This is a genomic window from Draconibacterium mangrovi (genome assembly GCF_010586825.1).
Lineage (GTDB): Bacteria > Bacteroidota > Bacteroidia > Bacteroidales > Prolixibacteraceae > Draconibacterium > Draconibacterium mangrovi.
The window spans coordinates 346,029-461,371 of the sequence record NZ_JAAAGB010000001.1; the positions used below are offsets into that span (position 1 = coordinate 346,029).

The window sequence follows — 115,343 nt, forward strand, 5'->3', positions numbered from 1 at the left end:
CAGGGACGGCCGACTCCGGTTTATTACTGCCAGAATTTGTCGACAAAATACGGTGGCCGCATTTACCTGAAACGCGAGGACCTAAACCACTCGGGAGCGCACAAACTTAACCATTGTATGGGCGAGGCTTTACTGGCCAAACACCTGGGTAAAAAGAGACTGATTGCCGAAACCGGCGCCGGACAACACGGTGTGGCACTGGCAACTGCGGCAGCTTATTTTGGTTTGGAGTGCGAAATCCACATGGGAGAAGTTGACATGGCCAAAGAGCACCCGAATGTGGTTCGTATGAAAATCCTGGGAGCCGAAGTGGTTCCTGTTTCTCACGGTTTAAAAACGCTGAAAGAAGCTGTTGATTCGGCTTTCGAATCGTATTTAAAAGATCCAATAAACACCATCTACTGTATTGGTTCTGTTGTTGGACCACACCCTTTCCCGATGATGGTTCGCGATTTCCAGCGTGTTGTTGGAATTGAAGCACAGGAACAATTCTTTGAAATGACCGGCGAAAATCCCGATCACGTAGTAGCTTGTGTTGGTGGCGGAAGTAATGCCATGGGAATGTTCTCGGGCTTCCTCGATATTGAAGATACCCAATTGCACGGTGTGGAGCCGGGCGGAATCGGAACAAAACTGGGTGACCATGCCAGCACTATAACTTTCGGAAAGCCGGGCATTATTCACGGTTTTAAATGCTATACTTTGCAGGACGAAAAAGGCGAACCTGCACCGGTGTATTCGGTGGCCAGTGGATTGGATTATCCCGGTGTTGGCCCGGAGCACAGTATGCTGAAAGATATGGGCAAAGTAAATTACGGTGTTGCCGACGACGCTGAAACCATCGACGCCTTTTACGAATTAAGTCGTTTGGAAGGAATTATTCCGGCGCTGGAAAGTGCACACGCTGTAGCTTATGGCTTAAAACTGGCCAAAGAAAACCAGCAACAATCCATTCTTATTAACCTGAGTGGCCGTGGCGATAAAGACATCGACTTTGTAGTTGAAAAATATGGCTTACCAGAATAAAAAGACTTTTGATAAATATTTTGAAAAGTCCGGTTTTGCCGGACTTTTTTTATGCCAAAAATTTAAATTCCCATTCATCACGTTAATTTAAGACTAACTCCGCCATTACTTGTTGTTACCTTAACACACAGTATCAAATATTTGTCTAGGTTTGCACACCCTTGGAAAAAGGGAAAAAATTGAAAACAGAATTATACAATGATTACAGTATCGAATTTAAGAATACAGTTTGGGAAACGCATACTATTTCAGGACGTTAACATGAAGTTTACGGCCGGAAACTGTTATGGTGTTATCGGCGCAAACGGAGCAGGAAAATCAACATTTTTAAAAGCAATCTCGGGACAGATCGATCCTACTTCAGGACACATCTCGCTTGAACCGGGCGAGCGCCTTTCGGTGTTAAGCCAGGACCACTTTGCTTTTGATGAGTTCACTGTTCTGGATACTGTAATGAAAGGTCATGCCGAGCTTTGGGATCTGATGAAAGAAAAAGATGCCCTGTATATGAAACCTGATTTTTCGGAAGCCGACGGAATTTTAGCCGGCGAGCTGGAAGAAAAGTTTGGCGACATGGGCGGCTGGAATGCAGAAAGCGATGCAGCAACTTTATTAAGTAACCTCGGTATTAAAGAGGAATACCATTACACGCTGATGAGAGACATGAGCGGTAACCAAAAGGTGCGTGTTCTGCTGGCACAGGCATTATTCGGAAATCCCGATAACCTGCTGCTCGATGAGCCTACCAACGACCTCGACCTGGAAACCGTTGTTTGGCTTGAGAATTACCTGGCCAACTACGAGAATACCGTATTGGTGGTATCGCACGACCGTCACTTCCTGGATGCTATTTCTACCCACACAATAGATATTGATTACGGCGATATAAAAATGTTTGCCGGAAACTACAGTTTCTGGTACCAGAGTAGCCAGCTGGCTCTTCGTCAGCAGCAGGCTCAAAACAAAAAAGCCGAGGAAAAGAAGAAAGAACTGCAGGAGTTTATTTCGCGTTTTAGCGCTAACGTGGCTAAATCGAAACAAACTACCAGCCGTAAGAAAATGTTGGAGAAACTGAATGTGGATGATATTCAGCCATCGACACGTAAATACCCGGGAATTATTTTTAATCCCGAGCGTGAGGCCGGCGACCGTATTCTGGAAGTGGAAAACCTGAGCGCCAGCATTGAAGGAACCACACTTTTTAAAGACGTGGAATTTACGGCTCAAAAAGGTGAGAAGATTGTGTTCCTGTCGCGCGACCACCGTGCAATGACAGCCTTTTTCGAGATCATTAACGGAAACCGTGAAGCCGACTCGGGAACTTACCAGTGGGGACAAACCATAACATCAGCATACCTTCCTTTAGACAACTCGGAGTTTTTCGATAGCGACTTAACCTTGTTCGACTGGTTGTGCCAGTATACTACCGACACTACCGAAATTTATATTCGCGGTTATTTGGGACGGATGTTGTTTGCCGGCGAGGAGATCTACAAAAAGGTAAACGTACTTTCGGGAGGTGAGAAAATGCGTTGTATGATTGCCAAAATGCAGTTGCTTAACGCTAACGTGCTGATATTGGATACTCCAACCAACCACCTCGATCTGGAATCGATTCAGGCCTTTAACAACAACCTGATTAAATATCCGGGTAACGTTTTTATGTCGTCGCACGACCACGAGTTTATCTCATCGGTGTGTAACCGCATTATCGAATTAACGCCTAACGGTATTATCGACAAACTAATGCCGTACGACGAATATATTGAAGACGATAAAATTCATGCACTGCGCGAAAAACTTTATGCGAAATAAAGTTGTTTTAGAAGAAACTGCCGATAAAACATACCTGGCTGGTGCAAAGCATTAATTTTAAAAATCAGCACATGAATAACCAGAAACGTAACAATATTAAAATCGGCTTAAACGTAGCCGTAGTAAAAAAAGAACACCAGCAATCTGGTGAGTTAACCTGTGGTATCGTTAAAAGAATTTTGACGAAATCACCTGTCCACCCGCACGGAATAAAAGTAATGCTCGATAACGGAGAAGTAGGCCGCGTACAGAAGATTTTGCAGGAGGGTTAAGAGTTGAAGGACTGAAAAACTGAAGGATTGAAGGATTGAATGCTGCAATGCTTTAATGCGTAAATGCTTTAATTCTACTTTGTGGTTAGGTCTTTTTGATGCTGGATCCTTGATCCTTGATTCTTGATATTGGATGCTGGAAGGTTTTGCGGTTTTAGGAAAGGTAAATTGACAAACTGCTGAATTGTTAAATTGTTAACTGATTACTGAGACTGGCTACTGAGACTGAAAACTGCGACAAAAAACAGCACCGGGCTGCTGCATTTTGCTCCTTTGGGGCTTTTTGCATACTGCTATTTGCCTATTGCCAACTCATTTACTCAAAGAAGAAGATTGCGAAATTGACAAAGTGTTATCTGGAAACTGTGACTGAGAACTGAGACTGAAAACTTGTAACAGATCTCTCCTAGTCCCTCGTTTAGATGACAGCGGTTCTCAACTTTTTACTTTTGCCTTGCTTTCATTCTACCTCTCTACTGCCATAAAAACGGTCGAGAATAGAGCCGTCATTCGCTTCTTTTGACAGTGATTCGATTGTATTTTTCGGCACATTGTATACGTCGAGCACAATCAGGCCATCGAGACAGTTATTAAATTTCGGATCTACGTTAAATCCAATTATCTCAGCATTCAGTTTAATGTACTTTTTCAGCAACACCGGAAGTCCCGAGTTCAGTTCATCCAAATCGCCAATGGTTTTGTCGAGCCGGTTAATATCATGCTCCACATTTTCCATCAGTGAATTCAGATCCGCATTATCGCTTTTAAATTTGTAGCTGTTGCGCGGCTTAATATGCTGAGCCATTTTCCAGTTTAAATGGTTCTTCATAATAAACTTAATAATCAGGTCTTTCGACACTTTCGAATAATTATTACTGATGCTCACCGGCCCAATCAGGTAACGATATTCCGGGTTTTTCAGCAGGAAATACAAAATACCTTTCCACAACAAAAACAACGGCATGGGTTTGCGCTGGTATTCTTTAATTACAAACGAGCGCCCCAACTCAATACTTTCTTTCAGGATGGGTTTAAAATTTTCGGAGATGCGGAACAGCGAATGCAGGTAAAAGCCCCGCCGGCCCAGCTGCTCCATAATGTCTTTGCCCTTCCCCAGTCGGTATGCACCAACAATCCGATGCTCGTCCTCGTCCCAGATAAACATCTGGTTGTAGTACAAATCATATTCGTCGATATCGATACTGCGGTTGGTGCCCTCGCCTACTTCGCGGAAAGTGATCTCGCGCAAACGACCGATTTCATTCAATATATTCGGGATCAGCGCTGACGGTGCACAATACGCCGTATAATTTTTTAGCGTAAACAGTGTGTGCTTCGATTTTATCAGCTGAATTTCTTTCTGAATTTTTGCCAACGGAACCGGATCGATAATGGTTTCGGGTTTTACATTGGCTTTCAACGCATAATTAAAAAAGCGCCGCACCTCAATGTCCGATTCCATACTGTATGTTTTGGCACGCAGAAACCGGCCCAGCTGATACACATCTTTGTAAGTATCCTGCTCGTCAACTTTAACGGGGCTGCCAATTCGCAGCTTTATTTTCTTATGCTTTTTCCGCAATATCTCCGACGGTAAACGCGCACTTTTCAACGCCGGATTGATTTTGGCCACCAAATGCAACAAACGGCTGTTGGTCCCCTGAAAAAGTACCGGCACAACAGGAACACGCGCCATTTTTATAAAATTCACCACCGGAAACTGCCAAACTTTGTCGGTTACGCTACCAAACGGGTCTTTTGTGTGTACATCAATTGCCGGAAAAAGACAGAGCACTCCACCGTCATTCAAATGCGTAACGGCTTCTTTTAATCCGTAATAAGTTCCTTGTTCCGAATCATCAAACGGATTGTCTTCCATAAAATACTCCGAAACAGCATCTATCTTTTTCAACAAATAATTGGCCAGCACCTTAACATCCTTCCGCACCAGCGACAGGTATTTTATCAGCAACAAACCGTCGAAACCTCCAAGCGGATGGTTGGCAACAATAATGAGCGGTCCTTCTTTTGGTATTTTTTTTAGCTGCTCTTCGTCAAATTCAATGTCGAACTCCAGCATTTTAATCAGCTCGTCGATAAAATCCACACCTCGCTTATCTACAATCTTTTCGTAAATTTTATCCAGCTTTTTAAAACGAAGAATAAACATCAGGAACTTGGCGAAATAATCGCCGTTGGCAGGTGCAGGGAGTTGGTCTTTGAACAAATCTTTTGGCTCTGGTAATTCCATTTATTGCTTTTAAGTTCAAATACACTGTCTATCTGAGTTGTTTAAATGATGAACTCAGCTCATTACAAAAATAAAACGATTTTTGAATTAACACCGTTACATTATTATTACTACACAATTATTTTAAGGTTGCCCTTTGGGGGCTAAAACCGGCAATTTGACCACTGAGAATAATTTTTTGATCATATTTGAACTTTCTTTGTTATAAGGGTATAATTTTATTTAATGACAGAAAACAAACTACATATTACAGACTGGCTCCCCACATCGAAGAAGGAAGTAAAACAATTGGGCTGGGAGGAGCTGGATGTAATTTTATTTACCGGCGACGCATATATTGACCATCCATCGTTTGGTGCAGCCGTTATTGGCCGGGTTTTGGAAGCCGAAGGATTGCGTGTAGGAATTGTTCCGCAACCCAACTGGACCGATGATTTACGCGACTTTAAAAAACTGGGGAAACCAAACCTGTTTTTTGCTGTTACGGCAGGAAACATGGACTCGATGGTAAACCACTACACCGCCGGGAAGCGCAAACGCTCGAACGACGCGTACACGCCAGGCGGGCAAATTGGAAAACGTCCGGATTACGCCACCATTACTTACTCGAAAATATTAAAAGAACTGTACCCCGATGTGCCGCTGGTAATCGGAGGAATTGAGGCTTCGTTGCGCCGTTTAACGCATTACGACTACTGGTCGGACCGATTAATGCCCTCGATTTTGGCGGATACACAGGCCGACTTGCTGTTCTACGGAATGGGCGAAAAATCGATTGTTGATTTTGCCCGCCTTGTGAAACGTGGAATTCCTGTAGATTCGCTGACCACCATTCCGCAAACTGTTTTTATGGTTGATGCTGATGAAGCTTATGCCACCAAAAAGAACTGGGATGAGCTGGAACTGGCCTCGCACGATACCTGTTTGCAGGAAAAGAAAGAGTATGCCCGCAATTTTATGCACATCGAGGAGGAATCGAACAAGATGGAGGCCAAAAAACTGGTGCAGCGAATTGGCGATAAAAAAGTAGTGGTTAATCCGCCGTGGCCAACTTTTAAGGAAAAAGAAATCGACCGCATTTATGATTTGCCTTACACTCGTTTGCCGCATCCGCGTTACAACAATAAAGGCGTTATACCTGCTTATGAAATGATCCGGCACTCCATTAACATTCACCGCGGATGTTTTGGCGGTTGTACCTTTTGTACCATTTCGGCCCACCAGGGGAAATTTATTGCCAGCCGTTCAGAGAAATCTGTTCTTCGGGAAGTAGAGAAAGTAACCGAAATGCCCGATTTTAAAGGTTACATTTCCGATTTGGGTGGCCCGTCGGCCAACATGTACAAAATGAAAGGTATTCACGAGGAGATTTGCAGAAAATGTAAACGCCCATCGTGTATTTTCCCTTCGGTTTGTAAAAACCTTGATGTTAGCCATAAAGGGATGCTCGATCTCTATAGAAAAGTCCGAAGCAATCCGAAAATAAAGAAGGCATTCATCGGGAGTGGCATTCGATACGATATGATATTGGAGAAAACCAATGATGAAGAGGTTAACAAAACCAATCGGGAATATTTGCGTGAGGTAATCAAACACCACGTTTCGGGAAGGTTGAAAGTGGCTCCGGAACACTCGTCGGACGAGGTCCTGAAGTTTATGCGAAAACCTTCGTTTAAATTGTTTGAGGAACTGAATCAGGAGTTTATAAAAATAAACAAGGAAGAAAAGCTGAATCAGCAGCTAATTCCGTATTTTATTTCGAGTCATCCGGGCAGTAAATCGGAAGACATGGCCAATCTGGCTATCCAGACTAAAGACATGAATTTCAAGCTCGAGCAGGTGCAGGATTTTACGCCCACACCGATGACCCTGGCAACCGTGGTTTATTATTCGGGGTATCACCCGTACACGATGGAACAAATTTACACCGCCCGAAACAAAAACGCCAAAGAACAACAACGCCAGTTCTTTTTCTGGTATAAAAAGGAATTTCGGAATAAAATTATTCGCGACCTAAAAGCAAAAGGCCGCGAAGATTTGGTGAAACAGCTTTTCAGTAAAAAACAAAATAACGACACTAAATGAAGATACTCAGAATGTTAACACTGGCAGTAGCAATTATGCTATCGGGCTGCGCCGAAGTAATGCAAATTGCCCAGCAAACCCTGGAAGGAGAAACGCCTTTAACTCAATCGGAAATTGTTGCAGGATTAAAAGAAGCGCTTGTTACCGGTACCAACAACTCTGTGAGTATTTTAGGTGCGCAAGACGGTTATTACAAAGACGACCTGGTAAAAATTTTACTTCCACCCGAAGCCAATATGATTGTTGATAATGTTGGCAAAGTACCCGGTGGGCAAAAATTACTTGATGATGTGTTGCTGCATATTAACCGTGCTGCTGAAGACGCTGCAAAGGATGCCGCTCCAATTTTTGTGAACAGCATAAAAAGTATGACTTTCAACGATGCCCTTGGAATTTTAAAAGGCAACGACAATGCCGCTACGGCCTATTTGCATAAAACCACTTACGATCAGCTTTTTCAGCTTTACCGACCAAAAATTAAGGAATCGGTGGAGAAAGAATTAGTTGGCGGTGTATCCACCAAAGAAAGTTGGGACACCCTGGTAGGTAAATGGAACCAGGTTGCCGGTTCTTTTCTGGGGCAAACAGCAGGATTGGAGAAGGTTGACACCCAGCTGGAAGACTACCTCACCGCCAAAGCGCTTGACGGTGTATTCCTGAAAATTGCCGGAGAAGAAAAACTGATCCGGGAAGATCCGGCAGCACGTGTAACCAGCTTGCTAAAAAAAGTATTTGGTTCGGTTGACAGCTAAACGACCGGCTTAACTATTGCTTACCGACAGATCATTCTAAAATCAGAATATTGCTGCCCCGGAATTAATTTTTCGGGGCATTTTTATTTAAACCTTCTCAACCAACACTTTAGACGCATTCTAAATTTTATTCAATCCCTTAAATCATTTTGTTAACTTATTCAAAATATTATTTTTGTTAGCAAAGAACCTAAAATGCAGACTTTCAGAAATAACTAATTTAACTTAACAAACCCTGTACTTATGCGAAACAGATTGACTTTATTCTGTTTTATTGTTACCCTACTTTTTCAGCATACACTTTTTGCACAACGCCTTGATGCAGTTCTGTTAAACCAGAAGACATCAGTAGCATTAAAAAAGAACAACTTATCCAGAATCAGTTCTTTTGAAATTCTTATCAATAATCGCCACGGAGAAGAATACACTGAAGTTACAATCCCTTTTTCAAGTTTATTGAAAGTCACAAACATAAAGGCTTACATAAAAGATAAAAACGGGGAGATTGTAAAAAAACTAAAGAAAAGCGACATCTCTGAAAGAAGTTCTTTTTCGAGCGGCACCTTTTACGAGGATGAATTTGTAAAAGAATTCAAGTTAAAGCATAACGTTTATCCCTACACCCTTTTTTATGAATATGAAGAATCAGAAGATCAGTTTCTTTATGTAGCGCATTGGGTTCCAATTCTCGATCTGGATATTCCCACGCTAAACGCGGAGTTGGAGGTTCTGGCGGAAAAAGATATCGAGCTTACTTACAAAAACAGTTTTGTTTCGTCATTTAGCCGGGATTCTATTGATGATGATTATCTCTATCGATGGAAAACAAAATACGACGGAAGTATAGAAAATGAAGCGTTTGCACCTCCGCTTTTAAACCATGTTCCTTCAGTACAGGTGGTCCCTCAAAAATTCAAATTTGAAATCAAGGGTTCTTTTGATTCATGGGAAACCTATGGTAGCTGGCAAGATGAACTTATTGCCAGTTTGTTCGATATTCCTGATAATGAAGTAAAAACAATTGAAAATCTTATTAATGGAATTGAAGATGAAAAAGCAATAATTAAAACCTTATACCAATATGTGCAAAACGAAACCCGGTACATAAATATAAGCCTCGAAACCGGAGGACTAAAACCATACCCGGCAAGTTATGTATCTCAGAATCATTATGGAGATTGCAAAGCGCTAAGCATTTATTTTATGGCGTTGCTAAAAAGTGTAGGGATTGAATGCTTTTACGCAAAACTTGCAGCCGGAGACCCGATCGAAGAGGTCGATCATTCGCTCCCTTCGATGCAATCAAATCACATCGTTGTTTGTGTGCCGGTAAAAAATGATACACTTTGGCTGGATTGCACAAGCGATAATCCCTTCGAATATATTGGCACCTTTATTCAAAACCGGGAAGCATTTGTTATTAATGGCGAAAATAGTCACTTCTCAAGAATTCCGGCTTTAACAAAAGAACAAGTGCTTTGCGAACGCCATGTTAATCTTGAACATGTAACAAGAAATGAGTGTAAAACCGAATTTTTCAACACCTACAGAGGAGAAGATTTCGAGTTATTACACAATCTTATCAGTTCAACAAATGAAAACGACAACCTGGAAATCGTAAGAGAGCATCTCATTGCTGACGGATTTGAGCCTATTGAAATTATAAACCATCGAGCCAAACAGGATTCGGTTAAAGCTGAGCTGTCCTACTCAGCAAAATCAAACGGTTTATATGAAAAATACGGAAGCGATATGATTATCAGGCTTCTGCCTTTTGAAATCAGTAGTTTTGATTCACCCTCAAAAAGAGTTCTTCCCGTCCAAATTGATTACCCTATGTACAACAAAGACGAATTAAACTACAAAATACCTGCTGGCTACATCGCCAATAACATTCCTGAGCACAAATCAATAGAGAGCAAATACGGATCATTTTCAATCCAAACAGAGCAAGTGGATGATCACTTTAAAATACGTAAAACCTTCCTGCTAAATAGTGGAAAATATCCAATTTCTGAGTACCAGGCGTTTTACTCGTTTATCAACGAAATAGTAGAATTTGAGAACAAGTTTTATATTACCCTTTCTAAAAAATCCTTATAATGAAAAACCTTTTAATTGCATTATTTACTATTCTTTGTTTTAGTGTTGCCAATGCCCAGAATTTCTCCTTTGATTACGGAAAAGTAAGTAAAGCAGATATTGACCTGAAAGAATACGATAAAGATAAGACCGCAGAGGCTGTGGTTATTTATGATAAAGGTTCATCGTATTTTCGACAGAATATTAATAGTGGCTTCGATTTGATTTTTGAAAGATCAAAACGAATCAAAATTCTAAAAGAAGCTGGAATTGAATATGCTGAAATTGAAATTCCATTTTATCGCGAAGGAAACATTTACGAAAAAATATATGATTTAAAGGCCTGCACTTACAATTTTGAGGACGGACGATTAAACCGAACCGAATTACAAGCAGATTCCTGGAATGATGGAATTTACAATGATTACTGGATGGTCAGAAAAATTGCGATGCCCAACGTAAAAGCAGGTTCTATTATTGAGTTTACGTATAAAATCTCCTCACAATACGTCTTTAATCTGCGAGACTGGGAATTCCAGAGCAAAATACCAACCATCTACAGCGAGTATACAGCAGCCATGATTCCTTTTTATGAATACATTTACCTGGCCCAACGAACAGGAACTTCTCTTAAGAAAGAGTCATATACAGACAAAAGCTCTCACGAATTTGCCCGCATAGAGTACAAAGATGTTATTAACAAATTTTCGATGAGCGACATACCCGCATTTAACAGCGAAGACTATATCACTTCAATTAATGACTACATCATAAAACTTGATTTCCAACTCGCTAAAATAAATTACCCGAATGGTGGCGATAAAGAAATAATGACAACCTGGCCAAAAATGATTAAAGAATACAGCGTTCATCCTGATTTTGGCAAGTACGTAAAAAAATGCGAAAGTTCCGCTTCTAAAATTATTGATCTCAATGCGTTAAAAGATAAAACTGCAACAGAAAAATTCGATTACATAGTTAGCTATGTAAAAAACAATTATAGCTGGAATGAGTACAATGGGAAATATGCATCCAAATCAGCAAATGATATTGTAAAGGACAAATATGGTAATGCGGCAGACCTGAATTTATTAACCATTGGGTTACTGCGAGCAGCTGGAATAGATGCCACTCCGGTTTTAATAAGCACCCGCGAAAACGGAAAAGTAAGTGACAATTATCCCTTTACTCACTATTTTAATTATGTAATTCTGATGGCTAATATTGATGGGAAAAATGTGTTGAGCGATGCCACTGATTCAAATGTCGCGAATAACAGAATTCCATCGCGATGTATAAACGACCGGGGCTTACTTATTGATCCCGATCAGGATGTAAAATGGATTGGCTTACAATGCAAATTCCCGTCCATTTCAGCCCTCGATTTCACCATCGATCCGGCAAAGGAAACCTCAAACGTAATGGTGAGATCATTCGCTTCTGAATACAAAGCTTTCAGGTTAAAAAGTATTATCGGTGATGACAAAAATAAACTTGATGACTACCTTGAAGAAAGAGATTATAAAATAGACAGAGCTGATTTTTCTGAGATTTCAGATAAAAGCAAAGAGTTTCGTTATGAATATGATCTGACAATGACACCGGAGTCGATTAACGAAAAATTATATATCAAACCTTTCTTAAATAAATCCCTTCAGGATAATCCTTTAAATCAACCGTCAAGGTCATATCCGATTGACATGACATACCCAACAAAATCGATTTTAACTTCAAATATTATTATACCTGAAGGATATGAACTTGATTACCAACCTGAAAATTATAAAATAAAGAACAACCTGTTTGAACTTAATTATTCAGTTGAGCAGATTGAAGATCGTATTCGGGTGATTTTATTAACCGATTTTAAAGAATCTGTGTACGATGCGAGCGACTACTCCAAAATTCAATTCTATTTTAATGAGATCGTTAAACGAGGTAATGAGAAAATAGTCCTCAAAAAAATATAGCCGGTTAAACAAACCGTTTCCCCTGCCACGTATCACGCTCTTTTAAGCGTTTTTCCACTTTGGCAACAAACTCAAAATTCTTTAATCCCCATTTTGGGGCGATCAGCATTTCGGGTGGCGCCTGGCTGATAAAACGTTCAACAATGATTTCGGGATTTAAAAGCTCCAGATAATCGATGACCAGATCAATGTATTCATCGGCAGTATAGAGATCGAAATCCTCTGGATGCTCCTGGAACTGTTTTTCCAGCAGTGTTTTTTTGTGAATTTGCAACTGGTGCAACTTTAGGTTTTTCACCGGCAGTTTCGATATCGTTTTTGCCTGGTCGAGCAACTCATCGCGTGTTTCGCCCGGCAACCCCAGAATCATATGCGCACAATTGTTTATGCCACGTTTAGCAGTTTCCTCAATTGCCCAGGCCGCTTCGGCAAAGCCGTGTCCCCGGTTAATGCTGTCAAGGGTTCTGTCGAGGTGCGACTCAACCCCCAACTCAACCATTACATACACTTTTTGGCTGAGTTCGGCCAGATAATCCAGCAAATCAGGATAGATACAATCAGGGCGCGTTGATATAACCAAGCCAACAACTTTTGGGTGCTCCAGCGCTTCTTCGTACAAACGCTTTAAATCATCAATCGCAGCATAAGTATTTGTGTAGGCCTGAAAGTAGGCCAAAAACCGCATCGACTTGTATTTCCTGGCAAAAAAAGCAATGCCTTTTTCCACCTGGCTGGTCACACTATTCTCCAGGTTGCAATAGGTGGGTTTAAACGTTTTGTTGTTGCAGTAAGCGCATCCGCCGGTACCTTTTGTCCCGTCGCGGTTAGGGCAGGTAAAGCCGGCATCAATCGATACTTTTTGCACCCGCTCCGAAAAAAGCGCTCTGAAATAAGTCGGAAAATCATTGTATCTCCTGTCGTGTCCCCAGCTGTATGTTCCGTTTTGCATCCCCGTTTATTTGAAATTGCAAAAGTACGTAAATTTGTGAATCCGGATTTTCTTCATAAAACTTATCAACAGCTCTTGAAAACTTTCCGCGAATATCAACGGTTTTGCTTTTTAAATACAGCTTCAAATCTTTACTTTTAAAGAAAAATCAGGCAGATATGTTCTCAGATAAAGATAAGCAGCAAATTCAACAGCGCGGCAGCAAACTGGAAACCGTGCAAAATCAGATCGAGAATTTTAAAAAAGGCTTCCCCTACCTCGCAATTGAAGACGCCGCTTCGGTAGGCAAAGGCATTATTCGTTTAAGCCCCGAAGATTTGAAAAAACGCGGCGAACGTTATGATGCCAAAATTGCAGAAGGAACAAAAGCTTTAAAATTTGTACCGGCTTCGGGTGCTGCAAGCCGCATGTTTAAAGCACTTTTCCAGGCTTTGGAAGACTTCGAAAATCAGCCACACGAAGATGTACTTGCCGCCAACAGAGATGCTGCTCAATACATTACCGAACTCAACAAATTTGCTTTTGCTGAAGAACTAAAAAAAGCTGTTGCTGATGCCGGAGAGCAACTTTCGGCCACAACTAAACTCGACTATCTGTTAAACGAAAAAGGATTGAATTACGGAGCCAAACCAAAAGGGTTGCTTAAATTTCATTCGTATGAGGATGGAGCAAGGACTCCTTTTGAGGAGCACCTGGTGGAAGGCGCAAAATACGCCGCCGACAAAGACGGTAAAGCCAGTTTGCACTTTACTGTTTCACCCGAGCATCAACCGGGATTTGAAACTTTGCTGGCCGAAATAAAAGGAAAATACGAAGAACAGTTGGGTGTTGAATTTGAAGTTACTTTCAGCCAGCAAAAACCATCAACCGACACGATTGCTGTTGACTTGGCGAATGAACCTTTCCGAAACTCTGACGGTAGTTTGTTATTTCGTCCGGGTGGTCACGGTGCGTTAATCGAGAATCTGAACGACCTGGATGCCGATATCATTTTCATCAAAAACATCGACAATGTAGTTCCTGATCGTTTAAAACAGCCAACCATCGATTTCAAAAAAGGCCTGGCCGGCGTGTTGTTAAAACACCAGGAAAAGCTGTTTTATTATCAGAATGAATTAAACGAGAAACATTATACCGCACTCAGTAGTAATTTTTTAGCCGAGGCCGCCAACTTTTTGGAGTTTACGCTGAATACCAAACCGGCTAAAAATCATTATTACACCGAGCGCGAAGAACTTTATCAATACCTGAAAGAAAAATACAACCGCCCACTGCGTGTTTGCGGAATGGTAAAAAATGAAGGCGAGCCTGGTGGCGGGCCGTTTTGGGCAATGAATGCCGACGGAACCATTTCGTTGCAGGTGGTTGAAAGTTCACAGATCGATCCGGACAGTGTGCAACAACAGGATATTGTTCACCACGCTACTCACTTTAATCCGGTTGACCTGGTTTGTGCAGTAAAAAATTACAGAGGAGAAAAATACGATCTCACCCAATTTACCGATCCGGCAACCGGTTTTATTTCGCAAAAATCGAAAGACGGAAAAGAGCTGAAAGCACAGGAATTGCCGGGCTTGTGGAACGGAGCGATGAGCAACTGGAACACCCTTTTTGTAGAGGTGCCGATTGAAACATTCAATCCGGTAAAAACGGTGAACGACCTGTTGCGCGATCAACACTTGTAAGATTGTTTTTGAGATTCGGGCCGAATTATTAATTTCGCGAACTGAATATACGATGAACGAGGAAAGAGATAATTGGAGGGAAGAGGATATTAGTGAAGCACTTAAGCGTTTTAAGAGCTCTTTGGTCTCAGGACGCGCAAAGTATTTCGATGTGTCGGAATTTGAAGGAATTGTTGAGCAACTAATGGAAGAAGGCGATTTGCAGTCATCTGAAATTGCGGCTAAACAAGGCATACAAATCCACCCGAATGCTGTTCCTCTTCATTTAAAATATGCGCAAATTCTGCTGAGCAAAGGCAAATACGACCAGGCTCAGAAATACCTCGATTTTGCTGAAAGAGTTGAAAACACCAATCCCGATGTTCACCTGTTAAGAGGTTCGGCATCGTTGATTATGGGCAACGAAGACCTGGCAAAAGCATCATTCAAAAAAGCAATCAAAGTCGGGAACGGAGAAACCGACGATATTTTATACCACGTTGGTTCGGCGTTTGTGCAAATTGGCGAAATAAGTGAGGCCATCTCCTATTTCAAAAAAGCGCTAAAACTGAATCCAAAACACGAACTGGCGCTTTACGATCTTGCATTTTTTACCGACCAGATTGGCGATTACAAAAACAGCATTAAGTATTACAATCGTTTTATTGATTACGATGTATACAATTACTCTGCATGGTTTAACCTGGGTATTGTTTACAACAAAGCCGACATGCACGATGAGGCAATTGAGGCTTATGAGTACACGCTGGCCATTAACGAAAATTTCCATATGGCCCTGTTCAATATCGGAAATGCGCTGGCCAATTCAGGACGTTTTAAAGAGGCCATTGATAAATACAGGGAATTTCTGGAATTTGAACCGGATAACGACGATGCCTATTGTTACATTGGCGAATGTTATCTGAACCTGGACGACCAGCTAAAATCGGAGCACAATTACCAGAAAGCAATTTCCATGAATCCGGAGAATGATACAGCTCATTTTGGGGTGGGGCTGATTATGTGGATCGCTAAAAAGTACGACAGAAGTATCGACTACATCAACAAGGCCATAAAAATCGACAAGCAAAATTCGGAATACTGGCTGACTTTGGGAAAAGTTAGCAGCGATGCCGAATACCTGGATGATGCAATAAAAGCATATAAACAAGGCGCACGTGTTGATTCTGAAAATACCGAGATTTGGCTTACATGGGCCGAGACCTTGATGAAGCACGGTGATACAAACGGTGCTATCCGAATTCTGAAAAAGGCGATCGACAATAACGACGACTCGATGCTAAAATACCGCCTGGTGGCCATATTGCTCGGGAACCGGAAACGCAAGGAAGCTTATGAATGGCTGCGTTCGGCAATGCTGCAGGATTTTGAAAACATCAATTACCTGTTCGATATTTACCCGAGAGCGTTAAAAAGCAAACAGCTAAAAAAAGTGGTTGACGATTTCCGCCGGGGAGATAAATAACAAATTGCAGTTCAATCTTTATTCAAATTATTAAATCCCCGATCAAAATCAGCAGCTGGGAGTCAACCTTCTTCTTCGAATCCCTGTTTTACACCGACCATTAAAAACTTTAAGCTATCGGTTCGCAAACTCCCAATAGTTTAGTTTTTATATATCGGCATTTACCCAATTTGAAAAGAATTATAGAAAAGCCTAATTCTTTTCAGAATTGGTATAACAATTTGTTTTTGTATTTTGGCATCCCGAAATTAAAATTATACTAATTGTAATGTAAAATGCCGCAAAGCAAATTTTACATTTTACAATGGTTAATGCCGATAGACTGAAAAAGGAACATTTTGACTGAAAGAAAAAATGCGACATTTTGAAGCTAATCGGTATTTACACCGTTACAAATTCAGACCATAAATGAACAGATCAGCAAAAGATTATTTTTCACTGGCAATAAAAGGAATGGCAATGGGTGCTGCCGATGTGGTACCGGGCGTTTCCGGCGGAACAATTGCCTTTATCACCGGTATTTACGAAGAATTGATTAACTCAATAAAGTCAATCAACTTAACCGCTATTAAACTTCTGGTCAGTTTTAAACTGGCTGAGTTTTGGAAAGCCATCAACGGTACTTTCCTTATTAGTGTTTTTATCGGTATTGGAATCAGTGTTTTCTCACTGGCCAAAGGGCTGGAATATTTGCTGCACCACTATCCAATTTTAGTGTGGTCGTTCTTTTTCGGACTGATCGTTGCATCGGCTATTTATGTGGCACGCTCCATAAAACGGTGGAAAGCCGATACTATTATTGGCGGTTTGGCCGGAATTGTAATTGCATACCTTATTACAGTAATCTCTCCTGCCGAAGCTAACACCAGCTACTGGTTTATTTTTCTGTCGGGTGCCATTGCCATTTGCGCCATGATCCTGCCAGGTATTTCAGGTAGTTTTATTTTGGTATTGCTAGGCATGTACAAATTCATCCTTTCGGCAGTTGGCGATGTGAATATTGCTGTTATCCTTACTTTCCTTGTTGGAGCTGCCGTGGGAATCATTGCTTTCTCAAATGTGCTGTCGTGGTTATTGAAAAAATACCACAATACGACAATTGCGGTGTTGGCCGGTTTTATGGTAGGATCGCTAAACAAAGTATGGCCCTGGAAAGAAGTTACACAAACAATAATCGATCGTCACGGTGAACTAAAACCTATCGCCGAACGTAATATTTTACCCGGAACATACGAGCAAATTACAGGACACGAAGCCTGGTTGCTTGGTGCAATTCTACTGGCAATTGCCGGATTTGCACTCATTTTTGTTGTTGAAGGAATTGGAAAGAAATTGAAGAAGTAAACTGGTTTCCGGATACTTGATACTTGATTCTTGATACTTGATACTTGATACTCACGACTCAATACTTATAAAATGAAAAGATACGGATTATTAGGCTACCCACTCACCCACTCATTCTCGAAACGATATTTTACAGAACGTTTTGAAACGGAAAAGATAGATTCAACTTATGACAATTTTGAAATCGATTCGATATCTAAATTTCCGGATGTGGTAAAAGACAACCCGGAAGTGATTGGATTTAACGTTACCATTCCGTACAAAGAACAGGTAATTCCTTATCTGGATGAGCTGAATGATTCGGCGAAAGAAATTGGAGCTGTTAATACCATTCGTGTTACACGAACTGAAAGCGGTGTGCATTTAAAAGGATTTAATACCGATACTTTTGGTTTTGAATCGTCGCTGAAACCACTTTTAAAAGATCATCATAAAAAAGCGCTGATTCTTGGAACAGGCGGTGCTTCGAAAGCATTAAAATATGTACTCAATAAACTGGGCATCGAATACATTTCAGCGTCGATTGAAGAGTTGAAAGAAAACGAGATTCGTTATGAAGACATTGATGAGCAAGTAATCACAGAGCGTCTGCTGATCATTAATGCCACACCGCTGGGAACTTATCCAAAAGTTGAGACTTTCCCGAATATTCCTTACGAATTTATAACTGACCAGCATTTGCTTTTTGATCTGGTTTACAATCCTGAGGTAACGCAGTTTATGGCCAAAGGACAAGCCAAAGGAGCCACAGTTAAAAACGGCTACGAAATGTTGCTGAACCAGGCTAAAAAGGCTTATGAGATTTGGAACGCGGAAGAGTAAGTATTCAGTAACCAGTCACAGTATACAGTTTTCAGATTCCAAGCGCTAATAAAACTTGAAACTAGTAACTCGTAGCTCGAAACTAAAAATCATGGATAAAACAAAAGTACTTTTCGTATGTCTGGGAAATATTTGCCGCTCGCCAAGTGCAGAGGCAGTGTTTAACGGCGTTGTAAAAAAAGCAGGTTTAAGCAAACAGTTTGAGGTGGATTCTGCAGGAACCTCGGGCTGGCATGCTGGCGAACCTGCCGACAAAAGAATGCAATCACACGCCATACGCCGCGATTATAATTTAACATCGCTTTCCAGGAAGTTTGATCCGCATTCCGATTTCGATTATTTCGATTACATTATCGGGATGGACGACAGCAATATGCACAACTTAAAAAGCATGGCCCGCAACAGTAACGACTTGCAGAAGCTGCACAAAATGACAGATTTTTGCAGCGATGGTCAATACGACGAGGTTCCCGATCCGTATTACGGTGGAGCCGAAGGTTTCGAACTTGTACTAGATCTGCTGGAAGATGCTTGCGAGGGGCTGTTGGAAAAAATAAGTTAAAGTTTCGTTTTCCTCGAACGTAACTTTCATCCCCCTATCCCCCTTCGAAGGGGTAAGCGACGAAGGAGCGGGGGATGAAAAAACTTTATAAGTAGTTCTATTTTATTCGAAGTGGTAAAGGAAATTTACCAAACAATCGTAAGCAGGTTTGCGTTCACCTTCAATGTCAACCACAATTTTCACCTGAATTTTAGCAATGCCACGCAGGTTCTTAATGTCGTTTAATGATACTGTTGCCCTGATTTTGTCGTTCACTTTTACCGGCTGCTGGAAACGTAAACTCTCGATACCGTAATTTACTATCATCTTTACATTTCTTACATCAACAACATTGTACCACAGATAAGTCAGCATCGACAACGATAAATAGCCGTGTGCGATGGTTGTTTTAAACGGCGATTCTTTGGCTGCACGCTCCGGATCGGTGTGTATCCACTGGTAATCGAGCGTGGCATCTGCAAATTTATCTATCTGCTCCTGAGTTATTTGAACATAATCTGAAACTCCAATAACCTGCCCCAAAAGGGCCTCAAACTCTTCGTAGTTGTTGATAATTCGTTTTTCCATTGAAAAAATAATTCTGGTAAATGATGTGCCAAGTTAATCCTTTTTCCGCAAGTATAGCAGTTTTCAGTGTTGCGATTCTTTAGTTTTTATAAAGCTTTCACAAAGAAAAACTGAATTTTTATACTTTATGTTCCATTTTTAAAACGACTTTGAAGTTATATTGAAAAATTCAGACCTACACATCCGGTTTTTATCAGAAAATGGTCACCTTTGCATTTCAATTTATCACATGAGAAATCTTTTCCGAACAACAACATTCCTGGCAATTGTTGCCTGCCTTTTGTGGTCGACCGCCTTTGCGGGAGTAAAAATCGGACTGGAATATCATAGTCCGTTCCAGTTTGCAGGTATCCGTTTTACTATTTCCGGCCTTCTTATGTTTTTGTATTTCGGAAAACCAAAACGCTATTTTTCAGAATTAAAACACAACCTGAAATTTATCCTGTTGCTCTCAGTGGTGCAGATATTTGCACAATATGCGCTGTTTTACAGTGGTATAAATTTACTTCCCGGTTCCTTATCGGCAATGATCGTGGGATCGCAACCGCTTTTTATAGCACTGGTGGCACACTACTCGTTTAACAACGATAAAATGACCCCACTAAAAACATTTAGCATATTAATTGGCGTGGCAGGCATTGCCATCATCACACTAGGCCGCTCGAAGGTTGAGATGACCGGCTACCTGGAATATATTGGCATTGCAATACTACTGGTTAATAATATTGTATCAGGCTATTCCAATGTAATTGTAGCGAAACATTCAGGCACAATCTCACCGGTTGTTTTAAGCTCCACTTCGCTCATTATTGGTGGCTTGATGTTATCCATTGTTTCCATTCCTGTTGAAGGCATTCATCTGGGGCCATTTCCACCAAAATACTGGTATGCACTGGCCTGGCTAAGCTTTTTATCAGCAGCTGCCATTACTATTTGGTATTCATTACTGAAACGGCCAGGCGTAAAAGTTTCGTTGCTGAATGTGTGGAAATTTCTTATTCCCGTTTCAGGTGCAGCACTTAGCTGGATTTTATTGAGCAATGAAAAACCTGATCTCGCTTCAATTATTGGAATGATGATAATTGCCGTGTCGCTGCTTAGCCTGAATTATGCCAACCGCAGAGAACAAAAAATGACCTTAAAAAAAGAGCAGAAGTAATTATTCTTCTAAAATCAACAATTCTATTTTCCTGAAATCGGTACCATGACTTTCAGCCTGAATGGATATCGTTCCGCCGCTGATTATTTCATTGCCATCGGCCGGCAATAATTTTTCGAAATACTGATCACGTGGATCCAGTTGTGGCTTTTCGTAGGTAAGTACTTCTTCTCCGTTTACAAAATGACGAATCACTTCTCCGCCGTGCACTTCCACTTCAACACTTACCCACTCGTCATCATATTGTGTTTTCGATTTTGAATCGGTGCAATGCTGCTCCCATAACTCGCCGTTCATTATCACATTGGTCCCGGGAGTACAAAGGTTCATTGTTGAACGTTCACCTTGTCCGGTTACGCCGCCCAACAACTGCACTTCAATAGATGTCGGGAAATCCTGATCCAACTCCATTGACTCGGCACTTTGCCCGTGAATCATCAAACCGTTATTTCTGAATGCCCAGCCGGGTCCGTTTTTTGCCTGTTCCCCAATAAACCGGTACTCAACCCGCAAACGATAGTGCGAAAATTCATCTTTGTAAAATAAGTGGCCAAATTTACCATTCCACTCTTCCCAGTTCTCATACGACACCCGAAGCAAACCATCCTCTACCCGGAAAGTGTTATTATAATTTTCGCCCAGCACCTCTCCTTTGAATTTTACCTGCCAGTCGTTTAAATCTTTTCCGTTGAACAGTTGAATCCACTCCTCAGCCGATTTTTCAGCCGTTTGTTGTGTTTTTGGTTTTGAGTTGCATGCCGAAAGAATTACCGAACACGCCACTAATGCCACAAGGATAAACTTATACATAGTTGTCATCATCAATATTTTTAATTGGTTTAGTAATGCCCAGTAAAGATAAAATATTATCGAATAAACAAAAATTAACCATTTAGTTAAACTATTTGGTTATTTTCTTGGATATTTAAATTTAAGCGCCTACTTTTGACCAATTGGTTAAACTGTTTAGTTAATTGCATTTCATGACAAACATAAAAAAAGACAATACCGAGGAAAAAATCCTGAGCGCCGCACAAACTGTTTTTATTCGGAAAGGAATGGATGGAGCACGCATGCAGGAAATTGCCGATGAAGCCGGGATAAACAAAGCATTGCTTCACTATTATTTTCGTTCGAAACAACAGTTGTTTAACGCTACGTTCGAAAGTCTTTTTTCCAAAATAATACCCAATGTAATGCGCATGGTTCAGTCGGACCAACCGATTGAAGTAAAGCTGGAATTCTTTATTGAAAATTATATTGATGTGTTAATGAAAAACCCTTTCCTGCCAACTTTTATCCTTAAAGAGATACATCAGGATCCGGAGTTTTTGGAAGGATTGATTAGAAGCAGTGGTCTGGAACCCCAAAAAGTTGTTGAGATGTTCAAAAACGAAATAGAGAAGGGGACTATTCGAACCATGGATCCACGCGATTTATTAATTAGCATACTTAGTTTAATCATATTTCCGATTGCCTCAAAACCTCTATTGTCTTTGTTGTTTTTTGATGATGACCCAAAAAGCTACAACGAATTTATCGAGAAAAGAAAAGCAACCGTAAAGGAGTTTGTCCTTTACTCAATCCTGATAAAATGAGAAAGATTCTGATTCTATTGTTATTTCCGGTTCAGTTGGCAGTTGCCCAAAACAACGTTCAATTAGACAGTTGTTATGTGTGGGCACGGCAAAACTATCCCAACCTGAAACAGACGGAATTGTGGAAAGAAATTAATTCGCTTTCAATAGAAAACCACGAAACCAATTATCTGCCGCAGGTAACGCTGAATGGGCAGATCAGTTATCAATCGGCAGTAACCGAGGTTCCTGTTTCAATGCCCGGAATTACCATACCCACAGTAGCGAAAGATCGTTACAACGCTTACGCCGAGTTGCAACAAACTATTTGGGACGGTGGAGTTACCAAAAAAAACAAAACCCTGGAAACAGTGATTTTAAACAGCAACCTCAGTCAACTTGAGGTGGAACTCTATAAACTGAACGAGCAGGTTGCACAAGTCTTTTTTACAGCCCTGGTTGTCGATCAGCAAAAAGAAGTGATACTTGCTCAATTAAAAGCCATTGATGAACAATTGAACCGCGTTGAATCTGGGATTCGGAATGGTGTTACCGAACCTTCGGCAGCAATGGTATTTCAAGCCGAGCGAATCAACCTCGAACAAAATATAGTTGAGCTGGATGCCGCTAAAAATGCATCGCGCCAAATGCTTGAATTGCTGACAGGCAAGCAGTTTGATAAAAACGGAACATTCATCTATCAAACCAACATTTCATTCAATTCTGAATTGCTGCGTCCGGAATTACAATTACTGGGCAATCAACGCGAGCAGTTGGTGGTTCAAAGCGATCTGCTTTCCAAAACCAGAAACCCGAAACTTTTCGGATTTGGCCAGTTAGGTTATGGCAAACCGGGATTGAACATGTTACTCGACGAATTTAAAGGTTATTACCTTTTGGGCGTGGGCGTTTCGTGGAATGCCTTCGACTGGAAACAAACTTCGCGACAGCAACAGGTTCTGAAATTACGGCAAGAAATGCTTCAAAGCCAGGAAGCCACATTTATACAAAACCTTAACCTTTTACTTATTCAACAAAAAGAACAAATCGGGAAACTGGAACAATTAATTACCAACGATGAAAATCTGGTAGAACTGCGTTCCGGAATTACCAAAGCAGCCGCCTCAAAATTGGAGAACGAAACAATTACTACGTCCGACTATGTGCAGGAATTACAAGCCGAAACCATAGCAAAACTAAAACGCGAGCTGCACAAAATCCAACTCAATGAAGCCCGAGAGAAATATGTCCTCATCAAAGGAAAAACCTTGCCAGGCACAACAACACAGAACTAAAAAAATACCAGCAAAAACATTGATACTATGAAAAAGATATTTTACATTATTTCTCTGCCATTTCTTTTCCTCGCCTGCCAGTCGAATAACGACACGGCCGACGCTTATGGCAATTTCGAGGCGGAAACTGTTATTGTTTCGGCAGAAACTCCGGGAAAGATCCTTGAACTAAATGTTGACAAAGGCGATAAAATTGAAGCCGGTTATTCTGCTGCTCTCATCGATACTGTTCAACTACTCTTACAGCTGTTACAACTTGATGCACAACAAACTGCAGTTGTGGCTAAGCGCCAGTCGATTCAGTCGCAAATTGCTGTATTTGAAGAGCAAAAAACAAACCTTAAAATCAATGAAGAACGCATTCAGAAAATGCTGAAAGACGGAGCTGCAACGCAAAAACAACTCGACGATATTCAGGGGCAGATCAGTGTGATCGACAAACAGATTGCCAATACAAAAACGCAATTTACACTCATTAGCAAAGAGCAGGAAGTTTTGGAAGCACAAAAAGCTTCAGTAGCCGACCAGTTAAACCGTTGCAATATAAAGTCTCCGGTTTCAGGAACCATATTGGAAACTTACGCAGAACAAGGAGAATTAACCGCTGCCGGAAAAGCGCTTTTTAAAATTGCCGATATCAGCGAACTGGAACTTAAAGTTTATGTCAGCGGAGCCCAGCTTCCTCACGTAAAACTCGGTCAGCAGATTGATGTTTTAGTTGATCAGAATTCTACCGAAAACCAACATTTCACCGGAACGATTACCTGGATTTCATCGGAAGCAGAATTTACACCAAAGATCATTCAAACCAAAGAGGAACGTGTAAAACTGGTTTATGCCGTTAAAGTAACAGTGAAAAATGACGGAACTTTGAAAATTGGGATGCCCGGGGAAGTTCGCTGGCAGTGACCAGTCGCAGTAATCAGTCACAGTTAGCAGTTTCAGTTAACAGTAAAAACAAAAATACATATTATGGATTTTAAACATTTAATCGCGTACCAAAAGGCATTTAAACTGTCCATGGATATTTTTGATGTTTCCAAAACATTTCCAAAAGAAGAAAAGTACTCACTGACCGATCAAATTAGAAGATCTTCCCGCTCAACATGCACCAACATTGCAGAAGCGTATCGTAAAAGACGATATCCAAAACACTTTTTAAGTAAACTTACCGACTCCGATGGCGAAAACTGCGAAACTGCAACCAGGCTTGATTTTGCTTATTCCTGCGACTATCTGAGCAATGACATTCATGAAAAATTATACAACGAATGTGTGGAAATAGGAAAACTCTTAAATTACATGATGAGTAACCCTGAAAAATTTGGTAGCACCAAAGTTCTTGACTGAAAACTGAGACTGAGACTGTAAACTAATAAGATGATTGAAATAAACAACATAACTAAGTCATACAAAGAAACCAAGGCACTTTCAGGTATCAACCTGCACGTGGATGAAGGAGAACTTTTTGGATTGATAGGTCCTGACGGTGCAGGGAAATCAACTTTAATCCGCATTCTTATGACACTTCTTTTGCCTGATTCCGGTGAAGCAAAACTTGATGGCCTCGATGTCTTAAAAAATTACAAACAGATCCGTAAAATGGTTGGTTACATGCCGGGGCGATTTTCATTGTATCAGGACCTAAGCGTGGAAGAAAACCTGAACTTTTTTGCAACTGTGTTTGGTACAACTGTTGAGGAAAATTACGATTTGATTCGTGACATCTATTACCAGATTGAGCCGTTTAAAACTCGCCGGGCAGGAAAACTGTCGGGCGGAATGAAACAAAAGCTGGCGCTTTCGTGTGCATTAATCCATAAACCCAAAATTCTGGTGCTCGACGAACCAACAACCGGTGTGGATGCAGTTTCGCGTAAAGAGTTTTGGGAAATGCTGAAAAACCTTCAGCAAAAAGGCATCACCATTTTGGTATCAACACCATATATGGACGAAGCAGACCTTTGCGACCGGGTGGCACTAATCCAAAACGGACAGATTCTCGATGTAGATTCTCCCAAACGCATAACGGATAAATTTCCACGAAAAATTATTCAGGTGGGAGCCCAAAATATGTACAAACTCATCAACGATTTACGTGCTTACAAAAAAGCAGAAGCTGTTTATGCTTTTGGTCAGTATGCCCATTTTACAGGTTTCAATGATGAAGTAGAAACCATAGAACTCGAAGGTTATTTGCAAAACCTTGGTCATGAGAAAATAATTGCAGAAGAGATTCCGGCCGGCATTGAAGATGTTTTTATGAGTTTAATGGAACAATGAGAAGTCGCAGTTGACAGTCGCAGTAAACAGTAAAACAAAAATAAATAGCATGGATTTTAAAGAATTAATCGTATATCAAAAAGCTTTTAAATTGGCGATGGACATTTTTGAGATTTCGAAATCTTTTCCCAAAGAAGAGCAGTCTTCACTTACCGATCAAATACGACGATCTTCCCGTTCAACATGCACTAACATTGCCGAAGCTTATCGAAAAAGACGATATCCAAAACACTTCTTAAGCAAGCTTACCGACTCCGATGGAGAAAACAGCGAAACTGCAACCTGGCTTGATTTTGCATTCGCCTGTGAATACCTGAACAATGACATTCATAAGAAACTATATAACGAATGTGTGGAAATTGGTAAACTGTTAAATTATATGATGAACCATCCTGAGAAATTCGGAAGCGCCCCGGTTCTTTAACTGTAAACTGAACCTGATTACTGGGACTGCATTCTGAGACTGAATACTGAGACTGAATACTGAGACTGCAAACTATCTATCATGGAAAAAGAAACAATCATTTCAGCAATAAACCTGACGAAGAATTTCGGTCATTTTACGGCAAACGACAACCTGACGTTTGAAGTAAAAAAGGGTGAGATCTTCGGTTTTCTGGGAGCTAACGGAGCGGGAAAAACTACGGCAATTCGAATACTTTGTGGCCTTTCGTCACCAACATCGGGCGAAGTAGAAGTTGCAGGTTTTGATATTTACCATGAAACTGAAAAGATCAAAAAGAATATAGGCTACATGAGCCAGAAGTTTTCGTTGTATGAAGACCTGACAATTTCAGAGAACATCAAATTATATGCAGGAATTTACGGAATTAGCCGTAAACAGCGTAAAGTAAAAGAAGCTGAGCTGTTACAAAAGCTTGAACTGGAGAAGGTAAAAAACAAACTTATCGGTGATCTGCCGTTGGGATGGAAACAAAAACTGGCTTTTTCGGTGGCTATTTTTCACGACCCAAAAATTGTGTTTCTCGATGAACCAACCGGAGGTGTTGACCCGGTTACAAGGCGTAAATTCTGGGATTTGATTTACGAAGCAGCACATAACGGCATTACCGTTTTTGTAACTACGCACTATATGGATGAAGCCGAATATTGCGATCGCGTTTCGATTATGAATGCAGGAAAAATTGAAGCACTCGACACGCCGGCAAAACTGAAAGAAAAATACAAGGCAACAAACATGGACGAAGTGTTTTTGAAGATAGCACGATGAAAAGATACAAGTCACAAGCTACAAGTTACAAGTTCTGTCGGCTTGAAACTTGTGTCTTGAAACTTGAAACTAATTGAGAAAATGAAACAACTAAAGTCATTCATAAAAAAAGAGTTCTTCCACATTTTTCGCGATCCGCGGACGATGCTGATACTTTTTGGTATTCCGGTAGCGCAACTGCTGGTTTTCGGGACAGTGATTAAAAGCGAAATCAAGGATGTGCACATTGCCATTTACGACCAGTCGAAAGATGCAACAACACTTGAGATCACCAATAAACTGCTGTCGTCGGGCTATTTTATATTAGATGAAAACCTGGATAACCTCGACGATATCGACGCCATTTTCAGAAAAGGGAAAGTGCGCGAGGTGATTGTTTTTGAGAACAATTTCGGACAAACACTCGGGAAAGAAGGCATTGCCAAAATGCAGTTGATTGCCGATGCATCCGATCCGAACATCGCCAAACTGGCCATTTCGTACACAACTGCTATCGTAAACGACTACATACGCAAACTGTATCCCGAAATGCAGCTGCCCATGCAAATTACCCCCGAAGTACGCATGTACTTTAACGAAGAGATGAAAAGTGCTTACATGTTTGTTCCGGGAGTAATGGCACTGATTTTAATGCTTATTTCGGCTATGATGACATCCATTTCTATAACCCGCGAAAAGGAATTGGGGACGATGGAAATTCTGCTTGTTTCGCCACTTCGCCCCGTGCAAATTATTGTTGGCAAGGTACTCCCCTATCTTTTACTTTCAATCGCCAATGCCTTTATTATAGTGCTAATCGGGCATTTTGTATTTGGTGTCCCCGTAAATGGCAGTTTCATTTTGCTGATGCTGGAAACCATTCTTTTTATTCTGATGGCACTGTGCCTGGGGATTCTCATCTCCACAGCAGCAAAAAACCAAATGGCAGCTATGTTTATTTCAATGATTGGGTTAATGCTACCCACCATTCTTTTATCAGGTTTTATTTTCCCAATAGAAAATATGCCCGTTCCCCTGCAATATTTCAGTCATATAATGCCCGCCCGTTATTTTATAACGATTGTAAGAACCATTATGCTGAAAGGAACCGGCATCCTTTTTATTTGGAAAGAGACAGCTGTTTTAATTGGTATGACATTGTTTTTTATAGCGGTTAGTGTGAAGAAGTTTAAAATAAGACTGGAGTAGCTTCTAGCTATTAGCTTTTAGCCACTAGCATACTATGATGGGAATTCCAGCGCTTAAATACGAACCTTAAAAACAAAAAAAGATGAAGAACTTTAAAAAGTTAAAAGTATGGCAGAAAGGAATAGAATTGGTTGTTGACATCTACAAAAGTACCAACACATTTCCTAAAGAAGAAATGTATGGTTTGACGAGCCAGATCAAACGTTCTGCGATTTCTATTCCTTCCAATATTGCAGAAGGATCAGGAAGAGGCTCGGATAAAGATTTTAATCGATTTTTAGACATCGCATTGGGTTCATCATTTGAGCTAGAAACACAGCTAACCATTGCAAAAAGATTGAATTTTATTTCAAATAAAGATTTTTCAGAAATTATAAATAGTCTGGATGAAGAACAACGAATGATCACCGGACTTCAAAAGAATTTAAAACAAAGCTAATGGCTCGCAGCTAGAGGCTAGTAGCTCATCATATGAAAACAATACTCTACATACTACAAAAAGAATTCCGGCAAATATTTCGGAACAAGACCATCCTGCCGATGATCTTTGTTGTGCCGATTATGCAAATGCTGATTTTGGTTTTTGCAGCAACCTACGACATGAAACGAATCGATCTGGTTGTGGTAGATCACGACATGTCGGAAAACTCAAGGCACCTGATCGCCAAATTTGATGGAATTCCTTTTTTTCATGTGCATCATTTAGAGCAATCTGAAAAGCTGGCCGAAGACAAGTTATTAAATGACGAAGCAGATGCAATTCTTGTTTTCCCGGTCGATTTTGAACGTAACCTCATCCGCGATGATGAGGCAAAAGTGCAACTTTTGATAAATGCTATCGAAAGTAATTCGGCGCAGCTGATTTATTCCTATTCGGCCAACATCATCAGTGATTTCAACAAAAACATTATTGCCGAATGGAAAGGAATCCCGGAATTTACACCACCCACAAAAGTTGAAATTACGGAGAACTACTGGTACAACCCGGAGCTGGATTACAAATGGTTTATGGCGCCTGGCATTTTGGCCATTCTGGTTACCATCATCGGCATGTTTATGTCGGGAATGAATCTGGTGCGCGAAAAGGAAATAGGCACCATTGAGCAACTCAACGTAACACCGCTAAAAAAATACCAGTTTATTATTGGCAAACTTGTTCCGTTCTGGATAATCGGTTTATTCGATCTGGCTTTTGGATTAACCATTGCCTGGATTGTTTTCGACCTCCCCATTGTTGGCAGTTTGTTCACCTTGTTTTTTATGGCCGGCATTTACCTTATCGGGGTGCTTGGCCTCGGCCTGTTTATCTCAACAGTAGCCGACACCCAGCAGCAGGTTATGTTCGTCAGTTTCTTTTTTATGATGATCTTTATTCTTATGGGAGGAATTTTTACTCCGGTTGAAAGTATGCCCGACTGGGCACAAACCATCGACCGGCTTAACCCCATTTACTATTTTATGCGGGTCATGCGTATGGTTGTTTTAAAAGGCTCAAACATTTCCGACCTTTTGCAGGAACTCGTTTCCCTGTCGATTTTAGGAATTACATTCTTAAGCCTGGCTATTTGGCGTTACCGAAAAACGGCATAGCATTAGCAGTTAACCTTTTTATTTAGATATCGTTTATCTGTAAGCAGCATAATGGCATGAAACGCCGATTCTAAAAGCAGTACGATGAACGAAGATTTTAGTCTTGAAATAAAAGAACGAGAATATTTTGAAGAGGGCATTTTTCGTGTGCTCGACAAGCTACATTCCGATTCTGCAAAGTTTATTACCCACACTAACCGCCAGCACTATTACATTCATGAGGTTCGCACCAATATTAAGAAAATACGGGGTTTGTTGCGTTTGCTGCGACACGAAATCGGCGAAGACAACTACAACGAAATGAATAACTACTACCGCGATCTGGCGCAAGAAGTAGCCCTGTTACGCGACGATACTTCACAAATTGAACTGCTCCAGGAAATAAAAGTTAAGTTGCGTAATCCTGCAGTTACAAAAGCGCTCGACAAAATTATATCCGAACATCGTAGAAAAAGAAAAAACGCATTTGAACATTTTAAACAATCCGGACACTCACAAGACATAAAGCAGATGATACTGAGCCTGCAGCAAATGATGCATAGCCTGAATTTTGCAGGCGATCCGGAATCGTTCATTCTGAAAAGCCTGCAACATATTTATAAACAAGCACGAGGTGCGTTTGAAACCACCGAATTTTTGAATGATGATGAGATTTACCATTACTGGCGAAAACAGGTTAAATACCTGACCTACCATTTAATGCTGCTCAATCAGGCCTGGCCAAATTCAATACGCGTATACATTAGCGATTTGAGTTTATTGGGAAGTACGCTCGGAAAACTGCACGACCTGAATTTATTTCATGAGGCAATAAAAAACAAAAGCATTTTAATTCCCCATAAAGATTCACGCGAAAAATTATTACATTATTTGTATAATCGACGATCGGCTTTAAGAAAACGTGTTCAGGCTCGCGGCGAACAATGTTTTACAGAAAGTAGCGATGCTTTTGCCCTGCGCATTTTTAATAACTGGGAAAATTCGGTGATGCATAAAAAACATCTAAAGCTTTTTAGTGGCCGCAAATCAAAGAATGATATTCAGTGTGATTGCGACGGCAATTAAGCATCAGCTTCATTTGCCATTTCCAACAACTTCAAAGTGGTTTTCCAATTGCGGGTAGTTGAGCTCACTTTCAATTGGCTTTCAAAAAAGTTATTGTTGAGTTTGGTTTTTCCATACCCGTGCGGACAATACACATAAATGGCGCCAGCAGAAATCGAAAATTCTTCTCCGGCTTTTACATGGGCAGTGATTTTTTCTTCATTCACATTTGCCAGATATCTTTTCAAAAAAGTAACATGCAGGAATTGAGCTTCCCGATTTTCATCATCTGCAAACGGATTGTTTTTAACGATATTCGCCAATTCCTTTTCTTCTAAAACCAACACCGGCACATCAAATCCAAAGTCTTTTCGAATTTGTTTATTGATCAATTCTTCCAAATTATCGGAACTTGTCTCCTGATAACCAAAAACAACATTCCCGCTTTGAATGTAGGTCTGCACTTGTTTAAAACCAAGGCTGCTGAATAAGGATTTCAAAGCATCCATCTTTATTTTGTTTTTCCCGCTAACATTTATTCCGCGCAAAATGGCTACATACGTTTTCATACCTCCATAACATCAAGTCCAAAAGTAAGTTCTTATACTTTGTCTTTTTTCCCAAAACTAATTTTCGGCAATAGAAAGAACAAAGATTGAATTGTAAGCGTTAAATTTGAAGCGCAAGCATTATTCATATGACAGCACCGACAGATCACAAATTAATCTACTACATAAAAAAGTGGGTCGACAATATTTCTGAAGACGATAAAAAATTGATTTTATCTGCCTTTGAACCGCTTTCTGTTAAAAAGAAGAAAGACCTGCTGGAACCCGACGAAACCTGTAAATACATTTATTTTGTGATTAAAGGTTGTTTGCGCTCGTATTACGTTGATGCAAAAGGGATCGAGCATATCTACCAAATAAGGTTAGACAACAGCTGGATAAGCGATCTGGAAAGTTTTTTTTCGCAACGCCCTTCAAAATATTACATCGAAACATTGGAAGACTCCGAGTTACTGCGAATTTCGTTTGATCGCCTGGAGCAACTTTACAACGAAGTTCCAAAATTAGAACGCTACTTTAGAATTCTTTTCCAAAAGGCCTACATTAATGCGCTGGAGCGTTTAAACGCTACGATGTGGGAATCGGCGGTTGACCGCTATAACAACATGCTAAAAGAACATGCCGACATTTTTCAGCGCGTGCCTTTGGTATACATTGCTTCTTATCTTGGAATTACACCCGAAAGCCTGAGCCGCATCCGCAAAAAGTCAGCAAAATAATTCCAGCTAATCCATCAGGTACTTTTCCCAATGATTTAAAAAATCGCGATACACCCTGAAATGCTCAGTATCTTCATATTTCACCTCCGAAACCGGCATCTCATCAAAATTGTAAATGGTGGCATTTTTACACGCCAGCAAAATTGGCGAATGTGTGGCAACAATAAACTGGGCATGGCCCCCTTTTGAGTTTTCGCTGATCAACCGGAGTAATTCCAACTGACTGGAAGGCGAAAGTGCCGTCTCCGGTTCATCTAGCAGGTACAATCCTTTTAGCTTGTAACGGCTTTTAAAAAACGACATAAGTGATTGACCGTGTGATTGTGAAATCAAGGATTTACCACCAAAAAACTCCAACTGGCCGGGATCTGTTGTTGCCCATTCTTCCAGCATCGAAGCAAAATCTTTGAATATCTGCGCTCCGAAAAAAGAACCGGGAACCGATCCGTTCACCCACGAAACCTTCAAATACCGATGCAATGTGGCTTCGTAACGGTTAACCATGTATCGCGAAGTCATATTATTCCTCCAGATATAAATGCCTGCTGCTACTGCAATGGCCTCAAGCAATGTTGACTTTCCCGACCCGTTTTGCCCTACAAACAAAGTAACCGGATTGGTAAAATCAAGTTTTTTTGTTTCCGAAAACAAAGGAAGATTAAACGGATAGTGCTCCCTTGTTGGGTATTGTTCCGCTTCAAGTTTTATACTGTTCAAATGGTACATGTTGAAGTTATTGGTTTCAAAAATTGGATAAAAGCCGTTATCACCCTTAAAAAAAAATGCTTCCCTTTCTAACAGCCTAAATTCGCAGTCATTTTTCAATCAATTCCGAAGATAAGCATAATCAGAATGTTATCCGCTTAACATAGATCAATTTCATTTCTTATCATAGGTCAAGTGTGCAAGGCATGCTGGTGCCCTACTTTTGTGTTGTACAATTAAAACAAAAAACGATGCGAAAAATAGATCCAAAAAAATTATCCGTTCAGGAGCGAGTTGAAAAGCTTAACGACATGATTGTTGGAGGACACATTTTAGAAGCATTCGAAAAATTTTATGCCGATGATGTAATCCGGCAGAAAAACGATTGTGAAAAGATCGTTGGAAAAAACGCGTGTCGTTTGCAAGAAGAAAATCTGGTTACCGGTATAACAGTGTTCAGAAAAGCCATTGTGAAAAAAGTAATTATTGGCGATAAAATTTCGGTGGTGGAATGGGAATTTGATTACACCCACGAAGATATCGGTGAACAAAAGTACAGCCACATTACGTTACAAAAATGGAATTGCGATGGACAAATAATTAGTGAAACAATTTATAACAACAATTAAAATTTAGAACAATGAAAAAATTAGTATTAGCACTGGCGCTGGTATTAGCAGCGAGTGTTGCAACATTTGCACAGAAAAAAGAAGTAAAACAAGAAACATCGCTTGTAAAATGGACAGGTAAAAAAATTGGTGGATCTCACCACGGCGAAATCAATGTAAAAAGCGGTTATTTCGAATTCAAAAACGACAACATTGTTGGAGGCGAAGTGGTAATTGATATGAATAGCATTACCAATAAAGACCTTGATAACGAAGAGTACAATCAGAAATTAGTGGGGCACTTAAAATCAGATGATTTTTTTGGCGTTGAGAAATACCCGACATCAAAATTTGTGGTTACCAAAGCAACAAAATTCGAAAACGGGAAAGCCAGTATAACAGGAAAACTCACCATTAAAGAAAACACCGAAGAAATAACGTTCGATGTTGTTAAAGAAGGAAATGCCTACAATGCCGAAGTTGAGATTGACCGATCGAAATTTGATGTACGTTACGGCTCAAACTCATTCTTCGATAACCTGGGCGACAAAGCCATAAACGACATTTTCACCCTCGATATTTCTCTTGCACTTTAAAAAGTGCCGGAGAACAATATGAGGCATTAATCGGTTTTGAGATTACAGCCGACAGGCATGAAAACAGTTGCGGGGAAGTGAAAAAATGAAACGAAAACAATTTTTAAAAACAGTAATGGCGGCAGTACCGCTAACAGTTGCAGGGATGAAACTTAACGCATTAAATAGAATAGCCGAATCGTTGGAAAATACGCCCAAAATGCCGGTGTTGTTTCTGGGGCACGGAAGCCCGATGAATGCCATTACAGAGAATGAATTTGTTCAGGGTTTCAGAAAGGTGTCTTCTGAAATTGAAAAGCCAAAAGCAATTGTTGTTGTGTCAGCACATTGGCAAACACAGGGAACACGCGTTACCGCGATGGGACAACCGGCAACCATTCACGATTTTGGTGGTTTCCCACAGGAACTTTATGATGTGCAATACCCGGCACCGGGAATGCCAGAACTGGCGCAGGATGTAAAAGATCTCGTGCAGAACACTACCGTTCACCTCGATGATAAGTGGGGCCTCGATCACGGAGCCTGGTCGGTTATCCGGCACATGTATCCCAAAGCCGATGTTCCGGTAATTCAACTGAGTTTGGATTACAGAAAATCACCACAGGAACATTATGAACTTGCTCAGGAGCTCAACAAATTACGCGAGAAGGGGATTTTAATAGTGGGCAGCGGTAACAACGTGCACAATTTACGAATGGTGCACTGGGGAAAACTGAACGAGAATTTTGGTTTTGACTGGGCCAACGAAGCCAACAATAAAATGAAAGATTTGATATTGAGCGGCAATCACCAGGATTTGATCAACTATACGAAAATGGGCAGGGCTTTTCAATTATCGATCCCAACACCCGAGCACTATTTACCACTGCTTTACGCGCTGGCACTGCAGGATAAAAAAGATGAAATAAGCATTTTTAATGACCAGCCGATTGGTGGCTCATTAGCAATGACCTCGGTAAAAATCGGATAAAAATGGTTCACGCAGATAACACAGATTTTCGCAGAATTTGAATTTCTTAAATCTGCACTTTCAGCGAAATCTGCGAGAAACTAAAACAATTATTTTAAGTATAAACAATTAAAATTTGATAAAATGAAAATAGGAGTAACAGGAGCAACAGGACAATTGGGACAATTGGTGGTAGAACAATTAAAACAAAAAACAGCAGCAGAAAACATTGTAGCATTAGTACGCACGCCCGAGAAAGCTGCAGATCCAGGTATAGAGGCACGTGCCTTTGATTACGAAAAACCAGAAGACCTGGCCAGCGCATTGGAAGGTATTGATAGCTTATTGTTGATTTCCGGCAATGAAATCGGGAAACGTGCACAACAACACACCAACGTTATTAAAGCGGCAAAAGAAGCCGGCGTTAGCTGGATTGTATATACCAGTTTATTACATGCCGACACTTCATCGCTAAGTTTGGCCGGCGAACACATGGCAACCGAAGAAGCATTGAAAAACTCAGGCATTGATCATACTGTTTTGCGTAACGGTTGGTACACCGAAAACTATACCGGATCGATAGCAGGGGCATTGGGTGCTGGCGCATTTGTTGGCAGTGCAGGCGATGGAAAAATATCGTCGGCAACACGTGCCGACTTTGCCGAAGCTGCAGCCGTGGTGTTAACAACCGAAGAACATAAAGGCAAACTTTTCGAGTTGGCAGGCGACGAAAGTTATACCCTAACCGACCTGGCTGCCGAGATCTCGAAACAAACAGGAAAAGACATTCCTTACAACAACCTTCCTGAAGGTGAGTACGCTAAAATTTTAAAAAGCATTGGTTTGCCCGAACTATTTGCTGATGCCATTGCCAGTTGGGATACGGGAGCATCGAAAGGAGACTTGTTCGATGACTCAAAACAACTGTCAAAATTAATTGGCAGACCAACAACACCAATGGCCGATGCTGTAAAAGCCGTTTTATAAATCAATTAAAAATAGCATTTGTTAAAAGCTGTCTGTATTTTTCTGCAAGGAAGTATGCAGGCAGCTTTTATTTTCTGAAGATCCAATAAAAATTAGTAGTAAAATCTGCTTTAAATTTATTGACTCTCCCTGATTGTGCCTTCGACACAATCGTCCCTCTCTTCATGAAGAGAGGGAATGAGGGAGAGTTCGCTGAAAGTTTGAATTATTTTCCTCACTGTTGGTGATTCATGGGAATCATGATTGTTTTATTAGAACTCAATATTCAAAAACACGGCAGGCGTAAACGAGATGGCATCGGAATAAACACCAACAAGACTCACTTCGTCGATGGTGCTAATCCTTATATTCGAGTATTTAATGTTTTCGGTATTAAAAATATTCAGAATTGAAATTCCGGCTTCCGCTTTCACTTTTCCCGGTTTGAATTTATAAACCAAAGCCGCATCCATCCGGCTGTAAGCTTTATCGAAGTTTAAGTCGTTATCAACCTCAAAATCATAACGTTCGAAACCGGAACCGTAAACGTAATTTGCCGAGAGATAAAACGATTTATAATTGTAAACCCCCGCAAATTTTAGCTCATGTTTTTGCTGGTGTGGTGCCGGCCGCCAAACATTAACCCTAAAATAGGGGAACTGCTCCTCCGTGTTACTCAGGGTGTACGAAATCCAGGCCATGTTTCGCTTGTACTCTTTTTTAAGAAAAATATCAAGGCCTTTACTTCTTGCCTTCCCCTCATAAAATCCCTCACTAATGCGTAAATTGCCGGTCCTATATCGACTTAATCCCTCAGTAGTTTTATAAAAAGTCTCGGCACTGACTGTAAATCCGTTTTTTTGATACGATACTCCGGCCACAAAATGTTCGGCATTTAAAACCGGAATTTGTTCCTCATCGGAATTTGTCCAAAACTCGGTATAATTATTTGTACTGTCGAGCACCGTTGTTTTCGATAAAAACTGGTTATACAGTCCCCATGAAGCATTTATTTTCATGTCGTCAAAAACCGAAAACGATGCCGAAACTCGTGGTTCAAAATACCATTTACCGGGTTTGGTGTTATAAATAACTCGCACACCCGTTTTTAACTCCAGCAACTCCCCTAACGGATATTCATCCTGCAGATAAGAATAAATACGTGGCGATTGGTTATTGATATCAATCTGTTGTTCGCCCTCGGAAAAACGCGATAATTCAACATTGTTGTTAATCACTCCCGCACCTACCAACAAACGATGTCCCTGACGAAAATTTAGGGTATGTTCGGCATTAAAACTTAGTTCGTCCACGGTGTTTCCCGAGTCTAAATGACTCTTTAATTCTATGAACCCGTCTTGAGACCTTTCTGTTTGGGCTTTTTGGTACAACTTACGCTCGAATGCGGAATAAGCAAAAGTCAGGTTGGTAGCATCCCCATTTCTCCAGGGATAATTCAACTGTGCCGATCCGCCCAACTGGTTATTCTGTTCCTGCTCCTCCCGCGTCCATAAAACACCTCCTATACGGGCATCCATATCGTAATTAAAATCATCGCCACCACCGTATAAACTAAGCGAAAACCGGCTTCCGTCATCCCCTTTAAATGTATACTTCAGGTTGGCGTCGCGAAAAACAAAATCGGGTTTTACATCCGAAATACGACTGGCTGCAGGACCTTTCCCCAGGAAATTTCCTGATCCGGCACCGGAACCCGGTGTTGAACTTTCTTCTCTTGTAACAACACTTATTCGTGTTGGGCCGTACAGCTGATGGTAGGTTTGGCGGTAAGCTGCCAGCAACGACGACTTTTTTGAAAGCGGCAGCTGAACCATCGAATTTACAGTAGTTGAATTGATACTGAATGTAAGACCTGGTTTTAATAAGGTTCCGTCTTTGCCCTGAATATCAACAATTCCTCCAACGCGATCGCCGTAACGGGCTTCGTAACCGCCTTTCATTACTTCAATATTTTTCACCACCAAAGGATTAACAACGGCAATGTTATCGTTAAAATTTTTCAACCCAAAAACAGTAAATCCGTCAAATTGGATTTTACTCTGGCTCTCGTAAGCGCCCCAAATAAGCAGATCGTTCGATTGTTCGCCTGAGGCCATTACTCCGGGCATTAAGCGCAAAAGATTAAACACCGAATTATCGCCATACCCGGGCAGTATGGGTGCTATTTGGTGGTTAATTTTCATTCGTCCGGCATTGTAACCAATAAGCGTTGATTTTTCGATAGGATTGCTGTAAATCTGCACCTCTTGAATGCGTTCGATTTGCGGATAAAGCAAAAAATTACGACTGAGACTTTGGGTAACAACCGTATCGTAAACAAAATAACCCAGGTGCGATATCTGTAGATTGTATGATGTATCGGCCGAAGCGATAAAATTAAAATGTCCCTGCAAATCGGATTGTACCGGCCGGCGGTTAATAAGAATGTATGAATACGGCAAAGGCTCGAAAGTGTTAGCTTCCAGCACTCGTCCGGAAATTTGTGTGAGCTCCGGCTTGCGTTCCCGTTTTGGTATGATCAGTATTACATCGCCCGATCGTTCGATTTCGAGCGGAAAATCTTTAATGAGAAAGCGCAACGCCTCTTCATCGCTGTTGAAAGTTTTGTTGGTGGCACTAACTAAAAATCCGGAAAGTAAATCACTGTCGTAGGCAAACTGAAAGCCATACTGTTCCTTTAAATCGATTAAAACCTGATTTAGCGGGGTTTTGCGTGTGTTGATTTCTATTTTTTCGTGGTTTTGTGCCGCCACTTGCGATACGGCCAGCAGCATTACCAAAACCACAACGGTTAACCTGTTCATTAACTTTCGTCTGTCACGATGTAAACATTATTCGCTTGTTTTTCAAACTTCAGCCCCATTGGTTTACAAACAAAATCCAACACTTCTTCAACGCTGTACTGTTTTGAAAAATTACTTCCAAAATTACGATTATTTAATTGCGGATCGAGTTTTATGGTTACGGCATACTGACGCTCTATTTCATCGATAACCTCTTTTAACGGGCGCCCGGTGAAATAAAAATAATTTTGTTTCCAGCTTATTGCCTTTTCGGGCTCAAACATTCTGGTAACAACCAGTTTCCCTTCTTCAAGTTCAACGTGGTTTTGAGGCAGTAGAATCACTTTCTCGTTGTTTGGCGATGTTACCTGAACTTTTCCTGTGAGGCAGGTTACACGGTAATTTTCTGCGCGGGCATAAATATTAAACGAAGTTCCGAGCACTTGCGTTGTTCCGTTTTTGGACTCAACGGTGAAAGTTGATCCCTCTTCAACAGTAAAAAAACCTTCCCCTTCAAATTTCAGTTTACGATCCCATTTCCATTTTATCGGATTATAAACCAGTTTTGATGCTGCATTCAAATTAACCTTTGAGCCATCGGGTAATACAGCTGTTAGATGTTCACCCGGCAAACATTCTATGGTTTTCTGCCAGGACGAAACGACTGCCCCTATTCCAAAAATTAACAGGACTACTGCCGCCGCTGACCACTGAATCCATTTATTCCGGATAGCGACCACTTTTGCCGGTTTTTTAGCCATTTTGCCTTGCAGCTCAGTCCAAACATCAGCCTCCGATTTCTCCCAGCTAATCTTTCCCTTTCCGAAAAGATCTTTTTCGAAATCATTTAACGGGTTGCTATGTCTATTTTTATCATTCATTTGTTTTTAAACTAGTTCGTAAAAAGTGCAGAGCGAGCTTCATTCTTTTTTCCACTGCCTTTACACTTACACCAATCATTTCGGCAATTTCGCTGTAGGTTAGCTGATCAACCCTGCTCATCAGGAAAACGGTTCGTTGTTTTTCAGGCATTCTTTGCAGTGCGTTATTGTACGTTTCCTTCAATTGCCCGAAAACCAGATCTTCCTCCGGTGTGCGCGATTTTCCATCCGGTTCATAATGTTTAAAAAACTCAAAAGAACGTTTTTCTTTTCGGTAGTACGACACAAACAGGTTGTTGGCTATTTTAAAAAGCAGGCCTTTCACCCTGGCATCGTCAATTTTATTGTTCTTCTCCCAAATTTTCAGAAATGTTTCCTGCGCAATATCAGTAGCCAGTTCGGTATCTCCCGAACGATAGAACATGTAGTTACGAACCTGGCTAAAATGTTCATCAAAAAGCTTTTTGAATTCTTCTTTTGTCAAAACGCGGCAACAATGATTAGACTTTTAAAGTTACGGGAATTTACGGGAATGAGAAATACCGGGAGACCATGAAAACACATCCCGGTATTATCTCCCCATTACTAACTATCCGTTGCCGTTATGGTTATTATTTTGATTCTGACTACCATTTTGATTTCCGTTCTCTCCGGTGTACTGATGCTGATTCCTATACTGATATTGTTTTGCCATTCCGTTATAATGTTTTTCCGAGAGGTCGATTACTTCGTCTCCGGCATTGGTTGACAACAGTGCATAATGATCGCATTCTTCGCCGCTTTCGTTATACCCATAATCAAGTACCGAAACCAGGTTACCATCTATTCGCACTTCAACCACTCCTTCAACCATATATCGGCACATTGCCAATCGTTTTAACGGAGTGGTAATTATTTTGCTGTAGGTTTCTTCGGTTCCATCGGGCCACACAATGGTTCCGGTAACTTCGCCGGTAATAATCACAACATCATCACTTTGAATTTCGGGAGTATCAAGACCTGCCAGCCATTGCCATACCCGTTCGGCACTTCGCGTAACAGTTGTACCATCGGGATACACAAAGGTTAATTCCGACTCAAACTTACGGAATGTACTGTCCACTTTGTCGACTATTACTTCCGTGGTACCGTTAATCAGCATCGAATCAACCATAAAATCATTGAAACTTACCAATCGCGAATAATCCTGACTGTTTCGTGGTGCCGAAATTACCAATACAATTTCTCCGCTTAATACTTTACCGTTGTTTAACACGGTGCTATCGCCATAGTCAAGCGTGATTGTAAGCGGATATGCAGTACTGTCGCTGTGATCAATAGTTACGTCCGGACATTGATTTTCGAAATAGCGTAATTTGTTGTGCCATCCAAAAAATTTGCCCATTTGCCACCAACGTGTAAGAATTCGTTCGGCATTGGCAAAAAATTCCACTTCGTAATTACATTCGGCAACTGCAGCTTCAGCCTGCACTTCGGCCACTGTAATTTCGGCCGATTTTAAGGTCTGTTCGTCACTCATCCCCGGAATATCAATACCTTCATCGGTATTTGTATTACACGAGAACATGAATATTGCTAATGCAATAACTGAAAATCCAATAATTCTTTTCATGACATTATATTTTAATGATTATTTCTACCTGTTATCCGCACAAGACTCCCAGCACCCTACTCTTTTGGGCATTTTTTTTAGAATTATTTTTGACCATTAGCTCAATCTTCTGACAAACAACATCTTGAGCTAATTATTTTTTCGTTGGCTTTACAAAAATCCTTTGTTGAAAGCGCTCAAATTGTTTACTTTTGGCTGCTCAAATCAGTTTAGAATATGAAAGCAGTTGTAGTTTTAGGTTTTATTCTTTTATTTCTTGGTGTGCAAACTCAGGCACAAAACAATGAACCGCTTAACAGCGAAAAACCCAAAGTGGTAATTGGTATTATTGTTGAAAACATGCGCCCCGATTACATTCAGCGCTATTGGGATAAATTTCAACCCAACGGATTTAAGAAAATCTATACGCAGGGTGCCGTTTGCAAGAATGTGAAACTTACGCTGCACGAGCAAAACTACGCCAGCGGAACAGCAACGCTATTTACCGGGGTTCATCCTTCCATTCACGGAATTGTTTCAACTTCGTGGTACGACCGCCTGAAGAAAAAGGAAATTGACAGCACCGAGGACGACTATTATTTTACGGTTGGTGCCGATACCAAATCCGGTGCGGCCTCGCCACAGAACCTGCTTTCAACAACACTTACTGATAATTTGAAAATATTAAGCGGAGGAAAAGCAAAAATCTTTAGCGCTGCTTTAAACCGCGAATCAGCCATTTTTGCAGCCGGTCATGCTGCCGACGGAGCTTACTGGTTCGACATAGAATCGGGAAGAATGATATCAAGCTCGTTTTACATTAGCACTTTCCCCGATTGGGTGCGTTTGTTCAACAGCGAAAATTACGCCGATATTTACAGTCACCGCACCTGGACAACGCTGCTTCCGGAAATCGAATACACCGAAAGCCTGCGCGACGACTACCTGCTGGAGCGTGGTTATTTCGGAGAGTTTAATACTTTCCCGCATTCTATGAACAAATACATTAGCCGTACCAACAATTTCCGGCCGTTTAAAACAACGCCATCGGCCAATATGATGATCAAGGATTTTACCCTGCGTTTGTTGGAAAACGAGGAAATTGGAACGGACAACATAACCGATTTTGTTACCGCAGTATTTTCGAGCATGGATTACGAAAATGGTTCATTCGGGCCGGCGTCGCTTGAAATGGAAGATACTTACCTGTATCTCGATCAATACATCGGAGAATTGATTGATGCCGCCGAACAGAAATTCGGAAAAGACAATGTATTGTTTTTCCTAACGGCCAACACATCTGCTTCGTACCCGGTTGAATATTTGAAAGAAGAATTTCACCTGACCGTTGATTATTTTAATGTTGAAAGTGCCATTGCGCTCCTTACTTCATACCTGAATATTACCTACGGCGAAGAGAAATGGATCGAACATTATTCTGATCTTCAGCTTTACCTCGATCACGATATCATTAATAAAAACGATAATGTAACGCTAAATGAATTGCGCGAGGTTTCATCAAATTTCATTAACCAGTTTACCGGCGTTCAGGTATCGATGCCCGCTTTCCAGCTGGAACAGGGCAGTTCGGCAAACGGCTTGTTCGAACCGCTGTACAATACGTACCACAAAAACCGTTCGGGCGATTTTATCTATACCTTAAAGGAAGGCTGGCAACCCGGTTATAAATTCAAGCGTGCCAATTACACCGATCAGTCGCGAATTCCGGTAGTGATCTGGGGAAAAGGAATTAAAGCACAAACGATTAGCACAACGCACAATGCTGTTGACCTGGTGCCAACACTGGCCGAATTAATATCTGTGCCGAGACCCGACAAATGCCAGGGAAAAATTATTAAAGAAATTGTGGAAACGAAATAGAAAAGCTGTTAGCCAGCTAAGGTGCTAGAACAGTTTAAATCCCTTACGTTCGTTCTTCTTTTCCAGTTCCAGCTCAGCATGTACCTGATCGTTCTTTTTCTGTCGGTTTTTACTGCTCAATAGTGGCTGAAGGCTAACTACCAATGTAGTATCTGAAACGGCTTCAACGTGGTGTAGAACAGGTTTAAAACCTCCGTTTGAAATGGACAAATCAATATCGCCCTTATCAAGAATTAGTTTATAAAATCCATTCTGATTGGTAATTGTTCCGATTCCTGAATTCTTTTCAAAAATACTTACGTTTTCCATAGCTTTTCCGTTGGATCCATTATTAACATAACCTGTTATGGTTACGATTTGAGCCCAATTCATGCCCGGAATAATTAATAACAGAACAGCGAAATGGGTGATTAATACTGTTTTCATTTTAATGAACTTGTTAAATTGTTTTATGGCTCTATAAAATTAGACAAAAAACAGCACAAAAAGGTTGCTTCATCCTTTAATTTTCTTTAAACAAATTGTTAATGAATCTCAAATTTCTATCTTAAAAAATAATCCTTATTTAGACTACATAGCATTCTATCTCTTTTTAACCTTTTTTAGAACACATTTATACCTGACAAATATTAGCCTCACCTATCTATTTAAAATCAGATTTAATTATAATTTCTGTTTTCTGCTGAAAAACATAATGTTATGAAACAAATACACTGTTTTTTTAGATGATTACTCCTTACATTTGTTTATAATAAATAAAGAATTATTTCTCTATTGAATACAGCAACTTGTAACTGATCCTGCCTTAGCCGGCGATGTATTTAACAATAACAACTAAAAACCAATTTAAAAAACTAAAACTTGCCTCATGGATCCAATCCAAACCTTAGTTAAAAACCTGGCAGAGAAACATGGTCGAAGCCGGGAGAGTGTTTTACCCATTTTACAAGGAGTGGTTGAACAGGAAAAATTCCTTTCAGAACGTTCGATGATAGAGATTGCCCGGGAAATTGATATTCCGGCTGCCGATGTTTACGGAACTGCCACTTTTTATTCATTCCTTGAAACCAAACCTGCCGGAAAGTTCATTATTCGTGTGTGCAAAACCATTACCTGTGCCATGAAGGGTAAAAACCAGATTTTGTTTGCCATACAAGACATGCTAAAGATCAGTTTAGGGGAAACCACCCCCGACAAACAATTCACCCTTCTGGAAACCAACTGCCTGGGCTGGTGCCACAAGGCACCTGCGATGCTGATAAACGATGAGATTTATACCGAACTCACTCCTGAAAAAGTAAGGGAGATATTATCGGCTTACATGAAAGTTAATGCGAATCACTAAACCGGCAAATATGGCAACTTCAAATCAATTAAAACGAGTAGATTTCATTTTCAGAAATGAAAACGACTGGGAAAAAATTCTCTCTTCAACACTAAAAAGGAAACCACAGGAGCTTATCAATGAACTCATCAGTTCGGAGTTAAAAGGACGTGGCGGAGCCGGTTTTCCAACCGGATTAAAATGGAAACTTACTGCGGAATCAAAAGAGAAAGAAAAATACGTGATCTGTAATGCCGATGAAGGCGAACCCGGCACTTTTAAAGACCGTGAAATATTATCGCGCGTTCCCTATAAAGTTCTAACAGCAATGGCTATTTGTGGATACATTACCGGAGCTAAAAGAGGCTTTATCTATTTACGGGGCGAATATAAATTTCTGTTGCCCGAGTTAAACAAGGTCATCGACGAGTTCGACTACTACTGCCAGGAGACAAATCTTGATTTCAAGATCTCGATTTTTATGGGTAGTGGCGCTTACATTTGCGGTGAAGAAACCGCTTTAATGGAATCTATGGAAGGAAAACGTGGTGAGCCGCGAAACAAACCACCATTTCCAACGCAAGCCGGTTTTATGGGAAAACCTACCGTAATCAACAATGTAGAAACTTTGGTGCATACTTTCACTATTTTTAAATACGGTGCAAAAAAATTCTACGATCTGGGTGTTCAGTACTCCCGCGGAACCAAGCTGTTCTCGGTATCGGGTGATACACCCAAACCGGGTATTTACGAGTTGGAACTGGGAATGAGCCTGCAGGATTTTGTTTACGAATTTGGCGACGGCGATACCAAAGCCGTACAGGTTGGCGGAGCTTCGGGCTTTCTTGTTCCGCGCAAAAAATTTAAAGATGCCGCTATTGGTTTTAAAGGCAAACTAACTGGTATTTCGCTGCCTACAGGCGGATCGATGATGCTTTTTAATAGTTCGCGTTCGATGTTTAATGTACTCGATAATTACCTCGAATTTTTCCGCGAAGAATCGTGTGGGCAGTGCACACCTTGCCGCGTAGGATGCCAGCAATTATTACTGGGCATTAAAGCGGTAAAACGTGGTGAAAAACCGGCCTCCTATCTCGACAAGTTATTGCGCCTCACCGAAACGATGCAATACACGGCCAAATGTGGCCTTGGGCAATCGGTGGCGAATTCGTTCTCGTCGATTGTCGAGAACTTCAGAGAAGAGATGATCTATTAATAAACCGGAAAAAGAAAGATTATGAGCAAAAAAGTTAGTATCAGTATAAACGGTTTTCCGGTGGAGATTTCAGCTGGGAAAACCATTCTTGAAGCTGCAGAAGAACAAGGGATTACCATCCCAACACTTTGTCATCATAAAGATTTGTGTGTTGCCGGAAACTGCCGTGTTTGTGTGGTTGAGGTAGCCGGACAAAACCGTTTGTCTGCAGCCTGTGCAACACCTTGCGAAGAAGGTATGGAAATTCTTACGAACAGTTTAAAAGTACGTAATTCCAGAAAACAAATCATTGAGCTACTATTGGCTGAGCACAACGCAGATTGTACCAAATGCTACCGAAACGGAAACTGCGAACTGCAAACACTCGCCTCTGAGTATAAAATAATGACCCAGGATTTTATCGAACTCGTTCCGTTAAAGCACGTCTCAATAGATTCCTATTCTCCGTCGATTATCAAAGACGACAGCAAATGTATCCGCTGCCAGCGTTGTGTGCGAACCTGTGCCGGATTACAGGGAGTTAATGCGCTTACCGTGGCTCACAAAGGCGACAAAATGAAGATCACCACCTTCTTCGAAAAAGCCATGCGCGACGTGGTTTGCACTAACTGTGGCCAGTGTGTTAACCACTGCCCAACCGGAGCGCTGGTTGAGAAAAATTACATTGAAGAAGTTTGGGAAGCTATTGCCAATCCGAACAAACATGTAGTGGTGCAAACAGCGCCTGCCGTACGTGTGGGATTGGGCGAAGAGCTGGGATTAAAACCGGGAAAAAGCGTTACCGGAAAAATGGTTGCCGCTTTAAAACGTTTGGGTTTCGACTCGGTTCTCGACACTGATTTTACCGCCGACCTTACCATTATCGAAGAAGGAACTGAATTACTTACCCGCCTGAAAAAAGTTCTGGTCGACAAAGATGAGTCGGTAAGTTTGCCAATGGCAACATCATGCTCGCCGGGATGGATCAAATACATCGAACACATGTTCCCTGAGCATTTGAAAAATCTCTCAACTTGTAAATCGCCGCAACAGATGTTCGGAGCGCTGGTAAAAACGTACTACGCCAATGCCCGAAATATAAAACCGGAAGACATCGTTTCAGTTTCGATAATGCCATGTACCGCTAAGAAATACGAAGCTTTCCGTCCTGAAATGCACGACAGTGGTTACCGCGATGTTGACTATGTATTAACCACACGTGAGCTGGCAATCCTGATTAAACAAGCCGGTTTGGATTTCAATAAACTGGAGCCGGCAAAATACGACCGCTTAATGGGAGAATCATCAGGGGCAGCAGTTATTTTCGGTGCAACCGGTGGCGTTATGGAAGCCGCTTTACGTACCGCTTATGAAATTGTTACCGGACGCGAAGTACCGTTCGAAAACCTTAATATTACTCCGGTGCGAGGAAGTGATGGAATTCGTGAAGCAACCATAAAAATTGAAAATCCGGTGGAAGAATGGGCATTCCTTGATGGCGTTGAACTAAAATGCGCCATTGCACACGGACTGATAAATGCCAAATCTGTTATGGAATCAGTAAGGGCCGGCACTGCCGATTACCATTTTATTGAATTTATGGCCTGCCCTGGTGGTTGCCTTGGCGGCGGTGGACAGCCTATTCCTACCAATCCTGAAATCAGACAGAAACGTGCAGAGGCAATTTACGCTGAAGATGAAGGTTTGCCGATCCGGAAATCGCACGAGAATCATGAAATTAAGAAGTTATACAAAGACTTCTTAAAAGAGCCACTTGGTGAAGTTTCGCATCATTTATTGCATACAAAATATACGCAACGCGAAAGGTATTAATCGCACCCTAACTTTAATTAAAATCCGGTATCTTTGGTACCGGATTTTTTTATGATACTATTTACCAGATATATGAATTCTCCGGTAGGCTGGCTCAAGCTTCAGTCAACTGAAACGGCATTAGCAGCTGTCAGTTTTGATTCTGAAAAAGCTGAAAATTCTGCAGATCAACCAAACATTTTGGAAAATGCAGAAAGTCAACTGCGAGAATATTTTGCCGGCGAACGAAAAAACTTCAACCTGCAACTAGCTCCGGAAGGGACAGACTTTCAGCAAAAAATCTGGGAACTGGTGCAAAACGTTGATTTTGGAGCAACTGCCAGCTATCTCGATATTGCCAAACTATCCGGCTCAGAAAAAAATACACGTGCTGTAGGGCTGGCAAACGGAAAAAATCCAATTCCAATTATTATTCCTTGTCATCGTATTGTTGGAAGTTCGGGAAAACTTACCGGTTACGCCGGCGGTTTGGAACGCAAACGTTGGCTCCTCAATCACGAGTTGTTACACACTCCATCCACCACCCGATTATTCTAATTTCGGGAATATTGTCCCAGAATGAAGAGTCCATAAAGGAAAGCAAAACTGCTATACTGCTGGATACTTGCACATTAAACATTATGGCATACCGTTTGCAAATTTCTTTACGAAATCAGGAAGATAAAAAATAAGGAAACTGATATAGTTAACCTTAAGAAGTGGAACTCAATTTTGGGTTCCATTTTCTTTTGCAGGAAGTCTGATATATCCTTATATTCACACAAAAAATTTTATGCCTAAAAAATTAAACCTGGTTATTCTGTTATACTTTCTGGTTGGTGTTTGCCTGGCCCAGGAAAGATATACAGCCAACGTTTTCGATGAGATCCGAGTAGAAACAGCTACTTATGCAACCAAGGATGGCGAAAATCTGGATATGGATATTTACCTTCCGCAAAACGATTACGAGCAGGAACGTGCAACTATAATTTATGTACACGGCGGCGGTTTTAGTGGTGGACAAAGAGACGGAGAGAACATTAAAACATTTTGTACACAACTCGCCAATTACGGTTATGTAGTGGCTTCCATATCGTATCGTTTAACACGCAAAGGAAAGCCCGAAGGTTTTGGTTGCGATTGCCCCGCTACCGAAAAACTAAATACCATTCATGCCGCCAGCGAAGACTTATTGGATGCAACCTATTTTTTGATAGAAAACCGTCATCAATACGCTATTAATCCGCAACAGATTATTTTGTCGGGAAGCAGTGCCGGAGCAGAAACCGTTTTGTTCACCGCTTACCAGCCACCTTATTGTTATGGTCTGGATTCGGGGCCGGTTTCGTTTGCAGGAGTAATTGGCATGGCCGGGGCCATTCCCGACACAACGGCATTATACGATGAATCGGCAATCCCGTCGCTTTTATTCCACGGCACCGACGACAACCTGGTTCCATACGGAACGGCACCTCACCATTATTGCGATGAAGGTACCAAAGGCTACTGGATATTGCATGGATCGTACACGATTGCTGAAAAAATGAGGCAACTTGAAGCTCCTTACTGGTTACACACATCATGTGGTGCGGGTCACGAAATGAGCAACAAACCCACTACGGATTATTTCGATGAGATTATTGAATTTTGCAAGGATTTCGCCATCGACAAGAAAGATGAGCAACGGGAAACCATTATAGAAGGAAAACAAAACACGGATAAATACACCACTTATAATTTCTGTTCAGAATGAAACGACTAATTTTAGGACTACTTTTATTATTCCCAACAATATTATTTGCGCAGCAAATGAATGTAATGACGTTTAATATCCGAATGAATACGGCAAGCGACGGCGTAAATGCCTGGCCAAACCGTATTGAAATGGTAAACGGATTGCTGCATTTTTACGATCCTGACGTTTTTGGTTTGCAGGAGGCTTTGTATGGTCAACTTTTAGACATTGAAAAAGGTTTGCCCGAATACAAATGGTTTGGCGTTGGCCGCGACGATGGTGATAAAGCCGGCGAGTTTATGCCGATATTCTACAATCCGAAAAAATTGATCTTGGAAGAAAAAGGACATTTCTGGTTATCGGAAAACTGCAACGAGCCCGGACTGGGTTGGGACGCCGCCTGCAACAGAATTGTTACCTGGGGAAAATTTAAATCGAAAGTAAGCGGAAAAAAATTCTTTGTTTTTAATACGCATTTTGACCATGTTGGTGTGGAAGCCCGAAAAAATTCAGCAAAACTGATCCATGAAAAAATGGAAGAGTTTACAGCAGGGTCAGGCTTGCCGGTAATTCTGACAGGCGATTTTAACCTGACTCCGGAAACACAACCAGTAGCGCAGATAAAAGGTTACATGAGCGATAGCCGCGAAGTTACACAAGAACCACCCTACGGACCAGTTGGAACTTACAACGGTTTTAAACCGGGCAGTGAAGGCGATAACCGCATCGATTACATTTTTGTGAACGACAAAATTAAGGTGCTGGAATATGCAGCCATCAGCGATACAAAAGAAGGCCGGTCGCCATCTGACCATTTGCCCGTTTTTGTGCAAATACAATTAAAATAAGAATCGTTCTCGCAGATTACGCAGATTTTTGCAGTATAGTCTCCCGAGAGACTCTGCGTAATCCGCGAAATCTGCGAGAAATAAATTTGATGTGCTAATTCTTATTTTCAAAATCCAGTGCATATCAAATCATTTTATCACAAAACCTGAGTTTTATCTTTCATTCTGCGGTTTGATAATTGATAAGTTTTACATTTCTTAGCGGAATGTTTGAAAATATTGGTGAACTCATTATAAAAATCTCCGATGGTATTTGGGGAGCTCCTGTTTTAATTTTGCTGCTTGGAGGTGGCTTTTACTTTTTGGTGTATTCGCGTTTGGCGCCGCTACGCTACATTGGTCATGCACTTTCCATTTTAACCGGAAAGTACGACGATCCAAACGAAGCCGGACAATTGCGGCACTACCAGGCACTTTCCACAGCCCTTGCCGGAACAATAGGAATGGGAAACGTTAGTGGTGTTGCCGTAGCAATTACTATGGGAGGCCCGGGAGCGATCTTTTGGATGTGGGTATCGGCATTGTTAGGAGTTAGCACCAAATTTTTTACCTGCTCGCTGGCTGTGATGTTCCGTGGAAAAGACGATGCCGGCGAAATTCAGGGTGGCCCGATGTACTACATCACTGAAGGATTGGGCAAACAATGGAAGCCCATTGCCGTATTTTTTGCCATCATGGCCATGATAGGCGTTTCTCCACTTTTTCAGGCCAACCAGCTTACCCAAATGGTTCGCGATGTCATTCTGATTCCTAATGGAATTGAGGGTTCTTTTACTTCCAATATCTTAACCGGTGTGGTAATTTCTATTCTTGTGGGACTGGTTGTAATCGGCGGAATTAAACGTATTGGAAAAGTTACCGGCCGCCTGGTTCCAACCATGGTGGTGGTTTATACAGTAACCGTTTTATACATTATTTTTTCCAACTCATCGGAAATTGTTCCGGCATTTAAAACCATTTTCGAAGATGCATTTACCGGAAATGCCGTTCTTGGCGGATCGCTGGGTGCAATTATCATCACCGGTGTTCGTCGTGCAGCTTTCTCGAACGAAGCCGGACTGGGTACAGCACCTATGGCTCACGGAGCCGCCAAAACCAACGAACCCATCCGCGAAGGATTGGTTGCTATGCTGGGCCCAATTATCGATACGATTCTTGTTTGTACCATGACCGCCCTGGCGATCATTATTACCAACACATGGAAAGTGAGCAGCGCCGATGGAATTACACTTACCGCGCAGGCTTTTGATACCAGCATTCCGGTTTACGGGAAATACATTCTGGCTATCTGCGTCATTTTCTTTTCCATGTCAACCATGTTTGCCTTTCCGTATTACGGGGTAAAATGCCTCGGTTTTGTTGCCGGAACCAAATACCAGCACATTTACAACTATCTATTTGTTGCCGTAATCTTAGTGGGTGCCGTTGCCAATCTGCGTGTAATTATTGGGCTTATCGACATTGCTTTTGCACTGATGGCCTTCCCTACTGTAATTACAACCATACTGCTATCGCCACATGTTAAACGCGCCGCCAAGGATTATTTTGCACGGTTGAAAGTGGAAAAACAAAACTATTAAACACTTGAAATCCAATTTTCGGAGGGAGAATAACTTTTATTTTCCTAAAATTGACTAATTGTTGTTTTTTTATCATAGCTTCAATATTTTCAATCAAAATATTGAAATGAACACCAACTCGCAATTTGAACAACTCGAAAAAGCCTTTTTTCACGATGGATACCAACTGGCCATGAAAGCTGTTGAGGCAAACATGGAGCAGAAAGCGGTGCATCAATCAATAAAAGAAATGTATGCCGCTATCGACGGATTGATTGATTCGTTGTTTATTTACGCCCGGCAACAAAATAAAAGTATCGATTGTAAACGGGGCTGCAGCTGGTGTTGCCACCAACCGGTTTTTGCGCTGGATTATGAGTTGGATTATTTACAGGCGTTTATTGAGAAATCTTTTGATGCTGAAACGATTTCCGTAATCACCGAAAAAGCCAATCAAAAACAAGCCAAACTTAGTCAATTAAAAGGCGATGAACTGATGAATGCCAAACACCCCTGCCCGCTTTTAAAAGATAATGCATGTTCCGCGTATGAAGCCCGCCCGGTGGCCTGCCGTATTTATCTTTCGTCGGATGTAAAAAGTTGTGTTCACTTTTATAAGCACCCCGATGATAAAAACACCTACCCTGCCCTTTTGGATATGCCAATGCGTTTGGGACGAATGATGAACGAAGGATTTAAATCGGCCTTAAAAACCCATGGTATTGAAGCAAAAGAATTTCGTATTGAAGAGAAACTAATTAAATAACGGTTATGGGGTTTGGCGGATCGGTTCTTGCAATGATACAATCGTTACGCGCCAATGCGCGCCCCAAACACCATGCCTACCAGAACTGGGATAAGGGTGAGAAACGAATCTTCAAAAACAAATATAAGCTGGTCTCAAAACAAGTTTCACCGGAAAAACTTGCCCAACTAAAAGCCAAATACCGAAAGAAAATTGAGCGGGATCAGAAACGCACGAAAGCTCTTACCGTACTTTCGTTAGTAATTATTATCCCTCTACTAACTTTCGGAATCTTTCAATTTTTCTTTAGCAACAGCCAAAAAAATTATCATCCTTATGTTTCTGAAGAGGAGAAGCAAAAAACAGAAATTACAATCGAGCAAATTAACTACTTGCTTGACTCTGGTTATGAATGGCTAAACAAAAGTCATTACAAAAATGCGAGATATCAGTTCAACCGTGTTTTGAAGAGTAATCCCGGCAATAAAGATGCTCTATTTGGAATGGTAGCAAGCTATGTTTATGAATTTCAAAAAGAGAATATAAACTGCGAAAAAGCCAGCGAAATATTAACGGATTATATTTCAGAATTTGGCAGCGATACGAAAACCGAACATTTAAGCACCATCCTTAACAGCAGCAACTAAACTTCCTCAATAGCTATTCCAGCCTCCTCAAATTTACTTTCCAAAATTTCGGGAGACAATGGACGACCATTTTTCGTAAGTACCGAAGTTATACGACCTTTTACCATCAGTTTTTCATCGGCTTTACGAATTACCTCCTGCAAAAATACAATGCGTAAACGACCTTGTTTTCCGATTTTCAAACGAACGAAAAAATCATCGCCGGGGCGCAACGGAAATTTGTATTCCAACTCGGCTTTAATAACAACAGCATCAATTCCATCTTCGTGCAATTGTGCAAAATCGAGCCCAACGTGGTTCAAAAATTTATGGCGCGTGTGTTCCAAATAGTTCTGGTAAACAGAATTATTTACTATTCCCTGGATGTCGCATTCGTAATCGCGAACCTGCATCTCTAATTCAAAATGGTAATCCTGCATTTTATAGGTTTAAAGGCTAAAGCCTGATTCAACAATCTATAAAAACACCGGCTTAGAAGCCGGTGAAAATGTATTTATTATGGTTTACTTAACCTCGAAATCAAATAATTTCTTGTCTTCCAGATACCCTTCCAAACGATCGCCGATGGCAACCGGGCCAACATTTGCCGGTGTCCCGGTGTAAATGAGGTCACCAATTTTTAGGGTAACATAATTAGAGATATGGGCAATCAATTCATCAAAATCAAAAATCATCATTCCCGAATGCGATTCCTGAACAGTAGCGCCGTTTATGTCCAGGCGAAAACTGATTGCCTCCTGATCGGGGAAAATTGATTTTGGCAAGAAGGTACTGCTTAACACCGCCGACTTATCAAAAGCTTTTGCTTTTTCCCAGGGCAGACCTTTTGCCTTGAGTTGCGCCTGTACATCGCGTGCCGTGAAATCAATTCCCAAGCCCACATCGTCGTAATAACGGTGTGCAAAGCGTTTTTCAATGTTTTTACCAATACGGTTTATCTTGATCACCAACTCAATTTCGTGATGCACCTCGTTGGTCCAGTCCGGGATATAAAACGGATCGTTATTTCGCAACAAGGCGGTATCGGGTTTCATAAAAAAGATAGGCTCTTCGGGTAAGTCATTCCCCAACTCTTTGGCATGAGCCACGTAATTTCTTCCTATGCAAATTATTTTCATACGATATGATTATTTACGTTAATAGCATCGTATGGAATTCGCATTTGGCATACAACCGTTTAAATGCGAATCCTTTTTCATGCTCATTTCATAATAAATAAGTTACGAGCCTCGAGCTTCTAAGCACGAGACTATTTACTCATCATTCTTAGTTTCAACTGTGTTAAAACTTTCTTCGTATACAGCGGAAATTCACTGTTCAAAATCCAGCCAAAGTAACCGGGTTGCTCCTGTAAAACCTGCTCAACCGGTACTCCTTTGTTCTTTCCAAAATTAAAGACTTCAACACCATTTTCATCGTAGACAATACGGCCCACGAAATCAACATTGCGGTCGTACGACGAGAATTCGCTCAACTTCTCCACATCATTTTCAATTGGCGTTGACTTTTTCCCTTTTGCATCTTCATACTCCACATCTTTGTATTTATCGAGCTGCGATTTCAGCACTTCGTAAGTTGCTTTTGTATCGGCCATGGCACTGTGCGCATCAGTTAATTCCTGGTTACAATAAAATTTGTATGCTGCTGCCAGTGTACGTTTTTCCATTTTGTGAAAAATGGCCTGCACATCAATAAACTTGCGCTTTTTAAAATCAACATCCACCTCGGCACGTAAAAACTCTTCGGCCAGTAAGGGAATATCAAAACGGTTAGAATTAAAACCAGCCAGGTCGCATCCTTCCATAAATTTAGCCAGCGTTTTTGCTACTTCCTTAAAAGTTGGCGCGTCTTTTACATCCTCATCGTAAATTCCATGAATCAAAGAAGCCTCAATCGGAATGGGTTGTTCAGGATTTATGCGTAACAGCTTTTCTTCCTCGGTACCGTCAACATTTACTTTTATTAAAGCAATCTCCACAATTCGATCCGTAACAATGTTTATTCCGGTGGTTTCCAGATCTAAAAAAACCAAAGCGTTTTTTAAATGTAATTTCATGGTGGGTATGAATTAAAAAAGGTACCCTAAAACCTGCGTTCCCGGATACCTTTTCGGTTTATCGTTGTATCTTTTTAAACGTTAATCATCATTGGCATCAGCAGCATCAACATATCTTCGTCTTCGTCGTTTTCAGCCGGAAGCAACAAGCCTGCACGTGTTGGATCACTCATTTCAACCTTTACATCGCCGGTTGAAATATTGGTAAGAATTTCCTGAAGGAAGGTTGATTTGAAACCAATTTCAATTTCTTCGCCCTCGTATTCGCAATTGATGCGCTCAACTGCCGAAATAGAGAAGTCGATATCTTGTGCCGAAACCACCAACTGGTTGTCGGTAATATTCAGTTTTACCAAGTTGCTCGCCTGGTTCGAGAATACGGAAACACGTTTTACGGTGTTAAAGAAATTCAGGCGGTCGATGATCATCTTGTTCGGGTTGTTGGTTGGAATTACCGAATTATAACTTGGGTAATTTCCTTCAACCAAACGACAGATAAGTTTATAGTTGCTTAAGGTAAAAAAGGCGTTTTTATCGTCGAATTCCAGTTTAACATCAAACTCTTCTTTTGGCAACAGGTTTTTCAACAAGCTAGCCGGTTTTTTAGGCAAAATAAACGAAGACTCGAATTCAGCTTTTGCATCCAAACGACGGTAACGTACCAGCTTGTGCGCATCAGATGCTACAAAACTCACAAAATCAGGAGTAAGCTCAACGTAAATACCATTCATTACCGGACGTAATTCATCGTCGGCTGTTGCAAATAAAGTTTTTTCAATTCCTTTCTGAAGTACAACATGGCTAACATCAATTGAAGATGCACCTTCTTCATCCAACGCCGGCTGCTCCGGAAAATCCTCGGCATTTTGCCCCATGATGCTGAATTTACCATTGTCGGAAAAAATTTCAACATGATAAGAATCGCCATCGATCTGAAATGTCAGTGGTTGCTCCGGAAATTCTTTCAGCGTATCGGTGATCAACTTCGCCGGAACTGCAATGGCTCCTTCGCCTTCAATATTATCCAACTCGAGGCTGGTAATTAAAGTCGACTCCAGATCGGAAGCTGTTATGGTTAACTCTGTTTCGCTTAACTGAAACAGGAAGTTATCGAGAATTGGCATTGTACTTTTACTGCTGATTACCTTACTAATTGCAGAAAGGTGGCTCAGTAATTCGGTGCTTGAAACTACAAACTTCATTTATTTCGATTTATTTTTTTGAATTCTTGTCTTATTTACAACTAATCTAAGTATACGAATATACAAACTTTCAGGAATTATCCCTATCGTGCTTCGCTTGATTTTACCCGTTTTTATGAACGATTGTATTTGTATTTACGAACAAGGTTGTAAACCAGTGCAAAAACAATGATTAAAAGCAGTGGCAGCAATACATTCAGCCATTTCCAGAAAGCGGCTTCTTCGCGCAATTTTACTTTGTCGAGCAAACGTAATTTTAGCGACCGCCCACGTAATTGCATAATCCCCTGTCTGTCATCGAGGTACGAAATGGCATTGATCAGAAACTCCTTATTCCCGAAAACCTGTCCCGATATTTCGTCGAAACCAAGTTCCTGAATTTTAGGTGGATTGGTAGAATAATTTACTTTGTTGGTCATCATACCTCCGTCGGCAATCACGATCATTTGTGTGGGTTTACTTTCCGTAATCAGTTCTGCCGATGAATAGCCGTAGTTTTCCACCATACGGTTTTTATAGTTCGAAGTAAAAACGCCTTCCAGCAAAACACCAACCGGAATATCCGACTCTGTAAACAACTCGCGTGCCGGCGGATTGTTAATGTTTGCCAAACTCACCGACGACGGTGCTTTTATCCGGCGGGCATAAGGCGATGTACTCAGAATCACCTCTTTTCGGAGATTTGAACTGGCAGAAACCGTATCGAGCGATGAAACAAATTCTGTTTTTACCCAGTTTAGGTTTCGGCTAATCGGGTGATTATCGTTGGGCGTAAGCAATGGCGAATAATACCACGGATGCAAGGTGTAACGTGGCTCATTACCCGGCGCGGCTGTATTTACCCGAATTTGAATACAGTTTACATCCTGCAGCAACTCGTAATTTAAACGAACGCCATAACGAAACAGCTGGTCGCCAATATTCAGGTCGTTTGGAAATGAGTAGGTTTGAAATCCTTTGCTCAAACTGTCTAAACTTACCTGAACCGGATCAACCAGCCACATCAGTTTTCCACCTTTCATCAGGTACTGGTCGATGGCAATTTTTGAGGTCTCCGGGAATTCTTTTTTGGGATTGGCAATTACCAAAATATCAACATCCGAATCTTTCAGATCGGCAGCTTCCAGCATATCAATCTCAAAATCGGCAGACAATGCCCGTGCAATATCAGCCACTTCGTACTGATTCGCCTCATCGTGCCCTTGTAAAAATGCCAGTACCGATTTTTTCTTTCGCATCAGTTTATGAAATGCATTTACTAACTCGAACTCGATGGTTTCCACCGAATGGTTAAAGTTATTTTCATAACTCGTGTACGGATTATTTTTCAGAAAATTAACCGCCAGCTCTTTATTTTGATAACGAATAATCGCACCTGGAAAAATAAAACGCGAACTCACGCCTTGTTCGGTTTTATGGCCAAAATTAATTCGCGGCACACCTTTGTTTACCAGTCCGGTAATAAATTCTTCCTGCTTTTCGATATTCGCAATACTGTACGGATTAAAAACGCGAACCCGAATCGGCGCCGAACTGTAAGCATTCAGCACAGCAATCTTTTCCAGCACTTCGTTTTGTATTTTTCGCAATCCCGCCTCCAGCTCGCCACTTAAATACAATTCCACTTCTACCGGACCTTCCAGTCCACTTACCATTTGTTTACTTACATCCGATAACGAATAACGTTTTTCGGCCGTCAAGTCGATACGGTATAAAAAGTTCGATGAAATGGCGAGTATCAACAAAACAACTACAGGAACAACCACCGCCCGAACTTTTGCTTTTGTTTTTCGGAGTTTTCCTTTTCGTAAAATCAGAGTGGTGCCATACAAAAACAAAAAGGCCATACCAATAAAATACAGGATATCGCGCATATCAACCACGCCCCGCGAAATGGACAGGTAGTGATCGTTAATACTCAGCCACGAAAAAATTTGCTCCAGCAAATACGGAACTTCAGCCGATGCCACAAACTCGAAACCGAGGTAAAAAATAAACGACAGCGACATGCCGAAGATGAAGGAAACGATCTGGTTATCGGTAAGCGACGAGGCAAAAATACCAATGGCCACATAAATCGTTGCCAGGAAAAAAAGCCCAAAAAACGACCCCCAGGTTGCACCGGTGTCGATACTTCCTACCGGATTCCCCAGCCAATAAACCGACAAAAAATATAACAAAGTGGGCAACAACGAGAAAACCACCAGCACCAATCCGGCCAGAAATTTGGCCATCACCAACTGAAAATCAGCCAACGGACGGGTTAGCAGAATTTCGATGGTTCCGCTGCGTTTTTCGTCGGCAAACATACGCATGGTAATGGCGGGCACCAAAAACAGGTACAACCACGGCGCCAGCGTAAAAAGCCCCTGCAGCGTTGCATAGTTATTTTCCGGGATATTGTAATTCCCCGGGAAAATCCACAAAAACAAACCGGTAACCAATAAAAAAACCAGCACGGCCAGGTACCCGATCAGCGATCCGAGGAAAGTTTTTATTTCTTTTTTGAATAAGCTATACACTTCTGTCGCTTTTAATTAGAAAATAAGATAACGTACCATCGCAAAATTCATTACAAGTGTAATTATTCCATAGAAATACAAAATTATTACACCTTTCTTTTTCTCAATGGCTTTGATCAATTCTTTTTCATCGCGTTCAACAACCCATTTTTTTGAAAGCGGGTTATTTTTCTTTCTCCAGTTATTTCGCCCAATATACCCGAAACAATCTAAATCACTAGCTTTCATAAATTCATAAAAAGCTTTATAGTTCTCAATTATCGAATCGGCAACCTGATAGCGTTTCCCGTCATCAAATTCTAAAATTACGGAATGGGCCATAATGTAACGATATCCGCCATAAGCGGCTGCCGCATACTGTTTCAGTTGATTAAACTTATAGTGTTTCGACTTGAAAAAGAAAAAATGAAGCGTAAAAGTGTCTTTCTCAAATACAACTTCCTTTACTAATGTGGAGCCTGTATTTACAAAAGCAACAATCATCAGGCCAAGCAATAAAAGAAACCCAGTGGACCATAAATAAGGAAAAGACAAATTTTTTGAAATTGCAGTTAAACCACTCATCAACAAAATGCAAACCACAAGGTTTATTATTAAAAATCCGGCGGCATAACTCCATCTTCTATTTAAATAGAATAATTCTTTCATTGCAGTAACGAAACCATTTTTTCAGCCGCCCGTTTTGAGCATCCCGGTTCGCCCATTAGTTTTTGCATATCGCGGTAATCCGACAAAATTCTGTTACGATACTTTTCGTCTCTAAGCAATCGATCCAGTTCTGCTGTTACTTTTTTAATGGTCATATCTTTTTGAAGCAGCTCTTTTACCGCCATTTTTCCTAAAATAATATTAGGCAGCGACACCCAGTCAATTTTTAAAACAGCAGCCATAATGTAATGAACCAACACGCCGCCTTCAACTTTGTAAAGCACGGTTTGCGGCACATGAAACAAAGCCGTTTCCAATGCGGCCGTTCCGGAGGCGACCAAGGCCGTATGTGCATTATTCAGCAGATCGTAAGTAGATTCGTAAATCACTTTTATGTTGCTACCCTCTAAAATTCCGGCATACAACTCTTTGTCGACCGACGAGACACCGGCCAGCACCACCTGGTAATCATTGCGGCCTTCAACAGCCTTTTTCATTACCGGCAAGGTTCCTTTAATTTCCTGCACACGGCTTCCGGCCAGTAAGGCAATTATCGGGCGTTCATCTAAATTATTTTTGGTTTTAAAATCAGCTGCCGACTGTGCTGTTTTTTCAAATTCCTTTATCGAATCGAACAGCGGATTTCCCACATAGTTTACGTCGATGCCGTGCTTTTTGTAAAATTCGGTTTCAAAGGGAAAAATGGTAAACATTTCATCGACAAAAGCCCGCACCTTTTTAACGCGGTATTCTTTCCAGGCCCACAATTTTGGCGAAATATAATAGTAAACTTTTATGTTGTTTTGTTTGGCAAACTCCGCAATCCGCAGGTTAAAGCCGGGATAATCAATCAGTATAAGTACATCGGGTTTATAGCTAAGCAGGTCTGTTTTACAATACTCCATGTTGCGTTTTATGGTCCGGATATTCAGAATCACATTCACAAAACCCATAAACGCCATTTCGCGATAGTGTTTTACCAATTCGCCGCCAACTGCCTGCATTTTATCGCCACCAAAAAAACGAAAATCAGCCTCTTTGTCGGCAACTTTCAGTTCCTTCATCAGGTTTGAACCATGCAAATCGCCCGATGCTTCGCCAGCTATAATGTAGTACTGCATATTAACCTGCTCTTAAAATTAATACCAGTAAGGCATAAAGAATTGTGGCTCCCAACACTCCTCGGGCCGCCTTTTCGTATTTTAGGTGCAGGAAGATCCAAAAGGCGCCAACATTGGTAAAAACGCACAGGCTGCCAATTTTAACAAGAGCCTGCATGCGCCTCATTCCGGCAATGTAATCGAGAAACGACATATCGTTTTCGCCGGTCAGATATACGATAAAAAAAATAATCAGCGGCAAAACCAGTCCGGTTAAAACACCAACTCCTACTTTGTCGTATTTATTCTGTTTATTTTTTGGCATAGAAGACGGATTAAAACTTCCACGACTTAATTTGATCCATGGTTTCGTAGCAAGTCATATCAACCCGAACGGGAACCACGGTGGCAAAATTATTTTCCAATGCAAAAATATCGGTGTCTTCGGTGTCTTCATCCAAATTCTGAAAATATCCCGAAAGCCAGTGGTATTCTCTTCCGTGTGGATCGGTTCTTTTTTCAAACTCTTCCATCCACTTTCCATGCGCCTGACGACATACTTTTATCCCCTCAGGTTTGCCTTTCGGAATATTCACATTCAAACAGGTAAACGCAGGAATACCATTTTCAATAACACTCTGAAAAACACGGGCTACAACCAGTTTGGCTTTCGAAAAATCTGCCTCTGAACCATAGTCATCCAGCGAAAAACCGATGGACGGCACACCGTGCAAACCTCCTTCAATGGCAGCTCCCATTGTTCCACTGTAAATTACGCTGATGGATGCATTGGATCCGTGGTTAATTCCCGACACCACATAATCGGGTGTTCGCTCGAACAAACTGTTAAAACTCAATTTCACACTGTCAACCGGCGTACCGTTACATTTATAGGTTGGTACACCATGGATCTTCTCCACAGGCACTGCCCGCAGCGGCTGATCAACTGTAATACCACAAGCTTTTCCCGACATGGAAACTTCGGAAGAAATGACCACTACATCACCAAAAAATTGCATTACCTCCACCAGTTCACGCAAACCTTTTGCATGAATTCCATCGTCGTTTGTAACCAAAATTAATGGTTTTTCAGAATCGTTTTTTTGCATGAGAGCAAAGATAATTAGAAATTACTATCTTGTGGCATCAAACCAATTTTATACCAACTATTCTTATATGTCCTTACCCATATGGGATTTATGAACATTTTGTACTTAGTATTATTTATATTTTCCGGAGATCGTTGATCGCCAGTTTTTATAAGTCTAAAATAAGTTCGGTCAGAAATATATTCTTAAAATTTGAATGATGAAATACTTGAAAAAACTCACTGCATTTTGTATTGTTTCCCTCATTTGGTATGGAGCTACGGCCCAGGTAGATATCGAATACCAGAAACCACCTAAAGAAATTCTGGAATTGATCGATGCTCCGGCGGTTCCTTCAGCATCTTTCGATGCTAAAAACGAAAATATTGTTTTGTTACATCGGAACCAGTTTAAAAGCATTGCCGAATTATCGGAACCCGAATTACGTTTGGCCGGATTACGAATTAATCCGGTTACCAACATTGGTAGCAGAACGCGTTACTATACGAACATCTCGTTGATGAAAGTTGGCGAACCAGAGGAAATTAAAGTTAATAATGTACCGGCAAGCGGGCGCCTTGCAAATTTTGCGTGGTCGCCCGACCAAAGCAAAATGGCTTTTACCAACACTGTTGACGAAGGTGTTGAGTTGTGGATTTTGGATATTAACGAAGCTACATGTAAAAAACTTACCGGTGCAAATCTAAACGCCAATATTGGTTCTGCATTTGAATGGTTTGAAGACAACACGAAGTTGCTTGTAAAAATGCTTCCGGCCGACAAAAAACCGTTGATTGACAAATCGACTGCGATACCAACCGGCCCAAAAGTTTCGGTTAGCGATGGACAAAAAGCGCAAAACCGAACTTATCAGGATTTACTAAAAGACAAAGCCGACGAGTTCAACTTTAAACAATTAGCTCAGTCGACACTTTACACGGTTGACCTTGAAGGAAACATGTCGGAATGGAAGGAAACCGCCATGTACACCGGCATGAGTTTTTCTCCTAATGGTGAATATATTCTGATCACGACACTTGGCGAACCATTTTCATACATCGTAACATACAGTCGTTTCCCATCTAAAACAACTATTTACGACAAATCGGGCAAGCTGGTAAAAGTTATTCGCGATGTGCCGCTTGAGGAAGTACGCCCGAAAGGCTTTATGTCTACCACAAAAGAAATACGTAGCCTACGCTGGCGTGCCGACAAACCGGCAACTATTTGTTACGTTAAAGCACTTGATGAAGGAGATCCGGCCGTTGAAGTTGATTTCAGAGACGAAGTGTTTACGCTTGATGCCCCGTTTGAAGGGGAACCAAAATCCATTTTAAAAACCCAACAGCGTTTTGGCAGAATTATCTGGGGAAATGATGCTGTTGCAATTGCCACCGACGAGTGGTGGAATACACGTAACGAAAAAACATATCTTTTTAACCCGGGCGATGCATCGGTTGAACCGGTTGTTCTTTTCGACCGCAATACAAATGACCGTTATAACGATCCAGGATCATTTGTTACCACCAAGAACGAGTTAGGAACTTATACGCTCGAAATGGACAAAAACACATTGTATTTAACCGGCCGTGGTTATTCTCCGGAAGGAATGCGTCCCTTTTTCGATGCCTTTGACCTGAAAACAAAAAAAACAGAACGGCTATGGCGTGCTGATGGAGAAACTACACTCGAAAATATTATTCGTGCTATTGATGCCGACAAAGGTGTTCTTTTAACCCGTGTTGAAACCAGCACTCAGTATCCGAATTACTACATCCGGAACATAAAAAAACGTATCGCACCACAGCCGCTTACTTTCTTTAAAAATCCTTACCAAAGTATTGCCGACATTCACAAAGAGATAATTAACTACAAACGTGAAGATGGTTTGGACTTATCGGGAACGTTGTATCTGCCTGCCGGTTACGACATGGATAAAAAAGAAAAGCTTCCGATGATAATGTGGGCTTATCCGCGCGAGTACAAGGATAAATTAACTGCAGGTCAGGTTACTTCGTCGCCACATACATTTACCTACCCGTCGTACGGATCGATTATTTTTTGGGTAACCCGTGGGTATGCAATTCTCGACGATGCTGCGTTTCCAATTGTTGGAGAAGGAGATAAAGAGCCCAACGACAGTTTCCGCGAACAATTGGTGGCAAACGCAAAAGCAGCCATTGATGCAGTTGACGAGTTGGGATACATCGACCGTGACCGTGTTGCTGTTGGTGGCCACTCATATGGTGCTTTTATGACTGCCAACTTGTTGTCTCATTCCGATCTTTTTGCTGCCGGAATTGCCCGAAGTGGTGCCTACAACCGCACGCTTACACCATTTGGGTTTCAAAGCGAAGAAAGAACTTATTGGGAGGCACCGGAAGTTTATTACACCATGAGTCCGTTTATGCATGCCGATAAAATGAAAACACCACTATTGCTTATTCACGGAATGGCGGATAACAACTCGGGAACTTACCCCATGCAAAGTGAGCGCTATTTTAATGCTTTAAAAGGACTGGGTGCACCTGTTCGACTGGTTATGTTACCTAAAGAAAGCCACGGTTATTCAGCTCGCGAATCAATTATACACATGCTTTGGGAGCAGGATCAATGGCTGGAAAAGTATGTAAAAAATAAGAAATAAAATCACCATAGTGAAAAGAAGGCCCGGAATAGTAAAAAGCAATTCCGGGCTTTTTTATTTCAAATATCGCTTAACATTTTCTTCAAGCACTTTCAATTTCGAAGATGATATAAAAGCCTACCTTTGTCGATCGTAGATAAAAAATGATGCATTGTTATGCCAAAAATTCTGAATAAAAAAGAGGGAATGCAATACCGACGTTTTGGGAAAACCGAAAAGTACCTGAGTACGATAACACTGGGCGGTATGCGTTTTAAGCATGGCTGGGACGATCCGCGACGAGACATTCCTGAAGATACATTGGAAGAATGTTTGAATACGGTTCAACTGGCATTGGATGCGGGCATTAACCACATTGAAACGGCCTGGGGCTACAAAAAAAGCGAAACCGTTTATGGTAAAGTTTTAAATGAAGAACTGGCCATTCCGCGTACTTCGTACCATTTAATGACCAAAGGAAACCCGATGACAGCTGATGCCACCTACGAAATGGTTGAAAACCAGTTACGTGATTTACAAACCGATTACTTCGATTTTTACGGCTGGCACGGAATAAACACCCCTGAATTGCTGGAACAAAGTTGCAAAAGAGGCGGAGCGGTTGAAGCGCTGCTGAAATTAAAAGAAGAAGGCATAATACAACACGTTGGTTTTAGTACACACGCACCAGTGGAGGTGATTGTGCGTGCCATTGAAACAGGCTTGTTCGATTTTGTGAACCTGCACTACTACTATTTTAACCAGCGAAACCTGGCAGCGGTACAAATGGCCCAAGTACACGATATGGGCGTTTTTATTATCTCGCCAAACGATAAAGGAGGCCAGCTGTTTAATGCACCGGACAAGGTAAAAAATGCCACTTCTCCGTTATCACCCATTCAGTGGAATGCACGTTTTTGTTTAAATAATCCGGCCATCCACACGCTTTCGTTCGGCATAACCGAAAAAGAACATTTTGAGGAAATGAAAGGCATTTTCCCCACCACATCGCCATGGAGCAAGGCTGATTACGAAACCAAACTAAAACTGGATAGCTTTTTATTCGACGATCCGTATGCCGGTTTCGAGGGGTTCGAGATGCAAAACGATCCATCGGGAATAAATATACCGGAAGTTTTGCGCTTGCGCCGACTTTGGAAATCGTATGATATGATCGATTTCGCCAAATACCGCTACAAAACCTTTAATGAAAAAAGCCACTGGTTTCCGGGAGAATTACCCACCCAAGCAAATTTGAACAAAATTGATACGACAAAAATCCCCGGTCATATTCCGCTAAAAGAATTACTTGCCGAAACTCACCGGGCTTTGTATAAACCTGAATACAAATTAGCTAAAAATTAATATCTTAGTGCGATAAACCAAAAACCGTTAAAAATGAAATCTAAACCAATTCTTTCAATCGCATTTTTTATAATTGCACTGTTTTCTTTTTCACAACTTCTTGCCGGTAACTATTATCAAATAAAAGTTTATAGTTTAGACAATCCCGGTCAGGAAGAACGTATTGATAACTACCTTAAAAGCACTTTCATTCAGGCTGCCCACAAGGCAGGAATTGAAAATATTGGAGTTTTTAAACCCATTGTAACCGATCCTGATTACGGCAAAAAAATATTTGTTCTCATTCCTTTAAACGACCTGAGTGAAATTGAAAAAATAGAAGATCAACTCAATCGCTTTGAGTTAAATTCAGAAAGTGTCGCCTACATAAATGCAGCACACGACAATCCGCCATTTACACGCGTTGAGACTATTCTTTTAAGAGCATTTTCGGAAATGCCAGTCTATCACAAGCCGGTTTTTGATACGCCAAAACAGGAACAGATCTTTCAGATAAGAAGTTATGAAGGGGCCACCGAAAAACTTTACCAAAAGAAAGTTGAAATGTTTAACGAAGGTGGAGAAGTTGGAATATTTAACGACCTTGGTTTTAACGCTGTGTTTTTTGGCGAAGTTTTGGCCGGAGCCAATATGCCTAACCTTATTTACATGACTTCGTTTAAAAACATCGAAACGAATAAGGAATTGTGGGATGCATTTCGTGTACATCCTAAATGGGAGGTATTAAAAAACGATAAAGCTTATGCCAATACAGTTTCGCATATCGACAACTGGTTGTGCCATCCAACCGCTTATTCCGATTTTTAATTTAATGCTAAGCGACTCTTAATAATCCTTAAAAATAAGAACCTGTTGTAGCCAACCAAAAACCTGGCTTGCTGTTATATTGAAATAATTTTACTTTTGCAGCATGCTTTACAACAAAGTGTTTCCACATAAAAGTTCGAAAACCTGGGTGGTGTTTGTACACGGCGCCGGGGGAAGTAATGTTGTGTGGTTTAGGCAACTGCGCGAATTCAAAAAGCATTTTAATGTGCTGTTGGTAGACCTGCGCGGGCATGGAAAATCGAAAAAAGAATACACCCAGGCTGAAATTTATGCTTTTGATGAAATTGCATTGGATGTGATCAAAACAATGGATCATCTGAAGATTGAAAAAGCACATTTGGTAGGCATTTCGTTGGGCTGTATTGTCATTCGCGCCATGGATAAACTGGCTCCGGGCCGTGCCGAGTCGATTATTTTAGGCGGAGCTGTGGTTCAGTTTAATACACGTATAAACGCACTGGTTTCGGTGGCCAAATTGCTGCAAACGATTTTCCCATATATGTGGTTGTATAGAATCAATGCATGGATTCTTATTCCCTATAAAAAAGATATTGCATCGCGTAAATTGTTTATCCGGGAAGCTATTCGTTTAGGTGAAAAAGAATTTAAGAAATGGCTGCGCATGTCGACCGAAATTAAGGATAATCTGCAAGAGTTTTTGATAAAAGAAGCATCGGCTCCTGTTTTGTATCTGATGGGCGACCGCGATCATATGTTTTTACCAACCGTATCGAACCTGGTGAAAAAACACTTTAACTCAAAACTGGAGATTATTAAAAACAGCGGCCACGTTTGCAATATCGATCAGCCCGATATTTTTAACGAACGTAGTATTCAGTTTATAAAAAGTATTTCTTCTTAATTTCAAACTTCTTATAAAAAATTCCCCCCGTAAAATACGGAGGGAAAATTTCAATAGAACAATATTTTATCCAACCGTCTAGTGGTTCTTATATTCGGCGATAATCTTTTTTACATCAGTTGGTGCTACCCTGCCGTACACTTTTTCGCCAACGGTTACCACCGGAGCCAAACCACAGGCTCCCACGCAGCGCAGGCAGTTAATGGAGAATTTACCATCTTCGGTCGACTCACCCACTTCTACTTTCAGCTGACGTTTGAATTCGTTTAATACCTGCTCGGCGCCACGAACATAACAGGCCGTTCCCATACAAATTGAGATTGGATTTTCGCCTTGTGGGATCATTGTGAAGAAGCTGTAAAAAGTTACAACACCGTACACTTTAGCCACCGAAGTTTTAAGCTCTTTTGCAATTACTTCCTGAACTTCAGCGGGCAAATAACCCAATTTACTTTGCACCTGGTGCAGCACATTTATCAGCTCGCTTTCTTTATTTTCAAACTCCTTGCAAATATCTTTTATGAGTTGTACTGTATTCTCTGCTAATTTAATTTTTGGCATTTTCTTACGTTTTAAAATTTAAACATTCAAAAATTCACGCATACATTTCTATGTCCTGTCGAAATATTCGGTGTGTAACAGATGATGTGCTTTTTCACTCATCGGTTCACCCAGGAACTTTTCATACAACTCAATAATATGTGGATTCTCGTGCGACTTGCGCAGCGTTTTGTTCTTGTCTTCTGTATACAGGGCAGCTTGTCGTTTTTTCAGAATACCCGCATCACCATGATGGTATGGCTGTCCGCCACCACCGATACATCCACCCGGACAGCTCATAATTTCAATGGCGTGGAATTCACTTTTACCGGCCTGAATATCTTCCAGCAGTTTACGTGCGTTACCCAAACCGTGGGCGATACCAATTTTTATTGGCAATCCGTCAAAATCGATAGTTGCTTCGCGGATGCCTTCCATGCCACGCAGTTCCTCAAAATCTAATTTTGGCAATTCTTTTTTGGTATGAACTTCATACGCCGTACGAACTGCCGCCTCGATTACACCGCCGGTTGTTCCGAAGATCACACCCGCACCGGTTGATTCTCCCAACGGATTATCAAAGTCTTCGTTTGGTAGCGCCGTAAAATCGATATTCGAAAGTTTGATCAATGCTGCCAACTCACGTGTAGTAAGTGCATGATCAACATCCGGATTATCGTTGGTTTTAAACTCATCGCGACCACACTCGTATTTTTTAGCCACACATGGCATAATCGAAACCACAACCATATCTTCGCGCTTAATTCCCAACTGATCGGCAAAATAAGTTTTGGCAATGGCACCAAACATTTGCTGTGGCGATCGTGCAGTTGAAGGAATGTCTTTCATTTCCGGGAATTGGTGCTCGAAGAATTTCACCCATGCCGGACAGCACGAAGTTAGAATAGGAAGTTTCACATCTTTATCGCCTGCCAAATGTTTTCCCAAACGGTTCAGCAACTCGGTGCCTTCTTCCATAATGGTAAGGTCGGCGGCAAAGTCGGTATCAAAAACATGATCGAAACCCAAACGGCGTAAAGCAGCTACCAGTTTTCCTGTTACCAACGATCCGGCTTCCATTCCAAACTCCTCGCCCAACGCAGCACGCACGGCAGGAGCTGTTTGTACAATTACAGTTTTTGTAGGATCGGAAAGCGCACGAATCACTTTTCCGGTTTCGTCAACTTCGGTTAATGCTCCAGTTGGACAAACGGCCACACACTGGCCGCAATATGTACACACTGAGTGATCGAGGTTCATTTCGAAAGCGGGTGAAACAACCGATTCGAAACCACGATTAATGGCCGATAAAACACCAACGGTTTGCACTTCGTTACACATGGTTTCGCAACGGCGACACATAATACATTTGTCTACCTCGCGAATAATGGCCGGCGAAGTATCTTCGCGGTAAGTCGACTGCTCACCTTTATAATGAATTTCGCGAATTCCAAGATTGTGCGCCATATCCTGCAAATCGCAGTTGCCTGATTTGGCACAGATCAAACAGTCGAAAGGATGATCGGAAAGAATCAACTCCATTACTGTTCTGCGCGCATTAATCACCCGCATCGAGTGCGTGTTGATTTTCATTCCTTCACTCACATCGGTGCAACAAGCCGGTGCCAGGTTTCTTCTTCCTTCCACCTCAACCACACAAATGCGGCAGCCACCCGGTTTGTTTTCAATATTGAGGTCTTCAAGTTTCATGTGACACAGCGTAGGAATATGCATCCCAACACCCGATGCTGCTTCAAGAATTGTGGTTCCTGATTTTACCACAACCGGTTTATTATCTATTGTAAGATTTACTATATCCATAATTTTCAGGTTTCTGATTAGGTTAGGGTTATTGCATTGAATTTACATTTTTCGAAACACACGCCACATTTGATACACAATGTCTGATCGATAAAATGCGGTGCACGGCGCTCGCCGGAAATAGCCCCTACCGGGCAATTGCGGAAACAAAGTGTACAACCGGTACACAGATCTTCAACAATGTCGTAACGCAAAAGCGATTTACACTGACCCGCCGGACATTTACCGTCGTGTACATGTGCTTTATATTCGTGTTCGAAATTAGATATGGTTGAAAGCACCGGGTTAGGCGAAGTCTGCCCCAAACCACAAAGTGCCGTATCTTTAATAACCACACTTAAATCTTTCAACTTCTCAATATCCTGTTCTTCTCCTTTTCCCTGGGTAATTTTATCCAGCAGCTCGTAAAGACGTTTGTTTCCAACACGGCATGGTGTACATTTTCCGCACGACTCTTCCAACGTAAAATCCAGATAGAATTTCGCAATAGAAACCATACAATCGCTTTCGTCCATTACGATCATTCCGCCTGATCCCATCATCGATCCCGATGCCAGCAGGTTGTCGTAATCAATTGGGATATCCAGCGAATCTTTCGTTAAACATCCTCCCGACGGACCACCGGTTTGAACGGCTTTAAACTCTTTTCCGTCTTTAATTCCACCGCCAATATCGTAAATCACTTCGCGCAGTGTTGTTCCCATTGGCACTTCAATCAAACCTACATTGTTGATCTTTCCGGCCAGGGCAAACACTTTCGTTCCTTTCGATTTTTCGGTACCTATTTTACTGAACCATTCGGCGCCTTTATTCAGAATTACCGGAATGTTTGCAAAAGTCTCCACATTGTTTACGTTGGTAGGTTTTCCCATGTACCCGGAAACGGATGGGAACGGCGGTTTAAAAGTTGGCTCGCCACGCAAACCTTCCATCGAGTGAATCAGCGCAGTTTCTTCGCCGCAAACAAAAGCTCCGGCACCATAACGTAATTCGATATGAAAATTGAAGCCTGTTCCTAAAATATCATCGCCAATCAAACCATACTCTTCGGCTTGTTTAATGGCAATTTTCAAACGCTGAATAGCCAGCGGATATTCGGCACGGATATAAACCAGCCCTTTGTCGGCACCAATACAATAACCGCAAATGGCCATTGCCTCCAGTACCGAGTGCGGATCGCCTTCCAGAATCGAGCGGTCCATAAATGCACCTGGGTCGCCCTCATCGGCATTACAAACCACGTATTTCTGGTCGTTTTCAACATTTTTAGTGATCTCCCACTTTAATCCTGTAGGGAAACCGCCACCACCACGGCCCCGTAAGCCAGAGTCCTTCACCTCTTTTATTACCTCTTCAGGCGTCAGCTCTGTCAAACATTTTCCCAAAGCCTGGTAACCATCGCGGGCAATGTATTCGTCAATATTTTCAGGGTTGATAAAACCACAGTTCTTTAAGGCAATACGGATTTGCTTTTTATAGAAATCCATACCTTTTGAATCGCTGATCTGCTCAGCGCTGTTTGGATCGGTATATAACAAACGTTTTACCGGCCGGCCTTTAACAATGTGTTCCTCCATAATTTCAACCACATCATTTGGCGTAACCTGTACATAAAAAGTGTTGTCGGGTAATACTTTTATAATGGGTCCTTTTTCGCAGAAACCAAAACAACCGGTCAGCACCACCTGAACTTCATCTGCGAGTCCAAAATCACTAATCAATTGGTTTAGCCTGTTTTTAATTTCGTCGCTTTCCGATGCTTTACACCCGGTACCGCCACAAATTAAAAGATGCATTTTATAATCAGTCATAGTTAAAGGTTTAGTATTTAGTCGTCAATGGTTTTAAAACTGACAGGAATTATACCGTCAACCAGCTCGCCGCGTTTTATGTACTTATCAATTATTTCGTGAACCTTTTCTTTGTTAACATGTCCGAAAACCAGCGGTTCTTTTCCCGGCAATTTTACTTCAACGGTAGGTTCAGCATAACAGTAGCCCATGCAACCGGTTTGAGTAACAACCGCGTCAATGGCTTCCTGTTCCAGCTCTTCCACAAAATACTTCATGATTTCTTTCGCACCTGATGCAATACCACATGTGGCCATACCCACTTTTACTTGCACCACCTGATCAGGATTAGTACTATTTTCCCTGAGTTTGATTCTCGACTGCGCTTCTTCTTTTATCTTCCGAAGGTCAGCCAATGATTTAATTTTAGTCATATCGTTTATTTGTTATTTCGTTACCTCAATCTCTTCTAAATTCGATCTTATCAATTCCAAAATCCCTTCGCGTATTTCCTTTTGCTGATACGAAACATCGCCCAGCACTTCTTTCAACTCATCGGAACTTAGCTGAAACCCGCCCTTTTCTGTTTTGTGGTGGTACACCAAATTTCCAACGGTGTAGCTTAAAAACATCAGGTACAAGGTTTCCCAAATGTCGCCCAACGGTGGTCGATCGATATTCGACAGCTGAAAACGGGCAGTTAAAACGGTACCCACATTTATTTCCGATTCGAGCGAAAAACTGCCCCCGGCAGCTTCAGCATTATGCTTTAAAAGCGGAATGCCTAAACCCACTTTTCGGGTGGTTCGCGATGTAAAGAACGGATTAATGGCTTTGGCCAGCGTTTCTTTGCTCATTCCGCAGCCGTTGTCTCTGATTATTAATGAATAAAGATCTGTTATTTTATCCTCCTCAACTATGATTTCAATCAATGTCGCTTTTGCGCTTACGGAGTTCTGCACAATATCAAGAATATGTTCGGACAGTGTTTTCATTTGACTTCAACAAATCGCTCATCCTGCTGATTCAGAGCTTTTTTCACCTCACTAAAAGTTAATTCATGAATATTAAATTCGGAATACCGGGTACCAATCTGTTCTAAAAAATGAGCATCAGAATTATAAATCAGGGAAATTTTATCACTTAAATCATAATGTTCTCGAACATGTTTCTCACTGGTTTTTCCGGTAATTCCCATGGCATCGAATTCAAGGTCGGTTGGCACAAATCCGAGGTGGCTAAACAATCCGTTTAGCGGGCGGTTAACATGTGCCGGAATAAAAATACCGCCCAACTCGTACACATACTTTTGAACCGACGATATACCTTTTTTTAATGCTGATGTGAGGTAATACGGAACCAGCTCCAATACCTCTTCGTTTTCGTCAACAACCGGCTGATAACCAAAGTGGCCATCGGGGTTTGGGATACGGGTAATGTTCTGCTCCAAATACAGCTGAAACTGATCAAGGGTTTCATCGTTTTCGAAAAATGCCAGGCAGTGTACTTCTTCTTTGGTAGTAACTTCGGCACCGGTAAGCGCCAGAATTCCTTTTTCGCGGGCCAAATCGCGAATTACTTTAGCATTTAAGGTTGAATTGTGATCGGTGATTCCAATAATATGCAATCCTGCCTCCCGGGCTTGTTCCACAATTTTACGCGGAGCCATTTCCAGGTCGGCACAGGGCGAAAGTACGGTATGAATATGTAGGTCGGCCCTGAATTTTTGCATCGTATTACGTTAAAGTAATGTATAAATTACCTGCCATTTCAAATGTAGCTTTGTCGGTTCCCAGTACAGGAATCCCCTCTTCGTTACTGCGTTCGGTGGTATCTTCTTCGGGCTCGAAACCCTTTACCAGGATCACTGCTGCCAGCTCCTTCAACGAGGCAATGGCCATAACATTCTGGTGCGTTTGCAGCGTTATCCACACCTGCCCTTCCTGCGAATTTCCCATTACATCGCTCAGCAGATCGGAAACGTACCCGCCGGAAATTTCATTCTCTAATCCGGATTCGCCGGAAAAAACTTTTAATCCAAATTTTTCAACCAGTTCAGAAACCTTCATTTCTACCTCCTCTTCTGTTACAGTCAGCGTCAAAACGATTTTTCCCCCAGGCTTTTTCCAGGTTCTTTGTCGCTTTTTCGATGTTTATTTTTTTCTCGTTTAAATATCTGTTTTGCAAGAAAATGCAATCGGTCATTTTTGCTTGTCCCTGCACCATATCTTCGGCCAGTGCATGGCAGTTCGGCGCACCGCAACTTCCGCAATCAATTCCCGGCAGCTGGCATAAAATACGATCTACTTTCTGCATTTTCTCCAGTGCTTTCAACCGGTCGGGATCGAGTGCAAAAACATAACTGGGTTCAATCGGATCCGCTTTCATTTTATTTTTTATTCCCAAACAACTTACTGCCGAAACATCGATGGACGAAGCATGCGGATAACGTTTTGAACGTTTTTGTAATCGTTCAACAGTTAAGAAACGGTTGCCCGTAAGCAAAATTCCACCGGCGCATCCCTGGTGACACGATTTCAGTTCCAGAAAATCAAGCACCGGAACCTCGTCGTTTTCCATGCGTTCCAGAATTTTAACCACATTGTGTATGCCGTCAACCGCCATCGAGTTGCGTCTAAAGTGCCTTGCTTCGCCACGCGGAAGACTCCACAAAATACCATCGAGTGTAAGGTTTTTGCGCAAGGGAGCCGTATCCGTTTTTTCTTCCTTTTCGATTACCCGCATGATGTGATTGTATAAATCACTCATCTTAATCAGGCCATCAACTGCCGACACTTCTTCGCCCAAAGGACGTTTAACAGCCGCCATTTTTGCCGAACAGGGCGACACATAAAAAGTGCCTATCTCTTCGCGTTTAACGCCTTGTTTGGCCAAGAGCTCAATGGCATGGCAAGCCGCCAGATCATGAGGTGCTTTTACCGGTACAATGTTATCAACCAGCGACGGATAGCGCGATTGTATCAGACGCACAATAGCAGGGCAAAACGATGAAATCATTGGCTTACGGGGCGATTTTTGAACTTCCTGCTTTATCGCATCAATCAGCAATCCGATGGGTTGTTCCACCTCAAAAATATGCGTAAAACCCAGTTTCTGCAATGCTTCGTAAATTTTGCCTTCAGTATAAATCTCGGGAAACTGCCCGATCATAACCGACGGGAAAAGCACCACCCGGTATTTGTATTTATTCAGTTGTTCCAAACTATCCTGCTCCACATAAAAAGCATCAACCGGACATGCACGCAGGCAGTTTCCGCAATCCACACAACGGTCAGCATTTATTTTCGCCACTCCGCCGCGTATCCGGATTGCCTCGGTTGGACAGGATTTCATGCAGTGCGTGCAGCCCGTACATTTATCTTTGTCAACTGTTATGGCATGATATTTTTCTACAACCTTCATCATTAAAAATTATTTCTGAAAGTTAAAACTGTTCCCACTCCTAACTCGCTTTCAATCGTAAATTCATCGGTGTTTCGGTTAATATTCGGCAATCCCATTCCTGCTCCAAAACCCATATTTCGCACGGCTTTGGAAGCAGTTGAATAGCCTTCCTGCATTGCTTTTTCAATATCTTCAATACCGGGGCCGTTATCCTGCACGATTACTCTAATTCCTGTTCCGTCGATTTCAGCCAGCATTTTTCCTCCAACAGAGTGAGCAACAACATTTACCTCGGCTTCGTAAATAGCCACCACAATTCGTTTGATCACTTTCGGATCAACCTGCAATTGTTTCAGCATTTTTTTAATTCGGCTCGAAGCTCTTCCTGCCTTGCTAAAATCGCCACTCGCTATGTCAAATTCCAATTTCATTAATAAACCGGGTCTAAACCGTTTTGAAACAGCAAGCCGCTCGCACGATAAATAGAAAAGGGTGTTTCCAGCAGAACAAGACCTGTTTCGTTTGCCAACTCGATCATTTCGGGGGTGGCAGTTTTGTTACGTGCCAGTAACACCACTTCAATGTCGGCCATTTCGGCTGTGCGAACAATTTGCAAATTTGTCAGTCCTGTAATTAAAAGTATGTGCTCCGTATCCAGCGTTAACACATCGCTCATCAGATCGGAGCTAAAAGCTCTCAGCAATTCGCGGTCTTTTTCGGCATCTCCTGCAACCACTTTTGCGTTGGTCAAATCAATAATCTCAGATAATTTCACTTGGTTCGTTTAAAACTTGGCACAAAGATAATTCTACCACTACTTTTTTTAACTGCTGCAAGTCAAGTTATCCCAAATTTATAATGAATAAAAACAAGCCCTATTCGTCTCTATTTCTGCCATATCGATTTTCAGAAATCTGTTTTAAAACAATTACTGAAAATATAAAGCGCCTGTGGTTTTATATGCCTTGTAAATTGCGTATTTTTCAATGGTAAAACTTGAAAAAACGAAGCATGATTTACGATAAAGAATCGTCTCTGACCGGCAATATTGATGACCCGGCCATTCATCAGAAAATTATTGATGCGCTGCCGATACCTATTTTTTACCGTAATACAGAAGGAATTTATCTGATGTGTAATGCCGCACACGAAAAATTTACGGGTAAAACAAAGGAGCAAATTTTGGGCAAACCGTTACACGAAGTTCATGTAAAAGAAATGGCCGATAAATACCTGGCGCAGGATAAGGAGCTGATTGCCAACCCCGATGTGCAGGTATACAACACCCAGGTACGCCATGGCGACGGCACCTCGCACCATGTTATTCTGAATAAGGCAGTAATCCGCGATAACGAGAATAAAATAGTTGGAATTGTTGGTTCGATAAATGACATAACCGAATTAAAAAAAACCGAAAAACGCCTGGAAAAAGCACAGGAAACAATGCAGGTTTCGTCGCAAATGATCCACAAAATATCGTCGGGAATTGTGATGGTCGACAGCAATTTTAAAATAGTAGACTCCAATGAATATTTTGCCAAACTAATGGGCGAAGACACCGAAGAATTGTACGAAACCATTCCCGGACTTACCGGTGCCGATGTTAAAGGGCTGGTGCCGGATATCATCTACAAAATGATTTCGAGCGTTCTTACATCGGGCGACGAACTGGCTGAACGCGATTTAAAATTCAACAATAAACTCATGCACGTTTCGATAAGGACACTGTACAAGAACAAAGTAGTTGGAGTTGTTTTCCGCGATATGTCGGCGCCAATGCTGGTACAGGACGAGATTATCAACCGTGCACGCAAAATCAACAAACAAAATATTGAAACGGTGCAGAAAATTGCCTTTTTGCTTGGCGAAAATGCGGCTGAAACCGAAGAACTGCTAAACTCCATAATTGAAACCTATCGCTATGGTGACGACGACAAATCCTGATTACCACGTTGAAATAGAGTTCCAGCAAAAGCGACCGAAAGGCGAAATTGCCTGTGGCGACGTGTTTCAGTCGAGTATAATTCGCGAAGAAGGACGCACCATTTTAGTATTGAGCGACGGCATCGGGCACGGAATTAAAGCGAGCGTTTTGGCAACCCTGACTTCCACCATGGCATTAAAATATTCGCTGCTGCATACCAAACCTGAAGTGGCCGCACGCATTATTATGGAGACCCTGCCCAAAAGCAGCGACGGGAAAGAAAGTTATGCCACATTCACCATCATTGAGCTGGACGGCGAAGGACACGTGCGAATTGTAAATTACGACAACCCCGGAATTTTGGTGCTCCGGAACGGAGTTGCCATGCAGGGGAAAGAATATAACCTCACCATCCAGGGAGAGGAGAACCAGGGCAAAGTACTGCATTGCAAGGAATTTACTGCGCGTAAAGAAGACCGCATAATCTTTATGTCTGACGGCGTGCCACAGTCAGGATTGGGCAACCAGCGCTACCCGCTGGGCTGGGGAATGGAAAACATCGAAGATTTTGCGCTGAACCAAATCAAACGAATGCCTGATATTTCTGCTACAAAACTGGCACGAAAAATTGTCAACCAGGCCGTAATGAACGATCAGTTTTCGGTAAAAGACGACACCAGTTGCGGCGTAATGTATTTTCGCGAGCCACGCAAATTTATGCTGATCACCGGGCCGCCTTTCTACAAAATAAAAGACTACGACTTTGTTGGCCGCATTCAGGGTTTCGAAGGAAAGAAAATTATATGCGGAGGAACCACTGCCGAAATTATTGCCCGCGAACTCGACCTTACCGTTGAAATTCAGCACGGTAATAAAAACCTGGAGAAATTACCGCCAACGGCTAAAATGAAGGGTTTTGAAATGGTTACGGAAGGTATTCTTACTCTGGGGAAAGTGGAAGAAATATTGGAAAATTACGACAGCGATACCCGATTGACTGATAGCCCACCCGAAGAAATTGTGAAGCTATTACTACAGCACGATTGTATCGATATCATTGTTGGAACCCGTATTAACTGGGCACACCAGGATCCGGAACAACCGTTGGAACTTGAACTTCGGAAATTCGTAGTAAAACGCATTGTTAAACTACTGATACACAAATTCTTTAAGAAGGTAAAGATCGAATACGTATAAAAACAAAAGTAAGAAGAACTGCAATAGGTTGAACAAAGCAGTCCGAATTTCGTACTACTACTGAGGGTCTTCCCCATGATTAGAATATTAATTCTTTCAAAATAAAAACAAGACCGGATATGAAAACAATAATTACCATCTTATTCTCGATTCTGTTTCTCACTTCGTTTGGACAAATCAAACGTTTTCTGATTCAGGGACAAATAGTCGATCAAAACGACAATCCAGTCAGCGATGTTTATATCGTAAATCTCGACAACCACGATAAAGATATCAGTCAGAAAAACGGCGTATTTTCAGTATGGGTATCACCAGGCGATTCATTGGTGTTTTCGCACATTTCGTATTTCAGAAAAATAACTTCGGTTCACACACTGCTCGTTAATCCTAAAGTAGAGCTGGTTTCCGAAAATGTCGACATTCCAGAAGTTGTTGTGTCGCCTGAACAGGTTTTAGAAATTGACAAGGCTCAGGAAAACCTTGCGTTTATGCAAGAATACAGACCTCCCATTAAATTTCGAATGGCAGGAGAGGAAAGTGACCCGGTTACCACAATAATGACCCAAAATAACGACCTGATGCGCTCTGAGGCCTCATCGATAAGCATTGTCCGCTTTTCTCCTTCTGAAAATATTGGTAGACTTTTTACCCACTGGAAAAAGGATCAATCGGATGATTATTTTTCTACACCTAAAACCCACGAAGAACTTGAGAAAAAGAAAAACAAGTAAGAAGAAGAGCACCATTATCTTCTTCTCTACCCATTTATCATTATCTTTAATTACATCATACAAACTTTTAGGCATTCCAGCTGTTCTTTAGATGTAAAAAATTAAAAGATATGAAAAAGCTAATTCTTATAAACGTATTACTCTTAGCTGTAATTACAGCTTTTGGACAAAGTTCTCTACACGATTTTACGGTGAAAGATATTGAAGGAAACGATTTTGATCTTTCTTCATTGAAGGGGAAAAAAGTATTGGTCGTAAACACAGCATCAAAGTGTGGACTGACTCCGCAATTTGAACAATTGCAAAGTGTGTTTGAGCAATATGGAGGCAACGATTTTGTTATTATTGGGTTTCCTGCTAATAATTTTGCCAACCAGGAGCCTAAAAGCAATTCCGAAATTGTTGAATTTTGTGAGATGAATTATGGAGTTACCTTCCCCATGATGTCGAAAATCTCGGTGAAGGGCGATGACATGCATCCGGTTTACCAGTGGCTGACTCAGAAGAGTAAAAACGGAAAACAGGATTCTGAAGTTAGCTGGAACTTTCAAAAATACCTGATCGACGAAAATGGAAAGTTAGTTGAGGTAATTGAACCCAAAGTAAAACCTGATGATGCTAAAATCATCAGCTGGATTACAAATTAATCACAGTAATTCATATAACTAAAACAAAAAAGGCCGACTAATTGTCGACCTTTTTTTGTGGGGAGTACTGGATTCGAACCAGTGACCCTCCCGATTTACATCGGGATGCTTTGTACCAATGCCGAAAATCTTAAAACTTTGTTTTATTAGATTTTCGTACATCCTCGATAAAAAATAAAATCATAGATTTCTGTTTTATCGGGACTGAGCTAAGACTCCTCAATCAATTTCAAAATTGCACTTCTACTTTTCCATTTTTTAAGTTGGGTTTCGCGCCCCAAAGCATCACTTTTATCATTAAAGGTTTCATAATACTTTAACTCCCACGGCTTCCCGGTTGATGTGAATCCTTTATTCGACGTATTATGTCGCTGCAAACGACCTTCTAAATCTCCTGTAGAGCCAATATAGAATTTATCTAACTTTTGAGAATATATTATGTAACAATAATACATGAAGAGAAGATACAAAAAAAGGCCGACTAACTGTCGACCTTTTCGTGGGAACTACTGGATTCGAACCAGTAACCCTCCCGATGCAAATCGGGATGCTCTGAACCAACTGAGCATTTTAAACAAAAAAGGCCGACAAACGTCGACCTTTCTTTTTGTGGGGAGTACTGGATTCGAACCAGTGACCCTCCCGATACAAATCGGGATGCTCTGAACCAACTGAGCATTTTAAAACAAAAAAGGCCGACAAACGTCGACCTTTCTTTTTGTGGGGAGTACTGGATTCGAACCAGTGACCCTCCCGATACAAATCGGGATGCTCTGAACCAACTGAGCATTTTAAAACAAAAAAGGCCGACAAACGTCGACCTTTCTTTTTGTGGGGAGTACTGGATTCGAACCAGTGACCCCCTGGGTGTAAACCAGGTGCTCTGAACCAACTGAGCTAACCCCCCAATTATTTTTATCATTAACAACAAAACACATTAAAAAAGAGGTCAACCGAAGTTAACCTCTTTTGTGGGGAGTACTGGATTCGAACCAGTGACCCCCTGGGTGTAAACCAGGTGCTCTGAACCAACTGAGCTAACCCCCCAATATGCTTATTTCTGTTTCTGAACGCGCCCCCTTTTCAGTAAGGCGCTGCAAATATAAAACCTATTTTTAGTTCTGCAAAAGTTTTTTCAAGAATTTTCTCAAAGTACTTCCGCTACTACAAATGTGCTACCCCCTATAAATATCATATCCGTTTTATCTGCAACAAGTTGTGCCTTTTTATAAGCTTCATTTACTGATGCGTAAACCTCCCCGATCAATCCGAACTCTTTTGCTCTTTTGGCAAGTTCATACGCATCCATGGCTCTTGCAATGTCAGCTTTTACAAAATAATAGCTGGCTTGTTTGGGTAAAAGTGCCAAAACTTTCCCCGGATCTTTATCGCCAACAGTGCCAAAAATAAAATGCAACTGCTTGAAAGCTGTATTTTTCAACTGCTCAACAATGGACTTCATTCCGTCTTCATTATGCCCGGTGTCGCAAACCGTTAACGGATTATTGCCAATTACCTGCCAGCGCCCCAGCAATCCGGTATTTGCAACCACACTTGCAAGCGCTGCGCGTAAATTATCTTCTGTTATTTTATACCCCTTCTCATTTAAAAGATCAACGGCTTTTAATACCGACGGAATATTTTTATGCTGGTATTGCCCCAATAAATCCAACGCCAATTCAGGATAAACATCCTTCCCCTGCTTTTGCACATTGAGGTACTGTTTGCCATCCATTTTCAATAGTGAATAGGCCACGTTGTACTCCTGATCCGAGAAATATATTGAAGTATCAACCTCTTGCGCTTTGGCATTAAAAACCGGAGCAGTTTCAGGTTGCGTAGTTCCAATTACCACCGGAACACCCGTTTTTATAATTCCTGCTTTTTCTCCTGCAATCTTCTCCAAAGTATCTCCGAGCAGGTTGGTATGATCTAACCCAATATTGGTAATAATACTCACATCGGGCGTAATAATATTGGTAGAATCGAGCCGTCCGCCAAGCCCCACTTCCATTACCGCCACATCAATTTCCTGATCGGCAAAATAATCGAATGCCATAGCCACCGTCAGTTCGAAGAACGAAGGTTGAATTTTCCACAATTCATTGTTAGCTTTAAAGTTATCCACCCAATCAACCACCGCCGATTCCGGCATCATTTGTCCATTAATTTTTATGCGCTCACGGAAATCTTTCAGATGCGGCGAAGTATATAAACCGGTTTTGTATCCGGCCGCCTGAAGTACCGAAGCAAGCATATGCGAAACCGATCCTTTTCCATTGGTTCCGGCAACGTGGATTGTTCGGTATTTCCGATGTGGATGACCATAGTTTTCATCCAGTTTCAATGTATCTTCCAGGCTGTTTTTATAGGCAGCAGGCCCAGTTCGCTGAAACATAGGCAACTGACTAAACAGATAGTCTAAAGTAGCTTCGTAATTCAATTAAATCAATATTTATTAACTGGTGCAAGTTTATTAATTTTTGGCGCATCAGCCCCGTTTTCTGACGAAATTATATACATTTAGAACAAATCATTTATATATGCTGAGTAAAACCAAAAAGAGTAAAATTTTCGTTCTTGATACCAACGTAATTTTACACGATCACACATGTATTTACCAGTTCCAGGATAACGACATTATCCTACCGATTACAGTGCTCGAGGAGCTGGACAAGTTTAAACGAGGAAACGACCTTATCAACTTTCAGGCACGCGAATTTACCCGAGTGCTCGATGAAATTGTTGGAGATGACATTTTTAACGGCGGGAAATCGCTTGGTGTGGGAAAAGGCCGGTTACGAATTGAAACGGGAAAACCGTTCTCGGATGAGCTAAAAGCTTCGTTTCGTGAGGATATTCCCGATCATAGAATCCTGGCTATCGCTGATTATACAGCAAAAACTTATCCGCGTCGGAAAACGGTTCTGATCAGTAAAGACATTAACCTTCGGATGAAGGCTAAGTCGCTGGGAATTCAGGCTGAGGATTACAAAACCGACCAGGTTACCGATGAGAACGTGCTGGATAAAACCATTACTACCTTCGATAATTTTGATGATGTGGTTATCGATCAGCTTTATCAGCAGGGTTCATTTGCAAAAGCCGATGTAAAAGGTTTTAATCCCGACGCCAACGAATGTTACATATTCAGAGGTAACCAGTCGAGTGCACTGGCGCGTTACGATGCCAAATCGGAACGTATTTACCGCGTGGAGAAAAAATCGGCTTACGGCATAAAACCACGAAATGCGGAACAGACTTTTAGTTTGAACATGCTGATGGACCCGGAAGTAAGATTAATTGCACTTACCGGAAAAGCCGGAACAGGAAAAACCTTGCTGGCTTTGGCTGCTGCAATTGAACAACACCGCCAGTACGAGCAGATACTTTTGGCCCGTCCGATTGTGGCATTAAGCAACCGCGACCTTGGTTATTTGCCCGGCGATGCCAACGAAAAGATCAATCCGTACATGCAACCGCTTTTCGATAACCTCGCTGTAATCAAACATACTTTCAACCCACGAAGCAACGAGTACCAGCTTATTGAAGAAATGGTGAAGGAGGAAAAACTGAACATCACTCCGCTGGCATACATTCGCGGTAGAAGTTTATCGAATGCCTTTTTTATTATTGATGAAGCGCAAAACCTTACTCCGCACGAGATTAAAACCATTATTACACGTGCCGGCGAAGGAACAAAAATGGTTTTCACCGGCGACTTGTGGCAGATCGACTCGCCTTACCTTGATATGAAATCGAACGGCTTGGCCTACATGGTGGATCGTATGCGCAACCAGGAATTGTTTGCACACATTAATTTGGTGAAAGGCGAACGCAGTTATTTGGCCGAACTGGCCAGTAACTTGTTATAAAAATAATTGATTCATAAAGAAGTATTTGCAATAAGCAGCTTTTTTCTACCTTTGCAGCCTATTTAGAATAATTCAAGATAGCAAGATGGATTACAAGGGGAAGAAAGCTGCTTTTTACACATTAGGCTGTAAACTTAATTTTTCAGAAACGTCGACCATAGCCGGCTCTTTTAAAGAGGTTGGTTTTGATCGTGTTGAGTTTGATGAAAAAGCCGATGTGTACGTGATAAATACCTGTTCGGTTACCAACCAGGGCGATAAGGCCAGTCGTAATATTGTGCGCAAGGCCGTAAAACAAAATCCTGATGCCATGGTGATTGTGGTGGGTTGCTACTCGCAGTTAAAACCCGATGAAGTAGGTCACATCGAAGGCGTTGACATGGTGTTGGGAACGCAGGAAAAGTTTCATATTCCGCACTATCTTGGCGACCTGCAAAAACGCGAAACCACCGAGATTAAAACAACTCGTTTAGCCGATATTAAAAATTACCACAAAGCATTTTCGTGGGGCGACCGCACACGTAGTTTCCTGAAAGTACAGGACGGTTGCGATTATTATTGTTCGTTTTGCACCATTCCGTTTGCACGCGGACGAAGCAGAAACGACAACGTAGTCAACACAGTAAAAGAAGCCCAAAAATCCGTTCAGAAAGGATACAAGGAAATTATACTAACGGGTGTAAACATTGGCGACTTTGGCAAATCAACAGGCGAGAATTTTCTTGATCTGTTAAAAGCACTGGAACAGGTAGAGGGACTGGAACGACTGCGTTTGGGATCGATTGAGCCCAACTTGCTAAAAGACGAAATTATAGAGCTGGTATCCAACTCGAAAGTGTTGATGCCTCATTTTCATATTCCTCTACAGTCTGGTTCTGATGAAATACTTTCCTTGATGAAACGCAAATATTCCACCGATCTTTTCCGAAGACGAGTTGAGCGAATTCGCGAAATCGTTCCTCATGCATTTATTGGTGTTGACGTAATTGCCGGTACCAATGGCGAAACCGAAAAGTATTTCCAGGAATCGTTCGACTTCCTCAACAGTTTGGAAATTTCACAACTGCACGCTTTTACCTATTCGGAAAGAAGTGGAACGCAGGCCTTGAAAATTCCGTGGAAAGTTGATGTGGAAGAACGCAAAAACCGTACTCAGAAATACATCAACCTGTCGGAGAAAAAGCTGAGAGCATTCTACGAAAAACACATTGGCTCATCACAAACAGCACTTTTTGAGACACAGAAAAGCCAGGATAACATGCATGGGTTCACCGAAAATTACATTAAGGTGGAGGTGCCTTATCAGAAAGAACTGGTAAATAAGCTGGGCAGCGTGAAATTAAGGTCAATTCTGCCAAACGGTAACGTTGCTGTAGATTTCAACGCCTGATTTTTCGATACTTTTGTACTAAACAAATAGACATGGACTATAAAGAACTTTGTTTTCAAGTACAGAATATTGCCCACAGCACAGGTAATTTTATACGTGTTGAACAAAAAAATATTTCTGAGAAAAACATTGAAATCAAAAGTGTTGCCAGCCTGGTAACCTACGTTGATAAAACGGCAGAAAAACAAATTGTTGATGCATTGAAAGAGCTGCTTCCCGAAGCCGGTTTTGTTGCCGAAGAAGGAACTGCCGAATCAAATAACGAAAAATATACCTGGTTTGTCGATCCGCTGGATGGCACAACCAACTACCTGCACGGATTAGCACCGCACTCGGTGAGTATCGCTTTGGCCGAAGGCAACGAATTAGTATTGGGTGTAGTGTACGAAATTGGCGCCGACGAGATGTTTTATTCGTGGAAAGGTGGTCCGGCGTACTGCAACGAGGAGATCATTGAAACAGCAAAACGGTCAAAATCGGAAGACACTCTGATTGCCACAGGATTCCCCTATTACGATTTCGACAAAGTGGATGAGTACATTGGAGCAATGAAAGAACTGATGCAATCAACCCGCGGAATTCGTCGTTTTGGATCAGCAGCTATCGACTTGTGTTACGTTGCAGCCGGTCGTTTCGATGCTTTTTACGAACATGCCCTGCATGCCTGGGATGTTGCAGCGGGCGTATTTATTTTACAACAAGCCGGCGGAAAAACTACCGATTTTAATGGTGGTGACAACTGGTTGTTTGGTGGCGAAATTGTTTCAGCCAGCAAAGCTTATTTCCCGGAATTCTATGGAATCGTAAACAAATATCTGGGCGAAAAATAATATTCTTGTCATTTCGACGAGTAAGCGAGGAGAAATCTGTTACAACAGAGATATAATCAAACAGATTTCTCACTTCGTTCGAAATGACAGCCATGATTTTTTGTAAATTGCAGAAAACAAAATACCATGGCAGAAAAACAAATTGCAATTCTTCGGGAGCAACTGGCAAAATTAGACGAAAAGAAATTCGATCTTGATGCCTGGAAAACGCACACCCTTATTTTTTTGGAACGTATTTTCGGGAAAGACAATTCGAAGCTGAAACTTATTCAAGAACTGCATTACGATTACTCGAGCTGGAGCCTGCGCGACACTGCTGCTGCCGGAAAAACAAAAGACAAAGACCCGCTAAAAATGCGTGCCAGCGAAATTCTGGAAGCGACTATTCTTGAATTGGAAACACTGGGACTGCCGGAAGGAGAAGAAGAACCGCAAAAACTTTGGGAATTGCTGCAGGACGAATTAACCGGAAAACAGGTAAAAGAAATTGATGCTTTGATAAAATCAGACGAAAAAGAGAGAGCGAAAAAAATCGGCGAAATTCTTGAAAATCTTGACAAAGAAAACCTTTCTTTGCTGATCGCAAAACTACTTTTGAGCTGATTTATGAGCAAAAACAAAAAGATTGCCATAGTTATTTTAAACTGGAATGGGGTAAAACTTTTCCCCGATTACCTCCCATCTGTAATCGAACATTCAAAAGGCGAAAATATTGAGGTAATTGTTGCCGACAACGGATCCACTGACAATTCACTGGAATTTCTCGCAGCCAATTTCCCGGAAGTAACATTACTCGATCTGAAAGAAAATTACGGTTTTGCCAAAGGTTACAATGTAGCTTTAAATCAAATTGAGGCCGATTATTTGGTGTTGCTGAATTCGGATGTTAAAGTGGAAGAAAACTGGATTCAACCTTGCATCGATCAATTTGAACAGGATGAAAAAGTTGTTGCCGTTCAGCCCAAAATATTGAGTTTTAATGAACCCGAACTTTTTGAATATGCCGGAGCAGCCGGTGGTTTTATCGATAAGTTTGGTTATCCGTTTTGCCGTGGCCGTATTCTGGATCATGTGGAGAAAGATGAAAATCTATACGATAAGCCGGGCGAAATTTTTTGGGCAAGTGGAGCATGTATGTTTGTGAGGGCCGAAGCGTATAAAAACTCGGGCGGTTTGGATGCCGATTTCTGGGCACACATGGAAGAAATTGATTTGTGCTGGCGCTGGAAAAACCAGGGCTACAAAATTATATACGAACCACACAGTATAGTTTATCATTTGGGTGGCGGAAGCCTCGAGTACGGAAACCCGAAAAAGGTGTATCTCAACTTTCGCAACAACCTATACATGCTATTTAAAAACTTGCCGAAAAAGAAGTTCCTGCCCATCTTCTTAACGCGAATGATTTTAGATGGCGTTGCTGCTGCCAAGTTCCTGTTGGGAACCGAGTTTAAAGCTTTTGGTGCCGTGGCAAAAGCACATCGCGATTTTTATAAAAACCTTTCGGCACTTCGCAAAAAAAGAAAGGATTTGTTAAAGCTCGTAATTGTTAATAATCATAAACAGATCTACCGGAAAAGCATTATGTGGAAATTCTTTGTACAGAAAAAACATAAATTTGCCGAACTAAATTTTATGCCGGAATAAACATGCAAAAATTAAAATTTCAGGAACCTGTTTATACTTACCACATTGATTTTGTTGGCCACGTAAACAACATTATTTACGTGCAATGGCTGGAAAACGCCCGTGTAAAACTGATTGAAGCGATGGGTTTTTCGATTACACAAATTGCTGTCGAAGACGATATTTTGCCCATCATCACAGAAACAAACATTCAGTACAAAAAGCCATTTTTCCTGAATAACGAAGTGCATGTTGAAGTATGGGTTTCAGAGATCTTTAATGTATCGGCAAACTTTAAATTCCGTTTCCGCAACGAAAAAGGTGAAATCTGCTCTATTGCGCAACAAAAAGTTTTGTTCATCGACCGCGCCACACAACGTCCTTCACGTAAGTTTGTGAAATACAGGGAGAATTTTAACAAATATTACCTGCCCGATTTGTAGCTATTTCTTTTCAAACAACTCAATCAAATAATTTCCGGCTTGTAATTTACAACTGCCATCATTCGCTAAATAAAAATTTATCTTCTTCCCTGTTACTGCCTCACTGCTTTTTTGTATTTCATAACCTTCAGGAATATAAAAGTCGGCGATAGAATTGGCAGGAATAGTTACCGAATAAACTACCGATTCCCCCTTGTGTTTCCAGGCAGACTTTATTTCGCCATAAAGCGACTTATGCGAAATGTCAACACCTTCGAGCGTTGATATAAAAGCAGGTTTCAGAATCACATTTTTAAATCCCGGATTGTTCGGATCAGGATATATTCCCCCTAATCCCTTGTACAGCCACGCACCAATTTCTCCAAACATAATGTGGTTCATCGAAATATCGTTCTGTGCATGTATATCCCAGTTTTCCAGCAGTGTTGTTGCACCATTCACAATCCACCATCCCCACGACGGGAAGCCTTCCTGTGCAGCAATTTTGTAGGCTACTTCGGCATATCCATTTTCACTCAACGCATTTAATATTGATTTTTGCCCCAACAAACCTACATCTAAATGAAATTGATCGGCTTCAACTCTTCTGGCAAGGTTTTCGGCTACCCGTTCCTTTTCCTGTTCCGGCACCAATCCCCAATAAAGCGGTGCGCTTAATTCGGTTTGAGTTCCGCTGGCGTATATACCTGTTTCCGGGTGATAAAATTTGTCGTTGAAAGCTTGTTTTATTTCTGCTGCCAAAGCTGAATATTTATTGGCATCTGCCGGTTTATTGAACAGTTTAGCGGCTTCCGACAGGATAACAGCATCGGCATAATAATAACAGGTAGAAGTCAACTCAACCGGCGACTTGGATTTAACAGGAACCCAGTCGCCCAAACCCCAGGTGGTTGTTCCCAAAGGACTAATTTGCGTAATGTGGTCGACATAACGTTTGATGTTTTCATAACCAGATTCCAACAACGATGCATCGCCGTAAAAAAGGTAAATATTCCAGGGAATAAGCGCAATTGTGCTGGTCCAGTCAGGGCCGTTTCCCCACTCGTATCCCCAACCATCCGTAGGAATTATCGACGGCAAAACGCCATTTGGCTGCTGCTCGTCCCGGTGATCGGCCAGCCACTTTTCGTAAACCGTTATCCCGTCAAAGCTGTATAAACCTGTTTCAATGGCAATGTGTGCATCGCCGGTCCAGCCATTTTTCTCCCGCTGAGGACAATCGGTTGGGTAACCAAACAAATTCGACAAGTAGGAATTATTAGTGGCCTCCCAAATCTTATTTAATGTCGGATTAGTAGTTGCCAATTCGCCACTTTCGGGAACATCGCTATGCATGAAATAAGCCACCAGACTTTCTTTACTGATATTTATTGGTTTATTTGAAGTTACCTCAACATACTGAAATCCTTTGTAGTTAAAACGCGGCATAAAAGTTTTCTCACCTTTCCCGTTTAGTATGTATATATCCGTTTGAAAAGGATCGGAATCATCAACAGGCCGGTAATGAACATCAATATTTGATAAGTCGACGTGTCCGTTCTCATACAAACGTTCGCCGTGTTTTAGTCGTATAATTGTTCCTTCTTGCCCGGCTAGTGTGATAGCGCTAATCCCGGCAATATTTCGGCCCAGATCGAATACAAATGTTGTATCATTTAACTGCGACATACTTTGGGGTACAATCTTTTTCACATGCCGGATGGGATGCATCATTTGCGACACTATATTTTGAGATGGTGCTGCACGATAAATAACATCATTCCATTTTGAATCGTCAAAACCGGGTGAACACCAGCCGGGTTGCTCCAAACGGGCATCATAATGTTCGGCGGTGTAAATACTGTTAAAAACTACCGGACTAAGTGATGTTTTCCAGTCTTTGCCTGAAGTAATAATCTCTTTTGTACCGTCTTCGTATGTAATGTGCAAATCCAAACAAAAGGCAGGACGATTTCTCCACGGAGCCTTATGGAAATACCAAACAGCAGTTGACTGATGGTTATACCAGCCGTTTCCGAGCAAAATACCCAAGGCATTTTCGCCATTTTTTAGTTCATTGGTTACATCGTGTGTTACATATAAATTACGGCGATCGAAACGTGTATAACCAGGATCCAGCACATGGTTCCCAACTTTCTCCTCATTAATAGAAAGCTCATACAAACCGGCAGCTGCAATATAAATTCTGGCGTGGCTTACTTTTTTCTCCAGTTTGAACTCTTTCCGAAAATAAGGGGCAGCCTTTTCATGAATATCCTTATCATCGCTGATCCATGATCCGGTCCAGTTCTCCATGCCCATCATTCCTGTTTCAAATGAAGCCACCGGAGAAGAGACTTTTTCATTTCGATTGTTCCATACCGATACCGACCAAAAATAACGAGTAAAAGGCCGTAGCTTCTCTCCTGCATAACGCGTAAGAATTTTGGCTGAATTTATTTCCCCGGAATCCCATACATCACCGATACCATTGGTAATGTTTATCGAATCGGTAGAAACCAGCAATTCAAATGCTACCTGCTTTGCTCCTAATTCCGTATCATTTAACATCCACGACAAGCGGGGCTGTGCAGAATCTACTCCGAGCGGATTATGCAAATACTCGCACCTAAGATTGGAAACTGATGCCCGATGTGTTTGAGCAATCAAATAATTACTAATTGATAACAGAATGAAAAATGCCACTACCCGAATCTTCATTTTCAGTTGGTTTAAGTCAAAAAAAAATCATGCAACCACAAATATTGCCAATTTATTATTGAGTTGAATACTGTATTCCAAATTAATTATGCCGATACACTTAAATAAATCACATCGGTGAGGTGTTAAGGCATTTATTAATAAAATACGAATTCCACCTTTTCTATAAGCCTAATTTTGTTGGTTTAAAAATCCATTATAACTTTGACCCGACATTTACGCAATGGGGTGTCCCGATTAAACTTCGGGACTGAGATTATACTCAATGAACCTGATCCGGTTAGCACCGGCGTAGGGAGAGCGAAAAGGATAAAGTCCTACCTCATTGGTTAGTTTTTAACCAATTTTTCAAAAAAATGAAAAGACTTAGTTTAGTGCTGCTGTTGCAAATTATGGCAGTAATTGCTTTCGGGCAAATTAATTTAACAGGTGTTGTTAAAGGAGATGGAGAAACTTTGGCCGGTGCCAGCGTGGTAATCGAAAAATCGTTTTATGGCGTATCGACTAAGGCTAACGGAAGTTTTGAATTAAAAAACCTGAAACCCGGCGATTACACCCTGCTGGTTTCGTTTATCGGTTTTGAACCTCAAAAGATCAACCTGCAACTTTCAGCTAGTAAAACCATTGAAGTGAACCTGAAACCCAACGTTATTATGACCGATGAAGTGTTGATTTCAGCAACTCGTGCAGGCAATAAAACACCGGTAGCTTACAGCAACGTAAGCAGCGACGAAATTGCCAAACGTAACATGGGGCAAGACATTCCCTTCCTGCTGAACCTTACACCTTCGTTTGTTACAACTTCTGACGCCGGTGCCGGAGTGGGTTACACCAATTTCCGTGTGCGTGGTACCGATTTGAACAGGATTAATGTGAGTGTGAACGGTATTCCGCTAAACGATGCAGAATCGCACGGAACATGGTTTGTGGATCAGCCGGATATGGCGTCGTCGCTGGAGAATGTTCAGATTCAGCGTGGTGTGGGAACATCAACAAACGGAGCTGCTGCTTTTGGTGCCAGTATTAACCTGCAGACCAATTCGATGAACAAAGAAGCATACGGTTCGTATAAAACTGCTGCCGGAACATTCAATACGTTCAAAAACACCGTTTCGGCAGGAACAGGACTGATCAACGATCATTTTACTTTCGATGTTCGTTTGTCAAAGGTTACGTCCGATGGGTTTATCGACCGCGCCAGTTCCGATCTGAAATCGTACTTTATTTCAGGCGGTTATTACTCGGAAAACACCATACTAAAAGTGAATGTATTTTCCGGCTACGAAGAAACTTACCAGGCCTGGTACGGTGTACCTTCTGTTCGCTTGAACAACGACATGGCAGGAATGCAGCAGTATGCCGACCACTGGCTGATGACACAGGAAGAAGTAGACCACATGATGGCTTCTGACAGCCGTACCTATAATTATTATACCTACGAAAACCAGGTTGACCATTATGTGCAGGATCATTACCAGTTGCATTTCTCGCATAAATTTAATCCGCACCTGAATTTAAATGCCTCGTTGCACTACACTTATGGTAACGGTTATTACGAGAACTACAAAGCCGATGAAGACCTGGCCGACTACCTGTTGCCTAACATTGAAATTGGTGACGAAGTGATTGAAACCACCGACCTGATCAACCGCAAGTGGCTCGACAACGATTTTTATGGATTTACCTACTCGCTGAACTATAATAATAACAACGGCGATTTTACACTGGGCGGTGGCTACAATGTGTACGATGGCCGTCACTATGGAAATGTAATTTGGGCGCAGTACCTGGGCGAAGCCGATTTTAACCATGAGTGGTACCGCGGCACAGGTCTGAAAAAAGACTTTAACGTTTACGCGAAATACAACTGGCAGGTGGCTGAAAAGCTGAATTTATTTGCCGACATGCAATACCGCCGGATTGATTACACCATTGAAGGAATCGACGACGATCTTCGCAATCTTGACCAGGATCACGACTTCAATTTCTTTAACCCAAAGCTTGGTATTTTCTATCAGGTGGCCGACAACCAGGATTTATACCTGTCGTTTGCTGTGGCCAACCGCGAACCGAACCGCACTGCATTTGTCGATTACCCGGAAGGTAACGAGCCACCGGTGCACGAAACATTGCACGACTGGGAGTTGGGATACAACTATGCTTCATCGAAATTCTCGTTGGGAGCCAATTTCTATTTTATGAACTACAAAGATCAGCTGGTGGTAACCGGACAGATTAACGATGTGGGTTCGGCAATTATGGTTAATGTTGATAAGAGTTACCGCACCGGAATCGAATTACAGGCGGGCGTACAAATTGCCACTGATTTTCAGTGGAACGGTAACACCACTTTAAGCATTAACAAGATTAAAGATTTTACTGAATACGTTGACAACTGGGACACCTGGGGACAAGATGCTTTTGATTTGGGCACTACCGATTTGGCATTCTCGCCAAATGTAATTGCTAACAGCCAGTTTGTTTACACTCCCGGAGAGCATTTTAGCATCTCCTTTGTTTCGCAGTATGTGGGCGATCAGTACATCGATAACACATCGAGCGACGACCGTATGCTGGATGCATATTTTGTAAATCACCTGAAAGCGGATTACACCTTTAAAACGAATCTGTTTGATGAGATTTCGCTGCATTTTATGGCTAACAACCTGTTTGATGTGCAGTACGAAACCAATGCATGGGTTTACCCTTATCTACTTGGTGGCGAACGTTATAAAATGGATGGTTATTATCCGCAAGCCGGTGTACACTTTATGTTTGGAATAGACTTTACGTTTTAAGACACACCAGAATAAAGATTGAAGATTAACGATTGCAGAATGCTGATTTAACGGTCGGTTCTGCAATCGTTATTTTTTTTGTCCGGAAGTAACCAGACTTTTCTTTCCCTGCCGGGAGCCATCATTTTTGCCTTAATGCAAAAACGAAGCACGAGGAAGGCATTTCCGAGTTCAAGGCTCCTTTTGCTCCCTACCCTTCGTTTTCATAAAACCTAAGTTCGGACGGGTGATCTCCTCACTCACTCGGAGCTTCCCGCTCTCACTAAGGTTCTATTTCAACTCCGGGCAACGACCAAAAGAGGCCGTTCGACTACTGCCACCTCAGCTACATCGCAGCGTGGCCTCGTCCGGTGAGCCGGAAAACAAGAGGTGACGGCGTTAAAAAATTACTGATGTTTGAGGAGCCCCGAAGTTTCGGGGGGAGTTTCAGGAATTTTAGCTGGCATCGCGTAGCTTTTCCGAGGGAAGCGGGCGCAGCCTTGGGTTTTTTGTCTACTTTTTGGGCTAAACCAAAAAGTAGAATCCGCCTGATAAGGCATAATATTTTAACATTGATCGTGGCTTATTTACATTTATTCGAAAATTTTCCTTCTCAGGAAATTTCACATGATCCACACTTCTTTAAAAAAACCACAAAAGCAGCAAAACAATCACAAAACATATCGTGCAGAAATTCAACGCCCCCGTATTGCAGACAAAAGTGCTGCCGAAGCCCTTCGCCGGTAATAAATTGGACTCAAAAGTACTATCGTAGCTCTACGCTAGCAATAAATTGGACTCAAAAGTGCTATCGTAGCTCTTCGCAAGCAGTAAATTGGACTCAAAAGTGCTATCGTACAGGTACGAAACGACCAAATTGATTACAGCGAAACAATTGTAGCCCTGCAAAAGCACCAAAATGGGTAATTTACTCCTTTCGTATTGCTACGAAAAGACTAAAATGGAGACTTTGCACCTTTCGTAGCCCTACGATGGTTACAAATAGGAGTCGGGGGACCTTTCTATATCAAGCAGTTAGCTATTTTAAGCAATAAGTGGGCATAACATTGAATGAGACAGGATTTTATTCCACAGTCCTCAGAGGCAAAATGAAATTGTTTTATTAAGAAAGAATCACCTTGCCTTCAATTTCTACCAGTAAATCATCGCGGCAAATATCAGCAAGAATATAAACTACCGGCAAATCGCCGTAAAACTTTTTCACCACGCTACGAATTTTAGTGAAATCTTTTCGGTTTTTAACGTAAACACGGGTGTGTCCGAATTTTGGATTAGCCACATCGTCGGGCAAGGCAGCCAGCACCTCATCGGCATACAAACGCTGCATGTTCTGTATGGTAACTTCAGTTTGTTTTGCCGCATCGCCAACACCCACGGTATTTTCGCCGATTATAGATGCGGTTCCTGAAATAAAGATCAGCTTTTTATTGCGGTACCTGAAATAACGGGCCCGCTCAAACTTTGGTGTAGTTTTCAGGTTACACGCTTCGCCAACCAAAACCTGTTCGGTGTATTGATGTGCCGAAATCTGGTCGGGATTGTCAACCGGTTGGGTAAGCACTTCTTTTGATTTTACCGCAACATATTCGATAAGCACACCTCCGTGGCTCATTCCTATTCCCGTTGCCGCCGGGTATCCGCTTTGCTCAAAAGTTTTCCCATAGGCATTCGAGCGCACGTTATTAAACTCCTGGTAACGCTGCTCTTCGCCATCAAAACCCAAAATATCTTCCAGGTAATTCCACTGGCGCACTATCGAATTCAACGGAAACTGCGCTTCCTCAAAGGTCTCAACAAGCTCATCAAAAGCCTTCTCGGCATTTAACTTACAATCGCTGTTTTGATTGGCATGAACGGTTCCCATCAAAATCTCGGTGGTACCATTCAGAAACAAGGCCGTGCCGTTTTCGCCTTCCGAAAGCATCTGGCAATCCCAGTTTTCAGGATCGTAATAATACGCCTCAACGATTACCTTACAACTTAATGGCGCTTGCGAAATAAAACTTATCAGAATTTCGCTTCCTATCAGTTCTCTCACCTGAATACGAAGATCCTTTAGCAGTTTATCGTACTCTGAATTTGAATTGGTATCGACAAAGAAATTTAGTTTGAAGATCCGTTTCCCTGAATTGATTTTTTCCAGCTGCTCCAGGCAATTTTGAAGTTGCAAACTTAAGCCTTTACAGCCGTTTTCAGGTTTTATATATGTTCTGTCTCCGTTTAGAAAATACATCCTACTCCTCTCACTCAAAAAGAAATGAAGCACAAATATGCGCGTTTTTTACTTGAAAAAGACGATTTCAGTCAAATTTCTTGTTACAAGTACAATGAGCTATTCTTACACTTCGCATTAATAGTCACCAGATGCTGTGGCTCCGTTAAGCACTGCCTCTGTTGAACCTATCCCCAATCGATCGGCACCCTGCTCCAAAAAAGCAACTGCCGTTTCCCAATCGCGGATACCTCCCGAAGGTTTTACCTGCATTTTATCGCCAACGGTTTTTACCATCACCTCGATGTATTCAGGTTTGGCACCACCCGGCCCGAATCCGGTTGATGTTTTCACAAAATCGGCACCTGCTTCGTACGATAATTCGCAGGCTTTGGCAATCTGCCCGAGTGTTAAATGGCCACTTTCCTGGATAACTTTTACCAGCACATTGTGTTGGTGAGCCACTTCAACTACGGCTTTAATATCGTCGCGAACATAATCGTATTCGCCCGATAAAAAGCGGCCGATATTCATAACCATGTCAATTTCATCGGTACCGTCTTCAATCGCCTGTTTGGCCTGAAAAGCCTTCACCGGTGTTGCATCAGCCCCGTGCGGAAAACTAAGTACGCACGATACTTTTACCCCACTGTCTTTTAACAATTCTTTGGCGGCCTTTATATCGCAAGGTTTCACGCACATACTAAAAACCTTATTCTTAATGCACATTTCTGCATTGGCTTTCAAATCGGCCAGTGTTTGTTCCGGCTTCAAAACCGCGTGGTCGATAGTCTGTGCTACTTGTTCTTTGGTATACATATATTACGCTCCCTGTATTGTTTTTAGGATTTCCTGCGCCCGCAACAAATCTTTTTCATTAACTAAAAGTTCAACGACTGAAGGCGTTCCGCCAACAAAACCAGCGGCATTTCCCTGGTTAAAACCATCTTTTAACATTGTTGCAATTCCGGCAGCTTCCAATTCCTGCTTTAAGTGCTGAATGGTTACTTCGTCGCCTGAGTAAAGCTCTACAATTTTACCGTGATCGTTCATAGTATTTAGTTTTCTATTTCGTCTATCGTTAGTCTTCCATTTCTTTTAAAATCTGCTCCACCTGCTCGTTTGTTTTGGTTAATTTGTCTTTGCAGGTTTTTAGCAACACCGATACGCGTTTTACTTTTTCGGCCAGTTCATCCACATCCAACTCTTCGTTTTCAATTTTTTCAAGAATTTCTTCTATCTCGGCCATCGCCTCGCTGTATGAAACCTTTTTAGTTGCCATTATCTTATTTTTTTGTGATTTTGCTCGTTACTTTTCCATCGGCAAAACGTGTTTCCAGTTCTTCTCCAACTGCCACATCTTTGCTCGATTTTATTATTTTACCTTCTTTCAAAGTTAGTGTAAATCCTCTTTTCAATACATTCTCAGGATTCAATAAACGTACTGAATTTTCGTTTATCAGAATACGATCACGCTCTTTTGCAAGCACATTTCGTACACGGCCCGATAACAGATCCTGCTGATGATTCAGTTTTGCATCCGCTTTAAACACAGCCTCTCCAACAAGTCGCCTCAGAATCCGTTGTGTTTTGCCGATATTGTTCTTCGCTTCCACAAACCACACCGAAAGCCCGGAATCAAGATGATGTCTCAGTTCAGTCAACTCGTTGTGCTTTTTAAACGAAAACAGACTCACATTTTGCTGTAGTTCGTTACCGCGTTTGCTTAACTCTCGTTGCCTGTCGTTAATAAAATCGGCTACTGAATATTTTAAACCTTCGGCTACTTGTTCCAGCTTTTCCTGCTGCGTATCCAATGTTTCGCGGGTTAGCTGCACAATGCCATTTTCCAGTTCCAGTAAACGTTCGTAGTAGCGCTCAACCCCGCTAACAAAAAATTCGGCTACGGCAGTTGGCGTTTTCATGCGGGTATGTGCCACCAGATCGATGATGGTATCATCCTTTTCGTGGCCAATTCCGGTAATCACCGGCAACGAAAACTGGGTAATATTCATGGCCAGGTCGTAGTCATCAAAACTACTCAGATCGGCTGTGGCACCACCACCACGTATAATCGCAACCGCATCGAAAAAATCGTCGTGAGCAAAAATTCGTTCCAGCGCACGAATAATTGACGGCACGGTTTCGGCTCCCTGCATATAGGCTTCAAACAATTTGGTGTAGAATTTAAAACCGTATTCGTTGTTTTCCAGCTGGTTCATAAAATCCTGGTACCCGGCAGCCGTTGCCGACGAAATAACAGCGATTTTTTGTGGCACCAGCGGCAACGCCAGTTCCTTGTTCATATCAAAAACACCTTCAGCCTTCAAACGATTTATAATCTCTTTTCGCTGCATGGCCATGTCGCCAACCGTGTAAGTGGGGTCGATGTCTTTAATATTCAAACTCAAACCATACGCCGGATGATATTCAACCGTTGCCTGAACCAACACTTTTATACCCTCGGTAAAAAGCTGCCCGGTAGTGGTTTCGAAATACGGTTTTAGCATGCGGTAAGTGTACGACCAGATTGTAGCCCGCGAACGCGCCGTTATTGTGTTTCCTTCCTTTTCAATCAACTCCAGGTAACAATGGCCGCTTCGGTTATGCTTTAACTCGCTCACTTCGGCAACTACCCACACCGTTCCCGGAAATGCATCAAGCAATGCATCTTTAATTAATCCGTTTAATTGAGAAAGGGTGAGCTGCTGGTTCATTGTTTACCTGATTTTATTGATTTTAAAGGTTTCAATACTGTTTTTTGTTTTTAGAACAAGCAGAAAAATCCCCGGCTCTGCAGTTCCCAGATCATTCAACGTAACGGTTGGAGAAGCCGGAATTTTCCAGCTTTTTATCACCCGCCCATCCAGCGCATAAAGTTTTATATCGAGGTTGTCTGCCTGATGGTTTGTTGTAGCCTGCAGTTCAATCCGGTCTTGCACAGGATTTGGGAATACAATCCATGTTTTATTTTCTGAAGGGACTTCCACCGACAGGGGATTCAGCAAGGAAGTGGCTTCCCGCATATTGGGCACACCGTAACCCTGCAACGAATCGGGTGTTGAATACAGGTGCCCGCTTTTTTCCAGAGCATCCTTTATTTCTTCCGCCGATTTTTCAGGGTAGGCCTGCCACAGCGAGGCTGCCATACCTGCCAATACCGGCGAAGAGAATGAGGTTCCATTGGCCATTCCTACTGTTCCGTTAGATCGTTGCAAGACCGTTTGGTAGCCCATTGCCGACACATTTGGTTTTAAAGCCCCATCAACAGCCGGACCGGCAGATGAGAAATAGGCCGGTTCAAAATTCATATCCACCGCACCTACACCAATTACATTTGTTCCGTCGGATGGTGCCACAATACGAAACCAGGAATTATTCCGCTCGTTACCGGCACTTGAAAACACGAGTATACCCCGGGAAGCTGCAATATTGGCCCCGCGTGTTACACGTGTTGTTTTTCCGTCCATATCGGCATAAGTATGGTTGGTTGAGGCATCCTGAAATTCGGTATACCCCAGCGAGGAATTAATAATATCAACACCAACGCTATCGGCAAACTCAGCTGCTGCCACCCAGTTGTCTTCTTCAACAATGTATTCAGAATCATTGTCTTCCGAGCGCAATAACCAATACGAAGCTTTAGGTGCAGTGCCGATTAGTTCTCCGGGAATATTTCCTCCCATGCAGGAGAGTACACTCATACCGTGGTAATTGGTAGCATAAAAATCGACGGCGGGATTTACAAAATCCTTTGTTCCCAAAACCTGATTATTCACCCACAGGCTGTCGAAAGCCGGCAACTCATCAACTTTATAAAAGCCGGCATCCAGCACGGCAATTTGCATTCCCTGTCCGCGAAAGTTTTCATTGTGCAACAACTGTCCTTCCATTAATCCGACCTGATACACCGAACTACCATACAACGAAGTATCAATAGGTGCTGTATCAACAGAACTTTCGTCTGCAAACTTATTAAATGTACTTTTGGTACTTATATCGGGTTTAGTTAACTGTACTTCCCTGATAAAACTCCAGTACACAAGGCTGTCGGCCAAAGTAGCCGAATCGCAGCGCACAGTAATCCCATTCAACCATTTTGAGGTATGCACCAACTCCACATCGAGCGTGAGCACCGAGTCGATATAATTCTGATTTACCGGAAGGTCTAATGAATCGATAGCAATATTTTGATTGAAACGGCGCTGTATAGCGCGCTCTGAAAGATACATTTCAGGATTGTCAAGCGAATACTCCGAATTATTTTTATCGGTAAAACCGATCCAGAAATAATTCTGCGCACTAACTTGTTGCAACCCCATTAACAGCGTGCCAAGGAGCAAAATTATATACCTCATTCTTATAAAATGTTCTATTCTTTGTGCAACGAGAAGTTTGCTTAGCTCCCAAAACGACGCCATCAAAAGTTTCTCTTACACCTTCCCAAATAAAAAAGCCAAGTTAATGAATAAATAGCTTTTTACCTTGAAGGGAAAACAGTTTTATCGCTGCCGCTGATCGCGCATCATATATTCCGACGGGTCTTGCAAAAACTTTTCCGGATCGGGGATAGAACCTTTGTTTTTTTCCAGATCTTTCATTTTTAGGTTATCGACACTGTCGCGAACAGCCGGATTCAGAATTTGCCCGTTATCGTAATAAAGAGTGTACTGCAGGTTACCTTCTTTATCGAAGTACTTCCATTCGCCGTGGCGGAGGTTATTACGGTATTCGGCAACCATTTCCTGACGGCCGTTTTCGTAACTCACCAGAAACAAACCATGCCGCATTCCCAGTTTCATCTTGCACTGCATGTAGGGTTCGCCACTTTTATAAAAAATCTGATAATCGCCGTCTTCCTGATTGTTTACCCACTCTTTTTCTTCCATTACTTCGCCGGTATCGTAATACTGATGCGATTTACCATATTTCAAACCAAGTTTATATTCTTCGTCGGCAGTAAGCTGTTCATTCTTGTAAATTTTCCAGACACCTTCCTTTTGCTGATTTACATAATTTCCTTCGGCTACTTTTTTGCGCCAAACATCAAATAGTTGCGTGTAGGCCGTGTCGCCTTTATACTCGATAAGTGCTTTAACCTGCCCCCCGGGATGGTAACGTTTCCACTCTCCTACCGGTTTGTCATCCTTAAAATATCCTTCGTACAACAAACGCCCGTTATCCTGTTTTTTTTGCCAAAATCCCTGGCGCAAACCATTGGCATCAGTTTGGTTTGTTTGCGCAAAAACCAACGACGGAAGAAAGATCAATAAACCAAGTAAGTATCTCATAACACACTATTTTAGGTAGAACGCGAAATTAGGGATTTATTTCAGTTGGCATAAAAAAAGCTTTCCATCAATCGATGAAAATCCTGCAACTATGTAAATAAAGTGTGTCCTTAGTAAATTTCTTTCGTCATTCGCTCAGTAGCAGTCATGTAGTAACGCGCAAAGTTATCGTCTTTCATAAAAACGGTAAGTTGCTCGCGCCAGCCTTCTGCTTCTTCCGACAGTTCTGCAATACGTCGACCGGCTTCTTTATCGTTTGGATCTGCACGAAATGCTTTAATCACCGGGATAAATTCATCCATCCAGTCTTCGTAACGATCCATCAGTTTTTGCTGATCGCTTTCCAACGGAAATTCAGTTTTATCGTTTAATACTTTTGCTGAAAGCTTTTCTCCTGCCACAACACCGGCTCCAAGGGTTAAGCCCAATTTTGTTAGAAAGCTCCTTCTGGTTTCTTCGTATTCGTTGCTCATTTCTGCATTTTTTATTCCACATTTCACAAACACAATTCTGGAGGGAAAGTTTACAAAAAGAGAATAAAAAAAACTCTTTCACCATCCGATGAAAGAGCCCTTATTTATCCTTTAGTCTATACTTATTTCACCTCTTCAAAAATAACTACTCTGACTTACTGCACATTACAATCCAATGAAACAAAAATGGCACAAATAAGTACTTAAACTTTTCAACTTACACATCATTACAATTAGCAAAACAAGTACTACTGCTTCAAAACAGCTAAAAACAACATAACATATACTGAACTGGCACTCCCGAAATATTCAAATTGAACTACTGCTGGGGCAAAGTGCTAAAGTCGATAGTTGGAACCACTCCCAAAACCGGGCGCTCGTGGTTGGTATCAACCACAGAAGTTTCGTTGAAAAACCCGCAGTTTTTTAAATAAAAACCATTGTCGCCGCTAATGTATCCTCCGGCGTAGTCCAAGCGTGCTTCATCGCGCGCTGTAGCATCAGCAGTAAACTTTGCTTTGGTAACTTCGTGCCATGTACCGTTTGTATCGTAAACCCACTGGTTATTGTAGTAAGCCATACGTTCAATCGGTCCGGTTTTGGTATCGAAGTTTTCTAAGAACGAATACATACCGGTTAAATAGGTACTTGTTTTCGGACGTCGCCAGCTAGCAACAAAAAGCCACTCTTCCTGCTCGGTATCATAAAACCACGCTGAATAATCGGTTTTATTATCGCCGCCTGGTTCACCTTTCAGTAAAAAACGGTAAGTAGTTCCGGCTTTCCAGTTCACCTGCATATAACTTTGTCCACCCGAACCTTCATTTCCAAAATCGTTGGTGGTTGTATTTGCCCCTTTGGCAAGCAGTTGTACGCGCTGATCTTCAGGAATTGTACTTGGATCATCGGTAGAATAAGGGCTCCAAACCGAAAACAGTACTCTGCGTTCAGACACAGAATTTACCTGCATTCCGAAGTAGCCTTGTCCAAAACCATTTGCCATGTAATACGAGCCAATTACATCGTTACCTTCAGGAACAGTGATCTCGTTGTAAAACCAAACTACATCCGATACCTCAGCAGGCACTATGTAACCTAAATGCACCGACGGTCCGCGGCGTCCCCAGTAAAAATAATCTTCGTTTGAATAATGCACGCCTGATTTGCAAGCATCGCCACCAAGCGAAACAGATTCAATTGTTGCAAACTGATCGGCAGTTTTATCTTCTCCCTGTAAATCGAGGTAATAATAGCCCGGCTCTGATACGGTGAATGTTCCAACAAATTCCATCCGGTTAGTGGTATTATCAAAAACAAGCTCTCTTGTTTCATTCAAAAAAGTGGCCTTTAGTGTAGAGCTACCGCTGCTTACTTTTCCCTTTACACCAATATGAATGCTACCTGCTGACTCCACCCGAAACCAGGTACGCAGAATTGAAGATTTTGAACTCCAGTTGAAATTTTTAAAATCGTCAGTTTTTAACTGGTTTCCACCAACATTGGTAACAAACCAACTGTTTCCTTCGCACGGAATTTGGTGTGACATTGTTGGTATTTCCTCTACTTGTACCTCATCTTTTTGGCATGAAATAACCGAAAGTGGAAAAACCAATAATACAAATAACAAATTCAGTCTAAATTTTTGTCTCATCTGTCTCATCTGTTTGCTGTTAAAAAAATCAGGCTTTCGCTGATGTAAATATACACCACAAAAGCCTGATTTATTATCTATATAATTGATTACGGATTTTGAATTAAATTCGGTTGTGCCAAAATCTGTGGCTCAGGAATATAATCCACTACACGTGGGCTGCTTGCAGGCACTGTTAACAGTGGGTTTGCTCCCCTGTCGTGAGTTCCGGGATATTTTCTATCCAATGTTAAACCATTTCTGAAAATATCGTAACGACGGTGAGCTTCGAAAGCCAATTCTAAACGACGCTCATCAAGAACAAGATCAAGAATTGTTTTTCCTTCAGGAACGTCATCGTAAGTAGGAATATTTGCTCTTTCTCTGATCAGGTTAACATCTGCAAGAGCACCATCGGTATCGCCTGTTTTTGCGCGGGCTTCTGCACGGTTTAGGTACATTTCGGCTAAGCGAGAAATAATTGGCGAGAACAATTGTGGCTGACCTTCCTGGTTCGAACATTTAATTACGAAGAACTTAGGATAACCCTGACGTACCGGCATTTTTTTATCTAGGCGCACATAGGTTTTTCCGCTAATGAATTCGCCTTGGGTAATGTAATATTTTGTAACACCATCAACGTCTTCGGTCATTACAGTTTGCGTTCCGTTGTACTCGTACTCCCAGCTGTCGCCGTTGTTTGTAACATCGTACATTTTAAACATTCTCGAACCAGCAGGAGAAGATTTGTCGTACGAATAAGTAATCTCGTAAGTGTCGCCATCGATGTACTGCGGATCGATAAATTTGTGTCTTCTGTCACTTGGATTTTCATCCAGCAAGTCGCGGTAAGGTTCTGAAGCGTACATTTCGCCCCAGCCAACTCCATCGATTGTTGCATACATTCCACCAAACGCATACCAACCGTAGTCGTCTTCGTCTTTTAAGGCGCGGCAAGCGAAAATAACTTCCGAGTTATCTTCAGGAACCATCGTTGGGAAAGTTTCGTAATCCGATCCCTGCAACAGAGCGAAATTGTTTGATTCAATAACTTCGGTAGCAAAACTTGATGCTTTTGCATTGTCTTCCATGTACAAGTACACTCTCGACAACAATGCTTTTGCAGCTTGTTCCGAAGCATAAATATTGTATTCAGAATCAACACGTTTAAAGTTGCTCATCAGTTCAGCTGCTGTTGTCAGGTCTTCGATGATCAGATCGTAAACCTCTTGTACAGTGGCACGCGGAGGCATGTTGTCTACATCAGGTTCTGCATCTAAAACGATAGGTACACCTAAGTTGTTGGCAGGATCCTGATTGTAAGGACGCCCCCAAATATTTACCAGGTTAAAGTAGAAGAAAGCACGCAGGTAATACATTTCACCAATTACGTGGTTCATACGATCGGTTCCTTCCTGCGCTTTATCAATTACTTTATTGGCGTTAACAATACCTTTGTAACAGGTTGACCACAAGCTATTCAAGTGATAGTTTGTTGGTGTATGCTGGTAGTTGTACATGTAGTACAAATGGTCGGTAGTTGATCCGCTAAGCGCAATGTTATCGCCACCAAATTCGCCATGAAAATGGTAAGGGCGCATAAATTCATTGGTTTTTAATAGGGCATAGGTTCCTAATGCTGCTGCCTCAATTCCTAATTCGTCGGCAAACACCATTTCGTCTGATAAATCCTGAAACGGATCTCTTGTAATATCGCAGGCTGCGAAAGAGAGCGCAACAAGAATGGCTATAAAAGAATATATTTTTTTCATCTTAATACTGTTATTCATGAATACTGTTTTTGCTTAAAAGTCGATTTTAATACCTGCCAATATCTTTTTCGACAGTGGGTAAAGCGCTCCTGTTTCAGGATCCATTCCCGACCAATCGGAAATAGTTACCAGGTTGTCGCCACTGATATAAACCGAAGCGTTTTTAACCTTGATAGCCTCAGTAGCTACTTTTGGCAAACGGTACGACAGGGTTACGTTGCGCAAACGAATATAACTGGCATCTTCCAGGTAACGCGATGAGTTTTTGTTCGCATTAACACCACCGTTAAATGGTGCCGGATGCGTAGCAATATCGCCCGGTTTTTCCCAACGACTCCAGCCATCAGCCAGGTTCATGTTGTTGAACGATGCATACGAACCGTCGCTGTCGAATAATTCGCGGTTACCGTTGTATTTATAAATGTCTTCAACAAAACTGATGTTTGCAGTTAAAGTAAAGTTATCGTAAGTAAAGGTGTTCAAAACTCCACCGGTGTATGTTGGTGTAGCTTTCGAGCCGGTATACTGTAAAGTTGCATCGGCATAGTTCGATGTCAATTCAACGGTTTCAGTACCATCTTCGTTTACTACAATCTGCTCCCACAAAGGCTCACCGTTTGATGGATTTGCACCGTACCAAATACGCTGGTAATACGAATCCATGTCGTAACCTTGCTCAATACGTACGTTACCTGATGTATAAGCTTTATCTTCAAACAATTCCTCTACCCGGTTTTTGTTATAGGCAAAGTTGATGGTCATGTCCCAGTTAAATTTCGATGTTTTTACGATCTCAGGAGTTACCGATAATTCGTAACCTTTGTTGGTAACACGACCAACGTTCATCCAAACACCATTATAACCCGACAATGCCGGAAGTGGTACATAAGTTAACAGGTTGTCGCTGTTTTTATAATACACATCGAGGTTTAAACCAACGCGGTTAAATAAACGTGTGTTAATAGCCGTGTTGTAGCTGGTAACTTTCTCCCAGCTAATATCAGGGTTACCTTTTTGGTATGGAGTTGCTGCACTGTTTCCGTTGTACTGAGCAACAAAAGCGTAGTAACCAAGGTACTGGAATCCGCCCGGAGCGTTACCAACCTGTCCCATACTGGCTGACCATTTCAAAACATCAACCCATTTTACGTTGCTCATGAAATCTTCGTGGTGAAGGTTCCAACCTAAACTTGCCGACCAGAAATTACCGTATTGGTTGTTCGGACCGAAACTACTTGAGCCCTGACGGTTGAAAGATGCAGTTGCCAGATATTTGTTATCGTAAGCATACTGTAAGTTAACCAACATACTTTGTTTGGCACTTTCCCATTTCGAACCACCAACACCAACTGCCTCGGCAGTTGCATTAAGCACAGTTAAACCAGCCGCAACACCTTTACCTGTTGCATTGGCACCATCTGAATAATAATCGCTGTATTCCCAGGCCACAAAGGCATTCAGGTTATGCTTGTCGAACGTTTTCTTAAAACGAAGCATTTGGTTGGTGAAACGTGTTCTGCTAAAGCTATATGCTTCATACAATCTTCCTCTGTCAGCCTGGCCTCCAATTGAACGTGGATCGGTGTACGATTCGTTTTGTCCGTAACCTAACGCAACGTTATTCATCGACGAGAATGTAAGCCACTCGTTAATTTTGTAATCAACGCCAACGTTGATTCGGAAATTGTTACCGCGCGATTTACCGTAATTGTATTGAAGGTCGTACAAATAGTTGTTTTCATCGCGGCCATACCATACTTTACCATTGTCAAGCAAGTATTTTTTGCCACTGTCAACTCGTGGATCTAAAACTGATCCGTCAGGTAAATAAGGCTCGTCCCATGGCATGTAAGTAAACATGTTATAAGTTGAGTGCTCCTGGTTAAATGTATTGGTATAATTACCTGAAAGATTTGCTTTGATCACCAGTCGTTTTGATGCATTAATTTCAAGATTGGCAATACCCGAAAAACGCTCGTATTCGTAGCCTTTCAATGCACCTGTTTCGTTGTAGTAAGTACCCGACAAATAAGCCAGAATAACATCGTTTCCACCCGAGTAGTTTACATTGTATTCCTGTGCTTGTCCGGTTTGTGTACCAATATCCATCCAGTCGGTATCGGTATTCAATACATCTTCAGTAACATTCGGATTCCATGTTTTTTGGTAGTCGTATAACTCCTGAGAGTTCATCAGCGAGAAGTTTCCGGTATTAAATGTAGTAGCACCATATGATGCGTTAACATTAACAACCGACATACCTTTTTCAGCTCGTTTGGTTTGCAACAAAATAACACCGTTTGCAGCCAGCGAACCGTATAACGATGTTGCCGATGCATCTTTTAAAACGGTAATACTTTCAATGTCATCAGGGCTAAAACCCGGATCGTCGTTACCCATAATAATACCATCAACAACCCAAAGCGGTTTGGTAGTACCCGACAACGAACCTTTACCCCGAATAGTGATTTCTGTTCCTGCACCCGGTTTACCACTGCTTGCGCTGGTATGCATACCTGCCACTTTACCTTGTAACATTGCTGCTACGTTTGGAGCAAAAACATCTTTTAGTTCTTCAGCGTCGATGGCAACTGCCGAACCTGTTAAATTCGATTTTTTGGTAGTTCCGTATGCCACAACCATTACTTCGTCGAGGTCGGTAGTTGAGCTTACCAACGAAACATCAATTGTAGTTTTGCCTTCTGTTGCAATCTCCTGTTTTTCGTAACCTACAAACGAAAACACCAAAGTTGCATTGACATCGGGCACTTCAAGCGAATAATTACCATCAAAATCGCTGGTAATACCCATTGTGGTGCCTTTAATAATAATACTAACACCCGGTAACGATTCGTTGGTTTTGCTATCGGTTACGGTACCGGAAATTGTGGTTGATTGTGCATTTGCAACTATTGCAAACAAGAACATAAACATAACCAGGCCGATTGCCTTGTTTATGCCCGAAAGGAAAGTGTTTTTATTGTTTTTTCGATCAGAACCGAAATTTTGTATATATCTCATAATTTTTGTCTTTATTCTGTAACTTTAGAATGACTTTTTATCCGTAATTGCTTTGCCTTAGTAATCAAGCAAACCATCATCGAATACTTTCAACTCGCCCATTGTGGTAAATGACTGACCGGTGGTACGGGTATCCAAAATCCGGATGCGGAAATATTTTGAAGAGTAGTTTTTGTCCAGCGACAACTCGTTATAGTCGGGGCGTACTTTTGCATCAAAACGATCTGAAGTCCACACGGTAGTATAGTTAGTACCATCTGAGCTGGTCTGAACATCGAATTGAGCCGGGTCGATACCTCTTGCAGAAGGTGAACGGGTCCAGAACTGGAATCCACCAATATATTTGGCTTCAGGGAAAGTGATTTGAATGTAGTGAGGAAGTGGTTGTACGATTGCAGTTTCCTCATCAGACCATGCCGAATGCCAGAAAGTTGAAGGATCACCATCAACAAGATTTTCTTTCGGGCCTTCCCATATTTCCTGAGTAAAAGTCTCTAACATGCCTGCAGTAAGCGGATGGAAGGTTTTTCCAGCTTTGGTTGTAAATGCGATTGTTTCGCCATACGAAGTACCGGCTTCGTTGGCAGCGTAAGCGCGCACTTTGTAGTCCGATTTTGCGGTTAAACCACCCAGCGTAATCGAATAGTTCCAGTATTCTTCCGGTATTCCATTCTGGGTGAATTTTCCAACAGGAACAAAATTATCCATTGTTGTTGGTTCACGGTCTTCATCAGTCCAGCAAATTCCCAATGCAAGTACATCCGATCCACCGTTGTCGGTAAGACTTCCGCTAACCACTGCATTAATGTCAGCAATTTCGGTAACCTCGCCGGTTACAGTGGTTGGCAGGGTACCAACTTCCTCGTCGTCGCAACTTGCAGTAAAGAAAACTGCCGCCAATGCAAGCATAAAAACGGAGAGTTTGGTTGCACCGTTATGCAGCATTTTTTCATAATTACTTCTTTTCATTTTTTTGATTTTTGTAGATTAATTTGACATAAATAATTCTCTCAACTAATTATTAATTCTTGTATCCTCTCGACGTGGCTCAAGAATAAGCTCCCGCCAATTATTTATAAACTGACGAGCCTCAAACGGGGTCACCCTATGCCAAAAATTGATAAAAATGAAAGAAAGATGAATATTTGTCTAATTTGCGACAAATACTATTGCTTAATTCTTCTATTTGTGCGAATACATAGCAAATTGACATCAACTCAAAGTCGATTATGCTACGTTTTGTATAAGCCTCAACCTAAGAAAGTTGAAGCGCGGAAGTTGAATAAATTGGATCAGGAATAAGCTTCTCCGTAACGGTTTAATTCCAGTATTCCTATTTTTCTGCCTTTAGTTTGTATAAGTCGTTTTTTTCGTAAATCGGATAATATTCGTATTGTATTTTCTTCGTTAGCTCCAATATGTCCGGCAATTTCCATTCGTTTTATCGAAACGTTTATCATATTGTCCTGGTCCAGGTTAAACCGTTCGCGTAAATCCAGTAACAGGTCAATAATCCGCTGCCTGTTCGTTTTCTGCGAAAAACTAAGAATGGTATTTTGTGCGGCTCCCAACTCCCGGCAGCTTTGTTGTAAAAGCATCATCCGAACCTGCACATTTTCGGCAAATAGTTTGTTTACAATTTGAATGGGAACAAAAATCAACCGGGCCTTTTCCATGCAGGTTGTAAACTCGGTGGCAGGTATCTGGTTTAATGCCGAATCGAAACCCACCATATCGTTATAACAAAGTATCTGATAGATCTGCTCCTTATTTTTCGATCCGATTTTGAACTGTTTTAATACCCCGCGCTCAATAAAATAAATCCCTTTCAATTTTTGTCCCGGGCGGTAAAGCGTTTCGCCAACATTCAGCTCAACCAACTGTAAATCCTTACTCAAGCCAGCCAGCTCTTCAAGCGTTAAGTGTTTAAATAAATGAATAAACCTTACGTTTACGGTTGTACTATTTATTCTACTCTTTTTCAATTCAATCTCACTATTAATTTACTGAATGATGCAGTTCGTCTGCCATTTGTGTATTGACGAAAGTGAGACGCATGTACCCTACTTTGAGAAATTAAAATCCGCGAAATTTTTATTTCACGCAGATGGCGCAGATTTGCGCAGAAAAAGAAGAAATTAAAATTGTGATATTTTGAAGAGCAGAGCCAGAAGTGGAAGATATTCTTTCAGTTCGGCGCGTAGTGTTTTTAAGGCACGGCTAATCAGTGCTTCAACAGCTTTTACCGAGATTCCCATTTTTTCAGCAATCTCGGGATAGGTAAGATTTTCAAAGCGACTGTATTCAAAAGCAATGCGGCAGCGTTCGGGTAAATTCGATAATACAACAACCAGTTTTTCCTCGAACTCGTGTGCCAAAACCAGGTTTTCGGTGGTGTTTTCAACCTCGTCGTTTGCGGCTCCCTGCTGATGCGTTTTATTCAACACATTAACCTTTCGCATATGGTCGATACACTGGTTACGCACCATCGAAGTGAGGTAGCTGGGCAGGTTTTTTATCGACTCAGCCTCTTCGCGTTTTCCCCAAAGTTTAATAAACGATTCCTGAACAATGCCCTGAGCTTCATCAATATCTTTTACATACACCGTTGCCTGGGCACACAGTGCTTTGTAGTATTTTCTGAAAATAAAGTCGAACGCTCTTTCCTGCCCCCTGGCAAGCTCAGCTAATACGAAGCTATTATTTTGGATTTCGCTTTCCGGCATTCCTGTTTTCTCTCGGCTCAAATATAGCCATTAAAGCCTAAATTCACTGGTTAATCACATTTGTTTTCCTATTTAACAAAACTCTTGAACACTACTGATGATGCCCGTTTCAGCGCATCTCGCTTAACATTTTTAGTGCCGGTTGGTAATTCATTCCGGCTGCAATTTGCAAGTCGTTCCTTGCTGATGGTTTATCATTGGTTTGCATAAAAAACATTGCACGATTAAAATAAGTTTCGGGGTTATTTGTCGCCTGCGAAACGGCCTGCGAATACACCTCCAGCGCCTTGTTATTTTCCTGTATTTCCTGGTACACTTTAGCTTTACCAAAATAAGCCGACAAATCGGACGGATTTAAGCGAATTGAAGCCTCGAAGTCTGCCAGTGCCTCGTCGTATTTTTTGGTAATAGCATGAATAACTCCACGGTTGATATACGTAACATTACTTTCGGGATTCAGCTCGATCGAGCGGTTAAAATCGGCCAGTGCTTTTTCCAGGTTTCGTTTTTGGCGCCACAACATTCCGCGGTTGCTGTAAGCCATAAAATTAAACTCGTCGATGGCAATGGCGCTGTTAAAATCATCTAACGCTTTATCCTCATTTTTTAACGTAAGATTGGCATTTCCACGGCTCAGCAAATATTCCGCTTTCCCGGGATTTAGTTCAACTGCCTTGTTAAAATGTTTCATTGCTTCAGTTGGCTGTTTCAGCATCATCAGCGCATGTGCTTTGCCATGATGTGCATCCGCGTTTTTGGAATTAAATTCAAGCGCTTTATTAAAATATTCCAGCGCTTCCCCGTACTGATTTTCCTTTGATTTGATTTCACCCATACGCAATGCAAAAGCATCGTCTTCCAAAAATTTAGGAACGATTTCAAATTTTGCTTCGGGCGACATATTAATAAATTCAGGAATATTGGCAGCCCGGTTTCCTGAAGCAAAATACTCGAGATAAACCGGTGGCGAGTCATTTCCATCCTCGTCAATATGCGTGAGCAACAACTGGGTGTACGGCCCGTATTTTTTCGATGAAAACACCATCCAGCGGCTATTTGGCGAAATCGAGTGCCACGAGTTCATGTTATCCGAATTACAATTCATTAAACGTGTTTCGCCCCCTTCAACCGGTTGAATATACAGTTTGCTGTCGGGCATTAGCAACATAAAACTTTCGGCTTTACAGAAGATCATGTATTTCCCGTCGGGAGTAAAACGTGGAAAATAATTACTCATGCCGTTGTTTGAAGCTCCCGGAACCGGTTCGGCTTTTCCGCCTTTGCCATTGTTAAACGGAATGCGGTAAATATCGAACTTAAAAAGTTTTTCGCGTTCTAAAAAAGCATTCAAAAATTTGTTGTACGCCTTATAATCAACAGCTTGCGAACCTCTGAAAATTCCACTTTCTTCCAGGTGCACAGCACGCGAGCGTGTAAAATAAATGTACTCGCCATTTGGCCCCCAGCTGGGATTGCTGTGTACGTAATTGGTATCGTTGGCACCTTCCAACTCGAAGTATTTTTCTTCTACCCGATCGTAAACACTCAAAATACCTTTAAACGGAAAAAACAACTGCGAATATTCGAGGTCGTTGCGGTCGACAAAAATCTCCGAGTCTTTTAATGTACTTACCACGTACCGGCTGTCGGGCGATATTTGCGAAAGCAGACCGTAAGTAAACTCACCGTTTACAAAGTTGCTCCAGTTCATAATCTCCTTTTCCGACATAACGGTTTCTTCGCCCACCTCAACAATTGCGTACGCTCCTTTTTCGTCGCGGGCATCCACATCCATGGCCAAAGTTCCTCCATCGGCCGAAACCGAATGGCAGTTACCACAAACAGGAATATCGCTTAAAACAGTAGCCGGCGCATCAGATGAGCCAATGTTGCCCAGTTGCCAACGCACTTCGGTTAAATTTTCGCGGGCAAACTTAAAAGGCAGCGGCACCGAGCGGTAAAAAATGGGTGCTCCAACCGAATCAGTGGAAAACTGAAAGGAAACCGTATCCACGGGAAATGCTTTTTGTTTATCATCGATAGCTGCCAAAACAAGCGACACTGATTGCTGTTTTGCTTGTTGTTTAAGCGCTTCCCAAACTTTAGCTGATGGCGACCAGCGCATTTCGCTGCTAACTCTTGATTCGTGCAGAACTTGATTTTCAGCATCCAGCACACTTATCTTCCACAAAGAAGTTGCGTTGTCAGTAGTTTCCCAAAAACATGTTGGAGACGGAAATTCGGGTGGAAAAACAGTTCCATCGGCCGGATAACTGATTTTCGCATCAATTGTTTTGCGAGGCTGCGTATTACACGCCAGCATTAAAACACTTACAGCGAATACGAAAATTGTTTTTACGATGATAGCTTTATTTTGCATATAAATTGATTGACAATGACCATTTTGGTCCTACGGATTTTGAACTAAGTTATCCTGCACAAGAATTTGCGATTCGGGGATGTAAAACACAACTCGTGGATGATCGGGAGGCACAAACAACAAGGCGTCACCCTGCTCGTGGGTTCCCGGGTAGTTACGATCCAAAGTCAAACCATTCCGGAAAATATCCCATTTTCGTTGTGCTTCAAAAGCCAGTTCCAGTCGGCGCTCTTCAAGCACCACTGCCAAAACACTTTCCCGGCCTTTTAAATCGTTTGGAGAATAAAGCGCATCGCCACTTAAACCGGCACGTTCACGAATTAAATTCACATCGTTAATGGCCTCGCCGTTTAAGCCCAGTTTGGCATTGGCCTCGGCGCGGTTTAAATACATTTCGGCTAAACGCAGGTAAACCGGCGAACTTAAAGTGGGCCGCTCTTCCTGCATCGAAAACTTGTTGATGTAGTATATCGGGTAGCCATTTCGTTCTTTTAAAGTAACACCATCGCTTTCGTATTGCGGTTCGATAAAAGCATGGCGTGCATCTTCTGGATTCTGGTCAAGCAAATCGCGGTAAGGTTCAGATGCATACATTTCGCCCCAGCCCTGACTGGCGATGTGATTATACATGGAACCAATTGATTCCCAGCCACGATCATCAACATCAACATTGTGTTTTACCGCAAATATTGTTTCGGTATTTTGCTCGGGTAATTTTCGGAAATAGGTTTTGAAATCTTCGGTTCCCAAAAGCCGGTATCGGTCGGATTCGATAACTTTACTGGCATATTCTTTTGCTTTTTGCGCATAGCTTACATTTGGATTTTCGGGTGTGCCCGACATGTACAGATACACGCGCGAGAGCATAGCCTGCGCCACTTCTTTCGACGCATAAATATTCGACCGTCCGCTTCCCATCAACGCTTCGGCCTGCAACAAATCGGTAATTACCTGGTCGTAAACTTCTTTTACGGTTCCACGATTCGGCACATTTATAACCTGGTCGTCTAATTTTATTGGAACACCCAGATTCGTCTCCGGACTTTGGTAATAGGGCCTACCAAACGTATTTACCAAGTGAAACAGCGTTTGTGCCCGTAAAAACAGATTTTCGCCTTTTAGTTGTTTTAGTTCGGCTGAAGAATCATCGTCAACAGACAAAATCACTTTGTTACAACCCACCATTAACTGGTACGCTTTTTCCCAGAAGTGAGAGGTGGTATACATAGCCGGGAAATGCTGGTAGTTATAGCAATAAAATAAATCGTCGCTGGTTGTTCCACTCAACGAAACATTATCGCCGCCATATTCGCCAAAAAAGTGAAAATTACGCTGGTAATAACCATCTTTCAAATAGTTGTAATTCCCAACAGTGGCACCGTTTAAACCAATAATGTCTTCTTTCAGTTCCGACTCTGGAATCCCTTCGTAAGGCTGGTAATTTAAGTTACAGCCGAAAGTACCAAATAAAATTAGCAGGTATAAAAACAATCTCCTTATCATCGTGAATTCCATTTGCTGATTTAAAAGTTTACTTCTACTCCAAATATATACTTGCGCGTAACCGGATACAGCGTCCCGCCATATCCTTGAATTCCCACTTCAGGATCCATTCCTGAAAAGTTGGTTAATGTCCACAGATTTTCGCCGGCAAGTTTTAGCTCGGCACGGTTTAACCCTACTTTATGAACCCAATTTACAGGTAATGTATACGATAAACTCAGGTAATTCAGGCGCAGGTAACTACCGTCCTCTAAATAACGCGACGATGGTTTGTTCGACAGTTTATTGCCCAGCAACACCGGCCGCGGATGTGTGGCAATATCGCCCGGTTTTTCCCAACGGCTCCAACCGTCGGGTAATTTTATTGCGTTATAGGTGGGGTAAGCTCCGTCGTTATCAAGCGACTCGCGCAACAAATGATAGATTTTATTGCCATAAACAAAGTTAAAGTTGGCATCAAGCTTAAACTGTTTGTAGACGAAGGTATTCATAAAACCTCCAAAAAATTTGGGCGACGAGCTATCCATGTTTTGTAACGTTGCCTCGCTGTATTTCGATGTTTTTTCAATGATTTTCGTGCCGTCTTCAGCTGTGGTTACTTTTTCCCATAACGGATTACCATCCGATGGGTTTACACCTGCCCATTTACGCATGTACCAGGTGTTGATATCCCAGCCTTCGCGAATAATTTTGGTACCCTTCGAAATGTCTTTCCCATCGTTTAATTTCAGCACCTTGTTTTTGTTAAAACTCATATTCAGGCTGGTATTCCATAAAAATGGAGATGACTTTACAATTTCGGTTTCCAGGCTGAATTCCAGTCCGCGGTTTTGAATTGAGCCCACATTGTCGGTATACCAGTAAAAGCCGGTTACCAATGGCAGCGGAACATCCTGCAGCAGGTTGTCAGTCCTTTTATCATAGGCATCAACTGTTATGTTTACCCGGTCGAACAATCGTGTATCAATTCCGAAATTGAAGTTTTTGTTCGACTCCCAGGTAAGATCGGGATTAGGTAACCTGCGCGGAAATCCTCCGGGTTCGCCATTGTATTGCACGGTCATATTGTAAAGCCCCAGCGCTACGTAATCGGCAATATTGGCATTTCCTACCGAACCATAACTAAGGCGCAGCTTTAAATTATTTACGAAACCAACCGGCTGCATAAAATCC

General features: G+C 41.7%; 104 protein-coding genes, 6 tRNA genes and 1 riboswitch (2 of these 111 cut by a window edge). Of the genes, 54 read left to right on the plus strand and 56 right to left on the minus strand.

Translation table 11 applies throughout. The features are described 5' to 3' along the window. The 3 genes from trpB to G4420_RS01355 form a co-directional block, all read left to right on the plus strand. On the plus strand, positions 1–1,026 hold the 3' portion of the coding sequence (gene trpB, locus G4420_RS01345; protein ID WP_163321820.1) for a tryptophan synthase subunit beta. 174 nt of this gene lie to the left of the window's left edge; the window shows 1,026 of its 1,200 coding nt (coding positions 175–1,200); its start codon lies beyond the left edge, outside the window; it ends in the stop codon at positions 1,024–1,026. Between the two features lie 198 nt (positions 1,027–1,224). Next, positions 1,225–2,841 (plus strand): ABC-F family ATP-binding cassette domain-containing protein, encoded by a 1,617-nt coding sequence (locus tag G4420_RS01350; RefSeq protein ID WP_163321821.1) that lies wholly within the window; start codon positions 1,225–1,227, stop codon positions 2,839–2,841. 71 nt (positions 2,842–2,912) lie between these two features. After that, entirely contained in the window at positions 2,913–3,113 is a 201-nt protein-coding gene (locus G4420_RS01355) for a YwbE family protein (RefSeq protein WP_163321822.1), read from the plus strand. A 460-nt stretch (positions 3,114–3,573) separates the two neighbouring features. On the opposite strand, the gene G4420_RS01360 is transcribed toward G4420_RS01355, so the two are convergent. After that, positions 3,574–5,364 carry a GNAT family N-acyltransferase gene (locus G4420_RS01360; protein WP_163321823.1) on the minus strand — a complete coding sequence of 597 codons (1,791 nt, stop codon included), beginning with the start codon at positions 5,362–5,364 and terminating at the stop codon, positions 3,574–3,576. A gap of 225 nt (positions 5,365–5,589) precedes the next feature. Here G4420_RS01360 and G4420_RS01365 point away from each other — a divergent pair, with 225 nt between their 5' ends. The 4 genes from G4420_RS01365 to G4420_RS01380 all read left to right on the plus strand — a co-directional run bounded on the left by G4420_RS01365 (position 5,590) and on the right by G4420_RS01380 (position 12,253). Next, the gene (locus G4420_RS01365; RefSeq protein WP_163321824.1) at positions 5,590–7,449 is read left to right on the plus strand and encodes a YgiQ family radical SAM protein; all 1,860 of its coding nucleotides are present in this window, start codon (positions 5,590–5,592) and stop codon (positions 7,447–7,449) included. After that, positions 7,446–8,201, plus strand: a complete 756-nt coding sequence (locus tag G4420_RS01370) for a DUF4197 domain-containing protein (protein ID WP_163321825.1) — start codon at positions 7,446–7,448, stop codon at positions 8,199–8,201. The genes G4420_RS01365 and G4420_RS01370 overlap by 4 nt, the downstream gene beginning before the upstream one ends. A gap of 243 nt (positions 8,202–8,444) precedes the next feature. Then, positions 8,445–10,304 carry a DUF3857 domain-containing protein gene (locus G4420_RS01375; RefSeq protein ID WP_163321826.1) on the plus strand — a complete coding sequence of 620 codons (1,860 nt, stop codon included), beginning with the start codon at positions 8,445–8,447 and terminating at the stop codon, positions 10,302–10,304. Further along, positions 10,304–12,253 carry a DUF3857 domain-containing protein gene (locus tag G4420_RS01380; RefSeq protein ID WP_163321827.1) on the plus strand — a complete coding sequence of 650 codons (1,950 nt, stop codon included), beginning with the start codon at positions 10,304–10,306 and terminating at the stop codon, positions 12,251–12,253. Before G4420_RS01375 ends, G4420_RS01380 begins: the two co-directional genes overlap by 1 nt. 4 nt (positions 12,254–12,257) lie before the next feature. Here G4420_RS01380 and G4420_RS01385 read toward each other — a convergent pair whose 3' ends face one another. Beyond that, complete coding sequence (locus tag G4420_RS01385) at positions 12,258–13,202, minus strand: TIGR01212 family radical SAM protein (protein WP_163321828.1); 945 nt, start codon at positions 13,200–13,202, stop codon at positions 12,258–12,260. Positions 13,203–13,360: 158 nt separating this feature from the next. Between G4420_RS01385 and G4420_RS01390 the strand changes: the two genes are divergently transcribed. The 5 genes from G4420_RS01390 to G4420_RS01410 all read left to right on the plus strand — a co-directional run bounded on the left by G4420_RS01390 (position 13,361) and on the right by G4420_RS01410 (position 19,080). After that, a complete protein-coding gene (locus tag G4420_RS01390; protein ID WP_163321829.1) occupies positions 13,361–14,887 on the plus strand; it encodes a DUF4301 family protein in 1,527 nt (508 codons plus the stop codon). A 52-nt stretch (positions 14,888–14,939) separates the two neighbouring features. Continuing rightward, positions 14,940–16,352: a tetratricopeptide repeat protein gene (locus G4420_RS01395; protein ID WP_163321830.1), complete on the plus strand. Its 1,413-nt coding sequence runs from the start codon at positions 14,940–14,942 to the stop codon at positions 16,350–16,352. Between the two features lie 408 nt (positions 16,353–16,760). Continuing rightward, positions 16,761–17,696, plus strand: coding sequence for a DUF368 domain-containing protein (locus G4420_RS01400; protein WP_163321831.1), 936 nt, complete (start codon positions 16,761–16,763; stop codon positions 17,694–17,696). Between the two features lie 72 nt (positions 17,697–17,768). Then, entirely contained in the window at positions 17,769–18,518 is a 750-nt protein-coding gene (locus G4420_RS01405; protein ID WP_163321832.1) for a shikimate dehydrogenase family protein, read from the plus strand. 91 nt (positions 18,519–18,609) lie between these two features. Beyond that, positions 18,610–19,080, plus strand: coding sequence for a low molecular weight protein-tyrosine-phosphatase (locus tag G4420_RS01410; RefSeq protein WP_163321833.1), 471 nt, complete (start codon positions 18,610–18,612; stop codon positions 19,078–19,080). 102 nt (positions 19,081–19,182) lie between these two features. On the opposite strand, the gene G4420_RS01415 is transcribed toward G4420_RS01410, so the two are convergent. Beyond that, complete coding sequence (locus G4420_RS01415) at positions 19,183–19,647, minus strand: MaoC family dehydratase (RefSeq protein WP_045026866.1); 465 nt, start codon at positions 19,645–19,647, stop codon at positions 19,183–19,185. 229 nt (positions 19,648–19,876) lie between these two features. Here G4420_RS01415 and G4420_RS01420 point away from each other — a divergent pair, with 229 nt between their 5' ends. Further along, complete coding sequence (locus G4420_RS01420; RefSeq protein WP_163321834.1) at positions 19,877–20,806, plus strand: DMT family transporter; 930 nt, start codon at positions 19,877–19,879, stop codon at positions 20,804–20,806. On the opposite strand, the gene G4420_RS01425 is transcribed toward G4420_RS01420, so the two are convergent. Then, on the minus strand, positions 20,807–21,628 hold the full coding sequence (locus G4420_RS01425; RefSeq protein WP_163321835.1) for a 3-keto-disaccharide hydrolase: 822 nt from the start codon (positions 21,626–21,628) through the stop codon (positions 20,807–20,809). Positions 21,629–21,789: 161 nt separating this feature from the next. On the opposite strand from G4420_RS01425, the gene G4420_RS01430 reads away from it, so the two are divergent. The 11 genes from G4420_RS01430 (at position 21,790) to G4420_RS01480 (ending at position 31,035) form a co-directional block, all read left to right on the plus strand. Continuing rightward, on the plus strand, positions 21,790–22,404 hold the full coding sequence (locus G4420_RS01430; protein WP_163321836.1) for a TetR/AcrR family transcriptional regulator: 615 nt from the start codon (positions 21,790–21,792) through the stop codon (positions 22,402–22,404). Further along, positions 22,401–23,678, plus strand: a complete 1,278-nt coding sequence (locus G4420_RS01435) for a TolC family protein (protein ID WP_163321837.1) — start codon at positions 22,401–22,403, stop codon at positions 23,676–23,678. The genes G4420_RS01430 and G4420_RS01435 overlap by 4 nt, the downstream gene beginning before the upstream one ends. Before the next feature lie 27 nt (positions 23,679–23,705). Then, the gene (locus G4420_RS01440; protein ID WP_163321838.1) at positions 23,706–24,587 is read left to right on the plus strand and encodes an HlyD family secretion protein; all 882 of its coding nucleotides are present in this window, start codon (positions 23,706–23,708) and stop codon (positions 24,585–24,587) included. A gap of 63 nt (positions 24,588–24,650) precedes the next feature. Next, complete coding sequence (locus tag G4420_RS01445) at positions 24,651–25,028, plus strand: four helix bundle protein (RefSeq protein WP_163321839.1); 378 nt, start codon at positions 24,651–24,653, stop codon at positions 25,026–25,028. 30 nt (positions 25,029–25,058) lie between these two features. Continuing rightward, the gene (locus G4420_RS01450; protein ID WP_163321840.1) at positions 25,059–25,961 is read left to right on the plus strand and encodes an ABC transporter ATP-binding protein; all 903 of its coding nucleotides are present in this window, start codon (positions 25,059–25,061) and stop codon (positions 25,959–25,961) included. A 49-nt stretch (positions 25,962–26,010) separates the two neighbouring features. Continuing rightward, positions 26,011–26,385, plus strand: a complete 375-nt coding sequence (locus G4420_RS01455; protein ID WP_163321841.1) for a four helix bundle protein — start codon at positions 26,011–26,013, stop codon at positions 26,383–26,385. Positions 26,386–26,466: 81 nt separating this feature from the next. After that, positions 26,467–27,192 (plus strand): ABC transporter ATP-binding protein, encoded by a 726-nt coding sequence (locus G4420_RS01460; protein WP_163321842.1) that lies wholly within the window; start codon positions 26,467–26,469, stop codon positions 27,190–27,192. A gap of 81 nt (positions 27,193–27,273) precedes the next feature. Further along, positions 27,274–28,380, plus strand: a complete 1,107-nt coding sequence (locus tag G4420_RS01465; RefSeq protein WP_163321843.1) for an ABC transporter permease — start codon at positions 27,274–27,276, stop codon at positions 28,378–28,380. A gap of 82 nt (positions 28,381–28,462) precedes the next feature. Further along, complete coding sequence (locus tag G4420_RS01470; RefSeq protein ID WP_163321844.1) at positions 28,463–28,819, plus strand: four helix bundle protein; 357 nt, start codon at positions 28,463–28,465, stop codon at positions 28,817–28,819. A gap of 32 nt (positions 28,820–28,851) precedes the next feature. Further along, entirely contained in the window at positions 28,852–29,970 is a 1,119-nt protein-coding gene (locus tag G4420_RS01475) for an ABC transporter permease (RefSeq protein ID WP_163321845.1), read from the plus strand. A gap of 84 nt (positions 29,971–30,054) precedes the next feature. Beyond that, a complete protein-coding gene (locus G4420_RS01480) occupies positions 30,055–31,035 on the plus strand; it encodes a CHAD domain-containing protein (RefSeq protein WP_163321846.1) in 981 nt (326 codons plus the stop codon). Here the strand turns inward: G4420_RS01480 and G4420_RS01485 are convergent. Then, on the minus strand, positions 31,032–31,583 hold the full coding sequence (locus tag G4420_RS01485) for a DUF1697 domain-containing protein (RefSeq protein ID WP_163321847.1): 552 nt from the start codon (positions 31,581–31,583) through the stop codon (positions 31,032–31,034). The genes G4420_RS01480 and G4420_RS01485 overlap by 4 nt on opposite strands. Positions 31,584–31,711: 128 nt before the next feature. Here G4420_RS01485 and G4420_RS01490 point away from each other — a divergent pair, with 128 nt between their 5' ends. Beyond that, the gene (locus G4420_RS01490; protein ID WP_163321848.1) at positions 31,712–32,302 is read left to right on the plus strand and encodes a Crp/Fnr family transcriptional regulator; all 591 of its coding nucleotides are present in this window, start codon (positions 31,712–31,714) and stop codon (positions 32,300–32,302) included. A gap of 6 nt (positions 32,303–32,308) precedes the next feature. Here the strand turns inward: G4420_RS01490 and G4420_RS01495 are convergent, their stop codons facing one another. Continuing rightward, entirely contained in the window at positions 32,309–33,019 is a 711-nt protein-coding gene (locus G4420_RS01495) for an AAA family ATPase (protein ID WP_204273563.1), read from the minus strand. A gap of 239 nt (positions 33,020–33,258) precedes the next feature. On the opposite strand from G4420_RS01495, the gene G4420_RS01500 reads away from it, so the two are divergent. The 4 genes from G4420_RS01500 (at position 33,259) to G4420_RS01515 (ending at position 36,147) form a co-directional block, all read left to right on the plus strand. After that, the gene (locus G4420_RS01500; protein WP_204273564.1) at positions 33,259–33,636 is read left to right on the plus strand and encodes a hypothetical protein; all 378 of its coding nucleotides are present in this window, start codon (positions 33,259–33,261) and stop codon (positions 33,634–33,636) included. 11 nt (positions 33,637–33,647) lie between these two features. Beyond that, positions 33,648–34,211, plus strand: a complete 564-nt coding sequence (locus G4420_RS01505; RefSeq protein WP_163321851.1) for a YceI family protein — start codon at positions 33,648–33,650, stop codon at positions 34,209–34,211. Positions 34,212–34,296: 85 nt separating this feature from the next. Beyond that, on the plus strand, positions 34,297–35,181 hold the full coding sequence (gene ygiD / locus G4420_RS01510; protein WP_204273565.1) for a 4,5-DOPA-extradiol-dioxygenase: 885 nt from the start codon (positions 34,297–34,299) through the stop codon (positions 35,179–35,181). A gap of 123 nt (positions 35,182–35,304) precedes the next feature. Continuing rightward, complete coding sequence (locus G4420_RS01515) at positions 35,305–36,147, plus strand: SDR family oxidoreductase (protein ID WP_163321852.1); 843 nt, start codon at positions 35,305–35,307, stop codon at positions 36,145–36,147. A 251-nt stretch (positions 36,148–36,398) separates the two neighbouring features. Here G4420_RS01515 and G4420_RS01520 read toward each other — a convergent pair whose 3' ends face one another. The 4 genes from G4420_RS01520 to G4420_RS01535 all read right to left on the minus strand — a co-directional run bounded on the left by G4420_RS01520 (position 36,399) and on the right by G4420_RS01535 (position 41,423). Further along, positions 36,399–38,951 carry a TonB-dependent receptor gene (locus tag G4420_RS01520; protein ID WP_163321853.1) on the minus strand — a complete coding sequence of 851 codons (2,553 nt, stop codon included), beginning with the start codon at positions 38,949–38,951 and terminating at the stop codon, positions 36,399–36,401. Next, positions 38,951–39,811 carry a FecR family protein gene (locus G4420_RS01525; protein ID WP_163321854.1) on the minus strand — a complete coding sequence of 287 codons (861 nt, stop codon included), beginning with the start codon at positions 39,809–39,811 and terminating at the stop codon, positions 38,951–38,953. Before G4420_RS01525 ends, G4420_RS01520 begins: the two co-directional genes overlap by 1 nt. Next, complete coding sequence (locus G4420_RS01530) at positions 39,804–40,295, minus strand: RNA polymerase sigma factor (RefSeq protein ID WP_163321855.1); 492 nt, start codon at positions 40,293–40,295, stop codon at positions 39,804–39,806. The genes G4420_RS01525 and G4420_RS01530 overlap by 8 nt, the downstream gene beginning before the upstream one ends. 105 nt (positions 40,296–40,400) lie before the next feature. Next, a complete protein-coding gene (locus G4420_RS01535; protein WP_163321856.1) occupies positions 40,401–41,423 on the minus strand; it encodes a hypothetical protein in 1,023 nt (340 codons plus the stop codon). 216 nt (positions 41,424–41,639) lie between these two features. Here G4420_RS01535 and G4420_RS01540 point away from each other — a divergent pair, with 216 nt between their 5' ends. Further along, the gene (locus G4420_RS01540) at positions 41,640–43,283 is read left to right on the plus strand and encodes an alkaline phosphatase family protein (RefSeq protein WP_163321857.1); all 1,644 of its coding nucleotides are present in this window, start codon (positions 41,640–41,642) and stop codon (positions 43,281–43,283) included. A 24-nt stretch (positions 43,284–43,307) separates the two neighbouring features. Here G4420_RS01540 and G4420_RS01545 read toward each other — a convergent pair whose 3' ends face one another. Continuing rightward, positions 43,308–43,709 carry a carboxypeptidase-like regulatory domain-containing protein gene (locus G4420_RS01545; protein ID WP_163321858.1) on the minus strand — a complete coding sequence of 134 codons (402 nt, stop codon included), beginning with the start codon at positions 43,707–43,709 and terminating at the stop codon, positions 43,308–43,310. A 442-nt stretch (positions 43,710–44,151) separates the two neighbouring features. Between G4420_RS01545 and nuoE the strand changes: the two genes are divergently transcribed. From nuoE to G4420_RS01590, 9 genes are all read left to right on the plus strand, one after another. Next, positions 44,152–44,628 carry an NADH-quinone oxidoreductase subunit NuoE gene (nuoE, locus tag G4420_RS01550; RefSeq protein WP_163321859.1) on the plus strand — a complete coding sequence of 159 codons (477 nt, stop codon included), beginning with the start codon at positions 44,152–44,154 and terminating at the stop codon, positions 44,626–44,628. 10 nt (positions 44,629–44,638) lie between these two features. Further along, on the plus strand, positions 44,639–45,823 hold the full coding sequence (locus tag G4420_RS01555; protein ID WP_163321860.1) for a complex I 51 kDa subunit family protein: 1,185 nt from the start codon (positions 44,639–44,641) through the stop codon (positions 45,821–45,823). A 21-nt stretch (positions 45,824–45,844) separates the two neighbouring features. Continuing rightward, positions 45,845–47,635, plus strand: coding sequence for an NADH-dependent [FeFe] hydrogenase, group A6 (locus G4420_RS01560; RefSeq protein WP_163321861.1), 1,791 nt, complete (start codon positions 45,845–45,847; stop codon positions 47,633–47,635). A 51-nt stretch (positions 47,636–47,686) separates the two neighbouring features. Next, positions 47,687–48,172: a methylated-DNA--[protein]-cysteine S-methyltransferase gene (locus tag G4420_RS01565; protein WP_163321862.1), complete on the plus strand. Its 486-nt coding sequence runs from the start codon at positions 47,687–47,689 to the stop codon at positions 48,170–48,172. Positions 48,173–48,407: 235 nt separating this feature from the next. Continuing rightward, a complete protein-coding gene (locus tag G4420_RS01570; protein ID WP_163321863.1) occupies positions 48,408–49,367 on the plus strand; it encodes an alpha/beta hydrolase in 960 nt (319 codons plus the stop codon). Continuing rightward, positions 49,364–50,197, plus strand: coding sequence for an endonuclease/exonuclease/phosphatase family protein (locus tag G4420_RS01575; protein ID WP_163321864.1), 834 nt, complete (start codon positions 49,364–49,366; stop codon positions 50,195–50,197). Before G4420_RS01570 ends, G4420_RS01575 begins: the two co-directional genes overlap by 4 nt. Positions 50,198–50,403: 206 nt before the next feature. Continuing rightward, on the plus strand, positions 50,404–51,777 hold the full coding sequence (locus G4420_RS01580; RefSeq protein ID WP_163321865.1) for an alanine/glycine:cation symporter family protein: 1,374 nt from the start codon (positions 50,404–50,406) through the stop codon (positions 51,775–51,777). Between the two features lie 106 nt (positions 51,778–51,883). Then, a complete protein-coding gene (locus G4420_RS01585; protein ID WP_163321866.1) occupies positions 51,884–52,522 on the plus strand; it encodes a YkgJ family cysteine cluster protein in 639 nt (212 codons plus the stop codon). 5 nt (positions 52,523–52,527) lie between these two features. Then, a complete protein-coding gene (locus G4420_RS01590) occupies positions 52,528–53,148 on the plus strand; it encodes a hypothetical protein (protein WP_163321867.1) in 621 nt (206 codons plus the stop codon). Here the strand turns inward: G4420_RS01590 and G4420_RS01595 are convergent. From G4420_RS01595 to surE, 9 genes are all read right to left on the minus strand, one after another. Then, positions 53,145–53,567, minus strand: a complete 423-nt coding sequence (locus tag G4420_RS01595; RefSeq protein ID WP_045026785.1) for an acyl-CoA thioesterase — start codon at positions 53,565–53,567, stop codon at positions 53,145–53,147. The genes G4420_RS01590 and G4420_RS01595 overlap by 4 nt on opposite strands. A gap of 84 nt (positions 53,568–53,651) precedes the next feature. Next, positions 53,652–54,266: a fumarylacetoacetate hydrolase family protein gene (locus G4420_RS01600; RefSeq protein WP_163321868.1), complete on the minus strand. Its 615-nt coding sequence runs from the start codon at positions 54,264–54,266 to the stop codon at positions 53,652–53,654. Positions 54,267–54,397: 131 nt separating this feature from the next. Continuing rightward, complete coding sequence (locus G4420_RS01605) at positions 54,398–55,204, minus strand: 3'-5' exonuclease (protein ID WP_163321869.1); 807 nt, start codon at positions 55,202–55,204, stop codon at positions 54,398–54,400. A gap of 74 nt (positions 55,205–55,278) precedes the next feature. Beyond that, the gene (gene dnaN / locus G4420_RS01610; protein WP_163321870.1) at positions 55,279–56,406 is read right to left on the minus strand and encodes a DNA polymerase III subunit beta; all 1,128 of its coding nucleotides are present in this window, start codon (positions 56,404–56,406) and stop codon (positions 55,279–55,281) included. A 113-nt stretch (positions 56,407–56,519) separates the two neighbouring features. Beyond that, positions 56,520–58,928, minus strand: a complete 2,409-nt coding sequence (gene gldG / locus G4420_RS01615) for a gliding motility-associated ABC transporter substrate-binding protein GldG (protein WP_163321871.1) — start codon at positions 58,926–58,928, stop codon at positions 56,520–56,522. Positions 58,929–58,943: 15 nt separating this feature from the next. Then, a complete protein-coding gene (locus G4420_RS01620; protein WP_163321872.1) occupies positions 58,944–59,576 on the minus strand; it encodes a hypothetical protein in 633 nt (210 codons plus the stop codon). Beyond that, complete coding sequence (lpxB, locus tag G4420_RS01625; RefSeq protein WP_163321873.1) at positions 59,573–60,697, minus strand: lipid-A-disaccharide synthase; 1,125 nt, start codon at positions 60,695–60,697, stop codon at positions 59,573–59,575. The genes G4420_RS01620 and lpxB overlap by 4 nt, the downstream gene beginning before the upstream one ends. 1 nt (position 60,698) lies before the next feature. Beyond that, complete coding sequence (locus G4420_RS01630; protein WP_163321874.1) at positions 60,699–61,001, minus strand: hypothetical protein; 303 nt, start codon at positions 60,999–61,001, stop codon at positions 60,699–60,701. Between the two features lie 10 nt (positions 61,002–61,011). Continuing rightward, positions 61,012–61,785 (minus strand): 5'/3'-nucleotidase SurE, encoded by a 774-nt coding sequence (surE, locus tag G4420_RS01635; protein ID WP_045026771.1) that lies wholly within the window; start codon positions 61,783–61,785, stop codon positions 61,012–61,014. Positions 61,786–61,984: 199 nt separating this feature from the next. On the opposite strand from surE, the gene G4420_RS01640 reads away from it, so the two are divergent. From G4420_RS01640 to G4420_RS01655, 4 genes are all read left to right on the plus strand, one after another. Further along, positions 61,985–64,411 (plus strand): alpha/beta hydrolase family protein, encoded by a 2,427-nt coding sequence (locus G4420_RS01640; protein ID WP_163321875.1) that lies wholly within the window; start codon positions 61,985–61,987, stop codon positions 64,409–64,411. 156 nt (positions 64,412–64,567) lie between these two features. After that, a complete protein-coding gene (locus G4420_RS01645) occupies positions 64,568–65,755 on the plus strand; it encodes an aldo/keto reductase (protein ID WP_163321876.1) in 1,188 nt (395 codons plus the stop codon). A 33-nt stretch (positions 65,756–65,788) separates the two neighbouring features. Continuing rightward, positions 65,789–66,562 carry an NIPSNAP family protein gene (locus G4420_RS01650; protein ID WP_163321877.1) on the plus strand — a complete coding sequence of 258 codons (774 nt, stop codon included), beginning with the start codon at positions 65,789–65,791 and terminating at the stop codon, positions 66,560–66,562. A 103-nt stretch (positions 66,563–66,665) separates the two neighbouring features. Further along, complete coding sequence (locus G4420_RS01655; RefSeq protein WP_163321878.1) at positions 66,666–67,445, plus strand: alpha/beta fold hydrolase; 780 nt, start codon at positions 66,666–66,668, stop codon at positions 67,443–67,445. Positions 67,446–67,523: 78 nt separating this feature from the next. Here the strand turns inward: G4420_RS01655 and G4420_RS01660 are convergent, their stop codons facing one another. Genes G4420_RS01660 through G4420_RS01705 form a run of 10 tightly spaced genes read right to left on the minus strand, consistent with a single transcriptional unit; the run spans position 67,524 to position 75,776 of the window. Further along, positions 67,524–68,006: an NADH-quinone oxidoreductase subunit NuoE family protein gene (locus G4420_RS01660; RefSeq protein WP_045026765.1), complete on the minus strand. Its 483-nt coding sequence runs from the start codon at positions 68,004–68,006 to the stop codon at positions 67,524–67,526. A gap of 48 nt (positions 68,007–68,054) precedes the next feature. Beyond that, the gene (locus G4420_RS01665; RefSeq protein ID WP_163321879.1) at positions 68,055–69,806 is read right to left on the minus strand and encodes an NADH-dependent [FeFe] hydrogenase, group A6; all 1,752 of its coding nucleotides are present in this window, start codon (positions 69,804–69,806) and stop codon (positions 68,055–68,057) included. Between the two features lie 17 nt (positions 69,807–69,823). Then, positions 69,824–71,617: an NADH-quinone oxidoreductase subunit NuoF gene (locus G4420_RS01670; protein ID WP_163321880.1), complete on the minus strand. Its 1,794-nt coding sequence runs from the start codon at positions 71,615–71,617 to the stop codon at positions 69,824–69,826. Positions 71,618–71,634: 17 nt separating this feature from the next. After that, positions 71,635–72,030, minus strand: a complete 396-nt coding sequence (locus tag G4420_RS01675) for a (2Fe-2S) ferredoxin domain-containing protein (protein ID WP_163321881.1) — start codon at positions 72,028–72,030, stop codon at positions 71,635–71,637. A gap of 12 nt (positions 72,031–72,042) precedes the next feature. Then, the gene (locus G4420_RS01680) at positions 72,043–72,591 is read right to left on the minus strand and encodes an ATP-binding protein (RefSeq protein WP_163321882.1); all 549 of its coding nucleotides are present in this window, start codon (positions 72,589–72,591) and stop codon (positions 72,043–72,045) included. Then, the gene (locus G4420_RS01685; RefSeq protein WP_163321883.1) at positions 72,588–73,328 is read right to left on the minus strand and encodes a PHP domain-containing protein; all 741 of its coding nucleotides are present in this window, start codon (positions 73,326–73,328) and stop codon (positions 72,588–72,590) included. The genes G4420_RS01680 and G4420_RS01685 overlap by 4 nt, the downstream gene beginning before the upstream one ends. A 4-nt stretch (positions 73,329–73,332) precedes the next feature. Then, entirely contained in the window at positions 73,333–73,665 is a 333-nt protein-coding gene (locus G4420_RS01690) for a DRTGG domain-containing protein (protein ID WP_163321884.1), read from the minus strand. Next, positions 73,652–75,022: a [Fe-Fe] hydrogenase large subunit C-terminal domain-containing protein gene (locus tag G4420_RS01695; protein WP_163321885.1), complete on the minus strand. Its 1,371-nt coding sequence runs from the start codon at positions 75,020–75,022 to the stop codon at positions 73,652–73,654. The genes G4420_RS01690 and G4420_RS01695 overlap by 14 nt, the downstream gene beginning before the upstream one ends. Next, positions 75,022–75,432 carry an ATP-binding protein gene (locus G4420_RS01700; protein ID WP_163321886.1) on the minus strand — a complete coding sequence of 137 codons (411 nt, stop codon included), beginning with the start codon at positions 75,430–75,432 and terminating at the stop codon, positions 75,022–75,024. The genes G4420_RS01695 and G4420_RS01700 overlap by 1 nt, the downstream gene beginning before the upstream one ends. After that, positions 75,432–75,776 carry a hypothetical protein gene (locus G4420_RS01705; protein WP_045026749.1) on the minus strand — a complete coding sequence of 115 codons (345 nt, stop codon included), beginning with the start codon at positions 75,774–75,776 and terminating at the stop codon, positions 75,432–75,434. Before G4420_RS01705 ends, G4420_RS01700 begins: the two co-directional genes overlap by 1 nt. A 236-nt stretch (positions 75,777–76,012) precedes the next feature. Between G4420_RS01705 and G4420_RS01710 the strand changes: the two genes are divergently transcribed. The 4 genes from G4420_RS01710 (at position 76,013) to G4420_RS01725 (ending at position 79,500) form a co-directional block, all read left to right on the plus strand. Further along, positions 76,013–76,945 carry a PAS domain-containing protein gene (locus G4420_RS01710; protein WP_163321887.1) on the plus strand — a complete coding sequence of 311 codons (933 nt, stop codon included), beginning with the start codon at positions 76,013–76,015 and terminating at the stop codon, positions 76,943–76,945. Next, positions 76,923–78,122: a SpoIIE family protein phosphatase gene (locus G4420_RS01715; protein WP_163321888.1), complete on the plus strand. Its 1,200-nt coding sequence runs from the start codon at positions 76,923–76,925 to the stop codon at positions 78,120–78,122. Before G4420_RS01710 ends, G4420_RS01715 begins: the two co-directional genes overlap by 23 nt. A 119-nt stretch (positions 78,123–78,241) precedes the next feature. Further along, complete coding sequence (locus tag G4420_RS01720) at positions 78,242–78,853, plus strand: hypothetical protein (protein WP_163321889.1); 612 nt, start codon at positions 78,242–78,244, stop codon at positions 78,851–78,853. A gap of 110 nt (positions 78,854–78,963) precedes the next feature. Then, on the plus strand, positions 78,964–79,500 hold the full coding sequence (locus tag G4420_RS01725; RefSeq protein WP_163321890.1) for a glutathione peroxidase: 537 nt from the start codon (positions 78,964–78,966) through the stop codon (positions 79,498–79,500). Between the two features lie 58 nt (positions 79,501–79,558). Here the strand turns inward: G4420_RS01725 and G4420_RS01730 are convergent. From G4420_RS01730 to G4420_RS01765, 8 genes are all read right to left on the minus strand, one after another. Continuing rightward, positions 79,559–79,721: transfer RNA gene (locus G4420_RS01730), tRNA-Tyr, on the minus strand. Beyond that, on the minus strand, positions 79,710–79,955 hold the full coding sequence (locus G4420_RS23505) for a GIY-YIG nuclease family protein (protein WP_163321891.1): 246 nt from the start codon (positions 79,953–79,955) through the stop codon (positions 79,710–79,712). Before G4420_RS23505 ends, G4420_RS01730 begins: the two co-directional genes overlap by 12 nt. Before the next feature lie 45 nt (positions 79,956–80,000). Continuing rightward, positions 80,001–80,068: transfer RNA gene (locus G4420_RS01740), tRNA-Gln, on the minus strand. A gap of 42 nt (positions 80,069–80,110) precedes the next feature. Further along, a tRNA-Gln gene (locus G4420_RS01745) sits at positions 80,111–80,178 on the minus strand. A gap of 43 nt (positions 80,179–80,221) precedes the next feature. Beyond that, a tRNA-Gln gene (locus tag G4420_RS01750) sits at positions 80,222–80,289 on the minus strand. A 43-nt stretch (positions 80,290–80,332) separates the two neighbouring features. Continuing rightward, positions 80,333–80,407 (minus strand) — tRNA-Val (locus G4420_RS01755). 65 nt (positions 80,408–80,472) lie between these two features. Next, positions 80,473–80,547 (minus strand) — tRNA-Val (locus tag G4420_RS01760). 100 nt (positions 80,548–80,647) lie between these two features. Further along, the gene (locus G4420_RS01765; protein ID WP_163321892.1) at positions 80,648–81,943 is read right to left on the minus strand and encodes a bifunctional folylpolyglutamate synthase/dihydrofolate synthase; all 1,296 of its coding nucleotides are present in this window, start codon (positions 81,941–81,943) and stop codon (positions 80,648–80,650) included. Between the two features lie 100 nt (positions 81,944–82,043). Between G4420_RS01765 and G4420_RS01770 the strand changes: the two genes are divergently transcribed. The 6 genes from G4420_RS01770 (at position 82,044) to G4420_RS01795 (ending at position 87,664) form a co-directional block, all read left to right on the plus strand. Further along, a complete protein-coding gene (locus G4420_RS01770; protein WP_163321893.1) occupies positions 82,044–83,375 on the plus strand; it encodes a PhoH family protein in 1,332 nt (443 codons plus the stop codon). A gap of 85 nt (positions 83,376–83,460) precedes the next feature. Further along, the gene (gene mtaB / locus G4420_RS01775; RefSeq protein WP_204273566.1) at positions 83,461–84,765 is read left to right on the plus strand and encodes a tRNA (N(6)-L-threonylcarbamoyladenosine(37)-C(2))-methylthiotransferase MtaB; all 1,305 of its coding nucleotides are present in this window, start codon (positions 83,461–83,463) and stop codon (positions 84,763–84,765) included. A gap of 32 nt (positions 84,766–84,797) precedes the next feature. Then, complete coding sequence (locus G4420_RS01780) at positions 84,798–85,595, plus strand: inositol monophosphatase family protein (RefSeq protein ID WP_163321894.1); 798 nt, start codon at positions 84,798–84,800, stop codon at positions 85,593–85,595. Positions 85,596–85,721: 126 nt separating this feature from the next. Then, positions 85,722–86,198, plus strand: coding sequence for a hypothetical protein (locus G4420_RS01785; RefSeq protein WP_163321895.1), 477 nt, complete (start codon positions 85,722–85,724; stop codon positions 86,196–86,198). A 3-nt stretch (positions 86,199–86,201) separates the two neighbouring features. Further along, positions 86,202–87,242, plus strand: coding sequence for a glycosyltransferase family 2 protein (locus G4420_RS01790; RefSeq protein WP_163321896.1), 1,041 nt, complete (start codon positions 86,202–86,204; stop codon positions 87,240–87,242). 2 nt (positions 87,243–87,244) lie between these two features. Beyond that, entirely contained in the window at positions 87,245–87,664 is a 420-nt protein-coding gene (locus tag G4420_RS01795; RefSeq protein WP_163321897.1) for an acyl-CoA thioesterase, read from the plus strand. Here G4420_RS01795 and G4420_RS01800 read toward each other — a convergent pair whose 3' ends face one another. Continuing rightward, a complete protein-coding gene (locus G4420_RS01800) occupies positions 87,665–90,364 on the minus strand; it encodes an alpha-L-rhamnosidase (RefSeq protein ID WP_163321898.1) in 2,700 nt (899 codons plus the stop codon). 214 nt (positions 90,365–90,578) lie between these two features. After that, positions 90,579–90,679, plus strand: a riboswitch (TPP riboswitch). A 41-nt stretch (positions 90,680–90,720) separates the two neighbouring features. Here G4420_RS01800 and G4420_RS01805 point away from each other — a divergent pair. Continuing rightward, the gene (locus tag G4420_RS01805) at positions 90,721–93,162 is read left to right on the plus strand and encodes a TonB-dependent receptor (RefSeq protein ID WP_163321899.1); all 2,442 of its coding nucleotides are present in this window, start codon (positions 90,721–90,723) and stop codon (positions 93,160–93,162) included. A 1,102-nt stretch (positions 93,163–94,264) separates the two neighbouring features. Here G4420_RS01805 and G4420_RS01810 read toward each other — a convergent pair. The 17 genes from G4420_RS01810 to G4420_RS01890 form a co-directional block, all read right to left on the minus strand. Further along, positions 94,265–95,395, minus strand: coding sequence for a chorismate transformation enzyme, FkbO/Hyg5 family (locus tag G4420_RS01810; RefSeq protein WP_163321900.1), 1,131 nt, complete (start codon positions 95,393–95,395; stop codon positions 94,265–94,267). A 117-nt stretch (positions 95,396–95,512) separates the two neighbouring features. Further along, on the minus strand, positions 95,513–96,193 hold the full coding sequence (deoC, locus tag G4420_RS01815; protein ID WP_163321901.1) for a deoxyribose-phosphate aldolase: 681 nt from the start codon (positions 96,191–96,193) through the stop codon (positions 95,513–95,515). Positions 96,194–96,196: 3 nt separating this feature from the next. Further along, on the minus strand, positions 96,197–96,427 hold the full coding sequence (locus tag G4420_RS01820; protein ID WP_045026705.1) for a putative signal transducing protein: 231 nt from the start codon (positions 96,425–96,427) through the stop codon (positions 96,197–96,199). A gap of 28 nt (positions 96,428–96,455) precedes the next feature. Next, positions 96,456–96,656 (minus strand): exodeoxyribonuclease VII small subunit, encoded by a 201-nt coding sequence (gene xseB / locus G4420_RS01825; protein ID WP_163321902.1) that lies wholly within the window; start codon positions 96,654–96,656, stop codon positions 96,456–96,458. 4 nt (positions 96,657–96,660) lie between these two features. Continuing rightward, positions 96,661–98,091, minus strand: coding sequence for an exodeoxyribonuclease VII large subunit (xseA, locus tag G4420_RS01830; protein WP_163321903.1), 1,431 nt, complete (start codon positions 98,089–98,091; stop codon positions 96,661–96,663). Positions 98,092–98,094: 3 nt separating this feature from the next. Beyond that, a complete protein-coding gene (locus G4420_RS01835) occupies positions 98,095–99,177 on the minus strand; it encodes a S8 family serine peptidase (protein WP_394351182.1) in 1,083 nt (360 codons plus the stop codon). Between the two features lie 699 nt (positions 99,178–99,876). Further along, positions 99,877–100,665, minus strand: coding sequence for a toxin-antitoxin system YwqK family antitoxin (locus G4420_RS01840; protein WP_163321905.1), 789 nt, complete (start codon positions 100,663–100,665; stop codon positions 99,877–99,879). Between the two features lie 110 nt (positions 100,666–100,775). Then, a complete protein-coding gene (locus G4420_RS01845; RefSeq protein WP_163321906.1) occupies positions 100,776–101,138 on the minus strand; it encodes a hypothetical protein in 363 nt (120 codons plus the stop codon). Positions 101,139–101,457: 319 nt separating this feature from the next. Next, a complete protein-coding gene (locus tag G4420_RS01850; RefSeq protein ID WP_204273567.1) occupies positions 101,458–102,789 on the minus strand; it encodes a DUF3472 domain-containing protein in 1,332 nt (443 codons plus the stop codon). An 89-nt stretch (positions 102,790–102,878) separates the two neighbouring features. Continuing rightward, the gene (locus tag G4420_RS01855) at positions 102,879–104,540 is read right to left on the minus strand and encodes a RagB/SusD family nutrient uptake outer membrane protein (RefSeq protein WP_204273568.1); all 1,662 of its coding nucleotides are present in this window, start codon (positions 104,538–104,540) and stop codon (positions 102,879–102,881) included. 33 nt (positions 104,541–104,573) lie between these two features. Beyond that, a complete protein-coding gene (locus G4420_RS01860) occupies positions 104,574–107,561 on the minus strand; it encodes a SusC/RagA family TonB-linked outer membrane protein (protein WP_163321908.1) in 2,988 nt (995 codons plus the stop codon). Positions 107,562–107,618: 57 nt separating this feature from the next. Further along, complete coding sequence (locus tag G4420_RS01865) at positions 107,619–108,530, minus strand: discoidin domain-containing protein (protein ID WP_045026685.1); 912 nt, start codon at positions 108,528–108,530, stop codon at positions 107,619–107,621. Between the two features lie 323 nt (positions 108,531–108,853). Continuing rightward, positions 108,854–109,546: a Crp/Fnr family transcriptional regulator gene (locus tag G4420_RS01870; RefSeq protein WP_082063430.1), complete on the minus strand. Its 693-nt coding sequence runs from the start codon at positions 109,544–109,546 to the stop codon at positions 108,854–108,856. Positions 109,547–109,699: 153 nt separating this feature from the next. Further along, the gene (locus G4420_RS01875; protein WP_157493581.1) at positions 109,700–110,308 is read right to left on the minus strand and encodes an RNA polymerase sigma-70 factor; all 609 of its coding nucleotides are present in this window, start codon (positions 110,306–110,308) and stop codon (positions 109,700–109,702) included. A gap of 88 nt (positions 110,309–110,396) precedes the next feature. Then, positions 110,397–112,667 carry a tetratricopeptide repeat protein gene (locus G4420_RS01880; RefSeq protein ID WP_163321909.1) on the minus strand — a complete coding sequence of 757 codons (2,271 nt, stop codon included), beginning with the start codon at positions 112,665–112,667 and terminating at the stop codon, positions 110,397–110,399. Positions 112,668–112,697: 30 nt separating this feature from the next. After that, complete coding sequence (locus G4420_RS01885; protein WP_163321910.1) at positions 112,698–114,170, minus strand: RagB/SusD family nutrient uptake outer membrane protein; 1,473 nt, start codon at positions 114,168–114,170, stop codon at positions 112,698–112,700. Between the two features lie 20 nt (positions 114,171–114,190). Then, positions 114,191–115,343, minus strand: partial view of a TonB-dependent receptor gene (locus tag G4420_RS01890; protein WP_163321911.1) — the end only. The gene runs 2,057 nt beyond the window's last position; the window shows 1,153 of its 3,210 coding nt (coding positions 2,058–3,210); its start codon lies beyond the right edge, outside the window — the gene reads right to left on this strand; it ends in the stop codon at positions 114,191–114,193.

Bases quoted from the DNA above. Each gene is read 5' to 3' on its own strand.
- G4420_RS01350 (WP_163321821.1), top strand. From the start codon at position 1,225: ATGATTACAGTATCGAATTTAAGAATACAGTTTGGGAAACGCATACTA.
- G4420_RS01355 (WP_163321822.1), top strand. From the start codon at position 2,913: ATGAATAACCAGAAACGTAACAATATTAAAATCGGCTTAAACGTAGCC.
- G4420_RS01360 (WP_163321823.1), bottom strand. From the start codon at position 5,364: ATGGAATTACCAGAGCCAAAAGATTTGTTCAAAGACCAACTCCCTGCA.
- G4420_RS01365 (WP_163321824.1), top strand. From the start codon at position 5,590: ATGACAGAAAACAAACTACATATTACAGACTGGCTCCCCACATCGAAG.
- G4420_RS01370 (WP_163321825.1), top strand. From the start codon at position 7,446: ATGAAGATACTCAGAATGTTAACACTGGCAGTAGCAATTATGCTATCG.
- G4420_RS01375 (WP_163321826.1), top strand. From the start codon at position 8,445: ATGCGAAACAGATTGACTTTATTCTGTTTTATTGTTACCCTACTTTTT.
- G4420_RS01380 (WP_163321827.1), top strand. From the start codon at position 10,304: ATGAAAAACCTTTTAATTGCATTATTTACTATTCTTTGTTTTAGTGTT.
- G4420_RS01385 (WP_163321828.1), bottom strand. From the start codon at position 13,202: ATGCAAAACGGAACATACAGCTGGGGACACGACAGGAGATACAATGAT.
- G4420_RS01390 (WP_163321829.1), top strand. From the start codon at position 13,361: ATGTTCTCAGATAAAGATAAGCAGCAAATTCAACAGCGCGGCAGCAAA.
- G4420_RS01395 (WP_163321830.1), top strand. From the start codon at position 14,940: ATGAACGAGGAAAGAGATAATTGGAGGGAAGAGGATATTAGTGAAGCA.
- G4420_RS01400 (WP_163321831.1), top strand. From the start codon at position 16,761: ATGAACAGATCAGCAAAAGATTATTTTTCACTGGCAATAAAAGGAATG.
- G4420_RS01405 (WP_163321832.1), top strand. From the start codon at position 17,769: ATGAAAAGATACGGATTATTAGGCTACCCACTCACCCACTCATTCTCG.
- G4420_RS01410 (WP_163321833.1), top strand. From the start codon at position 18,610: ATGGATAAAACAAAAGTACTTTTCGTATGTCTGGGAAATATTTGCCGC.
- G4420_RS01415 (WP_045026866.1), bottom strand. From the start codon at position 19,647: ATGGAAAAACGAATTATCAACAACTACGAAGAGTTTGAGGCCCTTTTG.
- G4420_RS01420 (WP_163321834.1), top strand. From the start codon at position 19,877: ATGAGAAATCTTTTCCGAACAACAACATTCCTGGCAATTGTTGCCTGC.
- G4420_RS01425 (WP_163321835.1), bottom strand. From the start codon at position 21,628: ATGATGACAACTATGTATAAGTTTATCCTTGTGGCATTAGTGGCGTGT.
- G4420_RS01430 (WP_163321836.1), top strand. From the start codon at position 21,790: ATGACAAACATAAAAAAAGACAATACCGAGGAAAAAATCCTGAGCGCC.
- G4420_RS01435 (WP_163321837.1), top strand. From the start codon at position 22,401: ATGAGAAAGATTCTGATTCTATTGTTATTTCCGGTTCAGTTGGCAGTT.
- G4420_RS01440 (WP_163321838.1), top strand. From the start codon at position 23,706: ATGAAAAAGATATTTTACATTATTTCTCTGCCATTTCTTTTCCTCGCC.
- G4420_RS01445 (WP_163321839.1), top strand. From the start codon at position 24,651: ATGGATTTTAAACATTTAATCGCGTACCAAAAGGCATTTAAACTGTCC.
- G4420_RS01450 (WP_163321840.1), top strand. From the start codon at position 25,059: ATGATTGAAATAAACAACATAACTAAGTCATACAAAGAAACCAAGGCA.
- G4420_RS01455 (WP_163321841.1), top strand. From the start codon at position 26,011: ATGGATTTTAAAGAATTAATCGTATATCAAAAAGCTTTTAAATTGGCG.
- G4420_RS01460 (WP_163321842.1), top strand. From the start codon at position 26,467: ATGGAAAAAGAAACAATCATTTCAGCAATAAACCTGACGAAGAATTTC.
- G4420_RS01465 (WP_163321843.1), top strand. From the start codon at position 27,274: ATGAAACAACTAAAGTCATTCATAAAAAAAGAGTTCTTCCACATTTTT.
- G4420_RS01470 (WP_163321844.1), top strand. From the start codon at position 28,463: ATGAAGAACTTTAAAAAGTTAAAAGTATGGCAGAAAGGAATAGAATTG.
- G4420_RS01475 (WP_163321845.1), top strand. From the start codon at position 28,852: ATGAAAACAATACTCTACATACTACAAAAAGAATTCCGGCAAATATTT.
- G4420_RS01480 (WP_163321846.1), top strand. From the start codon at position 30,055: ATGAACGAAGATTTTAGTCTTGAAATAAAAGAACGAGAATATTTTGAA.
- G4420_RS01485 (WP_163321847.1), bottom strand. From the start codon at position 31,583: ATGAAAACGTATGTAGCCATTTTGCGCGGAATAAATGTTAGCGGGAAA.
- G4420_RS01490 (WP_163321848.1), top strand. From the start codon at position 31,712: ATGACAGCACCGACAGATCACAAATTAATCTACTACATAAAAAAGTGG.
- G4420_RS01500 (WP_204273564.1), top strand. From the start codon at position 33,259: ATGCGAAAAATAGATCCAAAAAAATTATCCGTTCAGGAGCGAGTTGAA.
- G4420_RS01505 (WP_163321851.1), top strand. From the start codon at position 33,648: ATGAAAAAATTAGTATTAGCACTGGCGCTGGTATTAGCAGCGAGTGTT.
- ygiD (WP_204273565.1), top strand. From the start codon at position 34,297: ATGAAACGAAAACAATTTTTAAAAACAGTAATGGCGGCAGTACCGCTA.
- G4420_RS01515 (WP_163321852.1), top strand. From the start codon at position 35,305: ATGAAAATAGGAGTAACAGGAGCAACAGGACAATTGGGACAATTGGTG.
- G4420_RS01520 (WP_163321853.1), bottom strand. From the start codon at position 38,951: ATGAACAGGTTAACCGTTGTGGTTTTGGTAATGCTGCTGGCCGTATCG.
- G4420_RS01525 (WP_163321854.1), bottom strand. From the start codon at position 39,811: ATGAATGATAAAAATAGACATAGCAACCCGTTAAATGATTTCGAAAAA.
- G4420_RS01535 (WP_163321856.1), bottom strand. From the start codon at position 41,423: ATGAAAAGAATTATTGGATTTTCAGTTATTGCATTAGCAATATTCATG.
- G4420_RS01540 (WP_163321857.1), top strand. From the start codon at position 41,640: ATGAAAGCAGTTGTAGTTTTAGGTTTTATTCTTTTATTTCTTGGTGTG.
- G4420_RS01545 (WP_163321858.1), bottom strand. From the start codon at position 43,709: ATGAAAACAGTATTAATCACCCATTTCGCTGTTCTGTTATTAATTATT.
- nuoE (WP_163321859.1), top strand. From the start codon at position 44,152: ATGGATCCAATCCAAACCTTAGTTAAAAACCTGGCAGAGAAACATGGT.
- G4420_RS01555 (WP_163321860.1), top strand. From the start codon at position 44,639: ATGGCAACTTCAAATCAATTAAAACGAGTAGATTTCATTTTCAGAAAT.
- G4420_RS01560 (WP_163321861.1), top strand. From the start codon at position 45,845: ATGAGCAAAAAAGTTAGTATCAGTATAAACGGTTTTCCGGTGGAGATT.
- G4420_RS01565 (WP_163321862.1), top strand. From the start codon at position 47,687: ATGATACTATTTACCAGATATATGAATTCTCCGGTAGGCTGGCTCAAG.
- G4420_RS01570 (WP_163321863.1), top strand. From the start codon at position 48,408: ATGCCTAAAAAATTAAACCTGGTTATTCTGTTATACTTTCTGGTTGGT.
- G4420_RS01575 (WP_163321864.1), top strand. From the start codon at position 49,364: ATGAAACGACTAATTTTAGGACTACTTTTATTATTCCCAACAATATTA.
- G4420_RS01580 (WP_163321865.1), top strand. From the start codon at position 50,404: ATGTTTGAAAATATTGGTGAACTCATTATAAAAATCTCCGATGGTATT.
- G4420_RS01585 (WP_163321866.1), top strand. From the start codon at position 51,884: ATGAACACCAACTCGCAATTTGAACAACTCGAAAAAGCCTTTTTTCAC.
- G4420_RS01590 (WP_163321867.1), top strand. From the start codon at position 52,528: ATGGGGTTTGGCGGATCGGTTCTTGCAATGATACAATCGTTACGCGCC.
- G4420_RS01595 (WP_045026785.1), bottom strand. From the start codon at position 53,567: ATGCAGGATTACCATTTTGAATTAGAGATGCAGGTTCGCGATTACGAA.
- G4420_RS01600 (WP_163321868.1), bottom strand. From the start codon at position 54,266: ATGAAAATAATTTGCATAGGAAGAAATTACGTGGCTCATGCCAAAGAG.
- G4420_RS01605 (WP_163321869.1), bottom strand. From the start codon at position 55,204: ATGAAATTACATTTAAAAAACGCTTTGGTTTTTTTAGATCTGGAAACC.
- dnaN (WP_163321870.1), bottom strand. From the start codon at position 56,406: ATGAAGTTTGTAGTTTCAAGCACCGAATTACTGAGCCACCTTTCTGCA.
- G4420_RS01620 (WP_163321872.1), bottom strand. From the start codon at position 59,576: ATGAAAGAATTATTCTATTTAAATAGAAGATGGAGTTATGCCGCCGGA.
- lpxB (WP_163321873.1), bottom strand. From the start codon at position 60,697: ATGCAGTACTACATTATAGCTGGCGAAGCATCGGGCGATTTGCATGGT.
- G4420_RS01630 (WP_163321874.1), bottom strand. From the start codon at position 61,001: ATGCCAAAAAATAAACAGAATAAATACGACAAAGTAGGAGTTGGTGTT.
- surE (WP_045026771.1), bottom strand. From the start codon at position 61,785: ATGCAAAAAAACGATTCTGAAAAACCATTAATTTTGGTTACAAACGAC.
- G4420_RS01640 (WP_163321875.1), top strand. From the start codon at position 61,985: ATGAAATACTTGAAAAAACTCACTGCATTTTGTATTGTTTCCCTCATT.
- G4420_RS01645 (WP_163321876.1), top strand. From the start codon at position 64,568: ATGCCAAAAATTCTGAATAAAAAAGAGGGAATGCAATACCGACGTTTT.
- G4420_RS01650 (WP_163321877.1), top strand. From the start codon at position 65,789: ATGAAATCTAAACCAATTCTTTCAATCGCATTTTTTATAATTGCACTG.
- G4420_RS01655 (WP_163321878.1), top strand. From the start codon at position 66,666: ATGCTTTACAACAAAGTGTTTCCACATAAAAGTTCGAAAACCTGGGTG.
- G4420_RS01660 (WP_045026765.1), bottom strand. From the start codon at position 68,006: ATGCCAAAAATTAAATTAGCAGAGAATACAGTACAACTCATAAAAGAT.
- G4420_RS01665 (WP_163321879.1), bottom strand. From the start codon at position 69,806: ATGGATATAGTAAATCTTACAATAGATAATAAACCGGTTGTGGTAAAA.
- G4420_RS01670 (WP_163321880.1), bottom strand. From the start codon at position 71,617: ATGACTGATTATAAAATGCATCTTTTAATTTGTGGCGGTACCGGGTGT.
- G4420_RS01675 (WP_163321881.1), bottom strand. From the start codon at position 72,030: ATGACTAAAATTAAATCATTGGCTGACCTTCGGAAGATAAAAGAAGAA.
- G4420_RS01680 (WP_163321882.1), bottom strand. From the start codon at position 72,591: ATGAAAACACTGTCCGAACATATTCTTGATATTGTGCAGAACTCCGTA.
- G4420_RS01685 (WP_163321883.1), bottom strand. From the start codon at position 73,328: ATGCAAAAATTCAGGGCCGACCTACATATTCATACCGTACTTTCGCCC.
- G4420_RS01690 (WP_163321884.1), bottom strand. From the start codon at position 73,665: ATGAAGGTTTCTGAACTGGTTGAAAAATTTGGATTAAAAGTTTTTTCC.
- G4420_RS01695 (WP_163321885.1), bottom strand. From the start codon at position 75,022: ATGATGAAGGTTGTAGAAAAATATCATGCCATAACAGTTGACAAAGAT.
- G4420_RS01700 (WP_163321886.1), bottom strand. From the start codon at position 75,432: ATGAAATTGGAATTTGACATAGCGAGTGGCGATTTTAGCAAGGCAGGA.
- G4420_RS01710 (WP_163321887.1), top strand. From the start codon at position 76,013: ATGATTTACGATAAAGAATCGTCTCTGACCGGCAATATTGATGACCCG.
- G4420_RS01715 (WP_163321888.1), top strand. From the start codon at position 76,923: ATGGTGACGACGACAAATCCTGATTACCACGTTGAAATAGAGTTCCAG.
- G4420_RS01720 (WP_163321889.1), top strand. From the start codon at position 78,242: ATGAAAACAATAATTACCATCTTATTCTCGATTCTGTTTCTCACTTCG.
- G4420_RS01725 (WP_163321890.1), top strand. From the start codon at position 78,964: ATGAAAAAGCTAATTCTTATAAACGTATTACTCTTAGCTGTAATTACA.
- G4420_RS23505 (WP_163321891.1), bottom strand. From the start codon at position 79,955: ATGTATTATTGTTACATAATATATTCTCAAAAGTTAGATAAATTCTAT.
- G4420_RS01770 (WP_163321893.1), top strand. From the start codon at position 82,044: ATGCTGAGTAAAACCAAAAAGAGTAAAATTTTCGTTCTTGATACCAAC.
- mtaB (WP_204273566.1), top strand. From the start codon at position 83,461: ATGGATTACAAGGGGAAGAAAGCTGCTTTTTACACATTAGGCTGTAAA.
- G4420_RS01780 (WP_163321894.1), top strand. From the start codon at position 84,798: ATGGACTATAAAGAACTTTGTTTTCAAGTACAGAATATTGCCCACAGC.
- G4420_RS01785 (WP_163321895.1), top strand. From the start codon at position 85,722: ATGGCAGAAAAACAAATTGCAATTCTTCGGGAGCAACTGGCAAAATTA.
- G4420_RS01790 (WP_163321896.1), top strand. From the start codon at position 86,202: ATGAGCAAAAACAAAAAGATTGCCATAGTTATTTTAAACTGGAATGGG.
- G4420_RS01795 (WP_163321897.1), top strand. From the start codon at position 87,245: ATGCAAAAATTAAAATTTCAGGAACCTGTTTATACTTACCACATTGAT.
- G4420_RS01800 (WP_163321898.1), bottom strand. From the start codon at position 90,364: ATGAAGATTCGGGTAGTGGCATTTTTCATTCTGTTATCAATTAGTAAT.
- G4420_RS01805 (WP_163321899.1), top strand. From the start codon at position 90,721: ATGAAAAGACTTAGTTTAGTGCTGCTGTTGCAAATTATGGCAGTAATT.
- G4420_RS01810 (WP_163321900.1), bottom strand. From the start codon at position 95,395: ATGTATTTTCTAAACGGAGACAGAACATATATAAAACCTGAAAACGGC.
- deoC (WP_163321901.1), bottom strand. From the start codon at position 96,193: ATGTATACCAAAGAACAAGTAGCACAGACTATCGACCACGCGGTTTTG.
- G4420_RS01820 (WP_045026705.1), bottom strand. From the start codon at position 96,427: ATGAACGATCACGGTAAAATTGTAGAGCTTTACTCAGGCGACGAAGTA.
- xseB (WP_163321902.1), bottom strand. From the start codon at position 96,656: ATGGCAACTAAAAAGGTTTCATACAGCGAGGCGATGGCCGAGATAGAA.
- xseA (WP_163321903.1), bottom strand. From the start codon at position 98,091: ATGAACCAGCAGCTCACCCTTTCTCAATTAAACGGATTAATTAAAGAT.
- G4420_RS01840 (WP_163321905.1), bottom strand. From the start codon at position 100,665: ATGAGATACTTACTTGGTTTATTGATCTTTCTTCCGTCGTTGGTTTTT.
- G4420_RS01845 (WP_163321906.1), bottom strand. From the start codon at position 101,138: ATGAGCAACGAATACGAAGAAACCAGAAGGAGCTTTCTAACAAAATTG.
- G4420_RS01850 (WP_204273567.1), bottom strand. From the start codon at position 102,789: ATGAGACAAAAATTTAGACTGAATTTGTTATTTGTATTATTGGTTTTT.
- G4420_RS01855 (WP_204273568.1), bottom strand. From the start codon at position 104,540: ATGAAAAAAATATATTCTTTTATAGCCATTCTTGTTGCGCTCTCTTTC.
- G4420_RS01860 (WP_163321908.1), bottom strand. From the start codon at position 107,561: ATGAGATATATACAAAATTTCGGTTCTGATCGAAAAAACAATAAAAAC.
- G4420_RS01865 (WP_045026685.1), bottom strand. From the start codon at position 108,530: ATGAAAAGAAGTAATTATGAAAAAATGCTGCATAACGGTGCAACCAAA.
- G4420_RS01880 (WP_163321909.1), bottom strand. From the start codon at position 112,667: ATGCAAAATAAAGCTATCATCGTAAAAACAATTTTCGTATTCGCTGTA.
- G4420_RS01885 (WP_163321910.1), bottom strand. From the start codon at position 114,170: ATGATAAGGAGATTGTTTTTATACCTGCTAATTTTATTTGGTACTTTC.